The 87,531-nt window shown below is 47.7% G+C and carries 104 protein-coding genes, 1 rRNA gene and 2 pseudogenes (1 of these 107 only partly in view); 87 read left to right on the top strand and 20 right to left on the bottom strand.

Translation table 11 applies throughout. The features are described from left to right. Positions 1 to 207 precede the first annotated feature (207 nt). From rrf to hmpA, 3 genes are all read left to right on the top strand, one after another. Positions 208 to 324: ribosomal RNA gene (rrf, locus tag O9H85_RS08615) — 5S ribosomal RNA — on the top strand. Between the two features lie 125 nt (positions 325 to 449). Next, entirely contained in the window at positions 450 to 1,772 is a 1,323-nt protein-coding gene (locus O9H85_RS08610; protein WP_269880934.1) for a NosD domain-containing protein, read from the top strand. Positions 1,773 to 1,953: 181 nt separating this feature from the next. After that, positions 1,954 to 3,198, top strand: a complete 1,245-nt coding sequence (gene hmpA, locus O9H85_RS08605) for an NO-inducible flavohemoprotein (protein WP_269880933.1) — start codon at positions 1,954 to 1,956, stop codon at positions 3,196 to 3,198. On the opposite strand, the gene O9H85_RS08600 is transcribed toward hmpA, so the two are convergent. The 3 genes from O9H85_RS08600 to O9H85_RS08590 all read right to left on the bottom strand — a co-directional run bounded on the left by O9H85_RS08600 (position 3,195) and on the right by O9H85_RS08590 (position 5,397). Beyond that, a complete protein-coding gene (locus tag O9H85_RS08600) occupies positions 3,195 to 3,695 on the bottom strand; it encodes a Crp/Fnr family transcriptional regulator (protein WP_269880932.1) in 501 nt (166 codons plus the stop codon). The two genes, hmpA and O9H85_RS08600, sit on opposite strands and share 4 nt — an antisense overlap. Positions 3,696 to 3,799: 104 nt before the next feature. Further along, positions 3,800 to 4,144 carry a YolD-like family protein gene (locus O9H85_RS08595; protein ID WP_269880931.1) on the bottom strand — a complete coding sequence of 115 codons (345 nt, stop codon included), beginning with the start codon at positions 4,142 to 4,144 and terminating at the stop codon, positions 3,800 to 3,802. Beyond that, on the bottom strand, positions 4,141 to 5,397 hold the full coding sequence (locus tag O9H85_RS08590) for a DNA polymerase IV (protein WP_269880930.1): 1,257 nt from the start codon (positions 5,395 to 5,397) through the stop codon (positions 4,141 to 4,143). Before O9H85_RS08590 ends, O9H85_RS08595 begins: the two co-directional genes overlap by 4 nt. A 294-nt stretch (positions 5,398 to 5,691) precedes the next feature. Here O9H85_RS08590 and O9H85_RS08585 point away from each other — a divergent pair, with 294 nt between their 5' ends. From O9H85_RS08585 to gloA2, 5 genes are read left to right on the top strand one after another with little or no spacing between them, the layout of a single operon-like run. Then, positions 5,692 to 6,147 carry a hypothetical protein gene (locus tag O9H85_RS08585; protein WP_269880929.1) on the top strand — a complete coding sequence of 152 codons (456 nt, stop codon included), beginning with the start codon at positions 5,692 to 5,694 and terminating at the stop codon, positions 6,145 to 6,147. A gap of 39 nt (positions 6,148 to 6,186) precedes the next feature. Beyond that, positions 6,187 to 6,468, top strand: coding sequence for a hypothetical protein (locus tag O9H85_RS08580; protein WP_269880928.1), 282 nt, complete (start codon positions 6,187 to 6,189; stop codon positions 6,466 to 6,468). A 13-nt stretch (positions 6,469 to 6,481) separates the two neighbouring features. Beyond that, a complete protein-coding gene (locus tag O9H85_RS08575; RefSeq protein ID WP_269880927.1) occupies positions 6,482 to 7,765 on the top strand; it encodes a glutathionylspermidine synthase family protein in 1,284 nt (427 codons plus the stop codon). A 26-nt stretch (positions 7,766 to 7,791) separates the two neighbouring features. Next, a complete protein-coding gene (locus tag O9H85_RS08570) occupies positions 7,792 to 8,226 on the top strand; it encodes a DUF350 domain-containing protein (RefSeq protein WP_269880926.1) in 435 nt (144 codons plus the stop codon). 27 nt (positions 8,227 to 8,253) lie between these two features. Then, positions 8,254 to 8,637, top strand: coding sequence for an SMU1112c/YaeR family gloxylase I-like metalloprotein (gene gloA2, locus O9H85_RS08565; RefSeq protein ID WP_269880925.1), 384 nt, complete (start codon positions 8,254 to 8,256; stop codon positions 8,635 to 8,637). 30 nt (positions 8,638 to 8,667) lie between these two features. Here gloA2 and O9H85_RS08560 read toward each other — a convergent pair whose 3' ends face one another. Further along, entirely contained in the window at positions 8,668 to 9,090 is a 423-nt protein-coding gene (locus tag O9H85_RS08560) for a universal stress protein (protein WP_409348114.1), read from the bottom strand. A gap of 543 nt (positions 9,091 to 9,633) precedes the next feature. Here O9H85_RS08560 and O9H85_RS08555 point away from each other — a divergent pair. Then, a complete protein-coding gene (locus tag O9H85_RS08555) occupies positions 9,634 to 10,308 on the top strand; it encodes a glycoside hydrolase family 73 protein (RefSeq protein ID WP_269880923.1) in 675 nt (224 codons plus the stop codon). 163 nt (positions 10,309 to 10,471) lie between these two features. Here the strand turns inward: O9H85_RS08555 and O9H85_RS08550 are convergent, their stop codons facing one another. Next, entirely contained in the window at positions 10,472 to 11,188 is a 717-nt protein-coding gene (locus O9H85_RS08550; protein WP_269880922.1) for a PIG-L deacetylase family protein, read from the bottom strand. A 220-nt stretch (positions 11,189 to 11,408) separates the two neighbouring features. On the opposite strand from O9H85_RS08550, the gene O9H85_RS08545 reads away from it, so the two are divergent. Continuing rightward, positions 11,409 to 12,098: a peptidylprolyl isomerase gene (locus O9H85_RS08545; protein WP_269880921.1), complete on the top strand. Its 690-nt coding sequence runs from the start codon at positions 11,409 to 11,411 to the stop codon at positions 12,096 to 12,098. Positions 12,099 to 12,174: 76 nt separating this feature from the next. Here O9H85_RS08545 and O9H85_RS08540 read toward each other — a convergent pair whose 3' ends face one another. Further along, on the bottom strand, positions 12,175 to 12,402 hold the full coding sequence (locus tag O9H85_RS08540) for an alpha/beta-type small acid-soluble spore protein (protein WP_269880920.1): 228 nt from the start codon (positions 12,400 to 12,402) through the stop codon (positions 12,175 to 12,177). Between the two features lie 101 nt (positions 12,403 to 12,503). Here O9H85_RS08540 and O9H85_RS08535 point away from each other — a divergent pair, with 101 nt between their 5' ends. Beyond that, the gene (locus O9H85_RS08535; protein ID WP_269880919.1) at positions 12,504 to 13,145 is read left to right on the top strand and encodes an ATP-dependent DNA ligase; all 642 of its coding nucleotides are present in this window, start codon (positions 12,504 to 12,506) and stop codon (positions 13,143 to 13,145) included. Positions 13,146 to 13,281: 136 nt separating this feature from the next. Here the strand turns inward: O9H85_RS08535 and O9H85_RS08530 are convergent, their stop codons facing one another. The 6 genes from O9H85_RS08530 to O9H85_RS08505 all read right to left on the bottom strand — a co-directional run bounded on the left by O9H85_RS08530 (position 13,282) and on the right by O9H85_RS08505 (position 17,041). After that, positions 13,282 to 13,839: a DJ-1/PfpI family protein gene (locus O9H85_RS08530; RefSeq protein ID WP_269880918.1), complete on the bottom strand. Its 558-nt coding sequence runs from the start codon at positions 13,837 to 13,839 to the stop codon at positions 13,282 to 13,284. A gap of 145 nt (positions 13,840 to 13,984) precedes the next feature. After that, positions 13,985 to 14,491, bottom strand: coding sequence for a signal peptidase I (gene lepB / locus O9H85_RS08525; protein ID WP_269880917.1), 507 nt, complete (start codon positions 14,489 to 14,491; stop codon positions 13,985 to 13,987). Continuing rightward, positions 14,488 to 14,691, bottom strand: a complete 204-nt coding sequence (locus O9H85_RS08520) for a hypothetical protein (protein WP_269880916.1) — start codon at positions 14,689 to 14,691, stop codon at positions 14,488 to 14,490. Before O9H85_RS08520 ends, lepB (O9H85_RS08525) begins: the two co-directional genes overlap by 4 nt. A 291-nt stretch (positions 14,692 to 14,982) precedes the next feature. Continuing rightward, positions 14,983 to 15,672, bottom strand: coding sequence for an RDD family protein (locus O9H85_RS08515; RefSeq protein WP_269880946.1), 690 nt, complete (start codon positions 15,670 to 15,672; stop codon positions 14,983 to 14,985). A gap of 262 nt (positions 15,673 to 15,934) precedes the next feature. Further along, on the bottom strand, positions 15,935 to 16,192 hold the full coding sequence (locus tag O9H85_RS08510) for a hypothetical protein (protein ID WP_269880915.1): 258 nt from the start codon (positions 16,190 to 16,192) through the stop codon (positions 15,935 to 15,937). A gap of 633 nt (positions 16,193 to 16,825) precedes the next feature. Then, positions 16,826 to 17,041, bottom strand: coding sequence for a hypothetical protein (locus tag O9H85_RS08505; RefSeq protein ID WP_269880914.1), 216 nt, complete (start codon positions 17,039 to 17,041; stop codon positions 16,826 to 16,828). A 475-nt stretch (positions 17,042 to 17,516) separates the two neighbouring features. On the opposite strand from O9H85_RS08505, the gene rsmD reads away from it, so the two are divergent. Together rsmD and coaD are read left to right on the top strand one after the other, a co-directional pair. Further along, the gene (rsmD, locus tag O9H85_RS08500; protein WP_269880913.1) at positions 17,517 to 18,071 is read left to right on the top strand and encodes a 16S rRNA (guanine(966)-N(2))-methyltransferase RsmD; all 555 of its coding nucleotides are present in this window, start codon (positions 17,517 to 17,519) and stop codon (positions 18,069 to 18,071) included. Between the two features lie 47 nt (positions 18,072 to 18,118). Then, positions 18,119 to 18,634 (top strand): pantetheine-phosphate adenylyltransferase, encoded by a 516-nt coding sequence (gene coaD, locus O9H85_RS08495; protein ID WP_269880912.1) that lies wholly within the window; start codon positions 18,119 to 18,121, stop codon positions 18,632 to 18,634. Positions 18,635 to 18,667: 33 nt separating this feature from the next. On the opposite strand, the gene O9H85_RS08490 is transcribed toward coaD, so the two are convergent. Next, positions 18,668 to 19,927 carry a nucleoside recognition domain-containing protein gene (locus O9H85_RS08490; RefSeq protein WP_269880911.1) on the bottom strand — a complete coding sequence of 420 codons (1,260 nt, stop codon included), beginning with the start codon at positions 19,925 to 19,927 and terminating at the stop codon, positions 18,668 to 18,670. 210 nt (positions 19,928 to 20,137) lie between these two features. On the opposite strand from O9H85_RS08490, the gene O9H85_RS08485 reads away from it, so the two are divergent. After that, entirely contained in the window at positions 20,138 to 21,217 is a 1,080-nt protein-coding gene (locus O9H85_RS08485; RefSeq protein WP_269880910.1) for a SepM family pheromone-processing serine protease, read from the top strand. Here the strand turns inward: O9H85_RS08485 and O9H85_RS08480 are convergent. Further along, positions 21,204 to 22,454: a nucleotidyltransferase gene (locus O9H85_RS08480; RefSeq protein WP_269880908.1), complete on the bottom strand. Its 1,251-nt coding sequence runs from the start codon at positions 22,452 to 22,454 to the stop codon at positions 21,204 to 21,206. The two genes, O9H85_RS08485 and O9H85_RS08480, sit on opposite strands and share 14 nt — an antisense overlap. 196 nt (positions 22,455 to 22,650) lie before the next feature. Here O9H85_RS08480 and O9H85_RS08475 point away from each other — a divergent pair, with 196 nt between their 5' ends. The 18 genes from O9H85_RS08475 (at position 22,651) to trmD (ending at position 39,238) form a co-directional block, all read left to right on the top strand. Further along, a complete protein-coding gene (locus O9H85_RS08475; protein WP_269880907.1) occupies positions 22,651 to 23,172 on the top strand; it encodes a YceD family protein in 522 nt (173 codons plus the stop codon). Positions 23,173 to 23,217: 45 nt separating this feature from the next. Further along, positions 23,218 to 23,391 carry a 50S ribosomal protein L32 gene (rpmF, locus tag O9H85_RS08470; RefSeq protein ID WP_269880906.1) on the top strand — a complete coding sequence of 58 codons (174 nt, stop codon included), beginning with the start codon at positions 23,218 to 23,220 and terminating at the stop codon, positions 23,389 to 23,391. 183 nt (positions 23,392 to 23,574) lie between these two features. Then, positions 23,575 to 24,183 carry a transcription factor FapR gene (fapR, locus tag O9H85_RS08465; protein ID WP_269880904.1) on the top strand — a complete coding sequence of 203 codons (609 nt, stop codon included), beginning with the start codon at positions 23,575 to 23,577 and terminating at the stop codon, positions 24,181 to 24,183. After that, positions 24,167 to 25,183, top strand: coding sequence for a phosphate acyltransferase PlsX (gene plsX, locus O9H85_RS08460; protein WP_269880902.1), 1,017 nt, complete (start codon positions 24,167 to 24,169; stop codon positions 25,181 to 25,183). Before fapR ends, plsX begins: the two co-directional genes overlap by 17 nt. Positions 25,184 to 25,188: 5 nt before the next feature. Continuing rightward, positions 25,189 to 26,175: a beta-ketoacyl-ACP synthase III gene (locus O9H85_RS08455; RefSeq protein WP_269880900.1), complete on the top strand. Its 987-nt coding sequence runs from the start codon at positions 25,189 to 25,191 to the stop codon at positions 26,173 to 26,175. 58 nt (positions 26,176 to 26,233) lie between these two features. Beyond that, positions 26,234 to 27,184 carry an ACP S-malonyltransferase gene (gene fabD, locus O9H85_RS08450; RefSeq protein WP_269880898.1) on the top strand — a complete coding sequence of 317 codons (951 nt, stop codon included), beginning with the start codon at positions 26,234 to 26,236 and terminating at the stop codon, positions 27,182 to 27,184. 27 nt (positions 27,185 to 27,211) lie between these two features. Beyond that, on the top strand, positions 27,212 to 27,952 hold the full coding sequence (fabG, locus tag O9H85_RS08445; RefSeq protein ID WP_269880897.1) for a 3-oxoacyl-[acyl-carrier-protein] reductase: 741 nt from the start codon (positions 27,212 to 27,214) through the stop codon (positions 27,950 to 27,952). Positions 27,953 to 28,062: 110 nt separating this feature from the next. After that, entirely contained in the window at positions 28,063 to 28,296 is a 234-nt protein-coding gene (acpP, locus tag O9H85_RS08440) for an acyl carrier protein (protein ID WP_269880895.1), read from the top strand. A gap of 102 nt (positions 28,297 to 28,398) precedes the next feature. Further along, positions 28,399 to 29,637 (top strand): beta-ketoacyl-ACP synthase II, encoded by a 1,239-nt coding sequence (fabF, locus tag O9H85_RS08435; RefSeq protein WP_269880893.1) that lies wholly within the window; start codon positions 28,399 to 28,401, stop codon positions 29,635 to 29,637. A gap of 168 nt (positions 29,638 to 29,805) precedes the next feature. Beyond that, on the top strand, positions 29,806 to 30,510 hold the full coding sequence (gene rnc / locus O9H85_RS08430) for a ribonuclease III (protein ID WP_269880891.1): 705 nt from the start codon (positions 29,806 to 29,808) through the stop codon (positions 30,508 to 30,510). Between the two features lie 131 nt (positions 30,511 to 30,641). Continuing rightward, positions 30,642 to 34,217, top strand: coding sequence for a chromosome segregation protein SMC (gene smc, locus O9H85_RS08425; RefSeq protein ID WP_269880889.1), 3,576 nt, complete (start codon positions 30,642 to 30,644; stop codon positions 34,215 to 34,217). A 91-nt stretch (positions 34,218 to 34,308) separates the two neighbouring features. Beyond that, positions 34,309 to 35,307, top strand: a complete 999-nt coding sequence (ftsY, locus tag O9H85_RS08420; protein WP_269880887.1) for a signal recognition particle-docking protein FtsY — start codon at positions 34,309 to 34,311, stop codon at positions 35,305 to 35,307. Positions 35,308 to 35,420: 113 nt separating this feature from the next. After that, positions 35,421 to 35,771 (top strand): putative DNA-binding protein, encoded by a 351-nt coding sequence (locus tag O9H85_RS08415; RefSeq protein WP_269880885.1) that lies wholly within the window; start codon positions 35,421 to 35,423, stop codon positions 35,769 to 35,771. A gap of 37 nt (positions 35,772 to 35,808) precedes the next feature. Further along, complete coding sequence (gene ffh, locus O9H85_RS08410; RefSeq protein ID WP_269880883.1) at positions 35,809 to 37,176, top strand: signal recognition particle protein; 1,368 nt, start codon at positions 35,809 to 35,811, stop codon at positions 37,174 to 37,176. Between the two features lie 41 nt (positions 37,177 to 37,217). Next, complete coding sequence (gene rpsP, locus O9H85_RS08405) at positions 37,218 to 37,490, top strand: 30S ribosomal protein S16 (protein WP_269880881.1); 273 nt, start codon at positions 37,218 to 37,220, stop codon at positions 37,488 to 37,490. A 22-nt stretch (positions 37,491 to 37,512) separates the two neighbouring features. Further along, positions 37,513 to 37,743, top strand: a complete 231-nt coding sequence (locus O9H85_RS08400; RefSeq protein ID WP_269880879.1) for a KH domain-containing protein — start codon at positions 37,513 to 37,515, stop codon at positions 37,741 to 37,743. 101 nt (positions 37,744 to 37,844) lie between these two features. Then, positions 37,845 to 38,363: a ribosome maturation factor RimM gene (gene rimM / locus O9H85_RS08395; RefSeq protein ID WP_269880877.1), complete on the top strand. Its 519-nt coding sequence runs from the start codon at positions 37,845 to 37,847 to the stop codon at positions 38,361 to 38,363. 2 nt (positions 38,364 to 38,365) lie between these two features. Then, positions 38,366 to 39,238: a tRNA (guanosine(37)-N1)-methyltransferase TrmD gene (trmD, locus tag O9H85_RS08390; RefSeq protein ID WP_269880875.1), complete on the top strand. Its 873-nt coding sequence runs from the start codon at positions 38,366 to 38,368 to the stop codon at positions 39,236 to 39,238. 64 nt (positions 39,239 to 39,302) lie between these two features. Here trmD and O9H85_RS08385 read toward each other — a convergent pair. Together O9H85_RS08385 and O9H85_RS08380 are read right to left on the bottom strand one after the other, a co-directional pair. Beyond that, positions 39,303 to 39,437 (bottom strand): annotated as a pseudogene (locus O9H85_RS08385) (short-chain dehydrogenase); the annotation flags it as partial. A gap of 237 nt (positions 39,438 to 39,674) precedes the next feature. After that, positions 39,675 to 39,869 (bottom strand): hypothetical protein, encoded by a 195-nt coding sequence (locus tag O9H85_RS08380; protein WP_269880874.1) that lies wholly within the window; start codon positions 39,867 to 39,869, stop codon positions 39,675 to 39,677. A 166-nt stretch (positions 39,870 to 40,035) separates the two neighbouring features. On the opposite strand from O9H85_RS08380, the gene O9H85_RS08375 reads away from it, so the two are divergent. The 9 genes from O9H85_RS08375 (at position 40,036) to O9H85_RS08335 (ending at position 48,838) form a co-directional block, all read left to right on the top strand. After that, entirely contained in the window at positions 40,036 to 40,719 is a 684-nt protein-coding gene (locus O9H85_RS08375) for a response regulator transcription factor (protein WP_269880872.1), read from the top strand. Continuing rightward, entirely contained in the window at positions 40,716 to 42,203 is a 1,488-nt protein-coding gene (locus O9H85_RS08370; protein ID WP_269880871.1) for a sensor histidine kinase, read from the top strand. The genes O9H85_RS08375 and O9H85_RS08370 overlap by 4 nt, the downstream gene beginning before the upstream one ends. Positions 42,204 to 42,387: 184 nt before the next feature. Continuing rightward, positions 42,388 to 42,729: a 50S ribosomal protein L19 gene (gene rplS / locus O9H85_RS08365; protein WP_127604586.1), complete on the top strand. Its 342-nt coding sequence runs from the start codon at positions 42,388 to 42,390 to the stop codon at positions 42,727 to 42,729. 83 nt (positions 42,730 to 42,812) lie between these two features. Beyond that, positions 42,813 to 43,385, top strand: coding sequence for a signal peptidase I (lepB, locus tag O9H85_RS08360; protein ID WP_269880869.1), 573 nt, complete (start codon positions 42,813 to 42,815; stop codon positions 43,383 to 43,385). 41 nt (positions 43,386 to 43,426) lie between these two features. After that, the gene (gene ylqF / locus O9H85_RS08355) at positions 43,427 to 44,314 is read left to right on the top strand and encodes a ribosome biogenesis GTPase YlqF (protein WP_269880868.1); all 888 of its coding nucleotides are present in this window, start codon (positions 43,427 to 43,429) and stop codon (positions 44,312 to 44,314) included. A 300-nt stretch (positions 44,315 to 44,614) separates the two neighbouring features. Next, the gene (locus O9H85_RS08350; protein WP_269880867.1) at positions 44,615 to 45,223 is read left to right on the top strand and encodes a ribonuclease HII; all 609 of its coding nucleotides are present in this window, start codon (positions 44,615 to 44,617) and stop codon (positions 45,221 to 45,223) included. Between the two features lie 425 nt (positions 45,224 to 45,648). Next, the gene (locus tag O9H85_RS08345; RefSeq protein ID WP_269880866.1) at positions 45,649 to 48,165 is read left to right on the top strand and encodes a hypothetical protein; all 2,517 of its coding nucleotides are present in this window, start codon (positions 45,649 to 45,651) and stop codon (positions 48,163 to 48,165) included. Continuing rightward, positions 48,162 to 48,467, top strand: coding sequence for an EscU/YscU/HrcU family type III secretion system export apparatus switch protein (locus O9H85_RS08340; RefSeq protein WP_269880865.1), 306 nt, complete (start codon positions 48,162 to 48,164; stop codon positions 48,465 to 48,467). Before O9H85_RS08345 ends, O9H85_RS08340 begins: the two co-directional genes overlap by 4 nt. Then, positions 48,464 to 48,838 carry a YraN family protein gene (locus tag O9H85_RS08335; RefSeq protein ID WP_269880864.1) on the top strand — a complete coding sequence of 125 codons (375 nt, stop codon included), beginning with the start codon at positions 48,464 to 48,466 and terminating at the stop codon, positions 48,836 to 48,838. The genes O9H85_RS08340 and O9H85_RS08335 overlap by 4 nt, the downstream gene beginning before the upstream one ends. On the opposite strand, the pseudogene O9H85_RS08330 reads toward O9H85_RS08335, so the two are convergent. Continuing rightward, positions 48,835 to 49,749 (bottom strand): annotated as a pseudogene (locus O9H85_RS08330) (YifB family Mg chelatase-like AAA ATPase); the annotation flags it as partial. The gene O9H85_RS08335 and the pseudogene O9H85_RS08330 overlap by 4 nt on opposite strands. A 550-nt stretch (positions 49,750 to 50,299) precedes the next feature. On the opposite strand from O9H85_RS08330, the gene O9H85_RS08325 reads away from it, so the two are divergent. From O9H85_RS08325 to O9H85_RS08305, 5 genes are all read left to right on the top strand, one after another. After that, positions 50,300 to 50,752 (top strand): hypothetical protein, encoded by a 453-nt coding sequence (locus tag O9H85_RS08325; protein WP_269880863.1) that lies wholly within the window; start codon positions 50,300 to 50,302, stop codon positions 50,750 to 50,752. Between the two features lie 62 nt (positions 50,753 to 50,814). Beyond that, entirely contained in the window at positions 50,815 to 51,036 is a 222-nt protein-coding gene (locus O9H85_RS08320; RefSeq protein ID WP_269880862.1) for a hypothetical protein, read from the top strand. A gap of 253 nt (positions 51,037 to 51,289) precedes the next feature. After that, positions 51,290 to 52,114 (top strand): hypothetical protein, encoded by an 825-nt coding sequence (locus O9H85_RS08315; protein ID WP_269880861.1) that lies wholly within the window; start codon positions 51,290 to 51,292, stop codon positions 52,112 to 52,114. A gap of 232 nt (positions 52,115 to 52,346) precedes the next feature. Next, positions 52,347 to 52,541, top strand: coding sequence for a hypothetical protein (locus O9H85_RS08310; RefSeq protein ID WP_269880860.1), 195 nt, complete (start codon positions 52,347 to 52,349; stop codon positions 52,539 to 52,541). Between the two features lie 75 nt (positions 52,542 to 52,616). Continuing rightward, positions 52,617 to 52,868 carry a hypothetical protein gene (locus O9H85_RS08305; protein WP_269880859.1) on the top strand — a complete coding sequence of 84 codons (252 nt, stop codon included), beginning with the start codon at positions 52,617 to 52,619 and terminating at the stop codon, positions 52,866 to 52,868. 40 nt (positions 52,869 to 52,908) lie between these two features. Here the strand turns inward: O9H85_RS08305 and O9H85_RS08300 are convergent, their stop codons facing one another. Then, entirely contained in the window at positions 52,909 to 53,088 is a 180-nt protein-coding gene (locus O9H85_RS08300) for a hypothetical protein (protein ID WP_269880858.1), read from the bottom strand. A 125-nt stretch (positions 53,089 to 53,213) separates the two neighbouring features. Here O9H85_RS08300 and O9H85_RS08295 point away from each other — a divergent pair, with 125 nt between their 5' ends. The 14 genes from O9H85_RS08295 (at position 53,214) to O9H85_RS08230 (ending at position 63,094) form a co-directional block, all read left to right on the top strand. Continuing rightward, positions 53,214 to 53,438, top strand: a complete 225-nt coding sequence (locus tag O9H85_RS08295; RefSeq protein ID WP_269880857.1) for a hypothetical protein — start codon at positions 53,214 to 53,216, stop codon at positions 53,436 to 53,438. A 135-nt stretch (positions 53,439 to 53,573) separates the two neighbouring features. Next, positions 53,574 to 53,966, top strand: a complete 393-nt coding sequence (locus tag O9H85_RS08290) for a type II toxin-antitoxin system PemK/MazF family toxin (protein ID WP_269880856.1) — start codon at positions 53,574 to 53,576, stop codon at positions 53,964 to 53,966. After that, entirely contained in the window at positions 53,963 to 54,133 is a 171-nt protein-coding gene (locus O9H85_RS08285; protein ID WP_269880855.1) for a hypothetical protein, read from the top strand. The genes O9H85_RS08290 and O9H85_RS08285 overlap by 4 nt, the downstream gene beginning before the upstream one ends. 674 nt (positions 54,134 to 54,807) lie before the next feature. Continuing rightward, positions 54,808 to 54,942 (top strand): hypothetical protein, encoded by a 135-nt coding sequence (locus O9H85_RS08280; protein ID WP_269880854.1) that lies wholly within the window; start codon positions 54,808 to 54,810, stop codon positions 54,940 to 54,942. Between the two features lie 399 nt (positions 54,943 to 55,341). Beyond that, entirely contained in the window at positions 55,342 to 55,536 is a 195-nt protein-coding gene (locus O9H85_RS08275) for a hypothetical protein (protein ID WP_269880853.1), read from the top strand. A 22-nt stretch (positions 55,537 to 55,558) separates the two neighbouring features. Then, positions 55,559 to 55,798 (top strand): hypothetical protein, encoded by a 240-nt coding sequence (locus O9H85_RS08270; protein ID WP_269880852.1) that lies wholly within the window; start codon positions 55,559 to 55,561, stop codon positions 55,796 to 55,798. 584 nt (positions 55,799 to 56,382) lie between these two features. Further along, positions 56,383 to 57,732 carry a hypothetical protein gene (locus O9H85_RS08265; protein WP_269880851.1) on the top strand — a complete coding sequence of 450 codons (1,350 nt, stop codon included), beginning with the start codon at positions 56,383 to 56,385 and terminating at the stop codon, positions 57,730 to 57,732. A 1,066-nt stretch (positions 57,733 to 58,798) separates the two neighbouring features. Then, positions 58,799 to 59,866: a BRO-N domain-containing protein gene (locus O9H85_RS08260; protein ID WP_269880850.1), complete on the top strand. Its 1,068-nt coding sequence runs from the start codon at positions 58,799 to 58,801 to the stop codon at positions 59,864 to 59,866. A 107-nt stretch (positions 59,867 to 59,973) separates the two neighbouring features. Beyond that, positions 59,974 to 60,276, top strand: coding sequence for a hypothetical protein (locus O9H85_RS08255; RefSeq protein WP_269880849.1), 303 nt, complete (start codon positions 59,974 to 59,976; stop codon positions 60,274 to 60,276). Between the two features lie 210 nt (positions 60,277 to 60,486). Continuing rightward, the gene (locus O9H85_RS08250) at positions 60,487 to 61,143 is read left to right on the top strand and encodes a hypothetical protein (RefSeq protein WP_269880848.1); all 657 of its coding nucleotides are present in this window, start codon (positions 60,487 to 60,489) and stop codon (positions 61,141 to 61,143) included. Then, positions 61,136 to 61,561: a hypothetical protein gene (locus O9H85_RS08245; protein ID WP_269880847.1), complete on the top strand. Its 426-nt coding sequence runs from the start codon at positions 61,136 to 61,138 to the stop codon at positions 61,559 to 61,561. The genes O9H85_RS08250 and O9H85_RS08245 overlap by 8 nt, the downstream gene beginning before the upstream one ends. Positions 61,562 to 61,749: 188 nt before the next feature. After that, a complete protein-coding gene (locus tag O9H85_RS08240; RefSeq protein ID WP_269880846.1) occupies positions 61,750 to 62,391 on the top strand; it encodes a DUF3990 domain-containing protein in 642 nt (213 codons plus the stop codon). A 2-nt stretch (positions 62,392 to 62,393) separates the two neighbouring features. Next, a complete protein-coding gene (locus O9H85_RS08235) occupies positions 62,394 to 62,618 on the top strand; it encodes a hypothetical protein (RefSeq protein WP_269880845.1) in 225 nt (74 codons plus the stop codon). A gap of 173 nt (positions 62,619 to 62,791) precedes the next feature. Next, complete coding sequence (locus O9H85_RS08230; RefSeq protein ID WP_269880844.1) at positions 62,792 to 63,094, top strand: hypothetical protein; 303 nt, start codon at positions 62,792 to 62,794, stop codon at positions 63,092 to 63,094. Between the two features lie 56 nt (positions 63,095 to 63,150). Here O9H85_RS08230 and O9H85_RS08225 read toward each other — a convergent pair whose 3' ends face one another. Beyond that, complete coding sequence (locus O9H85_RS08225; protein WP_269880843.1) at positions 63,151 to 63,999, bottom strand: tyrosine-type recombinase/integrase; 849 nt, start codon at positions 63,997 to 63,999, stop codon at positions 63,151 to 63,153. Positions 64,000 to 64,142: 143 nt separating this feature from the next. Here O9H85_RS08225 and O9H85_RS08220 point away from each other — a divergent pair, with 143 nt between their 5' ends. The 18 genes from O9H85_RS08220 to O9H85_RS08135 all read left to right on the top strand — a co-directional run bounded on the left by O9H85_RS08220 (position 64,143) and on the right by O9H85_RS08135 (position 80,969). After that, positions 64,143 to 64,955 carry a hypothetical protein gene (locus O9H85_RS08220; RefSeq protein ID WP_269880842.1) on the top strand — a complete coding sequence of 271 codons (813 nt, stop codon included), beginning with the start codon at positions 64,143 to 64,145 and terminating at the stop codon, positions 64,953 to 64,955. 218 nt (positions 64,956 to 65,173) lie between these two features. Then, a complete protein-coding gene (locus O9H85_RS08215) occupies positions 65,174 to 65,434 on the top strand; it encodes a hypothetical protein (protein ID WP_269880841.1) in 261 nt (86 codons plus the stop codon). 253 nt (positions 65,435 to 65,687) lie between these two features. Next, entirely contained in the window at positions 65,688 to 66,122 is a 435-nt protein-coding gene (locus O9H85_RS08210; protein WP_269880840.1) for a phBC6A51 family helix-turn-helix protein, read from the top strand. 344 nt (positions 66,123 to 66,466) lie between these two features. Beyond that, complete coding sequence (locus O9H85_RS08205; RefSeq protein ID WP_269880839.1) at positions 66,467 to 68,434, top strand: hypothetical protein; 1,968 nt, start codon at positions 66,467 to 66,469, stop codon at positions 68,432 to 68,434. Continuing rightward, complete coding sequence (locus O9H85_RS08200; protein ID WP_269880838.1) at positions 68,434 to 68,691, top strand: hypothetical protein; 258 nt, start codon at positions 68,434 to 68,436, stop codon at positions 68,689 to 68,691. The genes O9H85_RS08205 and O9H85_RS08200 overlap by 1 nt, the downstream gene beginning before the upstream one ends. 78 nt (positions 68,692 to 68,769) lie before the next feature. After that, positions 68,770 to 70,446: a phage terminase large subunit gene (terL, locus tag O9H85_RS08195; protein WP_269880837.1), complete on the top strand. Its 1,677-nt coding sequence runs from the start codon at positions 68,770 to 68,772 to the stop codon at positions 70,444 to 70,446. Positions 70,447 to 70,481: 35 nt separating this feature from the next. Continuing rightward, positions 70,482 to 71,852, top strand: coding sequence for a phage portal protein (locus O9H85_RS08190; RefSeq protein ID WP_269880835.1), 1,371 nt, complete (start codon positions 70,482 to 70,484; stop codon positions 71,850 to 71,852). Between the two features lie 22 nt (positions 71,853 to 71,874). Then, positions 71,875 to 72,738 carry a hypothetical protein gene (locus O9H85_RS08185; RefSeq protein WP_269880834.1) on the top strand — a complete coding sequence of 288 codons (864 nt, stop codon included), beginning with the start codon at positions 71,875 to 71,877 and terminating at the stop codon, positions 72,736 to 72,738. 76 nt (positions 72,739 to 72,814) lie between these two features. Continuing rightward, on the top strand, positions 72,815 to 73,888 hold the full coding sequence (locus O9H85_RS08180; RefSeq protein ID WP_269880833.1) for a hypothetical protein: 1,074 nt from the start codon (positions 72,815 to 72,817) through the stop codon (positions 73,886 to 73,888). A gap of 69 nt (positions 73,889 to 73,957) precedes the next feature. Next, positions 73,958 to 74,143: a hypothetical protein gene (locus O9H85_RS08175; RefSeq protein ID WP_269880832.1), complete on the top strand. Its 186-nt coding sequence runs from the start codon at positions 73,958 to 73,960 to the stop codon at positions 74,141 to 74,143. Between the two features lie 18 nt (positions 74,144 to 74,161). Further along, positions 74,162 to 74,548 (top strand): hypothetical protein, encoded by a 387-nt coding sequence (locus O9H85_RS08170; protein WP_269880831.1) that lies wholly within the window; start codon positions 74,162 to 74,164, stop codon positions 74,546 to 74,548. A 62-nt stretch (positions 74,549 to 74,610) separates the two neighbouring features. After that, positions 74,611 to 75,513, top strand: a complete 903-nt coding sequence (locus O9H85_RS08165) for a hypothetical protein (protein WP_269880830.1) — start codon at positions 74,611 to 74,613, stop codon at positions 75,511 to 75,513. 1 nt (position 75,514) lies between these two features. Next, positions 75,515 to 75,979, top strand: coding sequence for a hypothetical protein (locus O9H85_RS08160; protein ID WP_269880829.1), 465 nt, complete (start codon positions 75,515 to 75,517; stop codon positions 75,977 to 75,979). Then, positions 75,976 to 76,407, top strand: a complete 432-nt coding sequence (locus tag O9H85_RS08155; protein WP_269880828.1) for a hypothetical protein — start codon at positions 75,976 to 75,978, stop codon at positions 76,405 to 76,407. The genes O9H85_RS08160 and O9H85_RS08155 overlap by 4 nt, the downstream gene beginning before the upstream one ends. A gap of 11 nt (positions 76,408 to 76,418) precedes the next feature. Beyond that, on the top strand, positions 76,419 to 76,574 hold the full coding sequence (locus O9H85_RS08150; protein ID WP_269880827.1) for a hypothetical protein: 156 nt from the start codon (positions 76,419 to 76,421) through the stop codon (positions 76,572 to 76,574). Then, entirely contained in the window at positions 76,574 to 77,500 is a 927-nt protein-coding gene (locus tag O9H85_RS08145) for a phage tail tube protein (protein WP_269880826.1), read from the top strand. Before O9H85_RS08150 ends, O9H85_RS08145 begins: the two co-directional genes overlap by 1 nt. A 21-nt stretch (positions 77,501 to 77,521) precedes the next feature. Then, complete coding sequence (locus O9H85_RS08140; RefSeq protein ID WP_269880825.1) at positions 77,522 to 77,869, top strand: hypothetical protein; 348 nt, start codon at positions 77,522 to 77,524, stop codon at positions 77,867 to 77,869. 205 nt (positions 77,870 to 78,074) lie between these two features. After that, on the top strand, positions 78,075 to 80,969 hold the full coding sequence (locus tag O9H85_RS08135) for a phage tail tape measure protein (RefSeq protein WP_269880824.1): 2,895 nt from the start codon (positions 78,075 to 78,077) through the stop codon (positions 80,967 to 80,969). A 45-nt stretch (positions 80,970 to 81,014) separates the two neighbouring features. Here the strand turns inward: O9H85_RS08135 and O9H85_RS08130 are convergent, their stop codons facing one another. Further along, positions 81,015 to 81,293, bottom strand: a complete 279-nt coding sequence (locus O9H85_RS08130) for a heavy metal-binding domain-containing protein (protein ID WP_269880823.1) — start codon at positions 81,291 to 81,293, stop codon at positions 81,015 to 81,017. A 58-nt stretch (positions 81,294 to 81,351) separates the two neighbouring features. Between O9H85_RS08130 and O9H85_RS08125 the strand changes: the two genes are divergently transcribed. The 9 genes in view from O9H85_RS08125 to O9H85_RS08085 are tightly spaced (at most 22 nt apart) and all read left to right on the top strand, a layout consistent with a single transcriptional unit that may run on beyond the window. Beyond that, positions 81,352 to 82,653: a hypothetical protein gene (locus O9H85_RS08125; protein WP_269880822.1), complete on the top strand. Its 1,302-nt coding sequence runs from the start codon at positions 81,352 to 81,354 to the stop codon at positions 82,651 to 82,653. Positions 82,654 to 82,664: 11 nt separating this feature from the next. After that, positions 82,665 to 82,982 carry a hypothetical protein gene (locus tag O9H85_RS08120; RefSeq protein ID WP_269880821.1) on the top strand — a complete coding sequence of 106 codons (318 nt, stop codon included), beginning with the start codon at positions 82,665 to 82,667 and terminating at the stop codon, positions 82,980 to 82,982. Continuing rightward, positions 82,979 to 83,848 carry a hypothetical protein gene (locus O9H85_RS08115; RefSeq protein ID WP_269880820.1) on the top strand — a complete coding sequence of 290 codons (870 nt, stop codon included), beginning with the start codon at positions 82,979 to 82,981 and terminating at the stop codon, positions 83,846 to 83,848. Before O9H85_RS08120 ends, O9H85_RS08115 begins: the two co-directional genes overlap by 4 nt. Positions 83,849 to 83,867: 19 nt before the next feature. Continuing rightward, the gene (locus tag O9H85_RS08110; protein ID WP_269880819.1) at positions 83,868 to 85,610 is read left to right on the top strand and encodes a beta strand repeat-containing protein; all 1,743 of its coding nucleotides are present in this window, start codon (positions 83,868 to 83,870) and stop codon (positions 85,608 to 85,610) included. A gap of 16 nt (positions 85,611 to 85,626) precedes the next feature. Further along, on the top strand, positions 85,627 to 86,199 hold the full coding sequence (locus tag O9H85_RS08105; protein ID WP_269880818.1) for a DUF4376 domain-containing protein: 573 nt from the start codon (positions 85,627 to 85,629) through the stop codon (positions 86,197 to 86,199). Further along, positions 86,193 to 86,732: a C40 family peptidase gene (locus tag O9H85_RS08100; protein WP_269880817.1), complete on the top strand. Its 540-nt coding sequence runs from the start codon at positions 86,193 to 86,195 to the stop codon at positions 86,730 to 86,732. Before O9H85_RS08105 ends, O9H85_RS08100 begins: the two co-directional genes overlap by 7 nt. Further along, complete coding sequence (locus O9H85_RS08095) at positions 86,696 to 87,013, top strand: hypothetical protein (protein ID WP_269880816.1); 318 nt, start codon at positions 86,696 to 86,698, stop codon at positions 87,011 to 87,013. Before O9H85_RS08100 ends, O9H85_RS08095 begins: the two co-directional genes overlap by 37 nt. Positions 87,014 to 87,035: 22 nt before the next feature. After that, positions 87,036 to 87,515, top strand: coding sequence for a hypothetical protein (locus O9H85_RS08090; RefSeq protein ID WP_269880815.1), 480 nt, complete (start codon positions 87,036 to 87,038; stop codon positions 87,513 to 87,515). Next, on the top strand, positions 87,515 to 87,531 hold the 5' portion of the coding sequence (locus O9H85_RS08085) for a peptidoglycan recognition protein family protein (RefSeq protein ID WP_269880814.1). It continues 718 nt past the right edge of the window; 17 of the gene's 735 nt are visible here — the first part of the coding sequence; the start codon lies at positions 87,515 to 87,517; the stop codon falls past the right edge of the window. Before O9H85_RS08090 ends, O9H85_RS08085 begins: the two co-directional genes overlap by 1 nt.

The raw sequence follows: 87,531 nt of genomic DNA, 5'->3' as shown, positions 1-87,531 counted from the left end.
GGAAGCGCGGCAACGCGTGGAGCTGACGAATACTAATCGGTCGAGGGCTTATCCTACAGGTTTTGCGACAGCAAAACCACATCGGAAGCATAGCAAAAGCAAGATTACTCAGCGAAAGATACGATGTTTCGATCCAGTTTTCAGGGCGCAAGTCGTTCTGAGCTGTAATACATGATGTTCCTTGGCGGGGACATCGCCATACTTATGTTTGGTGACGATGGCGGAAGGGAACCACGCGTACCCATCCCGAACACGACCGTTAAGCCTTCTAGCGTCGATGGTACTTGGACCGAAGGGTCCTGGGAGAGTAGAACGTCGCCAAGCCAAAGAGCCTCTAATCGATAGTCGATTAGGGGCTCTTTTGATTATATTTCCAGGGTGGCGTTGTCAAAACTGGCAGCGAACGCTATAATTTCTCATAGATTACTAGTTTCTGGGAGGACTCTGGGATGCATGAGAATGAATCTTCTGGTTCGGACAAAAACCTGACCCGCCGTCAGTTGCTTAATTCCTTGGGGACGGCAGGCGTCATGCTGGCCGCAAGCACGGCTTGGAGCGGAATCGCTTCCGCGGCGGACCCGATTCTTCCTCGTCCGGACAGCGGCGTATGGTTGAACGTCAAAGATTACGGGGCGCGAGGAAACGGGCGGTACGATCAAGATGATACGCCCTATTTTCAAATGGCCATCGACGCGGCTGCCTTCGCCGGGGGGACCGTGGTGGTCCCGCCAGGCAAATATATGCTTAACTCGAGCATTATGCTGCGTTCCAAGGTGAATATTATAGGAATGGGCGAAGGCTCATTCATCAAGTCGATGCAGCCTTACGTATCCTTGTTTTCCGGGGATCATATCAATCAGGTTCAAATCCGCGGGTTCGCTTTGCAAGGAACGGCCGGGACGAACGCCGGCAAGCTGCCGAAGGTCGAGCGCGGCGTGGAATTAAATGACTGTGAAAGCGTGATGGTCAGCGATTGCAGCTTCAGTATGATCGTGAATGGGATTCAATTGACGAATTCCAGATACATAAGGGTTAAAAATTGCTCGTTCTCCTCAATTATTTCTTCCGACAGCTTGTACGAAGGCTACGGAATTGTAGCGCAGTCGGGGGCGCATCACCAGCTGACCGACAATCGCTTCTTCGGACTTTACAAGCCGTGCATTCATTTATCGGGCGGCTGCTCTTATTCCGTTATCAGCGGCAACCTAGCGGAAGGCTGCCGGGATGCCGTCATCTCCCTATCTTCGAAACTGGTCTCCTGCTCTCACCATCAGATCATCGGGAATACGGTATCGGCTGCGGGCCTGACAGATAACGAGACGAGCTGTAAGGAAGGCATCCGGCTGAAGGATAACTGCTCGGACAATTGGATCGCAGGCAATGTGATCGTGCGAGCATCCCAGGCCGGCATTTCCTTGGTCGGGGACGGGGCCTCTATAGATGACCGGCCGTATAGCAACATGATTCAAGGCAACAAGGTGGACGGCTCCTTAACCGGAATCGGTCTGCTGAATACGGACGGTAATATTGTGACAGGCAATGATGTACGGCGGGCAGAAACGGGAATCATGATAGATACGTCGGGCGAGGACGGCGGTTCGATTTCCAAGCAAAATACCGTAACGAACAATTCTTTGTTCCGCTGCAGTACGGCAGGAATCCGGCTGGCCTCGGCCCGCTGCCAAGGCAATGCCGTATTCGGCAATAGCGGGGCCGGGAACGGGGAATCTTTGAAAGATCAAGGCACGGATACGGTGAAAAGCGGGTTTTAAATGGTTTAAGAAGAACAACGAGATGTCGGTCGTCTGCCGGCATCTCGTTTTTTGTCGGAAATGGGCAGGCGGTTGTCACAGTTCGTTCCCTTTTGGTGTGATTGAAATCACAAGGGAGCTCTTTGCCGGTTTGTATACTGAATTCATATTCTAATCTAGCTGAGAAAGCGAGGAGTTCATTATGTTAAGTCAACAAACGATAGATATCATTAAATCGACGGTTCCCGTACTGGAGACGCACGGAACGGCGATTACTGGGCGATTCTACGAGCTGTTATTCACGAATTATCCCGAGCTGCTTCATATTTTCAACCATGCTAACCAAAAGCAAGGACGCCAACGGGAGGCACTGGCGAATGCGGTCTATGCGGCGGCGCTCCATATCGACAACTTGCCGGCAATTCTTCCCGTCGTGAAACAAATCGGGCACAAGCATCGCAGCTTGGGTATTCGTCCCGAGCATTATCCGATCGTAGGGCAGACGCTGCTGCGAGCGATCAAGGAGGTGCTGGGCGATGCGGCTACGGAGGACATTTTGCAGGCCTGGGCAAACGCTTACGGCGTTATAGCGGGCGCATTCATTCAAGTGGAACAGGAATTATACGAGCAGGCGGCGGGCCAAACCGGAGGTTGGGAAGGTTACCGCTCCTTCCGGGTGGAACGGAAAGTGAAGGAAAGCGAAGTCATTACGTCGTTCTATCTTATTCCCGAGGACGGGGGGCCGCTGGCGCATTTCGAGCCGGGGCAATATGTCAGCGTGAAGCCTAAGATGCCGGAGGAAGCGTACACGCACATTCGTCAATACAGTCTGTCGGATGCGCCCGGCAAGCCTTATTACCGCATCACCGTTAAGCGGGAGGAAGCGGCGCCGGACCGCCCGGCCGGCAAGGTTTCGGTCTTTCTCCATGAAGAAGTCCGGGAAGGCGATATTCTGAAGCTGACGGCTCCGGCGGGAGACTTTGTCTTGGACCGCAAGGATCCTCGGCCGGTGGTGCTGATCAGCGGCGGCGTGGGTCTTACTCCGCTGGTCAGTATGCTGAATACGCTGGCGGAAGAAGCGACGGACCGTCCGGTTACCTTCATGCACTCGGCCGTCAACGGGCAAATGCATGCTTTAAAGGAAGAGGTTACGGCAAACGCCGAACGACAACCGAACATCTCGGCATATTTCTGTTATGACAAGCCGTCGGCGCTTGACCGGGAAAATCCGCTTTTTCACAAGGAGGGACGAATCGATCTCGCTTGGATCCGGTCTCTGGTACCTTCCCGAGACGCGGTATTCTACTTCTGCGGCCCGGTTCCGTTCATGAAAGCCGTCAACAGGGCGCTTACCGAGTGGGGAGTGCGGCGGGAAGATATCCGCTATGAGTTTTTCGGACCGGCCGGAAGCCTGGAGGAAGAGAAGGAAACGGCGTCCCGGATTTAATCCATGCGTTTGCGAAGGAGCCGGTTCACGGTTTCGCGGCGAAGGCCGATAAATTGACCGATCTCTTCCTGTGTTAAAACATCGGCAAGTTTCACTGGTGCTATAAAGGCTTCCAGCCATTCCTGGAGCTTCCGGAGCTTATCCTCCGGGGCGATTTGCGTAAGCTGGTCGATCCGCTGCTGCATGAGGCGCAGCCGGCTCTGCAGGACCAATGCGGACTCCCGGTATTTGGCGGGTTCCCGTTCCAGCTCGCTGTACCATTCACCGGCGGGAATGATTTCGATTTCGCTCTTGACCAGCGCGATCGCGGTTCCATGGTATTCCTTCGGACTGATTAACGAATGATGGGGAATGATTTCTCCGGGTACAATAATATTCATGAGCACCGGGGTGCCGTCTTCGTGGATGCGCACGATTTTGAGCAAACCGCTGCGGATGCGGTAGAGCGGCCCGGTTTCGCCTTGGCGGAACAGCGTCTCGCCTTTATGGAGCAGCATGGGTCGGTTACACCTCCGGGTAGAAGCTTAACAGGATAAAAAGGCGCTCTGCTGATTGCGGCAGGGTGCCTTCGTTTTGCCCATTATACCATGAGAGGGCTGCGTCAACCAAGCTCAAGCCCGATCAGATCCGTGAAGGGGATCCAGGTCAGGCCTTCGCTGCAGCGGATCTTGATCCGCATTAGCTGGGGATCGGCGTAAACGACGAAGCCCTCGACGGTGATGCGCTCCCCTCCGTCGAAGACAGTCAGGCGCACCGGGATTTCCTCGTGCAGCGCAATGCTTACCGCTTGCGCGAGATCCTCCAGCCGCTGCTCGTCAAGCAGCGGCTTCTCCGTCCGGTGAAGCCCGGCGCGATGCTGAATCAGCTGCTCCTTATGCTCGGGCAGCATCATCCGCGATCCCTCCCAAAGAATGTTTTTACCCGCTGTCAGCTTGTTGTCGCTCATTTATAGTGTCCTCCGATTTTCTTCGCGCGGTCTTTGGCCTGGCCTGCGGCGGTTAATGAAACGGCGCGCAGAATCGAATCGTCGCCGTACTTGTCTTTGATTTGGTCCTTGACGCGCTCCAGCGCGATCTTGCGGTCGCGGTCGCCGAACAGGACCAGTTGCACCGTCCGGTCCTCGGTCAGTCCCCCGAGCGCAACGCCCAGCTTCCGCACGGGCTGGCCGTCCCAATGCTGCTGGAACAGCTCCGAGGCGGCTGCGAACAGATCGTCGGTTACATAGGTGGGATCCGGCAGCTTCTTCTGCCGGTGGAACCCGGTCGGGTGATCGAAGTCCGCGCCGAAGCAGCCGGTGGAGACGACCTGTCCCATCAGCCCTTTATCGCGGCAGCGGCGGCAGACAAGCTCGCACAGCTCTAATAGCACCGTACGGATCTCTTCCCATGTGCTGTAATCGCGGGGAAGTGTCATGTTATGGCCGATGGCCTTCTGCTGCACCTGATGGGTGCCCGGTGAGACCGGCGACCCGTCGATGCCGTTGGCGATCCGCCAAATGACCTCCCCGTTGATGCCCCACTTGGCGCGCAGCTTGGGCAGGGGGGTCTGCGCAAGGTCGCCGATCGTACGGATGCCCATCAGCCAGAGATGGCGCGCCATGCGGGAGCCGATCATGAACAGGCTGCGCACCGGGAGCTCCCACAGGTTGCCGGGAAGCGCAAGCTCTTCCTTCTTGAGCGTGAAAATCCCCGTAGGCCGCTTCTTCGCAAAGTTGTCGCACGCCAGCTTGGCGAGCGTCTTGTTCTCCCCGATGCCTACGCGCGTATAAATTTTCGTCTCGTCCATCACCTTCTTCTGTATGGCCCGTGCCACTTCTTCCGCATCCTCTCCGCCGAGAGAGGACAAAGTGCCCGTGATGTCGATGAACTGCTCGTCGATGCTGTAGGGCTCCACCAAATCGCTGAACTGCTCGAATATCTTCGTGATCCTCAGCGAAACGTTGATGTACTGCTGCATCCGGGGCTGAATGACGACGAGCTCCGGACACTTGCTCAAGGCTTCTCCGAGCCGTTCGGCCGTCGTTACGCCGTATTGCTTGGCCAGAGGACATGCCGCCAAAATAATGCCCGACCGCCGCGCCGGGTCTCCGGCTACCACGACAGGCCGGCCCTCGTACTCGGGATGGGCCGCTTTCTCCACGCTGGCGTAGAACGATTGACAATCCGCCAGCATAACGATGCGTTTGCTTGCTGCAGGCATAACGGATTCCTCACCTTCGCAAAATATACGAACATATATTCTTATTGTATATAGAATATCGAACAAATATTCGCATTTCAAGAGGGGGAAGAGCGGAAATTTTTTGCAGACGGGTTCCAATCGCTGTCAAAAGGAGTTATAGTCAGGAATGTTGAGTCCTGAACGGAATAACGAAGGAAGCAAATAGGGGAAGGCGGCTTCGTCAGGAGCAGGAACAGGAACAGGGAGTTTTTTGCATCCTTTTGCCCCATCATACGTAAACGAAAATAGAAGTTAATGGGAGGAGCGTTGCCGATGGCCCGGTTGGAATACCGTGAGTATACGGAAGGAAGCAGTGAATTTCCGCTGCTTTATTACTACGACCGCATCCGCGGAGACGAAGCGGCGCTGCGCTTTGCCTGCGATTACTTCGTCAAGGACGGCAAGGTGTACGAAAAGACGTCCTGCGCCGTGGAGGCGGCCTGCTGGGTCGTCTATGTCCGGGAGGCCGAGGGCGAACGGGTGATGCCGTGGCGGGCGCCGGAGCCGGGATTGACGCGGGGGGTGCGGATGGAGCTTCGCGAGTACAGGGACTGGACGGCCGATTACCGGCTGGTTACGACTTATAACTTCGGCGATACGCTGGAGGCGATGCTGCATTTGCAGGCCAACTACTTGTACGTGGACGGCGTGGAATGGAGCCGGACCTCGACGGAAATTGACGAGGACCGGGAGACGTACGTCTTCTACGCTCAGCCAGTGGCCCCATAGCCGCAGCAAGCCACATTGGAAGGACGGGAGTGAAGGAAAGTGGAACAGCAAAGGAACGGCAGGACGCAAAGGGCGGTATCGCTCTTCATGGCGGCGGCGCTGGTGCTGGGCGGCTCCGGCTGCTCGAGCGAAAGCAACTGCACCGACCGGAATCGCGACGGATATTGTGATAACGGCTCCGGGTCCTCCGGCTCCGGAAGCGGCTTCTATAAAGGCGGCGGCTCAGACATCGGCTCCGGAAAAAGCTCGGCCGGAGACTCCTCCGGCATCAGTCAGGGCTCGCACGGCGGCATCGGCGGCGGCGGGTCCAGCTCCAGCTAAGGGGGGAGGCCGAATGGACGAATCCAATCGGAGCCGCCTTACGGAGCTTTCCTACGCGGAGCGAAGAGCAAAGCTTTACGACCCGCTGCGAGAAGAGGGCGTATTCACCTGGGACCGCCTCTACGGCCAGGAATACGCGCTCGCGGACCTGCACCGGCTGGAGGAGAGCGAGCTGGAGGGAATGCATGCAGCCGCGGAGGCGCTCGGGCGCATTTATGCGAAGACCGTGGCCGTCGTACAGCAGGGAGAAGCGGCCCTTTGGGCGGAGCTCGGCCTCCCGGAAGCGGCCTTCGGCGCGCTGCGGCTGCGCTTCGACGAGAGCGTGCCTACGCTGATCGGGCGGTTTGACTTTGCCAGGACGCCGGAAGGATGGAAGATGCTCGAGTTCAACAGCGATACGCCGACGGGCATCGTCGAAGCGTTCCATGTCAACGGCCGCATATGCGCGGCGTGGGGAGAGCGCGACCCGAACGAGGGCTGCAGCCGCCAGTTAACGGAAGCCTTTGGCCGGATGCTGCAGACGTACCGCGAGGCCGGGATGGCTACGGAGCGCATCGTCTTCAGCGCGCTCGATTGGCATGAGGAGGACGCGGGGACGACCCGGTACTTGCTGGCGCAATCGGGAGTCCGAGAGGCTGAGTTCGCTCCCTTGTCCGCGCTGCGGGTCAGCGGAGACCGGCTGTGGGTGGCCGAAGGTCCGGGCGCGAATGAGTCCTTGTCGGGCCCGATCGACGTGCTGTACCGGCTGCATGCGCTGGAGAAGCTGGCGGAGGACCGGGACGAGGACGGCTATCCAACCGGTGAGCATGCGCTCCGGCTGATTGCGGACCGCCGGGTGGCGATCATTAATCCGCCCTCGGGCTTCGCGGCGCAGACGAAAGCGCTGCAGGCGCTCATCTGGAGCTTGCATGAAGAAGGCCGTTTCTACTCGCCGGAAGAGCACGAAGCGATAGAAGCCTACATGCTGCCTACCTATCTGGAGCCCCTTTTCCCGGAGGGAACGCCGTATGTCGCAAAGCCGATTCTCGGCCGGGAAGGCAGCGGTGTGACCATCTACGGAGCCGATGGCGGGGTGGCCGAGTGCAGCGGGGAAGCAGAATACCTCGATCAGCCCATGGTATACCAGCGGCTTGCCGAGCTGCCGGAGCTGGAGGTCGAAACACTCGGGGGGACCTACCGCGGGCGGCTGCTCTGGGGCTGCTTTCTGATCGACGGCCGGGCCTCGGCGGTCGTAGCGCGCGTCGGCGGGCGCATTACGGGAAATTTATCCTATTATTTGCCGTCGGCGTTAACCTGACGAATCTATAGGGGAGGTAAGAAGCATTGGCGCAGTGGAGCTCGATTCTTAATTTTTTGATATACTTGGCGGTAACCGTGCCGCTGGTGGGCGTAGGCATTCTGTTCTTCAACTTGACGACGCCCTACAATGAGTTTCAATTGATCCGGGATGGCGGCGACTTGTCCGATCCGTCCAAAGCGGCTGCAGGGAAGGCGACAGCGTATGATTTGGGCGGCAAAATCATCGGACAGGTGCTCGTGCTCGCCTCGGCGGTTTATCATTCCGTCGGCCTGGTGGATCTGATCGTTTGGGGGCTGATCGGCATTGTGGTTCAGATCGCCGTGTTTTACTTGTTCGAGCTGCTGACGCCGTTTAAGGTCGTACGGGAAATCCCGAAAGGCAATGTATCGGTCGGTATCTTCTCGTTCTGCTTGAGCTTGGCATCGGGACTTCTGCTGGCTTCACTCATCAGCAACTGATCTTAAAAGCAAAGGGGTTAATCATATATGCAGCTGAATCAAATCCATCACGCCGCCATCATCTGTTCGGATTATGAACGGTCCAAGCAATTCTATGTACAGGTGCTCGGACTTCCCGTGATCCGCGAGACTTACCGGGAGGAGCGGCGCTCCTACAAGCTGGACCTGGCCGTCGGAGCCGGCCAGATCGAGCTGTTCTCGTTCCCGGACGCCCCGGTGCGTCCTAGTTATCCGGAAGCGCAGGGACTCCGGCATCTCGCCTTTGAGGTGGACTCCGTCGAGGAGGCGGTGCGGGAGCTGGAGGCGCAGGGCGTCGTCGGCGAGCCGATCCGAGTCGATGAAGGGACCGGGAAGAAATTTACGTTCTTCGCCGATCCGGACGGCCTGCCGCTGGAGCTGTACGAGAAATAAAATGAGCCCCGGCGCGCCGGGGCTCTAACGTTATTTTACGATCAATACGGGGATCTTCGCATGCTGCACGACGTTATGGCTGACGCTGCCGAGAATAAATTCGCGGATGGCCCCCCGCCCGCGGCTCCCCATCACGATAAGGTCGAAGCCGTTGGCCTCCGCGTGCTTGAGGATAGTATAGGCAGGCTGACCCCGCTGCACTACGAACTCCGCTTGGATGGACGGAGGAACGAGCTTCTTCGCTTCGTTTATAATGTAATCGTTTACGCTGAGGTCGACGGCATAACCGGACGCGAGCAGCAGAGCCGGATCGTGAAGAATATAAATGACCTCTAGGTGCGGAGTCCGTCCTTCCTCCGCGTTCCCCTCCAGCAGCTCCACGGCCCGGGCCAACGCTTTCTTCGACAGGTTGGATCCGTCGTACGCAACAAGAATTTTCTTGAATAACATCATAACCACCTCGGTGTGATTATTGTGATGTTGCTGCACCTCTATTATAACATATTTCCTCGTTTAGTTGTCTGAAAATTAAGAAAATTGGCAGATGTTTAGAATGATGCATAGTACCTGAGAAACGGGGCATCATACTATCAACGGTGAAAAGAGAGGTGTGGTTCCGTTGAACACGACGGGTTATACCAGGGAAGCTGCTGAAGAATCCAGATAGAAGCGGAGGGATGTGCCAAAGACGCGTTAATGCAATACACGTTTAGGTAATACCGCGCTTTCGATAAGATTCAAAAGCAAGACCAAAATCAATTCACCGTTAAGAAGGACTCCGAAAGGGGTCCTTTTTAAGTTGATAAGAATCTATAAGTTTTCGTAGCTTATAGCTTCGCATCAACCTTGGTAAACGCGCTGGTCCTTGTAAGACAAGGACGGCGTAGCCGTTTATCCTGGGTTGGCGGAAAGAAGACAAGGAAAAAGCATGTACCATCGCCGTTTCGTCAAGGGCTTGACCTGCATAAGCTGGAAGGGAAAGGAGGGGGATGGCCTTTGACGCCTGAACAATTCATAGGCATTGTCGCTCCCGTAGCCGTGCAGCTTCGCGGGGAAGGCTCCCCTTTGCTGCCTTCCGTACGCATTGCACAGGCCATGCTGGAGACAGGCAGCCAAATTCCCGTATGGAACAACCTTGTAGGATACAAGGTCGGATCCGGACGGCCGAATGCTTATTGGCACGGACAGTCCGTTACGACGCTGAGCTGGGAAGTGGAGAACGGCGCGAGGATGGACGGGGTGCCGTCCGATTGGCGCGTATACGATTCAATTGCGGATTGCTTCCGGGATCAGGATTTGCTCTTCCAAAGCAGTCGGTACGACCGGGTCCGTGCCGCGCAAAGTCCGCAGGAGCAGGCGGCCATGCTGCTGGCGTGCGGCTATGCGACCGATCCGGCCTACGCGGATAAGCTGGACCGGCTGATCGCCCGTTATAAATTGGAATCGTACGATACGACGGCAGCGATTGAAGAAGAGGAGTCGATGACATTGAAGCTCGAGCAGGATTGGCAGTGGACCATGCTGGCCGAAGCGCTGGAAGGTCTGCATGCGAAAGGTTTTTTTACGGATACCGTATGGGTGGACAAAGCCCGCAGCAAGGAGCTGACGATTTCGGAGCTGACCTGGTTGAATACGATCATGTATGCGCGCCAGAACGGTGTCGAGATATAAAGAAGGTTCCGTTTATTACCAGGCCGTTTTCATTTTGTTTTCATTCTGTTTTAAGGTAACGGGTTTATAATCAATTTCGTTGATCCCACATCAACGTTTATAGCATACCCCTTATCCCGCGCCATCGAGGATAAGGGGATTTTTTCGTTTGCCGAGGCTGGGCTTATCCGTCCAGTTTGTCCAGACCGTCCAGCACCGAACGCTCCGGACGCGCCGGGGGCCATAATACGCCGCGCTCCCAGGCCAGAACGAACGATTCGTATCTACGGTTCTCGGGAAAGGCCTCTAAATCGCCGAAATATCTTTGGATCGCCAAAATTTGCGATTCGTGCGCCCGAAGCGCCTCCGCCTTCATCGGCCAGCGGCTCTCCGTATCGATGGAGACCGAGGCGGTTAGACCCCTATCCGCCAGCGATGTAGAGAATACATAATACAGCTTGCGCACCGAAGGACAGCGGCCGGATAATACGGCGGCCGTAGCCATTTTGGAAATCATCATGTGATCGGGGTGGAAATTGCCTCCATCCTCCGGGAAGGTCACCACAACGGACGGTTGATGCCGCTGCAGAAAATCGACGATGCGTTGGATGAATTCCGCTTCATCGGCTTTGTTCGATTGCCCGTCAGGATAGCCCAGGTACCGGGTGGCGGCCAAACCCAGAATGGCGGCAGCCTTATCCATCTCGCGCTCTCTAACGGCAGCCAGCTCCTCGTTCGATAAGTGGCCGAAGGCGCCGTTCTTCTTGCCCGCATCGCCCTTGGTAGCCAGTAGCAGCACGGGTTTATGCCCTGCATCGGCAAGCTCGCGGATCAGCGCGGCGCTCAGGAACGTCTCGTCATCGGGATGCGCGTATACGAATGCTATCGTTTGCGGTGTCATAGGGTGATCAGCCTCCTCTTACGAGAATTATACTGCGGCGGATGAATGAAGCAAAGCGCTCCCTCTGTAATGTGTAATGTAAGGGCGTTTTCTGGAATGGTGCTATGATCGAAGTCTGCAAGGCGGGGTAAAATTTAAATATACTTTTATAGGTAAATTTGTTATTTTAATAAAGAATAGCTTACATAATACGGAAGAAAAGCGGGGGAGACGGGTTAACATGAGTTCAGGCTTTTTAGGGTTATTCTTGTCTGTGGTCGCCGCACTGCATATGGTAAGTGCCACCGATCATAGCCCGGCTTCGGTCACGGAGAATGCGAAGCCGCAGCATGAGGAGATAAGCCGGCAAGGCGAGCTGAAGGAACGGGATCGCGTACGAACTTACAGTCATCCGCCTGCGATGACGATTGATACGGATCAATCGTATCAGGCCAAGGTGAAGACCAGCAAAGGCGATTTTACGATAGAGCTGTTTACCAAATCGGCGCCTAAGACGGTAAACAACTTTGTCTTTCTTGCAAAAGACGGTTTTTATGAACGGGTCATTTTTCACAGAGTAATAAAATCGTTCATGGTTCAAACCGGAGATCCGACGGGAACAGGCTCCGGAGGGCCGGGCTATACGTTTGAGGACGAACTGAATTCACCCTACGCCTATGAGCCGGGCACGGTTGCTATGGCCAACGCCGGACCCGGCACGAACGGCAGCCAATTTTTTATTTGCACGGGCGATGACTGCAAGTCCTTGAACCGGATTCCGAATTACACGATATTCGGGAAAGTAACCGATGGGATGGATACGGTGCTGAAGATTGCGGAAACTCAGGTTGAGAAACAAAAGCTGACCGGTGAGCTGAGTCATCCGATGGAAGAAGTTAAGATCGAGTCGATCGAGATCACGGTTAAATAACGGCTTCGGCAAGCGTTCTCCGATGAAAGGGGACGCTTATTTGGATGTAGAAAAAAAGGGGCAGCTTGCGCCCCATTTAAAATCTTTGGAAATTTGAAAGCTGCTGCTCGGCTATTTGAACCAATCTTCTGACCATGTGGCCCCCGATGGCCCCCGTATCGCGAGTGGCCATATACCCGTAATAGCCGTCGGCGGGAATTTGAATGCCTAGCTCCTGGGCGACCTCATACTTGAGCTGCTCCAACGCTTGCGCTGCCTGCTGGATCACCAATTGATTGCTGGATCTGCTTTGTCCTCTTGCCATGTCGTTTATGCCCTCCAAATTCAGGATAATGTTATCATCCCCAATGATTCCCTAATTATGCATCCCTTCGTCCGTGCTAAAATGGACAGGGGGGAATGCCGATGTTTATCGCACCAATGCTGCCGGAACCGGCGGAACAGCCTTTTTCCGATGATACGTATGTGTTTGAACCCCTATATGACGGGCATCGGCTGCTTCTCGTTCATCAAGGCGTTGAAACCAGGCTATGGTCGGGGCATAAGACGGAATGCACGCGCCAGTACCCGGAATTGCACCGTCTCCGGATTCAGCGGGACCTGATTCTGGACGGAGAGATTTGCAGCATCGATCCGGGAACAGGGCGCAGCTGCCGTGAGCTGGTCATAGAGCGCTCGAAGCTTCACAGCAAAGAAAAAATTCGCGCCTACGCCCATCATCGTCCCGTCATATACATGGTATGGGATATATTATCGCTGGACGGACGCGATCTCCGTGCGCTTCCCTTGGTCAAGCGGCGGTCCGTTCTGGAAGCGGTCGTCGAACCGAATGAAGCGGTGAAGCTCGTTCCGCAGACCGACGGGCGGGGCGATGCGTTATGGAGGGCGGTCGTAAAGGATTCGATGGAAGGCATGGTGGCGAAACGGAAAAACAGCCCGTACGTTTCCCGCCGATCGGGCGATTGGCTGAAAATCGCCAATGCCGGATACAGGGATGGCCGGACGATAGGAGACACTACGACGGCACTGCTCGCCGCATCAAACTAAAAAAGCTGCCGGTCGGCAGCTTTCTTCGGTTGATAAGAATTTATAAGTTTTCGTAACTTATAGCTTCGCATCAACCTTGGTAAACGCGCTGGTCCTTGTAAGACAAGGACGGCGTAGCCGTTTATCCTGGTTTATTTTACTGAAACAGCTTCAAGAACTCGCGCATAAAGCCCGGCAAATCGGGCCAAGCGTGTCCTGTAACGAGCCTTCCGTCCACATGAAGCGTGTCGGGCGCATACTGGGCCCCGAGCTGCTCCACATCCAAGCGGCAAGCGGAGTATGCCGTCAACGTCCGGCCTTCGAAAAAGCGGGTATCCTTTAATGCGGAAAAAACCTGAGCGGCATGACAAATGGCTCCGATGGGCTTGTCATTCTCAAAGAAATGCCGCAAAATCCGGGGCACATTCGAATCCGAACGGATATACTCCGGAGCCCTGCCTCCCGGAATGATCAAGCCGTCATAATCCGAAGGCTCCACATCGGCGAAGGAAATATGGGAAGGAAGCAGATGCCCCGGTTTTTCCGTGTACGTTTCCCAGCCTTCAACAAAATCGTGCACAACCGTATGCAGCACTTTTTTCGTTGGCGAAGATATAACCGCTTCAAACCCTTCCTCCAATAAACGGAAATAAGGATAATAGACCTCCAAAACCTCAGCGGCGTCACCAGTCAGAATCAAAATTTTCTTGGACATGGAATCACTCCTTCGGGAATGGGATAAGGACCTCTTCATTATGGATTAATTTTCCTCAAATTGTAAACGGGTAGAAAATGTTGCGGCTTGTCGAAAAAGGCGGAATGAGATGGTGCTCCTTTGGGTAAACCGGGGCGAATATCCATCATTCACTGGATTCCGCTTTCCCGGTTCGATTGATTTTCACGGCCTTTCCGAGAATCTGTTCCAGCTTTATAAAACCGATGTCGCGGCTGTCCGAGCTGTTCGAGCGGTTATCGCCGAGGATGAAAAGCGTTCCCGGAGGCACGGTCTGCTCCTTGAAGTTTCTTGTGTTATATGGCCCTCCTTTGCGGTAGGCGGCTTCGACCGCAGCCTGCAGGTAAGGCTCGTTGAGCCGTTTCCCGTTAATATAGACGGCATCGCCTTGGACCTTGACGGTCTCCCCGGGAAAAGCAATCACCCGTTTTACATATATTTTTTGCTTTGTCGCTTGAAAGATAATAATATCGCCCCGTTGAACGTCGTGATCCCGGTAATAGGCCGGATCCACATTCATCCGATCCTGGGAATGGAGGGTGGGCTCCATAGACGGCCCTTCGACAATGAACGATTTATTGTGCTGGGCATACAGGGAGGATAAGGTGAGGAAGAGGGCGAGAAGAGCATTCATTGTGAGCCTCCATGACCGGTTATAGGCGGGTACGCGGCTTTCAACGAATCGACGGATTCAAAGGCGTCCGTTTCAAAAACGAACTTCGCCGGCGATTTTTCCGTTTTGTTTTTGACGATGTGCCCATAATACCGGCCGTTCTTTGTAAAAACAAACATCGTCTTATCGGGCTCATGCAGCAAACCATATTTCTCGAGCATCGGTTAACCCTCCCATTTCCTTCATATATATAATTTAAGCCTTCCATGGGAAACATACACATGCCCTAAAAACCAAGGAGGTGCTGGTCATGTCGTATTGCTGTTATTATTGTGATAAGGAAGCAAGGTCCGCCCACAGTATTACAGTTTATAGCAACAACGGCACGGAAGAACGATTTGAAGTCTTGTGCGGCTCTTGTTATGCCGACTGGCTGCTTTCGTTAAAAGGGTAATGAGGGGGAGCGTGCTCTCCCTCATTTGTGCAGCTTTTCACTGCGATCACGGTCGGGCTCATTTATACTTCAAGAGCCATGCGAAGCAGCGGTTGAAGACAAGCCCTGCCACAACCAAATAAATGACGGCTTCGCTCCACATCAAAGCGGGGCGGTGAGTAACCGCTGTGTCCAAATCCCGGTCCCAAGTCGTTTGGCGAAGTTCATGCTTTAAGTTCTGGTAACCGTTTAGATTGCAAACAAAAGAGATGATGGGCATCCCCGCGCCTTGCCCCCGCCACCAAACCAAAAAACTGCGTTTCAGAGCTTTAGAAAAAGAAATTTTGGTTCCGTCTGCATTCCTCAATTTTACACCCAGCACATACTTCCCCGGAGTCGTTCCGATGGTAGAAAGCAGCAGACCTTCAACGGGGATCCATAAGAATAGAAGGATTACACCGAATAAGTACTCGTTTATCCCGGATAAGTTCATGGAAATCGAAAATGCTGCCAACAATAAACTGACCGCAAAAGCCCAGATTAACGAATCCAAATACCTGGCCCAGAACCGGATCCAAGGCCGGACATAAGCTTTAAGCTCCTCTGCAAATTGAAGACCTTCGTACGATCCCGCCGGCAGCCAGTCCCCTGAATCCCCTTGCCGAAGCAGCGTATGTTTGTTGATTTGACCCGCAGCGATCAAAGAATGGACTTCATCGATCGAACACGGACCGGAGATTTCTTCTTTTTTATAGTACCATATCTTCACTTTATTCAAGCTAACCCCCTGAGCTTAAAGCCATAATAACTGTATTTTATATCACCCAATCCAGCTTTGGATATCTTTTTCTAGCAAAATTTGCTATTTTAATGTTTTTCAAGAGTTCATTCTATAGACCATTACAGAGATCAGTTTGAAAACATATCGGCATTGCAGCCGATTAAAATTCGATGGATAAGGGTACAAAAAGAAAAGCCGATTTCAACCATCGGCTTTTCCATCATCGTTATAAAGGCGGGCAATTAACGAATTAATGATTACGCTGCAGCAGAATAAAGCCGCTGATACTTGATGTCTTTCTGCTGACAACGATGAAGAACCCATTTCGAAGCAAGCAGTTTAAGGCAACAATAAGCAAGCGGCCGGAAGCCAATAACGTGGTGCAGGGACTGGCGCTGCCGATTACGCGAGAAGTGATGATCCTGCGTGCGGAGCCTGGGATGAGCGGGTTTCTTGTCCAACTGATCAATACGAGATCCGGCTGTGGCACAGCTTTTACTTTAGCCATTGCAATCACCTCTTTTCCATTGAATTCTCTATATCAAATGCAAAGCAGCCTTATTGCGTGCTAAACGAAAGCCGGAAAAATCTATAAAACTATTAAAAATCCGCAAAAGGGAAATTAAGTCCTCGCGCCAAGGAAAACGGGTTGTTAGGATAACCGTAGCTGTGGAAAAGGCAATAAAAAAATCCTCCACCGTTCTTGATAAGAACGGCGGGGGATTTGTAAGCTTTTATATCAAAAAGAATGAGGCGTAGGCGGCCAGAAGACATTAACGGGGCGCTAAGCGGATAAGAAGGGTACTCTACTTTATTTGGGAGTGCCCTTTCTTATTGTTTTATCAAATAAATTCGAGAGAGTTGGACGATAAGAAAACAGATTGCAGCAATCAAGAGGACTTCTCCGGTCATTGCTCCTAAGTTTTGTGTTGCCAGCATAACCTTTGACCACGTTGTCGATTGTACCCCGTATGAACGATTCGCGAAGAAATAGAATGGGGAAGATCAGGGCCCGTCTCACGACGAGCCCTTTCATGGGAGTTTCGGGACAACGCCCCGAACCAAGTGAAATCTTATCAACAAAAAAATATACAGTTAGTTCAAAAATGTACATTTTTTTATGGACAAAAAGAAAGACAACCTATTTTGTTTCGGTTGTATTACTATCTATTGCGGAAACGGATTCGTCAACACGATCGTCTCCATAAATCAATCTTTTCAGATGTTCTAAACTCATTTTGCTGATATCATTTTCAAAAAAAACTAATTCATCATGAGGGTGAATAAATTTATTACCTGAATAATACCATCCATTGCTTTCCAAAAATTGTTTAATTGATTCATACTCGTCATCCATCATTTGTTCCTCCAATTGCTAATCTGTGAAAAACGCTATTATTATACACTATTTCCAAACAAAGATCGAGTAGAGCCGTCAATAGGAGGCTTTCTGTTTAATAATGAAGAGAAATTATTATTTTGGTCGTCGTCAAATGGTGATTGTTTTATTATATCCATGGTTTTTGATAAAAATGCCGCTTGCCCTTATCTTTCAAAGGTTATCCATAGCTATCCCCGAATAAAATAATTCGGGGCCCGTCTCACGACGAGCCCCTTCATGGGAGAGGAGAAACCGGACGAAGAGCTTATGGGGAACGTAAGTCTTCTCCGCGGTTGTCTACGACATTTTCGGATGTCGATGATATAAGGATGAGCTTTTTCCATACAAAATATACATCGGGCGGTAAAATTATTTTTCGATTTTTTGTGCAAAAGTTTTCGTTTATGGTACGATAGCATTACTATTGCGAGCAGAGGTGGACTAAAGCAAGATGAGAGTCATATCGGGCAGTGCCAAAGGGCGTCCGCTCAAGGCGGTGCCGGGCATGGGGACGCGGCCCACGACCGACAAGGTGAAGGAAGCGGTATTCAGCATGATCGGGCCCTATTTTGACGGGGGCCGTGTGCTGGATCTGTTCGCCGGGACCGGCGGCCTCAGCATCGAGGCGCTTAGCCGGGGGATGGAGCAGGCCGTGCTGACGGATGTGGACAAGAAGGCGATCGATACGATCCGACACAATCTGGAGGCGACGGGGCTGTCGAAGCAAGCCGAAGTGTATCGCAACGACGCGGAACGCGCGATGAAAGCACTGGCCAGGCGCGGGCTGAAGTTCGATCTGGTGTTCCTTGACCCCCCTTATAAAATGAAGGTTATCCTCGGCTTAATGGAGCTGCTGGAGGAGCTGGGTCTCCTGGAAGAACGCTCTTACGTGGTCATGGAGCATGATGCCGAAGACCGGTATGAGGAGCCGGTGGGCGCGCTGAGCTGTACGCGGCGGGCCGAATACGGCGATACGGCGATTACGATTTACCGGCGGGAAACATAGAGCTGCCGGAGAGATAGGGCAATGCAAGAGGGAGCTGACCTTACCAAATGGATGCAAAACAAGAGAACAACCAGCACAACACGGTGGTGGCCGTATACCCCGGAAGCTTCGATCCGGTGACGAACGGGCATCTGGACATCATACACCGCGCTGCGAAAGTATTCGACAAGCTGGTGGTCGCCGTATTGAACAACACGAGCAAGAATCCGCTGTTTAGCGTGGAGGAGCGGGTAGAGCTGCTGAGACAGGTGACCGCCGATCTGCCGAATGTGGAAATCGACAGCTTCCGTGATTTGCTCATTAATTATATGAGGCAAAAAAACGCGCACCTTATAGTGCGGGGACTGCGAGCCGTATCGGATTTTGAATATGAACTGCAGATGGCGTCTACGAATCGCAAGCTGAGCGAGGAGATCGAGACGTTCTTTATGACGTCCACACCGAAGTATTCGTATCTGAGCTCGAGCATCGTAAAAGAGGTCGCACGGTTCCACGGGCCGGTAGCCGACCTGGTGCCGCCGGAAGTGGAGCGCGCGCTGCTGGAGAAGTATGCAAGCCGGTAGCCGGAAGGACGGGCGGGCCCTTGATTCCGGAGTTTAGGAATCAGGGCTTTTGCGATGCCGGTAAAAGAGGAACGCGGCGAACACCGACAGCACGAGCAGAAGAAGCAGAACGGTGCCGAACTGCAGCATCATGGGGCTGACAAGCGGCCACAGGCTGTCGCGGGTGGCGGACCATCCCGTGCCGAGGCCGGGCAGGAACGCGGCCCGGGCCGCCTGCTCCGTACCGCCGAGCCAAGCGTTCAGCGGCTCCCAAGCGATCAGGGTGAGCAAGGAAGCGATCCCTCCGTGGGCGAGGCGCGACAGCAGGAAGCCGCCGAACCGCAGGTCCGTAGCGGCCGTGAGGCTCTTCACCTGCGCGTGGGCTGAGAAGCCGCCCCAGCCCAGCAGCAGGCTGAGCAGGGCATAGCACCATGGATCGGCGAGCCAGGCCGGATGCTGCACGATCGCAAAGGCGCCGAGATGCGGCTCGAATACGCCGGGCAGCAGCGAGGCGAGCAGGGAAGCGAGATCGGCGCCGGACAGTCCAAGCATCGAAGCCGCACGTCCCAGCGCCGGAACCAGATTGGACAACGAGACGACCTGCAATAGTACGGAAAACATCATCATGCAGCCGCCGATGACGAAGAGCTGCTGAATGCTCGCGGTGACGGAATCCCCGAGCAGCTTGCCGAACGTGCGGCCGTCGCGGACTACCGCATCCCGGCAGGCGTCCGCGCTGCGCCGGAACAGGCCGCCGCTGCCGGCCCTCGCGGTTAAGGGCTCGCCCTTGGAGCGGAACCGGTGAAGCAGCGCCAGAATCAAGGCCGCCGCATAATGCAGCGAGGCGAGCGCTAGGCCTGCGGTCGGATCGTGGAGGAAGCCGGCCCCGATAATCCCGATGAGAAAGACGGGGCTCATCAGATGGCTGACCGAAAGCAGCCGCTCGCCCTCTTCCCGGGTAACAAGGCCCTCCCGGCGGAGCAAGCTGACCGCGGATGCCCCGGCGGGCATGCCGGCCGTAAATCCAAGAGCCATCGCCCAGCCGCCGGCTCCCGGCAGCCGGAACAGCGTGCGCAGCAGCGGCTCTAGAAGCACGCCGACCGCATGCAGCAGGCCTAGTCCGCGCATCAGCTCGGTTAGAATGAGAAAAGGCAGCAGCGCCGGGAAGACGAGCTTCCACCAAAGGTTGAGCCCCTTCAAGGAGGCCGTGAAGGCCTCCGCGGGAAATACGATAATGCTGACGACTAAGGATAAAGCCGCGGCACCGAGCAGGAAGGTGGTTGTCCGCGGAGAAGCAAGCTGCCATCGTTGCATCCGAATCACTCCAGCGTTTTGGGATAGGAATGGCTGTCCATTCGTTTGGCGTGCCAATGGAAAGAAAACGGGCTTGCGGCCCGCAGTAAACAGGCGGGAAGCCTCATCAAGAGAACAATGGTACATGTTTACGCTTTGTCCGCATGGTTTAGACCTCGCGGGCATACCCTAGGAACGGTATATACAGCGACGGTTGGGGAGGAACTCGGGGTGGCAGAACAAAGACACATCAAGCGCGGGTCGCGCATTGTATTTTCGGTATTTATCGGAATCATGCTTATCTATTTGATCTATTTCCTGCCTCTGCCTTACTATATCTTCATGCCGGGCACGGCGGAGGTCATCCGCCCGATGGTCGAAGTGAAGCAGCCGGTCGGCGAGGAGAAAGGGTCATTGATGCTGACGACGGTACGGGTAAGCGACGCGACGGTATTCGGCTATCTGGCAAGCTATATCCAGCCCTTTGAGGAGCGGCACAAGAAACAGGAGTTGCTGCGAAACAACGAATCGGAGAGCGAATACACGCAGCGCCAGGAGGTCGTCATGCAGTCCTCGCAGGCCAGCGCGATTCAAGCTGCTTACAATAAGCTGAAGATTCCTTACAAGATCAGCAAGGACGGCGTTATCCTGCAGCAGGTATATAAGGATTTTTCCGCGAATAACGTGCTGCAGGCCGGCGATTATATCGTTACGGCGGACAACAAGCCCGTTGAAACAAAGGAGGATCTGCTGAACGCGCTCAAAGGAAAGAAGGCCGGCGAGAAGGTGTCCATCGGCTACAAGCGTAAGGGCGTTATAAAGACCCAGGACATTGAGCTGAAGGTGCTGCCCGACGATGGGACGGGCGGACCGCAGCGGGCGGGACTCGGCGTGGTGCCGGCGGATTTGCGGAGCATCAAGGCGGAGTCCGAGAATCAGCAGGTATCGATCAAGGCGGGCGATATCGGGGGACCTTCGGCGGGACTGATGTTTTCGCTGGAGATTTACAACAATCTCGCTGCCGGAGATATTACCAAAGGGTACAAGATCGCCGGCACGGGGACGATCGACGAGAAGGGCAACGTCGGCGTTATCGGCGGCATTCAGTTCAAGATCGTGGCGGCGGATAAGGCCGGAGCCGAGATCTTCTTCGCGCCCAAGGATTACAACGTGAACGGGCAAAGTGTGCCGAACTACAGTGACGCCAAGAAACGGGCGGAGGAAATTCATACGAAAATGAAAATCGTCCCCGTAGGGACGATGGACGATGCGCTGAACTATTTGGCTTCCTTGTCGCCTAAGAAGGGCTGAGATCGGCCTGAACGGGCGGCTCGTAATAATCGCGAAACCAATCGCGCGGCTGAGCGCTGTCGTAGCCGAGGGCATAAACCGAGGTCGCGCGAATATCCAGCTGCAGCAGCGGCGAAGGTTCTCCGGTCACTTTGGTGAGCACGGGGACCTTCGCCGTTTCTTTCATCCGCTTCAGCAGCTCGCGGCCGCGGGGGCTGAAGCCGAGCACTCGCAGGTAAGGCACGCCGCCCCGCAGCGTCTGAGGCGCAAGCTCGGCCTTCGTATGCCCCAGCAGAATGCGGGTAAGAGCCCGCTGCAGCTTCGTCCGCGTATAGCGCTTCGTCTTCAGCTTGTCAGTCAGCGCCTCCACGCGCCGCTCCGGCTCGCCGCCGAAGTCCAGCCCGGCGAGGACTCGGCCGATCCGGTGCTCCAGCCCTTCCGTCACCTCTAGATAAGAAGCCAGCTGTTCGGGGCTGCGGCCCAGCAGCTGCAGGAGCAGGGGATCGGCGTATCGCTCCCAGCTCATCGGAGCCTTTCCCGCCGTCTGCTCTCTCTTGAGAATCGCAAGCGTGGAAGCGGGGACGTAGGGAGCAATGCCCTCCAGCGACCGCTCCTCGAACAAGAGGCGGCGAATGGCGGTAGCGCTTGCAATAGCGGCGTCGGTAATATCCGCTTGGTTGTACCCCGCCTTCGTTCGCGGAATTGTGAACGGCCGGATGGCGCTGCCGAGCCGCCTGAGCGCGATAAGGTAGTGCAATCCGAGCGTATTGTTCGGCTTCGCGAGTTCGGACTCCTCCGCGCCCGGGACGAACGCGGCGACGGCGCGGCTGTAGGCGGCCGGGTAAGGCAGCCCGGCCTTCAAGCCGTGCTGCAGCGCGCCGCGGAAGCCGTCCGGCTCGGCGTGGAGCAGCATGGCCGCCTCTTGGAGCCAGCCGAGGTCGCCGCTCTCGCTGCCGAAGCAGAGAGCGTCTACGACACCCGTGGCGTCCAGCGCGGACACGGCGCCGTAGGCGAACCACTCGGCGGCGTGAGCGGAGAAGGCGACCGGCAGCTCGAGCACGAGATCGGCCCCCATGGCCAGCGCCATCTCGGCGCGCGCCCATTTGCCCGCGACGGCCGGTTCCCCGCGCTGCAGGAAGTGGCCGCTCATGACGCATACGGCGGCTTCGGCGCCCGTTACCTTTTTGGATTCTTGGAAATGATAATAGTGCCCGTTATGTAAAGGATTATATTCGACGATCAAGCCGACGGTCCGCATAGACTCCTCCTCGGTTCCGGTGTATTCGGCCGGAAGTTAAGTAATGATCGCATAAGCGCTCAAAAAGCCGATCAGACTTTGACAAAGACGACATTCAGGTTTATTCTGGTTTAAATCACTATAGCATGAACTGAAAATGTTGACAAAAGCAGACGGTTATCGCTATAATAATTTTTGTTTGTTTGGAGTGATGATCATGCATATTTTATTTAAAGATTTAGCGTCCAGGGGGACGATTTCGTTTCGGGAGCGCCTCGACCTTAGCGGCGACCTTCCGAAGAAGGGCAGTCTCCTGAATTACGGACCGCTGGAGGTTGCGCTTGAGGCGCACGACAAATCCGGAGCTGCGGAAGTGACCGGGACGATGTCGATCGAAGTGGAGCAGGCGTGCTCCCGGTGTTTGACACCCGTTCGGGAGAAGCTGGACATTCCGTTCCACGAGACGTTCGTCCGCGTGGAGCCGCAGGACTTACCGGATGAGGATGACGAAGAGGATGACGACGTCGAATACGTAACCGAAGAGCGGCTGGAACTGAGGCCCTACCTGCTTGAGAGCGTAATGTTTGCCATTCCGTACGTGCCTCTATGCGAAGAAGCTTGCCAAGGATTATGCCCCGTGTGCGGTGCCAACCGCAACACCGAAGCTTGCGGCTGCAAGCAGGACAAGGTGGACCCGCGGTTGGCCGGACTTGCGGATTTCTTTAAAGATCAGACTTAAGCTTTAGCTCCCTGCACCATGAATTCGTTGAAGGAGGTGGGATACATGGCAGTACCTCAAAGGAGAACATCCAAAACGCGCCGCGACAAGCGCCGCACTCACTTTAAACTCGAAGTACCGGGAATGGTTAAATGCGATAACTGCGGAGAACTGAAGCTGGCTCACCGCGTTTGCAAAGTTTGCGGAACTTACAAGAAAAGAGAGATCATCAACCAATAATTTCATTATCGGTTGCACGAGAGATAGCGCCTCGCTTCAAGCGGGGTGCTATTTTGCTATTTTGCCGGGAGCCGCTTTCCTTTTGAGGCCGAATCCATTATACTATCTCTTATTACTTGGTCATAAGATTTAGTGCAAGGTCATACGCATAGGATGGGACATCCTTATTCATGCTAATCAAAGGTGGTGCTCGCGATCGAACGCCTTCCGAAACGACAGCGTCAGCAGCAGCTGGCGAAAGCGATTGAAGAGAACCCTTTTATAACCGACGAAGACTTGACGAAATTGTTTCACGTCAGCATCCAGACGATCCGCTTGGACCGTCTGGAGCTGGGCATTCCGGAGCTGCGCGAGCGGATGAAGCTGATGGCGGAGCAGTCGTACGATCAGGTACGTTCCCTGCCTCTGCATGAGGTTATCGGGGACGTGATCGACCTGCAGTTGGACAAGAGCGGCATCTCGATGTTCGAGATCCGGGAGGAGCACGTGTTTTCGCGGACCAAGATCGCCAGGGGGCATCACGTATTCTCCCAGGCGAATTCGCTTGCCGTCGCACTGATCAACGATCCGGTGGCTTTGACGGCGGCGGCGGACATCCGGTTCGTCCGTTCCGTGAAGCTGCATGAGAAATGCATCGCCAAAGCTTATGTCCGGTCGTTATCCAAAGGGAAGGCGAAGGTGGAAGTGTTCACCTACGTCGGAGACGAAGTGGTTTTTCAAGGCAATTTCATCATTTATCATTCGAGCAAAGACCGCTTCGAAGGAGGAGAGCTTCATGCGGATAGCGATTGACGCCATGGGTGGAGACCACGCGCCGCAGGCGAACGTGGAGGGAGCGATCGCAGCCGCCAGAGAATGGACCGACACGACGGTCATTTTAGTGGGGGACAAGGACCGGCTGGAGCCGCTGATCAGCAAGGACCGGCCGGGCAACGTGGAAATCAGGCACGCGAGCGAAGTCATTGAGGCTGACGACGAACCGGTAAAGGCGGTGCGCCGCAAAAAGGATGCGTCCATGGTGGTCGCCGGACGCATGGTCAAGGACGGCGAAGCCGACGCGATGATTTCGGCGGGCAATACGGGCGCGCTCATGACGATGGGACTGCTTGTGGTGGGCCGCTTGAAAGGCATTGAGCGTCCGGCGCTGGCGCCGATGCTGCCGACGATGGACGGGGAAGGGCTGCTCGCCCTCGATCTGGGGGCGAACATGGACGCTACGCCCGAGCAGCTCGTGCAGTACGCGGTCATGGGCAGCATTTACCGGAGCAAGGTCCATGGCGTGGACAAGCCGCGCGTAGGACTGCTGAACGTCGGCACGGAGGAGATGAAGGGCAACGAGCTGACCAAAGCGGCGTTCCCGCTGCTGGCGACGGCTCCGATCCATTTTGTAGGCAATGTGGAATCGCGCGATGTGCTCCGGAGGCCATGCGACGTGCTCGTCTGCGACGGCTTCTCGGGCAACATCATGCTCAAGTCGATGGAAGGGACCGCATCGGTCCTGATGTCGGAGCTGAAGAAGCAATTCATGCGCAGCTTCATCACAAAGCTGGCCGCGCTGGTGGTAAAGAACGGCATGCTGCAGCTGCGCAAGAAGATGGACTACGCGGAGCACGGCGCGGCGCCGCTCCTCGGCATTAACGGCCTCGTGCTGAAGAGCCACGGCTCTTCCGGCGGCCATGCGATCAAGAACGCCGTCCGGCAAGCGCGAATCGCGGTGGCGGGCGGACTGCTGCAGAGCATCTCGACGGGGATCGGCGGCATGACGGAAAACAGTAACGGAAGCGAGATGTAATGGGCATGAGTTTAATTCAGGTGGGCATTATAGGAACTGGTAAATACGTCCCTGAGAAAGTACTTACGAATCACGACCTGGAGCAAATGGTCGATACGAACGACGAATGGATCGTTACGCGTACGGGCATCCGGGAGCGGCGGATTGCTTCCGCCGAGCAGGCTTCCTCCGACCTGGCGTATGAGGCGTCGCTCATCGCGCTGAAAAATGCTGGCATCACCGCAGAGCAGCTCGATCTGATCATCGTGGCCACGATTACGCCGGATATGGCGTTCCCGTCCACGGCCTGCATTCTGCAGGATAAGCTCGGCGCCAAGAAGGCGGCGGCGTTCGATCTGTCCGCTGCCTGCTCGGGCTTTATCTACGGGCTGGCGAACGCGTCGAATTTTATCGCGATGGGCATTTATAAATATGCACTCGTCATCGGCGCGGAATGCTTGTCCAAAATTACGGATTATACCGACCGTAACACCTGCATCCTGTTCGGGGACGGTGCGGGCGCGGCCGTTATCGGGCCTGTGCCGGAAGGGCGCGGTTTCAAGTCGTTCGAGATCGGTGCGGACGGCGCAGGAGGAGAGCTGCTCAAAATTACGGGCGGCGGCTCCCGCTGCCCGGCATCGCCGCAGAGCCTGGAGGGCAAGCAGCACTTTATTTATATGGCAGGGGCCGAAGTGTTCAAATTCGCCGTGCGCATCATGGGTGGCTCCGCAGAGGAAGCGCTGCGCAAAGCGGGCATCGACAAGTCGGAAGTGGACCTGCTCGTCCCGCATCAGGCGAACATCCGCATTATCCAGTCGGCGCTGCAGAAGCTGAATCTCAGCGAAGACAAGTGCATGATCAACCTGGACAAATACGGCAACATGTCGGCGGCGTCCATTCCGGTGGCTCTGGCCGAGGCGGCGGAAGCCGGTCGGGTACGCGAAGGAGACTGCCTCGTACTGGTCGGCTTCGGGGGCGGCTTGACCTGGGGCGCGTCCGTTCTGGTCTGGTAAAACCTCCGGAGCCTCGGCAGAGGCTCGAGTAGTTTGCAATAGGGGAGTGTTTAGAAAGATGGGTAAAATCGCATTTGTATTCCCGGGCCAAGGCGCCCAGTCGGTCGGCATGGGGAAAGACGTATACGAAGCGGCGGCGGAGAGCCGCCGGATCTTCGATGCTGCCGACGAGGCGCTCGGCTACAGCCTGAGCCGGATCGCGTTCGAGGGGCCGGAGGAAGAGCTGAAGATTACATACCATACCCAGCCGGCGCTGCTGACGACCAGCATCGCGTATCTGGAAGCGTTCCGCGCCCGCCACGACGTCCGTCCGGATTTCGCGGCCGGACACAGCCTGGGTGAATACAGCGCGCTGGTCGCGGCCGGAGCGATCGGCTTCGAGGATGCCGTGCGTACTGTGCGCGCCCGCGGAGAGTTCATGGAGCAGGCCGTGCCCGGCGGCATCGGGGCGATGGCGGCTGTGCTCGGCGCCGAGCGCGATGCGCTGCAGCGCCTGTGCTCGGAGATTTCTTCCGGCGGTGCGGTGGTGGAGCTCGCGAACCTGAACTGTCCCGGACAGATCGTCGTGTCCGGCAGCAAGGAGGGAGTTGCGGCCGTCATAGAGCGCGGCAAGGAGATCGGAGCGAAGCGCGTGCTGCAGCTGGAGGTCAGCGGCCCGTTCCATTCGTCGCTGATGAAGCCGGCTTCCGAGCGGCTTGCCGGCGTGCTGGCGGAGCTTCCGATGAAGTCCGCCGCCGTGCCAGTCGTTGCGAACGTTACGGCCAAGGCTGTGCAGGAGCCCGGCGAGATCCGCGAGCTGCTGGTGGAACAGGTGCATTCTTCCGTCTTGTGGGAAGACAGCGTGTCTTGGCTGATCGCGCAGGGGGTTGACACCTTCGTGGAATTCGGCTCCGGAACGGTACTTGCAGGGCTGATTAAGAAAATCGATCGTACGGTCAAGACGTATTCGATCAATAGTCTGGAAGCGATTAATAAGTTCCAGCTCGAAACCGCGGCATCATCCGATTGATTTTGTAATGGAGGGAGAATCCAGCTTATGCTTACGGGAAAAGTCGCTCTTGTGACCGGCGCCTCCAGAGGCATCGGGCGGGCCATTGCGCTTAACCTCGCGGAAGCCGGCGCGGATGTCGTCGTGAACTATGCGGGCAGCGAGGGGGCCGCCCAGGAGGTCGTGCAGCAGATCGAAGCGCTCGGCAGACGCTCGTTCAAGGTGAAAGCGAACGTCGGCTCCGCTCAAGAAGTCGAGGACATGTTCAAGCAAGTTCTGGAAGCATTCGGCCGCGTTGACATTCTTGTGAATAATGCCGGCATTACGCGGGACAATTTGATTATGCGCATGAAGGAAGAAGAATTCGATCAGGTCATCGAAACGAATCTGAAGGGCGTATTCAACTGCGTGAAAGCCGCAACCCGCCCGATGATGAAGCAGCGTTCCGGCCGGATCATCAACATTTCCTCCGTTGTCGGCGCGCTGGGCAATCCGGGGCAGGTCAATTATGTCGCGGCCAAAGCGGGCGTCATCGGCATGACGAAGGCGGCAGCCAAGGAGCTTGCTTCGCGGGGCATTACGGTGAACTGCGTCGCTCCGGGCTTTATTGAAACCGACATGACGGACAAGCTGTCGGAGGAGCTCCGCGCTCAGCTGCAGCAGCAAATTCCGCTGGCGCGTCTCGGCCAGCCGGAGGATATCGCAAAGGCCGTTCGCTACCTGGCGTCCGAAGACGCTTCGTACCTGACGGGACAAACGATTCACGTCGACGGCGGCATGTATATGTAGCCCATCCCCATGGGGGATTTTAACAGAAACGGTTTTTTTCAGCCCGGAATGGGATGGCTATGGCAATTTGTCCATAAGTTCAGTATAATACCATGGAGGAGGTGAACCGGATGTCCGATGTTGTAGATCGCGTAAAACGAATCGTCGTTGACCGTCTCGGCGTGGATGAGGCGGAAGTGACACTCGAAGCATCTTTTAAAGATGATTTAGGTGCCGATTCTCTCGACGTTGTCGAGTTGGTTATGGAATTAGAAGATGAGTTTGACTTGGAAATCTCTGATGAAGATGCAGAGAAGATCACTACTGTAGGTCAGGTAGTTGATTACATAAAATCTCATACCTAAGCGTTATAAGTCCCGTTAACCCTAGCGGGACTTATCTCCATTACTAAGACTCATGAAAACGAGATACATAACGAAAGTTATTTCCGATAGAGGTGGTTTACTGTGAATCAAAGAGTTGTCGTTACAGGACTTGGCGTTATGACTTCGCTCGGGCACGACCTGGAGACGTTCTGGAGCAACCTGCTCGCAGGCAAATCCGGCGTAAGCTTGATCGAATCGTTCGACGTATCCGAATATCCGACCCGCATTGCGGCAGAGATCAAGGATTTTAATCCAGAGGATTATTTCGATAAAAAGGAAGCGCGCCGGATGGACCGTTTCGTGCAGTTTGCCGTGGCGGCCAGTCTCAAGGCGCTGGAAGACGCGGGGCTGAACGTGAAGGAAGATACCGACCCGGAGCGTGTAGGCGTCTATGTCGGCTCCGGCATCGGAGGCCTGCAAACCTGGGAAGAGCAGCATAAAATTTTGCTCGAAAAAGGACCGAAGCGCGTAAGCCCGTTCTTTATTCCGATGATGATCGCCAATATGGGCTCCGGCCAAGTCTCGATGATGACGGGCGCCAAAGGCCCGAACAGCACAGCCGTTACGGCCTGTGCAACCGGTACGCATTCCATCGGCGACGCCTACAAAACGATTATGCGCGGCGATGCCGACGTCATGATCTGCGGCGGGGCGGAAGCGACGATCAGTCCGACGGGCGTAGCGGGATTCTGTGCGCTGCGCGCGATGTCCACCCGCAACGACGAGCCGGAGAAGGCTAGCCGTCCGTTCGATACGGGCCGCGACGGGTTCGTCATGGGCGAAGGCGCCGGCATTCTGATTCTCGAATCGCTGGAGCATGCGCAGAAGCGCGGAGCCAAGATTTACGGCGAAGTGATCGGCTACGGGATGAGCGGCGACGCCTACCATATGACCGATCCGGATCCGGACGGCGCGGCGCGCTGCATGACGAAGGCGGTGAAAGACGCCGGAATCGCTTTTGAAGAAGTCGATTACATTAATGCTCACGGCACTTCGACGTCGGTAGGCGACAAGTCGGAAACGACGGCGATCAAGAAGTCGTTCGGCGACCATGCTTACAAGCTGGCCGTCAGCTCGACCAAATCGATGACGGGCCATTTGCTCGGCGCGGCCGGCGGCGTAGAAGCTCTTATTTGCTCGCTTGCCCTGAAGCACGGCATGATCCCTCCGACGATCAACCTCGAGAACCAGGATCCGGAATGCGATCTGGACTATGTTCCGAATGTTCCGCGCCAAGCGGATCTTCGCGTCGTGATGTCGAACTCTTTCGGCTTCGGTGGACATAACGCTACGATTATTCTTAAGAAATTCGAAGCATAAAGGTTTCCGCTGGGATCATACTATTACCGCCTTGGTTGACGGCGGGCAGAGCCCCTTTTAAGCAGCCGCTTCTTATACGGCGGAAGCCGGAGGCTTGCTCCCGCTTTCAGGAGGGCTTAAAGTACAGACTGTAAATCCGTTTCTAGCGTACTTGTGGGTGGTGAAGAGATGCATCGCAACTTGAAGCAGCTGCAGTCGGAGCTGGGGATCGCTTTTCGCGATCCTGAATTGCTACGGCAGGCGTTTACGCATTCTTCCTATGTCAATGAACATCGCGTCGGCTCCTACAAAGACAATGAACGGTTGGAGTTTTTGGGGGATGCGGTGCTGGAGTTGACGGTATCGGAGTATTTGTTCCAGAAGTACCCGGACCGTACGGAAGGTGAACTGACCAAGCTTCGCGCCTCCATCGTTTGCGAGCCCTCGCTCGTCGGCTTCGCCGAGCAGCTCGAGTTCGGTTCCTATGTGCTGCTCGGCAAAGGAGAAGAGCTGACCGGCGGACGTACCCGTCCGGCGCTGCTCGCGGATGTGTTCGAATCGTTCATCGGGGCGCTGTATTTGGACCAGGGGCTCGAAGTGGTGTGCGGGTTTCTGCGCAAATCCATGTTCCCGTTTCTTCCGAAGCAGGGAAAGCTGCTTACGGCCGACTATAAGACGCTCCTGCAGGAGCATGTCCAGCAGATCTGCATGGGGCCGCTCGAGTACAAGATCGTAGACGAGCGGGGACCGGCTCACGAGCGGGAGTTCGTGGCGGAGGTCTATCTCCACGACAAGCTGCTCGGGACGGGCAGCGGACGCTCCAAGAAGGAAGCGGAGCAGCATGCGGCGGCGGAAGCGCTCGAAACCTTGAAGGTTGAGGTGCGGCCGTCCTAGTGTAAGGCAGACATGATGCGGCGGAGGCGGCTGAGTTACAGCTGTCTGCGCCGTTTTTTTGTGGAGAGGCATCAAAAGATGCGTACTACCGCCAGTTGCGGATATGGTACAATAGCAGGGAGGTGAGGCATTTGTTTCTGAAACGGATTGAGCTGTCCGGCTTCAAGTCGTTCGCCGATCGTACGGAGCTGGAGTTTGTTCAAGGCATTACGGCCGTCGTCGGCCCGAACGGCAGCGGCAAGAGCAACATCTCCGACGGCATCCGTTGGGTGCTCGGTGAACAGAGCGCTCGCTCGCTGCGCGGGGGCAAGATGGAAGACATTATCTTCGCCGGAAGCGACGCCCGCAAGGCGGTCAATTACGGCGAGGTTTCATTGACGCTGGACAATTCGAGCCAGTCGCTGTCGCTGGATTTTAACGAAGTGACCGTCACCCGGAGGGTGCACCGGAGCGGGGACAGCGAATATTTTATCAACAAGCAGGCTTGCCGGCTCAAGGACATTACCGAGCTGTTTATGGACACCGGGATCGGCAAAGAGGCTTATTCGATTATCGGGCAAGGCCGGATTGAAGAGATTTTGAGTACGAAATCGGAAGATCGGAGAGGCATTTTTGAAGAGGCCTCGGGGATCGTCAAATATAAATCGCGCAAGAAGGAAACCGAGAAGAAGCTGCAGGAGACGGAGCAAAATCTGCTGCGGATTCACGACCTCGTCACGGAGCTTGAGGATCAGCTGGAGCCGCTAAGCATTCAATCGGCAAAGGCGATTCGCTTCAAGGAATTGAAGGAAGAGCTGAAGTCCAGCGAAATCGCGATGTACGTCCATCAGATCGAGCAAATCTACGATAACTGGACGGCGATGACAGATCAGGTCGAGAAGCTGAAGAAAGAGCAGCTCGAGCTGTCCGGCTTCGTGAGCCTGCATGATGCCCAGCTGGAGAAGGACCGGTGGGAAACGCGCCGGCTGGAGGAAGAAATCGAGAAGCTCCAGGCGCATCTGCTCGTGCTGAGCGAGGAATTCGAGAAGTGCGAAGGCCAGGGCGAGGTGCTCAAGGAGCGCAAGAAAAATTTTGCTTCCAATCGCACGCAGCTGCAGCAAACCATTGCCCAGCAGGAGCAGCGGTCTACGGACAAGGAAGCGGAGCTTGCGGAATACCGCGTCAAGATCCAAGGCATCGGCGAAGACCTGGCACGGGTTCAAGGTCAGCTCAAGGCGGAGGAGGACCGGCTGCTAGGGGTTGCCGGTGGCATCAGCAGCGCGGAGGAGGACCGACTGAAGGGCGAGCTGCTCGAGACACTAAACGAAATGGCCAATGCCCGCAACGAGGTGAGGTATGCCGAGCAGCAGCTGGAGGCGCTCAGCCGCCGGCTCGACCGGCTCGGAGACGAGCACCGCAAATGGCAGGAGCAGCAGGAAAGCATTGCGGAACGGAAGCAAGCGTTGGAATCCCGGCTCGAGCAGGTCGTGAGGGAGATCGACAAAGGCCGCAACGCTTATCTCCAGGTAAGCCAAGGGCTGAAGGGCAAGCAAGCTTTGTCTGAGGAGGCGCAGGCCGCGCTGCGCAAATGGGAGCAGAAGCTGCATGCGCTCATTTCGCGACGGGATACGATGCGCGAGATGGCGAATGATTACGACGGCTTTATGCACGGGGTCAAGGAAGTACTGAAGGCGAAGGACCGCAAGGATCTCCGCGGGATTCACGGCGCCATTGCGGAGCTGGTGAAGGTGCCGGCACATGTCGAAGTAGCCGTCGAGACGGCGCTGGGCGGCGCTCTGCAGCACGTGGTCGTAGATAACGAAGCGAACGGGCGCGAGGCGATTGCTTTCCTGAAGCGCCGCCAGCTGGGACGCGCGACGTTCCTGCCGCTGGACGTCATTCGCGGCAGGTCTATTCCGGATAGCGAGCAGCGGCAGCTTGAGGGCATGGAGGGCTTCGTCGGCATTGCTGTGGATTTGGTGCAGTATGACTCAGCTTACCGTCAGATCGTGGGAAGCCTGCTCGGGAACGTCATTCTAGCGGAAACGCTTGAGGTCGCGAACCGGATCGCCGCCCGCGTGCAGTACCGCTACCGCGTCGTCACGCTGGAAGGCGATGTCGTCAATCCGGGCGGATCGATGACCGGCGGCAGCCAGCAGAAGAAGACGACGAGCTTGCTCAGCCGTCAGCGGCAGATCGAAGAGATGGACGAGGAAATTACGGTCTCGGAAAACCAGCTGCGGGATCTGCGGCAGAAGTCGGAGCAGGTGCGGAAGGATATCGCGGAAGCGAACCGGGAGCTGGACGAGCTGCGGGCCTCCATTGAGGGCCTGCGCATGGAGGAGCAGCAAATCCGCGCTACGCTGGAGCCGCTCTTGAATGAAGCGAAGCAGGTCGCGGACCAGCTGGCGCTCTACGGCGCCGACGGCGACTCGCTGACGGCGGAACGCAAGGAGCTCGAGGCGCGGAAGTCCGCCGCGCAGGAAGCTACTGCGCGGCTGCAGCAGCGGGAAGCGGCACAGCAGCAGGCGATCCGTGAGGCCGAGATTCGCAGGAAAGCGAGCGAATCGGCGAAGGAAGAGCTGCAAACCCAGCTCACCGACCTGAAAATCAAGGTCGCTTCCCACAGTCAGGAGAAGCAATCGCTTGAGGACCAGGAGCGCCGCTTCCGTCTGGAGCTGGAAGCGCTGCTAAGCGAGCTCGAAGCCAACCGGAGCATGCTCGTCCAGCTGGAACAGGATATGGCGAACCATGACCAGGAAACGGTGCTGCAGATCGAACAGCTGAACGATCTCAAGCTGAAGAAGCAATCCTGCTCCGAGCAGCTGGATACGAAACGGGCGGAACGCGCCCGCCATGTGGCCAAGCTGGAGGCGGAGGAGAGCAAGACGCGCGAGCAGCGCAGCCTCCTGAAACAGATTGAGGAGCAGCTTCACCAGACCGAGGTGCGGGTCAACCGTCTCGATGTCGAGCTGGAGAATCTCTTGAAGAAGCTGTCCGAGGATTACGAACTCAGCTACGAGCTGGCGAAGGTGCGTTACCCGGTGCCTGAGGATGTGCTCGGTACTCAGAATATGGTGCGCGATCTGAAGCGCGAGATCGCCATGCTGGGTGACGTCAATTTGGGCGCGATCGAGGAATACCAACGGGTGAACGAACGGTACCAGTTTCTGGCGGAGCAGAAGAACGATCTGGTCGAAGCGAAGACGGCCCTGTATCAGGTCATTCGCGAAATGGACGAGGAGATGTCGAAGCGGTTCCGCTCGACCTTCGATGCGATTCGCTCGCACTTCGTCGTCGTGTTCGCGAAGCTGTTCGGCGGCGGCCGGGCCGATCTGATTCTGTCGGAGCCGGATAAACTGCTCGACACCGGCATTGAGATTGTGGCCCAGCCCCCGGGCAAGAAGCTGCAAAATCTGCAGCTGCTCTCCGGGGGAGAACGGGCGCTGACGGCGATCGCGCTGCTATTCTCCATCATCCGTGTGAAACCGGTGCCGTTCTGCGTGCTCGACGAGGTGGAGGCGGCGCTGGACGAGGCCAACGTGGCCCGTTTTGCCGAATATTTGCGCGAATTCTCGCAGCAGACGCAGTTCATCGTCGTAACGCATAGGAAGGGCACCATGGAAGAAGCCGACGTGCTGTACGGCGTCACGATGGAGGAAGGCGGCGTATCGAAGCTCGTATCGGTCCGGCTGGAGGATGACGAGGCGATCATGGAAGCCGGTTGATCCGGATAAGGACCGGGAAGGCTGCACTGCGGTTGCGGCTCACGCAGCCTGCTTCCGGTGAATGGGACGAGACAAGAAGGAGGGGCGAGGCTTGAGTTTTTTCAAGAAGCTGAAAGAAGCGATATCTACCAAGACCGAGTCGGTCACGAACAAGTTTAAGGAAGGTCTGGCGAAGACGAGAGACGTATTCGTCGAGCGGGTGGAGGATCTGTTCTCCCGGCGCAAGAAGATCGACGAAGAGTTCTACGAGGAGCTCGAGGAAATTTTGATCGGCGCCGATGTCGGCGTGAACACGGTCATGAAGCTGATCGAAGACCTTCGTGCCGAGGTGCGCAAGCGCAAGATCGAAAGTCCGAGCGAGCTTCAGCCGGTCTTGAGCGAGATGCTGATCGCACTGCTGAAGGGCGACGAGCAGACGGGGCTGAAGATGGCGGAGAGCGGCCTGACGGTCATTCTGTTCGTCGGCGTCAACGGCGTCGGCAAAACGACGACGATCGGCAAGCTGTCACACCAGCTAAAGTCCCAGGGCAAGAAGGTGCTGCTCGCCGCGGGCGATACGTTCCGCGCGGGCGCGATCGAGCAGCTCGAGGAATGGGGCAAGCGGGCCGGTGTTGACGTGATCAAGCAGCAGGCGGGGTCCGACCCGGCGGCGGTCATGTACGACGCGCTGCATGCGGCGAAGTCCCGCGGTGTGGACGTGCTGCTGTGCGATACGGCCGGCCGTCTTCAGAATAAGGTCAACCTGATGGAAGAGCTGAACAAGATTTACCGGGTCATCCGCCGCGAGGTGCCGGAGGCTCCGCACGAGGTGCTGCTGGTGCTGGACGCTACGACGGGCCAGAATGCGCTGATGCAGGCCCGTTTATTTGACGAGAAGTCCGGACTCACCGGTCTGGTTCTCACGAAGCTCGACAGTACGGCGAAGGGCGGCATCGTGGTCGCAATCCGTCAGGAGCTGAAGCTGCCGGTGAAATTCGTCGGTCTCGGGGAGAAAATGGACGATCTGCAGACGTTCGACTCGAACCAGTTCGTGCATGCGCTGTTCAGCAAGTGGATTGCCGATGCGGATAAGGAAGAGGTCGAGAGCTGATTCAAGGGGCAAATGCCCGTCAAGGATAAAAGCTTGACATCCGTTTTCGTTTCCCGTATGATAAGTGATGTTGTCGCTGTAAAGTGTTTTACCTTAACGGGGGCGAGGCGCAAATGACGGAAGAGAACGCGCTCCAGAAGACGAACCGGATCAATCTCCTGTTCGACTTCTACGAACAGCTGCTGACCGAGAAGCAGCAGATGTTTTGCAAGCAATACTTCCATGACGATTACTCGCTGGGCGAGATTGCATCGGAATTTCAGATCAGCCGCCAGGCGGTCTACGAACATATTAAGAGAGCCGAATCGGTGCTCGAGGAATACGAAGCGAAGCTGGGCCTGCTCGGCAAATACGAGGAGCGGCAGGAGCTGCTTCAGAAGCTGGACCGGCTTCTCGAGGGTCTGGACGCACCGAACCGGGAAGCGGCGGCCAAGCTGATCTCCCGGCTGAACGAACTTGACTAACAATGCATAACTCCCTCCTTGAAGGTGGTGACGATCCATGGCATTCGAAGGGCTATCCACCCGTTTGCAAAATGTATTCAGCAAGCTGCGGGGCAAAGGGAAGCTGACGGAAGACGATGTTAACGAAGCGCTGCGGGAAGTGCGGCTTGCGTTGCTCGAGGCCGATGTAAACTTTAAGGTCGTCAAGGACTTCGTCGCCAAGGTGAAAGAGCGCGCCATCGGACAAGAGGTGCTGCAGAGCTTCACCCCGGCGATGATCGTCGTCGACATCGTAAATAAAGAATTGACCGAGCTGATGGGCGGCACGCAGAGCAAGCTGGCCCGTTCCAATAAGCCGCCGACCGTCATTCTGATGGCAGGTCTGCAGGGTGCGGGTAAGACGACGATGAGCGGCAAGCTGGCCAAGCTGCTGCTGTCGCAAAATCACCGTCCGCTGCTGGCTGCGGCCGACATTTACCGGCCTGCGGCGATCAAGCAGCTGCAGGTGCTCGGCGAGCAGATCAAGGTCCCTGTGTTTGCGCTGGGCGATCAAGTCAGCCCGGTGGAGATCGCAAGGCAGGCGCTGCAGCATGCCAAGGACCATAACAACGATTACCTGATCGTCGATACGGCGGGACGTCTACATATCGACGAGAGCATGATGGAAGAGATCAAGCAGATCGCCGAGACGGTCGACCCGGACGAAATCCTGCTTGTCGTCGACGCGATGACGGGCCAGGAAGCGGTCAATGTAGCGGAAAGCTTCCACAAGCAGCTCGAGCTGACGGGCGTCGTGCTCACGAAGCTCGATGGCGATACCCGCGGCGGCGCCGCGTTGTCGGTCAAAGCCGTCACCGGCTGCCCGATCAAGTTCGCCGGCATGGGCGAGAAGATGGACGCCCTGGAGCCGTTCCATCCGGAGCGGATGGCATCGCGGATTCTAGGCATGGGCGATATGCTCACGCTGATCGAGAAAGCGCAGGCGGGCATCGACGCCGAGAAGGCGAAAGAGATGGAGCGCAAGCTGCGCACGGCGGAATTCACATTCGACGATTTCCTGGAGCAGATGGAGCAGGTGAAGAAGCTCGGTCCCCTGGACCAAATTCTCGACATGCTGCCGGGCGCCGGGAAGCTGAAGGGCATGAAGGACGTCAAGGTGGACGATAAGCAAATGGGCCGCGTCGCCGCCATCGTCCGGTCGATGACGAAGGAAGAGCGGGCGAACCCGGAGCTGCTGAATCCGAGCCGCCGCAAGCGTCTGGCTGCGGGCAGCGGGAACTCCGTGCAGGACGTCAACCGGTTCATCAAGCAATTCGAGGATATGCGGAAGATGATGAAGCAGTTCTCGAGCATGATGGGGCCGAAGGGCGCCAAGCAGATGAAGAATTTGAAGAAGCTCGGCCGCGGGATGAAATTCCCGTTTTAGCCTAAGGCAATGAGATGACTCTATCAGGGAGGTGAAATTCAATGGCAACTCGCATTCGTCTTAAGCGTATGGGCGCTCACAAAGCTCCTTTCTACCGTGTGGTGGTTTCGGATTCCCGTTCCCCACGTGATGGCCGCTTTATCGAAGAGATTGGTACTTACAACCCGGTTGCACAACCAGCCGCTGTAAATATTGACGAAGAGAAAGCACTGAAATGGCTTCAAACCGGTGCACAAGCTTCCGATACCGTACGCAGTCTGTTCAGCCAAGCCGGCATCATGAAGAAGTTTCACGAATCCAAACTGCAGAAGTAATCTGTAAGATTCGGAGGGTACGATGAAGGATCTTATTACCGTTATCGCCAAGGCGTTGGTGAATCATCCGGATGAAGTACGCGTGAATGCGGTCGAAGACGAGCGGAGCATTACGTTCGAGCTGTCCGTTCACCCCGACGATGTCGGCAAAGTGATCGGCAAGCAAGGACGAATTGCGAAGGCTCTTCGTACCGTAGTCACATCCGCTGCAGTGAAGGAAACGAAACGGGTCTCGGTCGAGATCGTTTCGTAAGACTGTCCTGAGGAAGCATGTCAGGATTAGAATAGGGAATGATGAGGGTTAGGAGCTGCTCCTAACTCTTTTCTACTATAAGGGAAGCCGGGAGGTTTCGGATGAACGACAGATTATTTAATGTAGGCAAAATCGTCAATACGCACGGCATCCGCGGCGAGCTCAAGATTGTGCCGTTGACGGATTTTCCGGAAGAGCGATTCGTAAAAGGCTCCAAGCTCTTGTTCGTGCATCCGGAGCAGGGGACGCAGGTTCCGGTCGTGGTGGAGTCGGCCCGCGAGCATAAAAATTTGTTTTACTTGAAATTCCGGGAATTCGGCAACATTAACGACGTGGAGAAGTATAAGGGTTGGCAGCTGAAGGTGGAGAAGCAATATTTGTCCGAGCTGGAGGGCGATGAATTTTATTTGCACGAAATCATCGGCTGCCGCGCCGTCACGGAAGAAGGCGAGGAGCTCGGCACAATCACCGAGGTGCTGTCTCCCGGAGCGAACGACGTATGGGTCGTCGAGCGTCCGAAGGGCAAGCAGCTGCTGCTGCCTTACATTGACGATGTCATTCTTGACGTGGATGTAGAGAACAAAGTGGTTAAAGTCCACCTGATGGAAGGCTTGCTGTAGGGATGAGAATCGACGTATTGACTTTGTTCCCCGGCATGTTTGACGGCGTATTTGGAGCCAGCATTCTGGGCAAAGCCCGGGAGAAAGGGCTGGTTGAGCTGAATACGGTGAATTTCCGCGACTTTGCTAACAACAAGCACAGCACGGTGGACGATTACCCCTACGGTGGCGGCGGGGGAATGGTGCTGAAGGCGGAGCCGATCTTTGCGGCCGTCGAGGATCTGTTGGAACGCCGGAGGCTTGCATGCTCGGAAAAGCAAGGGGAGCCTGGACGTGAACCTGAGGCTTCACAAGATGAAGGGACCGGGTACGCTGCCGGGCAACCGATAGGCGCCGAGTCTCACGCGAGAGCCTTACCGAAGGCTCCGCGCGTTATTCTCATGTGTCCGCAAGGGGAGCCGTTCTCGCAGAAAAAAGCGGAGGAGCTCTCGGCAGAGGAGCATCTCGTGTTCATCTGCGGCCATTATGAAGGTTATGATGAGCGTATTCGGGAGTACCTCGTTACGGACGAGCTTTCGATCGGCGATTACGTGCTGACCGGGGGCGAGCTGCCGGCTATGGTCGTTATCGACAGCGTTGTTCGCCTGCTGCCCGGTGTGCTCGGTAACGAAACGTCGGCGGTAACGGACTCCTTCAGCACAGGGCTGCTTGAATACCCGCACTATACCCGTCCGGTAAAGTTCAGAGACTGGGAGGTGCCGGATATTCTGCTGTCCGGGCACCATAGCAACATTGCCGATTGGCGGCGCAAGCAGTCGATTCTGCGGACATGGCGTAAGCGCCCGGAGCTGCTCGAGAGCGCCGGCTTGACGCCGAAGGAGAAGATGTGGCTGGAGTCTCTCCGGCAGGAAGAAGCGAATCAGGATAAGCAATAAACGGCGAAAAGCTCCCGGGCAGCGGGAGCTTTTGTTTCGCCTGGACATAGAGGAGCTATCCGGTCTACAAATGGGCTCCTCCGCTCGCATCGATCCATTGCCCGGATACCCAGCGATTGTCAGGCGAAGCTAGTAAAGCCGCGATGTCCGCGACGTCTTCCGCATGGCCCCATCTGCCGAATGCGGAGAAGTCCGCGCCGGCCCAGGTTCATGCCTGTTCGGATTCCGCAGCTGACGGCAGCCGTTTTTGCTTACGCAGGGTTTGCGCGCGAATCGATCGGAGGGACAGGACGATCCCCGCGCTTGTCAGAATAATTATGCCGATTGCGGAAGCTTCCGCAAGCCGCTTCATGCTGCTGCCGGCGAATCGGCCGGACGGGATTGCGGGATTGAAGACCGCAAAGATGCCGTTTCTTGCGGTGTCCGGGTGAAAGCTTCACGCGAGGGCGTCCGGTGCAGCGGCTTCCTGGGAAGCTGTTAAGACGGCGCCGGGGGCCGGCAAACGATGCTCCGTGAATTGGCCTAAGGATAACCATGATTCGGATATCAGCAGCCCGGTGAGGGACTCCATCAGGATAAGCAGACAGCATACAAGACCGACCCATAGATGGAGTCGGCGATAGGTTCTCATAACCGTGATCACCTCTTCTTCTAGCAATGAATTTCCATTACTCTTATTATCGGATATATCTCTGAAAAAGCCATGAAACTCAGCTGAAAGTTTGCTGAAATGAGGCCGAACTTCAAGCGGAGCTGCTGTTTTTTGTGTACAATAAAGCAAGAGGTGATACAGAAACATGGAGCTGCCGAAGGGGATCAAAGTACTGCTTGTGGATGATGAGCCCAACATTCTGGAGTTTCTTCAGCTGGGGCTGGAGAACGAAGGGTTCGAGGTACAGACGGTGCCGGATGGCTTCAGTGCAATCACGGCGGCGAACAAGTTCCAGCCGCATATCGCGGTTCTGGACGTTATGATGCCCGGGATGGACGGGTTTGAGGTTTGCCGGATGCTGAAGAAAATCGGCCATACGGCAGTGATTATGCTGACGGCCCGGGAAGAGGTGGAGGACCGGGTTAAGGGGCTTACCATCGGCGCAGACGATTATATGATTAAGCCGTTCAGCTTTGAGGAGCTGCTGGCCCGGATTCATGCCCGCGTTCGCAATCAATTCCCGCATTTGCTCAGCGAGGTGGCTTTCGGCCCGTTCCGGGTTGACGACCGGCGCAAGGAAATCAGCTACGAAGACCGGACGTTAGAACTGTCGCCGACGGAATATGAGCTGCTGAAGTTTCTCGTTATGAATCATGGACTTGTGCTTAGCAAGGCAACGATTCTAGACAAGGTATGGGGCTATGATTTCGGCGGCGAAGAAAATATCGTCGAGGTGTATATCCGCTCCCTTCGCGAGAAGCTAAGCGACCGCGAGCACCGCCTGATCCGCACGATGCGGGGAGCCGGCTACCGGGTGGATCTGCCATGAAGCTCAACTTCCGCTCCTGGATCGGCAGGTTGATCGCGCCGAATTCGCTGCGGTTTCAGCTGCTGGCCCGATCGCTGCTGATCCTGCTCGCGCTGCTCGTCCTGATCGGCGCTTTTCAATATGTGCTGATGAAGGAATTTATTTATGCCAATCGGGTTCAAAATATTAAAAGTCAGATTATGACCACGCCGCCGCCGTTCTGGGTGCGATGGGCCGAGCTCCAAAGGAACGGCACCCAGCGGGATCCTTCGCTCTATTTTCGCTTCCCGGACTCGGCGGTGGCGTTCGTAAATTCGGAGGGCAAGCTGACCGAGCTTACGGATGACGGCTTCCGCTTGAAATCGCCGCAGCTGTCTCCTGAGACTTATGCAGAGGTACTGCAAGAGAATCCGCAAAAAATCGATTACCGGATCGCGAAGGATGCCGACGGTGTACAAATGTTGGTAGTGCTGCAGCCCATCAATGACCGGAACCGGACGCAGGGGATCGTTCAAGTCAGCTCGAGCATCGCGCCTCTGGAGCAGCTGCTGACGCAGGAGCTGTGGATTTATATTATCTTGTCGCTGCTGGCGCTTGTAATCGGCTGGGCGGGCTTCTCGCCCGTCCTGCGCCGAACGCTTGTCCCGTTGAACCGGATCGTAGGCACGATGGAGCGGATTAACGCGGGGAATATGAACGAAAGGCTGCCGGAGAGCCAGAAGCAGCTGGAGATCGACCGGCTGTCCGCTTCCTTCAACGGGATGCTGGAGCGGCTGGAGGTTTCGTTCGAGGCGGAGAAGGAAGCGAAGGAGCAGATGCGGCGCTTCGTCGCCGATGCTTCCCATGAGCTGCGAACGCCGCTCACGTCCATTCATGGATTCCTTGAGGTGCTGCTGAGGGGGGCCGCCTCCAACCCGGAGCAGCTGGAGAAAGCGCTGCGCAGCATGCACAGCGAGTCGGAGCGGCTTAATAAGCTTGTGAAGGATCTGCTGTTTCTGGCACGTATGGACCAAAAGCCCGGGATTCAGCTGCAGGAGGGCTCGCTGGATGCACTGGTACGCGAGATGGAGGCGCAGCTGCAGCTGCTGGCCGGCCGTCGCGAAGTCCGCTTCGTTTTGACGCCGGGTACAAAGGCTTGGATCGACAAGGATCAGATGAAGCAGGTGATTCTGAATCTGTTTCACAATGCCGTTCAACATACCGACCCGGTAATGGGAAAGATCGGCATTCTCGTCGATGGGGGCGCGGGGGGCGCAGAGCTGATTGTTCGCGATAATGGCCACGGCATCCCGGCCGAGCATTTGCCGCATTTATTTGAACGCTTCTACCGGGCGGATGCGTCCCGGACCCGCAAGCATGGAGGAGCCGGACTCGGGCTGTCGATTACGAAATCGATCGTCGATCTTCACGAAGCGGAGATACGGGTAGAGAGCACCCCCGGGGAAGGTACGGCTTTTATGGTACGTTTTCCTCCCGTTACAGGGAAGACGATGGCGCTTAAGTAACGGCGTCAAACTCCAGTCAGGGAACAGGAAAAGGAAAGCTCTTGTAATTCATTTTCATTTATGCTAAGATTTAAAACGTTGTTGTGTTTTTGCTTGAATACGGTGGTCCTCTGCGCGTAACTTCCAAGAAACAGTCATCGATAAGAGGCGGCATGAACACCTGTGTGGAAGGAGGGAGTCATACATGAATTTGATCCAAGAGATTACGAAGGAACAACTGCGCAGCGACATTCCGAGCTTTCGTCCGGGCGACACTCTGAAAGTGTACGTTAAGGTTATCGAGGGTTCCCGCGAGCGGATCCAGCTGTTCGAAGGTGTTGTTATTAAACGCCGCGGCGGCGGAATCAGCGAAACGTTCACAGTAAGAAAAATTTCTTACGGTGTCGGCGTGGAAAGAACGTTCCCGATTCATACTCCGAAGATCGACAAGATTGAAGTGGCTCGCCGTGGTAAAGTCCGTCGCGCGAAGCTCTACTATCTTCGCGGTCTGCGCGGTAAAGCAGCAAGAATTCAAGAAATCCGATAACAAGAAGAAACAGGGGCTTAGGTCTAACCACCACGGCTCCTTTTCGTTTATAAACGGCACCTACCGGAAGGGCAGGCGAGAAAGTGGAGCAGGATCAAACTGCAGAAAAAGCGAATCCGATCAAAAACGAAGCATGGGAATGGATGAAGGCGTTGTTGATCGCGGCGGCACTGGTGTTTATTATCCGCTGGCTCATTTTTGCTCCGTTCATTGTGGAAGGGCCCTCGATGGAGCCGAACTTCTACACGGGAGAGCGGCTGATCGTAAGCAAGTTCATCTACAAGCTGTCCAAGCCGAGCCGAGGCGAAGTTATCGTATTCCACGCAACCAAAGACAAGGATTACATAAAGCGCGTCATCGCCCTGCCGGGTGAAACCGTCAAGGTGGAAGGCGATAAGGTGTATGTGAACAATCAAGTGCTGGACGAGCCTTACTTGAGGCAGGCGCTGGATGATGCGGCGAAAAAAGGGATACCCTATAACACAAGAAATTTCGCCGAGAAAACCGTTCCCGAAGGCACGATCTTCGTCATGGGCGACAACCGATCGAATAGCCAAGACAGCCGGGACATCGGCTTTATCAAATATGAACAAATTGTCGGGCGCGCCGATCTGATCTTCTGGCCGTTCAACAAAATCAGTCTGGTTCGCCACTAGAACCGGGCTTTTTTTTCAAATAAGGGTGGTGATTCGCGAAGATGACGATACAATGGTTCCCCGGTCACATGACGAGGGCCCGCAGGCAAATCCAGGATAAGCTAAAGCTGATCGACCTTGCGATCGAGCTGCTGGACGCCAGGATTCCGCTGTCCAGCCGGAATCCGATGATCGATGAAATATTGCAAAATAAACCGCGCCTTGTGCTGCTGAACAAAAGCGATCTCGCCGATCCGGAATTGACCCGGCAGTGGGTCGCTTATTTCGCCGGGCAAGGGCTTCAGGCACTGCCGATTGACGCGGTGAACGGCAATCCGGTGAAGGACATTATGGCCCGCTCCCGCGAGCTGATGTCATCCAAGATCGAAGCGCAAATCCGCAAAGGGATGAACCCGCGTGCGATCCGGGCGCTCATCGTCGGCATACCGAACGTGGGCAAATCGACGCTAATCAACCGGATGGCCGGGCGCAAGATCGCGCTCACAGGCGACAAGCCGGGCGTAACGAAGGGCCAGCAGTGGATCAAGGTCGGCACGGAAATGGAGCTGCTGGATACCCCGGGTATTCTGTGGCCGAAGTTCGAGGATCAGCAGGTGGGCCTCCGGCTGGCGGCGACGGGTGCGATCAAGGAAGAAATTCTTCATGTGGAGGACATCGCTTTTTTCGCGATGCGGTATCTTGCGGGGCATTATAAAGAAGCCGTGAAGGAGCGCTTCGGCGTATCGGAGGTTCCGGACGATCCGTCGGATACGGATGCGATCGTAGAGCTCATGGAAGCGGTAGGCCGCAAGCGCGGTGCGCTGATGAGCGGAGGCCGAGTCGATCTAGAGAAGGCTTCGCTTACCATTTTGCGTGAGCTGAGGGCAGGCAAGCTGGGAAGGATCACGCTGGAAACGCCGCAAGAAGCCGTTGGCATGACAGAGGAATAACAGGTAGGAGAGAAGCTGTTCCCGTTCAGGGGCGGCTTTTTGTATTTTTGGGAAGAGTGGGGACGGATGAAGCGCGCTGATTGTTTTTTTAATGACGCCATTAGCAGGGGAGGCGATTGTATCGGCATCGGAACTTCGGATACGGGATTGTGGAAGGTAGAACGGAATGAAGCTGACCGCAAGGCTTTTTTCGGAAGCGCTTCAAGAGACAAGGTGCCTTTAGGATGAGGAAAAGGGTAGGCAGGCCTGCTATGGTAAGGTATAATGGGAACGAACTGGGGAACAGGCAGGTGACGGAGAGTGCTGGAATACGAGCAAGAGCTTAGGGGACAAGGCAAACAGCGGATCGCCGGGGTCGATGAGGTTGGACGGGGATGTCTGTTCGGCGATGTGGTCGCCGCAGCGGTAATATTGCCGCAAGGGTTGGTCCTGGAGGATGTCAACGATTCCAAGAAGCTTAGCGTCAAAAAGCGCGAGGCGCTGTATGTCACCATATGGGACGAAGCGCTGGCCGTCGGCATCGGGGTCGTGGACGTCCCGACGATCGAGCGGATCAATATTAAACAAGCTTCACGATTGGCGATGAAAATGGCGGTGGAATCGCTCGGGATCGAGCCGGATTTTCTGCTGGTGGATGCGGAGAAGGTGGATGTGCCCCGCGAGCAGCTGGCTGTTATCCATGGGGATGCCTTGAGCCAGTCGATTGCGGCGGCGTCGATTATAGCCAAGGTGACGAGAGACCGGATGTGCCTGAAATGGGACGAGGAGTTTCCGGAATACGGCATTGCGATACATAAAGGTTACGCAACCAAAATGCATAGGGAAGCCATCAACGAATTCGGCCCAAGCCGCATGCACCGCAAAACGTTCCTAAGCAAAATCGTGGCCGAGCAGCAGGTGTTGTTTTAAATTGACAGTGAAATGTAAAGCAGGATTTGCCGATATAAGAATTACACGAGCCGGCCAGTGCGCCGCTGACATCCCGAGTGAGGGGTGGCGTAGCGTACGGGGCCGTTTTTTTAAACGATACAGAAAATTTAAGTTGCTAAAGCTTTCAAGCGGACTGCATCTTTCTGTACCAAGAAAATCTTCTTGCTTACGAAGCGGGTTTGCTGCGCAAACCGAAGGTCTGGCTACAATGAAAGACTCCGATAAGGAGTTTTTCTTATAAAGATAGAAATGATAAGCTTCAGCGGAGCTGGAAATTCATTTCAAGAAAAGCTACCTCAAAGTCGTGGGTTAAGGCGGAACAAATCATGAGCCTGCTGCGGAGGCGGGCTTGCCCGGAGAGTTCCGAGTTTGTTGAAATAGTGGAGAAAAGGAGGTGCGGTCGATTGAATATTGGCGGACTTATTCGCAGCCTTACAGGAGATGCGCAGGCGGCGGAACCCAAAACGCTGGAACTCAAGTCCGGCGAGGTCGTTCGCGGCGTTGTGCTGCAGACATATTCCGATCAGGAGGCGCTGGTCAATATTAGCGGCGTGCAGGTGCGCGCCAAGATGGAGACGCCTCTCACGCCGGGAGATTCGACGCTGCTGCAGGTACAGCCTGAATCGTCCGGGGGACAAGTCGTTCTGAAGCCGGTACAAATGGCGAATGTGCCGTTGGCGGAGCTTCCGCTGGGGGATGTGCTGAAGACGTTGGGGTTGTCCGACGTGCCGGTCAACCGTCAGTTGGTTCAGCTGTTACACCGTGCCGGCATTGAGCTTTCTCCCGAGAACGTGAAGGCCTTTGCGGAGCTGCTGCCAAAGATGCCTTCTTCCATAAAAATGGCGGATTGGATGCCGTCAGCTGTGATTGCTTTTCAAAAAGGGCTGCCTTTAACGCCGGAAACGGTGCAGTCGATCCGTCAGGCCGTTCAAGCTCAGCCTTTACATGAAACGCTTGAGCAGCTGGAAGCGTATGTTTCGGAGCAGCTGGATGGCGGCAGCGGACTTACGCCCCGGAGCCGGGAGCTGCTTCAGGGTGTACTTGAGCTGATCCGGCAGGTGCGTTCCGCAGCCGTATCGCAGGCAGGCGCGGGCAGCGCAGCAGCGGCGTCGCAGGAAGGCTCGGGGAGCGCAGAGAGCGGAGCGCCGGCAGCAGCGGGGCCGCGGGCAGGCGCGGGAAGCGCAGCAGGCGGAGCGCCGGCGGCAGCGGCGTCGCAGGCAGGCGCGGGCAGCGCAGCAAGCGGAGCGCCAGGGGCAGCGGCGTCGCAGGCAGGCGCGGGCAGTGCAGCAAGCGGAGCGCCGGCGGCAGCGGCGTCGCAGGCGGGCGCGGGCAGCGCAGCAAGCGGAGCGCCGGCAGCAGCGGCGCCGCAGGCAGGCGCAGGCAGCGCAGCAAGCGGAGCGCCGGCAGCAGCGGCGCCGCAGGCAGGCGCGGGCAGCGCAGCAAGCGGAGCGCCGGCAGCAGCGGCGCCGCAGGCAGGCGCAGGCAGCGCAGCAAGCGGAGCGCCGGCAGCAGCGGCGCCGCAGGCAGGCGCGGGCAGCGCAGCAAGCGAAGCGGCGTCAGCAGCGGCGGCGCAGGCAGGCGCGGGCAGCGCAGCGGGCGGAGCGCCGGCAGCAGCGGCGCCGCAGGCAGGCGCGGGCAGCGCAGCGGGCGGAGCGCCGTCGGCAGCGGCGCCGCAGGCAGGCGCGGGCAGCGCAGCGGGCGGAGCGCCGTCGGCAGCGGCGCCGCAGGCAGGCGCGGGCAGCGCAGCGGGCGGAGCGCCGTCGGCAGCGGCGCCGCAGGCAGGCGCGGGCAGCGCAGCGGGCGGAGCGCCGTCGGCAGCGGCGTCGCAGGCGGGCGCGGGCAGCGCAGCGGGCGGAGCGCCGTCGGCAGCGGCGGTGCAGGCGGGCGCGGGAAGCGCAGCAAGCGGAGCGCCGGCAGCAGCGGCGCCGCAGGCAGGCGCGGGCAGCGCAGCAAGCGGAGCGCCGGCAGCAGCGGCGTCGCAGGCAGGCGCGGGCAGCGCAGCAAGCGGAGCGCCGGCAGCAGCGGCGCCGCAGGCGGGCGCGGGCAGTGCAGCAAGCGGAGCGCCGTCGGCAGCGGCGCCGCAGGCGGGCGCGGGAAGCGCAGCGGGCGGAGCGCCGTCGGCAGCGGCGGTGCAGGCGGGCGCGGGAAGCGCAGCGGGCGGAGCGCCGTCAGCGGCGGAGCAATCGGTGCAGTCCGACGCCAAGATGGGAGCCCAACCGGCAGCGGATCACTGGTTGGGCCGAATGATGAAATCGCTCGGCATCGAGCATGAGCATCAAGCGTTGAAACGGATCGACGCGGATCCGGCTTCGCTGGCGAACCAATTGGCATCGGATTCGACGGATAAGCCGGCGGATACGCTGAAGAGTATGCTGCTCCAGTTGAGCCGGGCAGACGACTTGCCTGCGGGCATCAAGGAAGCTGCACAGCAGGCGGTACAGCAAATTACCGGACAGCAGCTGCTGCTGATGCCGGGGCGGGATGCGCTTTTTTCCCAAATTACGCTGTTCGTCCCCCTCCTCAACGGGAACGGGGAGCAGACGGCCTCCATTCATATCCAGTCGCGCAAAGGAAAAAACGGGCGGCTTGACGCGGACAACTGCCGTTTAGTCTTTGATCTGAGCATGCGATCGCTCGGAAATACGATGGTGGACGTACAAGTGGTCAACAAAATCGTGAGCTTGCACGTGCACAACGATCTTCCTTTTACGCAGGAGCTGCTGGAATCCCAAAAGGAAGAGATCAAAGACAAGCTCTCCTCCATCGGCTATCAATTTATCTCGCTGAAATGCAGCCCCTATCCGTCTCCGCGTTTCGGCGGGACGGGAGCGGGCGCTTCTGCAAACCTAGAGACCGATTCGGCGCGGCTATCGTCGGTTTACGTACAAAAACCTTATAAAGGTGTAGATATCCGTTTATGACACAGAAACAAAAAGAACAAGCCCCGGGCCTCAAGAAGGCGGTAGCTTTGAAATACGCTCCGGAGGCCTCTGCGGCGCCGAAACTGATAGCCAAAGGAAAAGGACGCATCGCGGAAGCGATTTTGGAAAAAGCGAAGGAGCACGGCGTTCCCGTCCAGGAGGACGCCTCCCTCGTGGAGGTGCTCTCCAAGCTGGACCTGGATCAGGAAATCCCCCCGGAGCTGTACCAGCTCGTAGCCGAGGTGCTTAGCTTTATTTATCGCTCGGACAATCGCGCGATGCAGTGGAGGAGGACGCGATGAGCAGCCAACGGTTAAATCGAAAGCAGCTTGGCGATCTGGGAGAAGCGGCCGCGGAAGCTCACTTGCGGAAGGCCGGCTTCGCCATCCTCTCAAGAAACTGGCGCTGCCGGACCGGCGAGATCGATATCATTGCACTAGACGGAGAAGTCCTTGTCTTTGTCGAGGTCAGGACACGCAGCGGCACGACCCGCTTCGGGACGCCGCTGGAGTCGGTCGATGCGCGCAAGATGAGGCAGGTCATCGAAACCGCTCAAGTTTACATGCATACCCAGCGTCAGCAGGACCGGCAGGTCCGCTTCGACGTCGTTTCCGTGGAAACGGATGCCAACGGCGTTGTGTTAACGATCCATCATATCCGCTCCGCGTTCTAAGCCTGGGACGCCGGAAGGATATTTTTTTTGTCCAGCATGCGGTATTGGAGCGCCTCCGCCATGTGGGGAAGCAGCACTTCGTCCGACTGCTCCAGGTCGGCGATCGTACGGGCAAGCTTTAAGATGCGGTCGTGGGCACGAACGCTAAGACCAAAATGGTCGAAGGTGCGCTGCAGCAGCGACGAGGACTCGGGGTCCAGCCGGACGAACGTGCGCAAGCTTTTGCCGCTCAACTCGCTGTTGAATTGGATTCCGGTGCCTTGATACCGTTTCGTTTGCATTACATACGCAAGCTGCACCTGCTTGCGCATCTCTTCGGAAGATAGCGACTTTAGCCCGCTGTCCAAATGCTTGTACTCGACTCGGGGCACGGGGAGATGCAGGTCGATGCGGTCGAGCAGCGGACCGGAGATTTTCGAGCGGTAGTGAGCGATTTTGAGAGGGGAGCACATGCACGCTTGATGCTCTGTATCGGCCCCCCAATAGCCGCACGGACAAGGGTTCATCGATGCCGCGAGAAGGAAATGCGCCGGAAAGGTGTATACGGCCCGGGCCCGCCCGATGGTCACCTCGCGATCCTCCAGCGGCTGCCGAAGCACTTCCAGGGCAAGCCGGGAAAATTCCGGCAGCTCGTCGAGAAACAGGACGCCTCGATGGGAGAGGCTGACCTCACCTGGCTTCGGCACTCCGCCGCCTCCGATCAGCCCTGCCGAAGAAATCGTATGATGCGGCATGCGAAACGGCCGTTCCCGGATCAGCTGCCGGCGGTCGGCGAACTTTCCGGAGACGCTGTATACTTTCGTTACCTCGAGCGCTTCCGCTTCCGTCATCGGCAGCATAATGGTGGGCAGCCGCTTGGCGAGCATCGTTTTTCCGGTTCCTGGAGGCCCGATAAGCAGGATATTGTGCAACAAAACCACGTAATGAGCTTTTTTTCGTACGGCTTAACTATTTACCCTTTCCTTCACTTCTTAAAGTCAATAAGAGAACTGATGTTCCATTAGAGTAAATGATCTGTTTGAATCACCCCTAAATTTCTCCCATTGTAAACACTCAAATACCCTCAATTCATAATACAGTCCTAGAGCATCCAGAAAGGCCTCTACAACGTAAAGAGTGCCTGAGCAATGAACACTTCCTCATAGAGATTAAAAAGCCTTAGAAGCGATTATATGCGGTCTAGGAGTGGCAATGTATAACGAGAAAGAGGCCGTTGTTACTGTTTGGTCTGACTTTGAGGATCAAACTATCTAAGGTAAGATAACCAAACTGGATAAAGAACTGAGAAGCATCAAAATTCAAAACGAAAAAGAGTATATTTGGATTCCTTTCGACAACGGTTTAATCGTTGAAGAAGCTGATTTCTAATCTCTGTAATTATGGTAGTATTGAAGGTATGTGAAAAGGGTATAGCAAACAAAATTGATGTTGAAAGGACATTTTATGGGGGAGTGATAAAATATGTTAAATCAACCATTTGCAGAGGCGATAATACGACAAATTATTAAAAACCATAATTTTAAATGTAAGATCACTTTTGATTATCAAAATAAAGAAACTGGTACAGATGGATATGATTTAACTATAAATTTAAAACAAATCCAAAGTTTATCTAAAAGTTATTCGATTCCAGAAGAGTTGACTCTAAAACTAGCAGTTTATCATGAATTAGGTCATGTACGTGCTTATCAAAATAACATTGAATCACATATAAGACAATTTGATTTTACTATTAAAGAGAATATTTTGGATAGGTTTAACCAATTTGAAATTAATAAAGAGTTAGATGCTTGGAAGTGTGGTAACAGTATCATACCGGAGATTTTAAAGAAAGACTTTGATTTGTTTAACGAATATAACATTGAGATGTATAAAAGTGAGAAAGAAAGAAGATTCAGAAAAGCAGCCAAATAAAAATCCATTTCAAGAATGATTAAGGCGATAATTATAAAAACATCATGGAAGGAGAGTAAACTATGGCTCAAGTAACGAGTCTATTTGTAGTTGATCATGACAAAAAAGTTTTTAATATTCACGAAAACATTTTGGACGATCAATATCATTTGGAATTAATTATTTTAGCTCAAAAAGACAAGAGAGATGTGAGATATTTTACAACTTATGAGCCTGCGTTTGAAGCAAGAAGCGAACTTGAAGCGCAAGGTTATCAATACACTGAAGAAAGAATCTGTGAATAAATTGCATAAATATAAAATTTATACTGATGAATTAGAGTTTCAAACGATGTAGTCGTATTGAGAAAATGGAATTTTCATTAACTAGAAAAAGCAGATAATCATACTTTTAATGCAATCCCTAAAACAAATTAATTTTAAAGCAGTTCATTTCTGAATGGGCTTTTTTCGTGTGGTTTATTAAGTCTTATATATGTTTTATTTTCCATATTCATAGTAAAATACTATTAAGACATAATAAATAGAGGGTAAGAAAATGACGCAAAAAAGAAGTTATTATTCAACAAGGAACAACAAAAAATCTATAGATGTTTATCAATTGTATCAACAACTTCAGAGCTTATTCCTTTATTATAGTAGTCGAGATTTTTTTAAAGAGAAACTATCAATATCAGATAAATTTACACCAGATGATGCTAATCATAAAGCGATGTTTGAAATTAAATTCAAACCATTTCCAATATCTAAGTGGGATAGATTAGACGTTACTGAAGAAAATATTTTTGATACTTTAGAATTTCTTTTTCATCATACCTCCAAACCAGGGGAATTGGGATGGTTTACTACAGATTCTGGGTTAAATTATCAAGACTATTGTGATTATAACAGAGAATTAGGGCAAGAAGAATTTAGAGGTTCTGTCAATTTTGTAATATGTGATTATGGCGAAGGTTTTGAAATGACTGAAACTGGTGAGATTTTTACACTGGGAAAGTATGGGTTAGAAGAGATATTAAATGCAGAAATATTAGAATATGACCTAAATAATATAGATTTTAAAGTAAAAGCAGCCATTAGAAGATGGAAAAACCGTAATCTTAGTTTAGATGAGAGAAAACAAGCCGTAATTGATTTAGCAGATATTTTTGAATGGCTTAAAAAGTCTGAGAAGTTGTCAATTGCATTAAATAAGAAAGATGAGAGTGTGCTTTTTGAAATAGCTAACAATTTTAGTCTAAGACACCATAATCCTAATCAAAAATCAAATTATGATAAGAACATATGGTACTCTTGGATGTTTCATTTTTATTTAGCCACTTATCATGCTGTAATAAGATCAATTAAAAAACTAGACGTTTAGTTTTTAAATCAACACTTATTCCAAAGTTTCAGCGGCCAATTATTAATTTCAATAAATCGAATAGACGCTTCCGATAACCTCCAACAAAGGAGGTTTTTCTTTACCATCATTTACCGCTATATCTCCACATTCCATGGATGCTATGCTTGTTATGGGAATATGGAAAAATATGTATTTATAATTATCATGTTTTTTCATTTTTTACGCTCATAACATCGAGGATGATGACAACATGGACAAACAATCGAGAAATAGAAAAAAGAAGGAGATAAAGTTCACTTGCTCATACATCGACAAGTATACTTTTGAATTTTTAGGAAATCACCCATTAGAGTTTATTGATAAGATACCATTGGAACGCCAATTTCAATTTAAGTCACTTGTTTTAGAGATTCAAACAGGGAAGAAACAAAAATTAGTTGATTGAGAAGAACATCCAAGGAGTCGGAAGTTGATTTTCATATTTTGCTTTAACTAACATCATAGAGAAGCGGTGAAGAAAATGGATGAAAAAATATCGATTCAAGGTGACGAATACTCAGTTATTCGAGATGATTTAGGCGAAATTGTATCATTGAAGTCGTTCAATAAAGAAACAAAAATATGGGTTGTTATACACTTCAGCAAAGAAGAAAACAATGATATCGAGGTGAAGATCATGTCATCTCTAACTCAAAATTGGTTGGAAAGGGAACATAATATTTCGATTAGTTTAGATGAAGTCAAAAAAATAATCCGTGAAAAGTTAAAGTGAAGCTAACGAGGAGACTCTCAAAATTAAGAACAGCCCCTATTTAATCATAGGAGGCTGTTTCTTTGTCTTCATCTTTTTTTTCAGCTACTATGCCATTCACAACCACACTTACTGTGCTTCGTTTCTTTTCTGCTTTTTCCTTTAACCACTCCAAAAGATCAGGGTCAAAGTAAATTGCCTCTCTGATTTTCTTTTCATCCTTTTTGGGCCTACCTGCCATGAGATCCACACACCTTTCCCATACATAAATTTTAAAGCATTTAAAAATATTTATCAACACTCATATTGACAAAGCATTTTAAAGCATTTAAAATACAAATATAAACCGAAACGGGAGTGATACATATGACTAAGCAATTTGAAATCATGATTCAAGCAGGAAGCCGTTCGAAAGAATCATTTGTTCAGTTCATTGCTGAAATTGAAATTGCTAAAGCATTCCCTTGGGTAATTGGATGGCTGGATAAGTTTTGGACTGATTCCATGTCAAAAGTATTCTTCACACAGTTCTGGAACGGATCAATTGATGAGGATATTCTTGATGACATCGAAGCTTGTATGATTGCTTAACTCGTTTGGGCGAGTATAAAGAATCTTTAGGACATGATGTCCTAGAGTTAAAGTCCATTAAGCCCAAAGCGTTCGCGGACGTCACTACGGCGGTCGCGAGGTTGGATTAAATTTATCCAGTAAGAGGTGATATTCATGTCCACAAACATTGATTCAACAATAGATATGATTGTCTCAAGATCGGACGTATGGCTAGTGGATTTTTCTGGAGCGGCTGGCAGTGAACAACAGGGGCTTCGGCCCGCGATTGTCTGTAGCAACCCAATTTGTAATAAATGGTCACCAGTGGTAACAATCGTTCCTTTAACAACAAAATTGAAGAAGAAGCTTCCTACCCAAGTTGAACTCAATGCAGTAGCTCATGGACTTGATGCAGACTCAGTAGCACAAGCCGAGCAAACTAGGGTCATTGATAAGGGAAGATTAATCCTCAAGTTATCTTACATTGATGAGCAGACCATGAAATTAATTGATAAAGCTGTTGCAATTCAAATGGGATTGCAACTTAATGAGGGGGTATATTCATGAGTTTCCTAGTAGTGGGCAGGGGAATATATGGGCAAGAAAAGCTCATTGATTTACTTTACTCACTTGGATATGCCGATCCAGCAAACATCATTAGACAAGCGGAAAAAGGAAGGGCAATCTGTGGGAATCTCCGCATACTCGCTATGCGTGGACTAATAAATGCTTAACAAATTAAATTGAAAAGGATTGATACTCTTGATCGTTGCGAAATATGCTGAAGTGAATCCAGTCTATATTAGTTATATCATGGTTTCTGAATCCATTGGCTCAATTAATACTAAAATGAAACGATTAATAGCTGAAGCGTGTCGCCGTGATACTCGATTAGAACGCAGACTGGAGATTAGAAGACAACTAACACTGTTGAGAAGGGCAAAGAGGAAACTGAATATTACATACGCCTGACGAGTCCTAAGCGGAATGGGACGAAACCTAGCCCATGATTGGGCAATGGTCGCGGATATCCGCCTCACGGCGTCATGCATGGCGACCGTTTCACATAGATTAGTTCGTTGAAAATTGTATTGTCTAAAGGTGCGTCAAAATTTGATTCTCCCTACATCTGATGGAGAAGTCGAAGCTGGATTCTAAAACTTCAAATTTGACGTTTCAGGTCAGAACAAATTGATCGCTTCTTTAAAGAAGAAGAAAAATTTTTTGATAATATTTTTTGAATTTGATTCGCGTCCGTCAGTTTAACGGAGTGCTTAATACCATAATTCATCACAAATTTCAATACCAAATTTGATACAAAATTACGGCGAGTTTTTTATGTTTTCGTATTCTAAACAATATGCTATGCTCTTATTATCATCTAGAAGAGACATCAGGGGACTACATCATGATAACGGTAATTGGTTGGCTACTAGAGCAATACGGAGAAAATGTGATAATTGTTGACGCAGCTTTACTGGTAGTTTCGTTGGTGATTAAGGACATTTATCTCTATGACGAGGAGAAAGAAAAAGAAGAGTAAGGGAGGAGAAAAATAAAAGAGAATTATAAAAAAAATCTTTAGCAAAAACTATTGATTTCTATCCCTATCAATATGTTATATTTATCTCACCAAATCGAAGGAGGGAAACACAAATATGACATTAACATAACTGTCATGTCCAAAATAGTATTCATATACTCGCTCTTTGAAAACATTATACTTCAAAATATCTAGATACCATAGAATGCACCTTCTATAGTAACCAATGTCTTATTGATAATATAGCACATTTACTTTTCTAAAGGCAACAACTTTTACGATGAATTTCATATTTTATTTGATTGATTGATCCTTGAAAACTGAAACACGGTAAGTTTTGTTTGGTTGATGTTGTATTACATAAATTATGAAGATATCCAAATAAAGGAGACATAAAAAATGGATCGAAAAATAGCGCATAATCTTATGACTGCCAATAGTCCAATGGGAAGGGCGTACAGAAATTACTTGTTGGACGGTTTGTCAGATGAGCAAATTATGAAGATTCTAAAAGAAGCACCCAATCATCCAGTTAAGCCAGAGAAAAGGAAAAGCAATGTGAAGAAGAAAGTAGTTAAAGTAAAACAAACATAAGAAAGGTTAGTGAGGAAACCACATGAAATTAAATAAAACTCAAAAGCAAGTTTTAAAAGTTTTGTATGAATTTAAAACTGAATGGCTGAGTCCAGACGAAATCAAAAGTAAAAGTAAGGAATTCATCAGCTTACCTAATATTTCAAGTGCATTGAATAAATTTGCAAATGATGATCTAGTGTATCAACCAATAATCGAAAATGGTACTTACAAGTTTCAAATTAGTCCTGAAGGCGAAAGTGAATATTTAAATCAAATTTAATATAACGCGAGAACTAACTAATTACTAAGAGCAGTCGATCCAGGGCTGCTCTTCAATTCATATCAAGGAGATAGAAGTAACATATGCAAATTACACGCGATTATTTTTATTGTTATGACATTAATCTCAGGAATTATCTAATCACAAGGAAGTCGATCCGCTACATATGTTACGGTTTACACCCAAGCACACTGAATCCGTTCTGGCAATTCCTTCAGACACCAGAGTTAGAACAGGGGATTACAGAGTATAAATTGAAGGTCACAGAATGTATGAAAAACATACATTAGAAAATTAGTGGTCAAAAAATGTATGAAAAAATACAAGTATCGATCACAGAATGTATGAAAAAATACAAGTTGTGGTCATATAATGTATGAAAATCATACATAAATTGGGGTACTATAACAATAAGACCTAATAACATTAAAACCTACTAACATTAAGAGGAGGCGCGTTGGTTAGTTAGTCGCTTACGCTTAGTTAAGGCCAAAAGAAAAAAGACAAATGATCATCTTCAACTATCATTATATATATTTTCTATTCAAATTTAAACTTGTAAACAAAGGGGAAATGTAATTTAAATGTCTAATCCTTATATTCGTTTATACAATGTATTTACCGATGATTCTGAGTACAAATTATCCTCTAGGCAACTTTATTTCTATGCTCTGTTAGATACATTAAAATCTGTGTTTTTGGGATATACTCAAACAACTCTTACTATTGTTTGTCAAAATCAGATTGTGTTCACGGACAAAAATGAGAGTAGGAAAATTGATGAATGTAGAAGTGTTGTCCTCTCTCTAGTTGAAAAGAATGTCATTGAACTTGAATCGGAACCTAATATTAAAGCTAACACACCAATTAAAATTAGATTCCCTGTTTTTAAAGGGGGATTTGAAGATATACATACAGATATTTGGGAAAAAGTATCCTCACCAGATGAACTAATGGTTTTTACTATGTTAAAGCGAATCCCTGGTTTTGAGAAGGCTAAGGATAAATGGAGTAAGATATTAGGTTACGCCAGCAAGAATACAGGCGATGAGATTGTAACACGAATGGAAACAGATGATAAAATTTATTCTGTTGAAGGTAAAATTTATACAGATGCACAGGGAAGGACTAAGCAACTTCCTACGAAGTGGTACATAGGTAAGAAACCAGAAAGTAAGGTTAAAACAGATGATGATATTATCTTCGATGAGATTGTTTCTGAAGATAATTCGGATATTGAGTGGGGACATTGGAAAAAGGGTGACTTAACATTAAATGATTACATTCTTTATGTTAATCAAGAAAATAATGAAGAGTTTATAAAAGTCGCTAAAGCCAAAATCAATCGGATATCAAAAAATGGAACAAATGAAAAAGTAGTGTTTACCATTGAACAACAAATTGAAGAAGCTCGGAAAATAATATTAAACAAAAAAAGAAAAGAAGATGAAATAGAGCAAGAGAAAAATCGAGTTGAAACAATTGCTAATAGCAAAGGAAAATTGTTGTTCAAAGATAAGAAGCGTAACCTGGTCGCTGTAGATATTGCTATTATCAGGGGCATGAACGTAATGGAATTGTATCAAAATTATTCTAGCTTAGAATTTGAGACAGAGTATGAAGGAGAAACTAGAGGTTATGATTTATTTGATGATCACAGTTTCTTCGCGCATTGTTACCCAGAAACAAAGGAAAAAGTATTCCGTAAATTGATTGAAATGTTTGAACAAACTGGCAAAATCGGTATCTATGAGTTGGAAAAATATAGAATAGAAATTGTTAAAGAAAATAATGCAGGATTACCACATGATGTTGAGCATGAAGGAGACTCATTTGATATCTATGGCCCTAATCATGCTGATAATAGAAGTCTTAGAGAACGAATCAGGAAACATAAAGTTGCCACTGTAGATCCAGAATCTTTGTTCGATTAATTTCAGACATAAGGTTATGTTCAGGGACAAGGAACTCAGTAATTCTGGATACCAAATTAGGACATTTATCAGCATGGAGAGTAGCGAAAATGAAAAAATTAAGACAGTTTAGAAAAGTCATAGAACCTATATAAACATTGACTTTCTTGATTCATCATTTTCTAAACAATTTCATTTTTATCGCCATAACTTCTGTTATTGAGTCAATTTTTCTTATAAATAAAGAGTTTTTTAACTGTATTCTCTAAAGTTGCTTAATGGTATTTTAGGGAGCTGCTTGAAAACATATTTTCTTATTATGAATAACAGTAGTAATAAGTCATATTATTTAGTCGTTTTATTTTGTCAAAAAAATTTAGTCAAAGAATATTTTGCTTATTATGAATAACAGTAGTAATATATCATGTTTTATTATCAAGAAATATTATCATATTTTATTATCATAACTGAGATTTAAGAAACGTAGTAAACGTGAGAAAATGAAAGATGTGTTTAAAATGTCTACTTTTAGAAAAAACTTGTATCCCTTATGGTATAACGACTTATTGGTGTTTGATATGATTTTTCGAAAAAACAAAACATAGTGAAAATGGCTTAATATGGTCTGATATGGATGTATTTGCCTGTTTTTCATCGAAAATGCTTAATATTATTTGAGGGAAGAAAAGGATTGTATCATTTTCGCCACACTTTTTTAATACATAATCGGAAGAACCTATATATTTATTGACTTATTTAGTGCCCATCAAGGTTTTCATATAGTAAGGTTGTATAGCAATGCATAAATTATGGGAGTAATATAATTTTGAGAAATGTTTGAAATAGAAACCACCGACAAGATGTCTAAAAATCCTATATAAATATTGATTTATTTACATGTGTGAAAATAGTCTAATATGATATATAAAATATGCTTAATGGCATTTTAGGGAGACTCATCAACTTTGTTGGTGGGTCTTTTTTGCGTTGTCTTGACAGGGAATTGCATGGGGTGAGATGCCCAGGCACCAGTGAGGAAGTAGATGGGGTGGAACGCTCGTCATAAGAAAAAGGTGTTATAGAAATAATGAAAAATGTACAAGTATTCAAGAACGATGTGTTTGAGGTAGCAGTTAGAGAAAATGGCCTTATTGTGGAATTTGAAGCAGAAGCTTCAGCGAAATCTTTAGGATTTATCCAAGAGAAAAACAGTAAGGTATATGTCAGATGGGAACGTGTGAATGATTATTTGAGCGAGTTTGGGCTTCCCCATACCGTGGGGAAAGGTGATTTCATCCCAGAATCATACGTTTATATGCTTGCAATGAAGGGTGAGAATGACTTAGCTGTTTCATTCCAGAAATTCATTGCATTTGATGTGCTGCCGGCTATCAGAAAGAACAAAGTGTATATTGATCCTTCAGCTACTGACCAAGAAATTGATAATGCTGTTCGGTTTGCAACTCCACAAAAGAGACGTGTTGCTTTAATGGAAGCGACAATTGATGGTAAATCAAGTATCTTCAACGTGTATGATGATATTAAGCAGTATATTAAGCGTTGGACAGCAGATGAGAAAATCAAGGCAATGGAACATGTAGAGAGAGTATTGCTAGACAAGAAGGATACATATCAGAATGACATTAGCTTTGCACATAAGGTTGAAGAACTAAGGAGAATTGTTGCTACGGACTTAGATAAGGTTAAAAATTGGAAAAATGGAACAATAAAACGAAAACTAAATAAGCAAATTGAAGAGTTATCTGACAAAGTGGATGAACTACGTCCTCCGAGTATCGATGATTATTATGAGGTTAATTATCCTGGCTTCAGTCATAATTATATGTATGAGCATAATGATCGAATTAATAAATGGGTTAAGACAAAGGCATTTAAGAATTGGATTAACAACTTTCCATATGATGAACTGCCTTACGATACAGGTATCGATTGGGATAAACCGATTAAAATGTACTTAGCGTTTACACATAAGAAATCTATGGATGTACATAATCTTGAAAAAGCAATTATTGATCTATTGTTTAAGCATTATGGATATGATGACAATCTAATTACGGCAATTGATAACCAATCTGTAGGAATTGTTAGTGAACATAAAGATGGTAAGACTTACTTCATGTTAAGAAATGTATGAGTCGTTGAAGTTTAATCCTTCTATAGATATACTAAGTCTATGTGATTTATATGGGAAAGGTTTTACATAATCAAGAAAAACTCCTAGAATCAAGGGGTGAATAGTCGATGAATCAGAAAAAAGATAAAATTGATGAGATTAGTAAAGATGCACCTACATTAGAAGAGAGATTAGCGGAAGCGAATAGGAAGATAGATAGTATTAGGGATCAAATTTGGGAACAGGCTGAAAAGAATGTTGAAGAGGATAGGGAAACATGGCTTCAAAAACAAAGAACTGCCGTTAAGCGCCCAACTACTCCAGCCGAATCCCTTAAAGAATCCATGAAACAAATGAAACTTATTCAAGAAGGTAAACTTCCTAAGAAAACATGGTGGGAGTTAAGGAACAAATTGAAAAACGATAAGTGATGAATAGACTGCATCTATTTTAGGCGCAGTTTATTTTGTTAAGGAACTATATGAAAAAAAAGACATTATAAATTTGTGAAACATTGGTTAAAATAAATTAATATATCCATTTTTTTACTCAGTTTTCGTATACAAATTACTCAAAATGTGTCATAATATTATAGAACGGGTGTTCGGTGATTGTTCGTGTTTTGAGGAGGTGAACGAATAATGTTATATTGCAGCAATAGAAAAAGAGCTATCAGTGGATGGTTGAAACAAAATCAGATTCGAGAATTTTATTCTTCTTTAAAATTGCAAAAGTTTCTGTTTTTTTATGAGGCTTTGTCCAAAGTAGAAAATGATACTTCGGAATTTCGAGCACTTAAAGGATATGCCAATGGTCCTGTTTTCAGTGATGTATATGGAGATTACACATACCAGTATGATGAATTTTCAAGTAATGTTGACTCTATATACCAAATGAATCCTGAAACGATTAATGAGGACAGAGCAAAATTCGTTGGTTTTCTAGTGAAAATCTTAAGTGAGAGTGAATTATCAGAAATAACCCACGAATTAAACATTTGGAGTACTAAAGAAGATGATATTAATCGTGGGGTTAAGCAAGTGCCACTTAGAGAAGAAGACTTGAATGAAGACGATTCAGATTTGTTGCGTTCTTTAAGAAATATGTACTCTATAGAGTATATTGATTCTGTTGAGGTTATTCAAATCTCTGGAAAAAGCTTTATCATCAAAAAAACAGATATTCCTAAACTTACTGATGAACAAAAAAGTGTATTTATTACTTTGGCCAATAATCAAGAATTGGAAAATCCAGTATATATTTCAGTTTCTGATGATGGAGTGGTTTTAGTTGATTGAAAAAATGGACGTGATAAGGATGAGAATTCCTTTCCCTGAAATAGATGCAGAACTAGCTCAAAAACCACACATGTATGTATGCATCGAAAACGGAAACAATAAAGAATTTTTAAAGTGTCAGACCTCTAAACCAAAGCATAAACTTAAGAAAAACCCACCTTTTAGGTATGTGGAAGAAATTCCAGATCAATCACGTAATCCATTTATTAATCCTACATTAATTGATTGTGATAAGTCTTTTTACGTTGAGAATGTCAGAGTTAGTTTAGATTTATTGACATCTCCGAGAAATGTCTGCACTGATGTTTTTACTGATGTATTAGCAGAAATACAACATTCCGATTTCACGAAAAATCAATTGGACTCATCATTACTTTCGAGCTTAAATTGGAAAATAAAACAGGTTAATACTAATTAAACAAAAAGTCACTCACTTCAGAGTGGCTTTTTTATTTGCCCTAAAATGAGGATTTTATGGGATGTCATCCACCAAATCTAAAGATAAATTTATGTCGAATTCTATTAGAATCTATTGAGATTGATAGGATACAAATGGTATGATTTATCTGTAGTATAATACCTTTAGCTGGAGAAGTAATAATAATTATGAGTCCTATATTTCATCTGCCTAAGATAGTATATCATGCAACACTTCTCCAACATTACGAATCAATAAATGACAAGATTCTAATACATAGAGAAGATGCCAAGTATGATTTAGATTTTGGAAAAGGTTTTTACACGACAAGTAATTATCAACAAGCTGAAGAAAGAGCGCTACTTTTGCAAGAAAGAGAAAGAGATCAAAGAAGTAATGCACTAAAAAGAGAGCACAGAGGTATCATTATTTCATTTGAAGTAAATACTGAATTATTGTATACTGTAGAGGAACAGCAAAGAAAATTTTTCCTTGAACGTAGTGAAGAGTGGGCAAGGTATATAGTCTATAACCGTGTTCAAAGAAAAGAAAACCATCCACATAATTATAAATGGACATATGGCTCATTAGCAGATGGTAACTCGATTGGTTTCCTTTGTAAAAAATTTATTCGTAACGAAATCAATGTGAGTCAATTAATACATGGCTACATGGATGAAGACGAACAAATTAAAGGCATCTCGCCTATTTCTGAAGATTATGACCAATTATCTTTTCATGAAGATGAAGATTTGGTTAATGCTGCATTGAAATTACATAAGTTTGACATACTACAACAGCAAAATATATCAGCACAAAAGAGGTGGTAATCATGATGAATAAGTTGGGTAAAGCAGATAAATGGTTAATTGATGAAATTGCAAATGAATTAAAAGAGAATTTTGGTATCAAGAAAAGTGAAGCAGAAAAAATGGTTAAAAAGTCTAATTTTATGACTCTACTGCAAACTATGCCCGAACAAGTTCATCATGATTCCCCTAGATCGTGGGCAAATATAATTTCAAAACAGATGAAACATAAGCAACTGGCATATTGATGCTTCAAATTGAATCTATTCAAATTAGTCACCCAGCATAAGGGTGGCTTTTTTGATTTAGGTAAAAGGAAAGAACCTTCACCATGTTTTATTAAGAATTCTTCATATTATTGGAAAGGAAACAATAGTATTGTAGAATGTTGGTAGACTATGGAAGGGAGGTTGGGATAATCATGTCTGATTGGAAAGACGAAATAAAGTCAAGAATTAACACGTTTGCTGAAAGAAGATCCATAATCACAGAAACATTATCTATTCTGATTAATGAATTAAGAAGCGCACCATATGCCATAAAAGGTAAAGTTGAAACGGTTGATGAACAGAATCTTATTTGGAGAGTAACAATTGATAATAAGAGTGAAATCATTTCATTTGTTGAAATGGCTGAGATGATACCAAACGGCTTTATTCCACATGATCATGAACAATTGACCAAGAATTTAACAGAAATAATTTTAAATAAATTTAAGTGGTAAGATATCTGATATCAGGCACCCATTGTGGTGTCTTTTTCATTTGCAAAGTTATTGTTTTAAAATCTAACTTTATCTAGAGCTAATGCTTTTTCTTCAAATGTCATTTTTGTGTAACGACGAGTTGTATTGAGATCCAAATGACCTAAATAATCGGCAACTAGTGTAATTTCTTTACCTTGCTTCAGATTTAGAGTTGCGAACGTATGTCGAAGTAAATGAGGATGTATTCCGTATCCCGATAATAACTTTTGAACATTTCTAACTCCCATACGTTTCGTTTCGCCTTTTTCGGTTACAAATAAGGCTTCACAATCATCTGTGCGTGTATCTAGGTATTCTTTTACTTTATAACGAGCTTCTTTTTTAAATGGTATCTTACGTTCTTTATTACCTTTTCCTTTTTTAATATGGATATAAGAGGTTTCACTTCGACTTGTTATAGAAACATCTTTAATATCAAGATTTACCAGTTCAGAAACACGAATACCAGATAAAAGTAAAAGATAAACCATTGCAATATTGCGTTTATTTCCATCTTTTATAACCTCATCAATTAATGCATCAAGTTCATCTTCATTTAAGGATTTCGGAGCTGTATTAAGAATAGATTCTTTTTCAATTACTTGCAATCCGCTAACTGCTGGCTTTTGTTTACTGAAAATTGCAAATGATGTGATCGCTGCTAATTCTCTAGCAATACTTGATGCTGATTTAGGTTTATCTTTTTCATTTTGAGGGTTTTCTAGATTGTTCACATACTTTTGTACTGTTCTAGGTGTGAGTTTGTCAATGTCTTTACCTTGTTCAATAAGCCACTTTTCAAAACGGATTAATGAGTAACGATAAGCTGATTTAGTGGATTCGGATTTATTGAGTTGTGCTATGAAAGTTTCAATGAGATTCATGGTTATTACCTCCAATTTGTAATTTATATGCGAATTAATTACACGAACTATCTATAAGTAAAATATACCATGGATGGATATGGAAAGTCAACTGAAGTCATTATATAATATTCTTAAATGCTTTTTTACAGGGAGATTATATAATGGATGATGACTTGGTAAAGACTATAAGAGAGATACAGGAATCGATGCTGAATCCAACTCAACAAGTTATTGAATATATGAGAGAAAGTTTAAGAAATACGAAAGAAATAGCAGAAATGACAAGAAAGTTAAGAAGCGGGATCGATCAAGCTGTTTTAAAATTTTCTGAATCATTAAAATTAGCGTATAAACATTTAAAAATAATAGAGAATAAAACTGAAGCTCTTAAATTGATATTAGTTGATTGTGGTTATCCGCCAAGTGATAAGTTTTTCACTTTCGAGATTTCTGAGATAATCGATTATTATGATGAACACGGTAAAGAAAAAACAGAACAATATTTGCATGAGTACTTATTTCAGAGGTTTGATCAAGAAGAACTAAATGGTTTATTAAGTGAGTGGGAAAGTTTTGAGTTATTAAGCAAAAGAATGCTAATCTTAAGGCAATCGATAAATGCTCATGTTAATGGAAATTATTTTATTGCAATACCGCCATTATTGGCCCAATTAGAAGGAATGGTTGCAGACGGATTTCAACATATCGGACGTATGGATGGTTACAAAATGAAAGGCTACTTGTCAGATTTATTATCTGAGGATCATATAATGTCCTTCGATTCTGTGGCTTTGGGGTTCTATAAAACAATAGTACTTGTAAATTTCGAACATGGGAAACCGTTGGAATCATATTTAAGTCGTAATGCAATTCTTCATGGTGCAGATACAGAATATGGCACACCAGTTAATTCATTAAAAAGTATTTTACTCTTTGACTATATTCAAAGTAGGATATGGAGACAAAAACAATAAAGTATTAGGTAGTCACCTTTTGAGGTGGCTTTTTTCTATTTCATTAAAAAATAATAGGAGATTGATATTGATGGCAAAATATGAAATTGCGGATCATGTAAAACAAAATATTCTGGTGTTTATTAATTGAGCTGATTTAAAAGGTAGTGAAGCTGAGTTTATTCTGGAGATTAAGGCAGTATTGAATAATCCGATTGTTGAAGAAGAGAAGAAGTAATATGGAAGATAGAGAATATATCATTCCATTAAGTGAAAAATTTAGTTTGCATCTATATGCCGATACTCTCTTTAAATCATATAGCGATGTTTCAAAAAAAATGCTAAGGTTACTTCGGAATGAAGCTACAATAGATGAGATTAAAGATGAATATTTGCAGGTTTATTATAAGAATTGTAAAGAACAAAATAGGGAACCAGATGCTAAAATGGTCAAGATAATTATGAATGGTTTTATTATTGAAGAAGGCGAAGATGTTTAATATATCGTTCTATAATTGATATGGAATGATATAAAATTGATATCAAAAATGGAACATATAATGAAGGAAAAATTTTAGTGTGGTAAAGTGATGTGCTTAAAGTTGCCGATAAAGTTACGTTTTCTAGAGGTGCACGTATTAATAAGAAAACTTTTCAAAATCGGCTTTTGCTTCATCACTTTACCATTATACAGTGTAATGCTTTAATTCGATAAAGTGGAATGGTTAAAAGTGGTATAAAAGGGGTGAATTTATGAAGAAACTCAGCAAATTGAAGTCAGAACAGCAGAAGGCAATAAAATTACTCACAGCTCTGGACTTAAAATTAAATGATGGTGAGTCTAAAAAGATGACGTATGATACCATTGCAAAAGAGTGTGGGGTATCTCAGCGAACATTATTCAATTGGAGAACCAATGATCCAGATTTTATTGAAGCAAGGGACGAGTTTACCGAATCTGTAGCTGATGAACATTTAGCCAAGATATATAATTCAATCATTGAACAAGCAGTTAAGAAACAGAACATGAAGGCAGCGGAACTCTTTTTGAAAAGTCGCGGCAAATTGAAAGACAACACTCATATCACGGCTGATGTGAACACAAACATTAATGAATCAAACAAGACAACAGATGATTTGAAGAGAGAGTTAGATGAGTTAAGGAACAGTGTGTTGAAGTCAGAATAAAAAAGCCGTGGGGGTATTAGAATTACACGAACCATTTTCTAGCCCTAAGTACTATATTTTTGGCGGTAAAATGGCCCCAAAAGTGTTGTTTTAGTTCGTGTAATACAATTTACACGAACCATTTACACGAATCAGGGTGCCATGGGGTATGCCACTCCGTTGCAAGAAATGGGGTCATTGCTGTGCAGCCCCCAACGGATTTCATACTTATAATTTTATCATTTTTTAAACTCTCAAGGGATGGTCACTAGGCCACTCCCTTTTTTTTATTGTCAATTTTCCCTATTCATTATTCCTAACAAAATTTTTCTGAGAAATTTTTCAACTTTCATAAGGAGGTTTATATGTCAGCACAACAAGTAGATCAATATGGTCAATTAATATACTCTATGCAACAATCGGGCAGCACCTTATCATCTGTTGTAACACTCCAAAATGCGGCAAATGCATTAGGAAATGGGAATCCGTTGAATACTAGTGGTTATGGAGTGGCGGAATTGGCTGTATCTGGCACATTTGTCGGAACAATCATATTTGAAGGTCAAGGACCGGACGGAAACTGGTATGCGGTTAATGCTTTTCAAAGGGGCACAAATAGTGCAAGTCCTACTGCATCGGCAACGGGTCTATATGAGGTTAATGCTCGGGGGTTGACTTCTGTACGAGCGCGTATTTCATCATATACAAGCGGATCGATTACGGTTATTGGTGTTGCTCAAGCATATTCAATGGGCAATGAAACAAATCCAAGTGGTGGTGGTGGGGGTTCCACAACGCAATCAAGCCCCGGTTATATGAGATTGGAAGATGGTGCAACACAGCAGTTAGCCACTATTTCTGCATTTCACAATACAGATAACCAATCATTTGGCGGTACGACTTATGGTCTGATGACAGGTGGCGTAGCTCAGTTATTGAATACGACTGGCAACTTAGACCGTCAGCGAGAAACTGGAATTGACGGTATTCCTGCTCTTGGTATTGCAACAGGAACACAACAACTTGCAAGTTCTTTTTCAACCACTTCTACCACTTCCGTTACGGCAGGACAAACAGTTTCCGTTACACCCGCCGCTATGAGCGGAACGGTTCAAGGAAGTGCTTGGTCTATTCAAGTTGGTTCCGTATTGGTTGTAGATACAGGTGCAAGTAAGGAAACCGTTGTTGTTACTGCTGTCACATCTAACACATTCACCGCGAAATTTAATAATGCTCATAGTGGGACATGGACAATTTCCGGGTTTGTTTACAACCAAGCTAAAGATGCTACTGTGACCGATGGTACAACTGGTACAGGATTACAAGCAAGCCCTGCTATGTTGTTTAATGCTCAACTTAATAGTGGAGCAGGTGGATGGGAGAAAGAACGCTCCGCATCCGGGGAACTTGATGGAGCAAGTGGTACAGGAACAGCAGTAGCAGCCGAATATCAGTTTAACGGTGTAAACTATGATCGCTCTCGTAACATTCAAGGCAAGGGTGTTGCCTCAGGTACTATATCTTCTGGCGGCGGCGTTGGTTCTACTTCCATTACCTTTAGCGCTGCTCCTACGGGATTACAGCCGGGTTCCATATTAGTCCTTACAGGCGGTACAACAGAAGTTGTTTATACCTCTCAAAGCTATGTTGCAGGGACAAATCCAGTAACAATTCAAACTGCAATTGCCAACAGCGGGCATACAGGCGCACAGTGGGATGTATATGCAGTCAATGGCCCTGGTACTTCTGGATTTTATCCTAATGGTATCGGCATTGCGGAAGAAGCTGTATACGACCCATCAACAGGGTTATACTTCCTTGAACGTGCTGCTACTGCTGACGGTGTATCAGCGTCAAACATTGTTATGATGGCTCCTTCCTTGTGGAATGGCGGAAGTATGGACCGTTGGAAAGGTACGAACGGAGCCGCAAATGTTCTTACATCTACTGTTCCAACCATATACCACACTACTGTATCATATAGTTCTTTAACTGCGGCGACTACGAGCTATTCGTTTTACTTCAAAAGTGTTTTGAACTACACCGCAAGAAACCGGTCTATTACTATCGTAAACAACACGAACCAGAACTCAGGTGCTGTCAAGGTCTATACTTATGATGACGCGGGTACAGCCGTTAACTATCAAGATACAAGTGCAAACTTAGCCGTTCAAATGACAGCAGGAATTTGGACTGGCGGATACCTCTGTACGCTTAAAGACGGTCAAGGTGCTGGGGGTATCGCAAACTGCCTGTATTTGAATATTACAACAGGTAGTACAGCCCCTACGTCCGGGCAGTTCGATATTTATGTCAGGGAGGTGCTTGTATAATGGCCGTTATCATTGTTCCGGCAACGACAACCGATCAATGGTTGACTAATGGCGTTGTGAATACAGTTGTAACTTGGTTCAATACAAATAGTGGAAAAAGCATTTCTGACTGCGTTACAGCAAACCCCACGCTTTCATACCAACAAGTTGCGTGGGCACTTGCTTACTATGCAAATGGGAGAAAAACCCCATTTACCGCATTACCTACACAAGATTCCGAACTTACAATAGCCATTACATTGAATCAGTTATGGTAGAAACGAAATATCCAACATTACCTCCATTGTTGAAGGTTTATTATCTTTTATGATGGAGGTGAATTTAAAGGTGGTTTTATGAATGACACTGAACGTATAGAGAAAATCAATCTCTATACTGAAAAAGTAAACATATACGAAGCACTTTTCAATCAAGGTAATCTTGATGAATCATCGATGCATAAATACATATCATCCCTAAAGGAATTGGAGCGTCTAAAGCAAATCGAATCTTATCGTTATGATATTATGGCTTTTGCCAAGCGATATTTTAACAATAATCGATTACTTTGGCCTAAAACACCATCACCAGAGTTTCATTATGATATGGCTAAAATGATTTGTAATGCTGTAAACGACAAGGATCATAATTCCTTCCTAGGGTTTATAGCACCTCGCAGCCATGCTAAGACGATATTAGGGACGACAATAACGGCACTATATATCATCTGTTTTCAGATCCATCCATATCTTGTAATTATCAACAATAAACAAGAAGGAGCAAAGCAAGTATTAACTAACATCAAGTTTGAACTTGAGAATAACGACGAGCTAATACGTGATTTTGGAGACATGTATAATAGACGCAAATGGTCTGAAAGTGAAATCATCACAGCAAATAACATCCTTGTTGAAGCTGTAGGTTCTGGTGATGCAATTCGTGGTAAGAACCATCTAGGAAATCGTCCATGGGTATTAATTGATGATCTTGAAAAAGACCCTGATGTATACAGTCCAACTTATCGTGATAAAATGCATAACTGGTTTAATAGTACCATCGTTCCATTAGGCTCACCAACTCAAGGTGGCACAAAAATCATTTGGGTTGGTACGATTCTTCATAATGATGCTGTTTTGAACAGGATTATAAAGAATGATACTCGGTTCAAGACAAAAAGGTATTCAGCTATTACAAGTTGGCCTGAAAGAATGGATTTATGGGAGCAATGGGGACTAATACTAAATAAGCGTGATTGGGATGAAGCAGAAAACGAAGATCATGCTAAAGAGATTGCGAACCTAAAGGCCAGAGAATTTTATGATAGTAATATGATTGATATGGAAGAAGGGGCAGAAGTCCTTTGGAAAGAAAGAATTTCACTTTATGACTTGATGGTAATTCGTCAAGCTAATAGAAAATCTTTCTTAACTGAGTACATTGGTGATCCAAAAGATGATACCACAGTATTGTTTAGAGATTTTACTTACTATGAATTATCGGATATCAATATGGATGACCTTGATATCTATGGTGCAGTTGACCCATCGCTAGGTAAGAATGATAAGTCTGACTTGTCTGCAATTGTAACTGTAGGAAAGCATAAGAAAACAGGAATCATGTATGTGCTTGAGGTTGATGCAAAGCGTAGAACGCCAGAAAAGATTATCGATGCGTGTATTGAAAAAGCCAGGATATACAATTATCGAAGTTTTGTTGTTGAAACCGTTCAATTCCAATTCTTGTTTATGACGGATTTAGCAAAGGCTGCTCTTAGTCGTGGTGTTTACTTACCTATAAAAGAGATTCCGAAGCCTAATGGTGATAAATGGCTCAGAATTTCATCGCTTGAACCATTCGTATCGAATGGTTTTTTGCGTTTCCAAAAAAATCAACATGAATTAATCGCTGAACTTGAAGATGTGGGAACAGATCGTTCATTACCTCGAAAAGATGATAGGTCAGATGCTTTGGAAATGGTTGTTTCACAGATAGCTAAGTCGAAACGACGAGGGGTTGCATTAGGTTCGCTTTAAGGAGGTGAATAGTCATAGGATACATAAGCAATTTATTGAGTGCTGCTTTAGGCCGAAAGCCAGAATTGCAAGCCGCTAATCAAGAACCGGCTCAAAGGTCTAATCCATTTCCTTTTTTCTTCGGAATGGTTGGAGGAGTAAATAGACCGCAACCTAACTTTACGATTGATAACAATAAACTTCGTTCTTTTAGCGAATCACCTATTCCAAGAAGAGCGATTGATTACATTAAAAATCAAGTTTCAATGTTAGATTGGGATATTGTAGCTAAAAATAATAAGTCATTGAACGCACGACAGAAAAAGGATATCGAACGAATCAAAAGAATCCTTGAGTCACCTAACCATGATGATTCTTGGCGTTCATTTATTGAGCAAATTGTAGAAGATATGCTTGTTATAGGTCATACAAACATCGAAAAGAGAGAATGGAAAGGTAATACAGATCAACCTTTTGTACTTTACCCATTCGATGCTGCAAGCCTTCAAATCTATACAAACTGGAATGGTTCGAGAACTAATCCTAGATACGCACAGATTAATTTTAATGATAAGTCACAAGTGGATTTTCGAGACGATCAGCTTATTTTCATTAGGCATAATCCACGCACAAATTCGCCTTGGGGATTGTCTCCATTAAAAGTTGCAGCAGATACAATTAATCATTTGCTGAATGCTCAAGCTTATGCGGGTAAGAAAGCGAGTAATGCGACAACTGATAAAGCGTTGAATCTTGGGGAAGACTTTGATCAACCTCAATTAGATGAATTTATCATGCGTTGGCGAAGTGAGATTGAAGGTAGGGGAGTCCTACCTATATTTGCTTCAAAAGGTGCAACTTCAATTGATTTAGGAGCTTCAAGTGATGAAGCATTGTTTTTGAAGTGGCAAGGTTTCTTAATTAATCAGATTGCAAATGCATTTGGTTTGGATTCTCAAAAGTTTGGCGCTGTTCTTGCTTCACGTGCTACAGGAGATATTTTGGATAATGCTTCTGACGAAGGAGCAATTAGACCACTAGCTCATTCTGTCGCTGCTGCTATCAACAAGAAGATAATTGAGCCTCTAGGTATTAAAGACTTGTTGTTTAAATTCAGATGGACAGCGAACTTGCAAGATGAAAAGTCGCTTTCGGCAATTTTGCAGATTGATGTTCAACAGGACATTATTACCATTGATGAAGCTAGAGAAAGAAAGGGTCTACAACCTTTACCTGACGGAAAAGGAATATATACTCGTGCCGAATACCTCGCCCTTTATGGTAGAAGCAATAATAACAACACCACTTTTCCTGCTGGTTTGTTGCAAGATGAAAATAAGGATGGCATGAATGACGGTTTCGCTAATCCTAAATTACAGATTGAAAAATCAATGAATCAAACAGCAGATCCCTTAAAGGTTGAATAAAGGGAAGGAGGTGAACTAAATATTGAAAGTATCTTCGATTAAGGCACAGGTACAGATTCAACAAAAAACTGACCATCCTAACAAGGTTCCATTTAATGGGACTCTTTTTTATGTTGACCGTCCAAGTGAAAACCCTCCTTCTGGAACAAGCGGAAGAAAACTTTATATTTCAAGAGAGGTTGCAGAGAATTCGCTTTCCTCACTTGAAGGGATGTGTGTGAATGCTTCTTATTGGCTTGATGAACATGAAGTGACTAATAAAATAGGGGTTATTGAAACAGCTTGGATTGAAGGGGATCAGGTTAAAGTTTCAGGCTATTTATTTGGCAAGGATTTTCCCGACCAAGTCAATGAGATTAAGGAACGTCAAGGTGATATTGGTATGTCACTTGAGACAACCGATACAATTCTTGAAGATTATGATTACAATGGCGAAAACGTAGCAAACGCAACTTCAATTATATTTACAGGAGCGGCTATTTTATATAAATGGGCTGCTGCATATACAACAACCGCAATATTAGCGGCAAATAAGGAGGCCATAAAAATGGATTTTGAAAAATTAATGGAAGCAATTAATAATGTTAAGGCTGATGTGACAGCAAGCGTTGAGAAGGCAAAGGAAGACATTAAAAATGATATCATGAAGGATGTTAACGCAAGCATTGAAGCACTGAATAAGAAAGCAGATGAAGTTCAAGCTGGTAAAGAAAAAGAAGAAACAGCACCGCAAAGACGTTCTATGGATTCTACACAGTTGCTTGCACAAGGTGACAATAAAGCTAAAGAAACTGCTGAATTGTTCGCAGGAATTGATAAGCAAGAATTGAGTGCTGTTGATTCCATGGCCGCTAAACTGAGTGCAGCATTTGGTCAAAACAACTAAATACAACTTTTGAAGACTCGTTTAAAACGGGTCTTTTTATTTTCCAAAATTTAAATTACACTGGAGGCTTTTATAAATGTCTAATCATATTACTCAACCTACATTCACAAGTTTGTCCAATCCAGAACTTGCAAGCATCAGAGCTGGTAAAGCTGTAACTCTTCAAAAATTTGTAGAATTGAAAGCAGCAGCTACTGATTATCAAAACTTTGGTGTTTTGCTTACACCACAATTTAAACGCGAAATTAATGATATCAAGCGTGAACGTGGTGTATTTGGTCAATTGCTTGATAAATACCAAACTCGCGCAACCGGTCAACCTCACCGTTGGTACGATCAATACGTTTTGCCTAATACTGGTGGCTTCGTTGATCCTCGTAACATTCAAGCTGTAACTGCTGCTAACAATGGTAGTTCTTTGAGAACTGAATTTTATGCTCAAGTACGTGCCCTTGCAGGTCAAATTAACTTTGGTCTGTTCGATCAACAAGTAAACGAACAATCCGGGATTTTCCCTGATTTGGTTGCAAAAGACTTGAAAGATATGCTTACTGCTGTATATCAAGCTGAAGACCTTGGACTATTTACTGGTACAGCTACTGGCTTGACTGATACTACTAGTGTTCAGTATGCATCGATTAAAACTCAAGCACAATTGACACTTCAAGTTAATCCGGGTGTTTCTATTATTGATTCTATCCGTACTAAAGTAGCAAACATGATGGCAAACCAAACGGTAGTAGTGAAACCTACTCATGTCTTTGTTAATCCATTGTTGCTCGATATCATGGAGCAAGAAATCAAGAATGCTGCAAATACATACAAGGAAGTACTTGCAAAAGACGTTGAAGTATTGCCTGGTATCGCTTTTGACGGTATTCGTACTGCTGCTGGTACTCTTCCTGTTATTCCTTGCTGGGAAATGTCTACTAAGACTTCTACAGTTACAGGAGCATCCACAGATTATCCTATTTTCGTTGCTTCTATGAACCAAATTGAGAAGGGTTGGGTTGGTTCTCCTGATATCCAACTTTATAAAATGGGCTTGTCTACTGATTTGGCTGATAAGTACGTTGCTGTAACATTCAATACTGGTGCAATTCTTAAAGCTCCTGCCTATGCTCACGCATGGGGCTATGTGTCTCGCTAATTGTAATTATCAAGGGTACTGAAATAAAATCAGTACCCTTATTTCATAAAATTTGGAGGTTATTTATTTATGGCAAATAAAGCAGAAACAGAAACTCAAGTTGAATCAAGTCTAAAAGAAGTTACTTTGAAAGATTCTCAAAAAGGTACTCATAGAATCTTTACAAGAGAAGGAATTGCTGAGTTTAACGATGGTATTGCAAACGTTTCGGATTTGATAGAAAAAGAACTTAAAGCTACAGGTCAAATTAAATAAAGAAAGAGGCGATAATACATGGATCGTGTTGGAAATAGTTTTACTTTGGCTGAAGCTGAAGTAAGAAATACACAAGAGTTTACATTACATGTATCTCAAGCAGAAACTACAAATGGTAATACGAGTACTTTTGATGCGTCCAATAACTTTGAAGGATTGCTTGTTATTGATATTACTGCTGTAACTGGTACTACACCTACAGCAAATTTTTATTTTGAAACGCTTGATTTTTTGAGTGGTAAATATGTTGCCATTCCAAGTGCAGGTACTATTGCTCAGCAAACAGGTGTAAATACTCTTACTGTTCCTGTAACGAATTTCGGTGAAAAAGTACGTCTTCGTTGGGTACTTGGCGGAACTACTCCGTCCTTCACTTTCAGCGCTGGATTTACAGCAAAATCTTAAGTCATTTTTCTGAAAAGAGGGGTCAATCGATCCCTCTTTTCCAAGTTAAAGGAGGTGTTTGATTGAGTAAATCGTATCTCACAATAGATGAATATAAACGAGCGCCGACATCAATTAACGTTAATAAATTGGACAATACCAATATAAATATTCAAAATGCACAAGATGCCGAATTAAGTAATGTAATAAGACGTGCTTCAGCATGGATTGATAATTACTGTCAAATGCCAAGTGGTTTATCTGCAACTATTAATACTGAAACTAAACCGACTCATATTACAAGAGATGGTTTTTTAAGGGTTCAGCCATATAATGCACCGATTATACAAGTAAGCAACGTCCAATGGAGACTTTATCCTAGTGCAAGCTGGACAATTATTGATATATCGAATATACAGGTTTATGAACGACATTTCGAAGCAATGATTTGGTTCCAGTATCTTGGTAATTCGATGTTAACACTCGGGAATAACTTTGCATATCCAGTTAATTCATATTATTCAACCTATATATCTCCATCTATGGGTTCAAACATTGAAAATACTCAGATTACAGTTCAGTATACATACGTAAATGGATACGCGAATACCACTCTTCAAAATAATGCAAGTATGGGTAACAGTTCAATCGTTGTTAATGATACTACAGGTATTATGAATGGAACATTGCTTACACTCTATGATGGAGCAAATACAGAAGACATAACGGTACTTTCATTAACTGGAAACACTCTTCAATTAAGTAACCCATTGTTATTTAACCATAATGCGAAGATTGCTGTTTCCGCAATTCCAGCAGACATTAAACAAGCATGTATCCTAGTTGTGAATTATTTTCTAAAGGAACGTGGTTCCAATGCTATTGCCATGGCAAACGTTGAAGCACCCACAAAGCAAAAAAGCAATGATGAAAAAGACTTAGAATTAGCAAAACAATTGTTACGCAGATATAGGAAGGTAGTCTAACATGTTTAACATTTCGATTGAAAATTCTATGCTAATTGATCAACTCGCTTCTTCCCAAGAGAGAGTAGTTCATGAAACAACAAATTGGCTTGTTGATATGTCAATATGGGTTAAGAATGATTTGAAGAATAGGGTTCCAGTTAAAAAAGGGAATCTGAAAAATTCTGTCCGCTATGAATTACAACCACATGCAAATGGGGGTGGAGAAGCTACCTTCCATAGTGTTTGGTATGGTCAAGTGCTTGACGAAGGAAGTGATCCTTCTAAAGACCCTTACGTAATAAAAGCAAAGAAGAAGGCTTTAGTATTTGAACATGGTGGAGAAAAGGTGTTTGCAATGACTGTGCAACATAAAGCTATTAAGCCAAGAAATTTCACTCTGGAAACATTGAATGCAGCCCTTACAGAAGCAGATAAACAAGCAGATGATTTAGCGGAAAGAATATTTAAAGGTGTGGTTGGATGAGTAGAACCAGTATAAAGCAAAGTATAAAGAATCTATTGGTTAATGTACCAGGTGTAACTTCTGTATATACTAATCAACCCAAATTGATTCAAGATTCCGATTGTCCTGTGATAACAATTTCACTAGATAAAACACATGAAAAAGGTGTGAATGGTCATCGTAGACACCAGTTTTACACTGTATATCTATACATTCAATCCATTGATTACAATCCTGATGAGATGGTTAGCGAAAAGGCTTTTGATGATTTATTAGATGCTATCGATAATGCATTAAGATCAGATTATACGCTAGGAGGAACAGTTCTTCAAAGCGCATGGGATTATATTGATACTGAATTCTTTCCTCCAGTAGCTACTTCAAATAGTACAGGCATTTGTATGAGAGCAATTAAGACATTTGAAATCAAAACTGAAATTATCGCGTAGGGGGCGATTGTGTGAAATATAAATACACTGGTGAATATCCAGTTATTTTGCCAATTCAAAATATTGAAATAGAGCCAGAAGGCATTATTGAGGTTGATGAACCGATCAATAATGCCTTTTTTGTTTTAATTGAAGAAAAGAAAAAGAAAGAGGAGGTCGTTAATTAATGGCAGTTTTACAATTTCAAAGTAGGGTTGGTCTAGCTATAGAATCAGCTTGGGGTACAGCAGCTACCGCTCCAACTGTATGGATTCCTTGGAAAACTCTAAAAATGGAAGATGATATTAAGCAAATTCTTGATTCGGGTAAACGTGGCAGTTTTGCAAAAGATTTCAATACTTATAATAGTGTAATGACTGGTAAAGGAGATATTGAAGGTAATGTATTCCCTGAAACAATCGGATATTTCCTAAAAGGAATTTTTGGACAGGATACAGTCACTGGTACTGGCCCATATACTCATTCTTTTACCTTGAGTAACAATCAACCTTCCTCATTCAGTTTATTTGATTATGATGGAGTCAATGAACGTGTATATGCAGGTTCTGTGTTGGAAGAGTTGGGCTTTAAATTTACTACCGATGGAGATTTAACTAACAGTGTTAAATTTCAATCTAAAGCTTCTGCTGTTGGTGGTTCTGTTCATACTCCAACTTTTGCTAATACGCCAATGTTTCTGGGATTTCAAAACTCTGTATCTATTGGTGGTTCCACTAATACTCGTCTAATCGGTGGAGATTTGAATATTAAACGTGCTGTTAAGATGACGTTTGGTGCTAATAACTCTCAATCTCCGACTAAAGCTAATGTAGGCGCATTAGATGTAACTGGCAAACTCGATTTTGAAATCGATGATTATACCGAACTCAATTACTATTTGAATAGTACTCAGCCTACCGTTGTGTTTACATTTACAAGTGGGACGAACATTTTGACAATCCAAATGACAAAATGTGCATTCGAGAAAATCAATGGTATTGATCGTTCTCAGGATGTTGTCCGTATTTCTGCAAATATTCGCGGTTTATACAATGCTACAGATGCTGGAAGCATTAAAGTTACATTACAATCTGCTATTGCGAATTATAACTAAAACAGGGGGAGTCTATAAGCAATGGAAAACACAATCAAAATCGATTTGTCTGAACAATTAGGTGAAGGACAATACGTAGAAATAAGAAATCCTAAGATTTTACCTTGGGGTCTTCAAAAGGAACTTGCAAAAGCACAAACAAAAAATACAATCGATAATCAGATTGATTTTGAAACCTCTTTGGAAATTAACGAAAAGATTGTAGTCGCTTTGATTAAGAATCTAAATGTTAATGATTTTGATGGGCAGCCCATTGAACTGCCCATTACCAATGATACGATCGATAGGCTTCCTGTTGAAGTAATCGTTGCTGTTGTGAAAAAGTTCAGTGAAATCAGGACACAAGGTACGGTTGAAAAAAAGAATTAGACAAACTCAATAATTTCTTAAAGGGTTGGTCAGAAACGGCCCCAAGAGAATATGTTGAGTTTGTCTATCGAAGAGAGATGGGATATACACCAGAACAACTGGATAATATCCCATCTTTTATTGTTGAAAGAGACTTGGCTTATATGTCTATAGAGTCAAGGGTTAGAAAAGAAATGCAAGGGTAGGTTGGGGGTGAAAATAATATATGGCAGATAAAGAAGCACGATTAAGATTATTATTAACTGCTCAAAACGATGCCGGTTCAGCTTTTGAAAGTGTAACCGCATCAATAAAGGCTCTAACTGAACCTATAGAAAATGCAACGAAAGCTGCAACCAGCTTAATGGATGAATTTCGTTCCATGAATGAAGTATTCAATAATGCTTCAACCTCGTTAGAAGGTACTGGTCGTTCGATTTCGAGTGTTACCCAATCATCTGAAGCTTTGTCTAAATCGATATTAGATGATAGCAAAGTCCTGTCAGAAATGACTCAAACTCTTTCATCCATTGATACTACATTAAATACTACTGCTCAATCGATTCGTAATATTGAAGAAGCTTCTCAGGCTTTCAATAAAGCAAAAACTAATGTTAATGGACTTGAAGAATCTGTATCGAAGGCAGGTTTATTAATAGGGTTACAACAATTAGGACAGAGTATGGAGAGTATTGGATCAAAAGGCGATCACTTATTCAAGGATGCTATTACATCCGCTGCGGAATTTGAAGCATCTATGTCTCGAATTCACGCAGTTTTAATGAATCGTGAACCTACTGCTGACATGAAAGAGATGCAGGAGACAGCGCTTAAACTTGGTTCTAATTCTAAGTTTTCGGCTAATGAAATAGCGACAGGTATGTATGACTTGGCTCGTCAAGGGTTATCATCTACTCAAATTTTAGGAGATGGCATGAATGGTGCTATAGAAGTCGTCAATAACCTTGCTCAATCTGTTGATGGTGATATGGGTGATACTGCGAAGGTTATAACAGACGTGATGCACGAATTTGGCCTATCTGGAGATCAACTGGCTAAAGTTGGCGATATCATTAGTGGTACAATGCATACTTCATCAATTACGATGAATGATTTTTACTATTCCATGAGACAAGTCGGGCCTGTAGCATCCAATATGCATCAATCAATAGAGGATACGTCTACAGCAATTGCTCTATTGGCACAGCATGGTATCTCGGGATCATCTGCTGGTACAGCGCTCAAGAATACACTACTCGGCCTCGAGCCAAGAACTAAAAAGGCTGCTGAATTAATGCATGATCTTGGAATTTCTGCTAAGGATGGTGCAGCAGACTCATTCTACAAACTAAATGGAGATTTAAAACCTTTACCAGATATTATTGGAGTACTGAACCAGAAATTTGGTGGTTTGAATGATAAGCAAAAAGAAGCTGCTCTAGCTGCTACCTTCACCAAGTATGGTCTTGCTGGTCTAAACACAATTGTAATGGAAGGTAAAGACAAGTTTGAAGAGTTAAAAAAGACACTCTCCGAAGAGAAAGCTGCTGATATCGCAAAGGAGAAGTTGAATAATCTTCAAGGCGATATGTTACGACTCAACGCAGCTACGGAAACAATGAAAAAATCATTTGGTGATACATTGGCTCCTTCATTACGTACTGTAGCCCAAGAAGCACAAAATCTTGTTACTTGGTTCACAAACCTTGATCCAAGCACCAAACAAATAATTATGTTGGTTGGTGGTCTTGCTTCTGTAATGGTTACAGTTGGAGGAGCCATTTTAAGTGCTGTATCTGCAATTGGATTCTTGCAAATGGGACTTAAGGGGGCCGAACTCACATTAGGAGGCATACTTACTCCAATTGGACTTGTTACAGCAGCAGTTATCGCCTTAGGAGTTGGGGCATATGAGGTATATACGCATTGGGATGAAATAAAAAATATACTTCAAGTTGTTTGGGATAAGATGCTCTCATTCAAAAATTCTGCTCTCGATGTTCTAACTGATTCCGTAAATGATCACAAAACAGCACTTATAGCAACAGCTTCTTTTTTGGGTGTGCTATTTATACCAGCAATTATTAAATCAGGGGTAGAAGCTGTTATAGCTGGTGGAAAATTAGCAGCTGAATTTACAGTCAATGTAGTCAAAGCAGGTGCTGAAGCAGTTATTGCAGGCGCTAAATTAGCGGCAAGTTTTACGGCAGAAGTTATTAAAATGGGTGTTGAAGTCGTTGTTGCTGCGGCTAAAATTACTGGAGAAATGGTTGTTGCTCTATTGAGTTATGCGATGCAAGGTTGGGTAGCGGCAGCATCTACAGCAGGTCAAACTGCTGCATTTATTGCCAATACTACTGCACTTATTGCTCAGAAAGTAGCTTTAGCAGCATCAGAAATTGCCACAGGTGCCTTAACTGCTGCTCAATGGTTACTTAATGTTGCTCTTGATGCTAACCCAATTGGAATTGTAATACTTGCAATTGCTGCACTAGGAACTGCGATTTATGAAGTTATAACACATTGGCAAGATATTGTTACATGGGTTGAAAAAGCATGGGATGAGTTAACCAAGTTTAAAGATAAGGCACTAGAATTTGGATCAGACTTTGTTCAATCCGTTGCAAATGGTATTACAGGGGCTATTCATTACGTTATTGACGCTGCTACTTCAGTTGTTAATTCTATCAAGTCTATATTCAGTAGCGCACCTACGGCTCCGTCTATAAGCCCACCAATTAGTAGTAACAGTGGAAGTGATAATAATAATTCTTCCGGATCAGACTATAGTACGGGAGATGGATATTCTGGATTTTCAGATAGTGTTCCAGCATTTGGCGATGGTGGAGTAGTTACAAAACCAACATTGGCTATGGTGGGTGAGCGTGGGGAAAGAGAATTCATCGTTCCAGAGTCAAAAATCAAAAATCAAAATGACGGATACACTCTTGGAATTGATTCTTTTCTAAATGGTGGAGCTTTCCGAAGACAAGGAACGAATGGCACTGTAACTATTCAAAATTTGACTGTTCATATTACTGGAGCTAATAAAGATGGAAAACAATTATCAACCGACCTTGTTCAAGGAATAAGACAACAAATGTCTTTTGTTTTACAATAATAACTTGAAAGCGCCTTTTAGGGTTAACCTAGAGGCGCTTATTTATTAATCGTTGTATTTAATTGCTGTACCATAGGCATTTAAGATTGCTGAAGTTCCTTGAGAATGAAGCATGAAACCTAATACCGCATCTGCACCAAGTTTTGCAGCTTCTTTACCTAACTCATTCATGACTTTAACATGATTGTCTCTAAGGTTCTTTGACCAAACATCTGATAACTGAACACAAACGGTATCAATTGGTTCATACTTTCGTGGCAGCGAATGGACTGTATATACCGGAACACTTGGAATTTCTTCAGTTTCTTTTTTTCGCCCAAACATATAGACTCACCAACCTTAAGAGGTATAAGCATTCTTATTATCATAGTATTGGAAGAAGGTGTCAAGTATTTCTACACAAATAACAATTTCAGGTGTAGATTATTCTTCGTATATTGATCTGGAGAGCGTAGAAGTCGATAACAATGTCATTATGACATCGGATACGATGACGTTTACTCTTAATCTTAATGGAGAGTTAACAATACCAAAAACGGGAAATGAAGTAATCTGGACAAACAATGGCGTAAGAGAATTTGCAGGTATTATAACTCAAATAAAAGAAACAGATATTGGTACAGATTTATCATATGATGTTAGCGTTCAATCATATGAATTCTCATTTAATAAAAGATGGGTAATAAATTATTATAGTCAAATGTCAGCAGATGCCATGATTAAACAAATCGTATCTCAATTTGCGCCAAGTTTTACAACCAATAATGTTCAATCATCGTACACAATTCCACCGCAATATTTTAATTATAAGAAACCAAGTGATGCAATTAAAAAAGTTGCAGAACAAATTGAATTTGGTTGGTACATTGATTATTACAAAGATGTCCATTTTTATCCAATCGAATTCTTCACATCTCCATTGTCTACAAATATTTTGTACATAGATACAGATACGGTTAATTATAAAGACTTGATTCTAGAATATGATATTTCACAATTGAAAACTAGGGTATATCTTAAAGGATTCAAATCAAGAATTGGTACACCAGTTATACTTACATATAAAGGTGATGGATATACAACTCAATGGAACTTAGGATATAAACCATCCAGAAATAGCGGTGATATTAGCGTAACAGTTGGTGGCACATCATTAACTGTAAAAAGAGACTTGGTTGATGGTTCACCTGGACAAAACACAAGTGATACTTCTTCTGCCTACATTAACTATTCGCAGAACTTATTGAGATTAAATTATGCTCCAGCTTCTGGAGTTACAATCTCTGTAACGATGTATTATCTTCAGGACACGATAATTATGAGAGAAAATCCACAAGCACAAACTGTTGCCATTGCAAATGATGGGCAAGGTGATGGCATATATGAGTTTGCTGTAACAGATCAATCATTATCACAGGCTACTATTGATGCCGCTAATGCACGTGGAGATATGCTGCTTTATAAATATGGTTATCCTCAATTAACTGGCTCGTTTCAGTCATTCACTCAAGGATGGCGTGCGGGGCAGTATTTTTATTTGAACTCATCTCGTCGGATGGGTGGACTAAATAATACAAAAGTGTTTATTCAACGAGTGAGAAAGAAAATCGTAAATTCAAATAGTAATGGAGCATTTATTCAATATGACATTGAAATAAGTGACATTCCTTATTTGGTTCAATAGGAAGTGATAATATGCGTGATGATTCATCGATCATTAAGTTACTTGAGACTTTACATAATCGTTTCGATGATTTTGATGAGAATTCATATGACAATACGATGATTCAGTATTTTAGCTCACCCCATGACACGGCAACATTAACAACGATGCTTCAAACTTATTTGAATGGTACATCGATTACTACTTCACCTTCGGAAACTACAACAATGAATGCATCAATTACGCCCAATGTTACAGACCCTTCAACATTGACTTGGGGTGGTTACGATACAAATGGAGTTTTCCATAATGCTGGGTGGTCTTGGGGTGTTGGAGGAACTTGGAAATGATAAATTCAAACTATTCTTTGGTGGGCGAAGTAACAATAACTGTTAAAAATGAAGACGGTTCAGTTGCATCTTTAAAAAAATACAATACGATCACCAATTACATGAAGTCTTCTTTAGCAAAATGGCTCAGTGGTACTCCTAATTCAGGGGTTGGTGCAGTTCTGCCTCCTACTCAAATAGGAGCAGGTAACGGCTCTCCTCCTTTTGGCATTAATGGAACTTTACCAACTGATACCGCTTTATGGTCTGCTATATCTGGAACTCAAAGAAACTGTGACTCAATACAAGTATCGCAAGGTTATTACGCGCAATATAACCTAGCTTACCAAACAACCGATCCAGCTGGATTTTATAATGAACTAGGTCTTTTTGATTCGAATAATAACCTTTGGGCGCATGTATCCATCAATCAATATAAATCATCATCCCAAACTTTAACGGTTCAATGGATGGTTTATATGGTGGCTGATACTTCTAACTCTTCTGCTGTCATAACAAATTACATGAGATCGACATTTGCAAAATGGATGACTGGAACTTCAAATGTGAGTGGTCAGTCGGGTGCAATAGTGCCGCCAAACAAATTTCAACTTGGTACAGGGACAGGCAATGTTCAAGTCACAGACACAGCCTTATGGAATGCAACAGTAGGAACGAGCAAAACATGTGATTTCATTACAATTATTCAAAGTTACAATGTTCAATTTGCAGTAACATATCAAATTGCCGATCCGAATGGAAACTATACAGAGGTAGGATGGATAGATGCTTCAGGTAACTTATGGTTACATGGTTCGATAAATGCGAATAAGACAAACGGCCTCTTGCTATCTGTTATTGGTCAAGTTGGTATTTTAGGAAATTAGAGAAAGGAGTTGATGAATAATGGCAAATAGTCTGTATAAAGTCCAGCCGGGACAAACGGTAACTCCACTAGCAACAGATATTAATCAATATGCCGATATGCTGAATGGCGTTTTTGATGTTGGACAAATCACATTAGCTCCACAAATTGGTGCACCTAGTATAACAGGTGTGAGTGCAGCCGCAGCGTCTGGAACAGGACTAGGCATAGGAACTTATTTATATAAACTAACATACGTTACAGGCTATAAAAAGTCAGACAATACTCTGATTTATAGTACTGAAACAAATGGTAGCGTAACAATTTCTGTAACTACTACTAGTGGTAATCAGAAAGTAAATTTGAGCGGCTTACCTACAAGTTGGCCTTCTACTGCTATTGCTTTGAGGGTATATCGTACTGTTGCAGGTGGAGCTGATGGAACACAAAAGTTAGTTACTACTATTATAACTCCAACATCTACATATAACGATTCTACCGCAGATGGAGCGTCAGGCATGGCGATTCCAACGACGAATACTACGGGTACGACAATACCGGTTTCGAATGTCACAGGTATTCTCTCCATCGCCAACGGTGGAACCGGAAGCTCGACGCAAAATTTCGTTGACTTGACTACAGTGCAGACGATTGGCGGGAATAAGACATTTACCGGAGATTTAAGTCATAATAGCACACAAGCATTTATTGTTGGTGGTGGAAACGGAGGGTTCCGTTTTGCGAGTGACGTAACTGGTGTTTATATTCAAAGTGTCAATCAAGCGAGAACTGGTAACGGTGGCCCACTCTGGCTAACAGGATATGGTGGTGCTGCTGTTGCTGTAAAAACAGGTGGTGGCAACACGCTCGATGACGGAGCCGGACGCGCTACTTTTACCGGTGAGGTATCGGTCCAATCTCCTCAATCTGGTGTGGCAAACTACACTCCAAAAATCACCCTACGTTCATGGAATGGTTCTGCTCCTGCGGGAGCGCACTTTGCATCGAACGGCGCAACTGGAGGTTGGTATGTATCAAACTATGCGGATAACGTGGCAACTTTTTCAGTTGATGACAATGGCAATGCATCTTTGGCAGGAGGCTTAACCTTCCCGGTTGGTAAAGGCGTCGCTTTTGGTGGCGGGGCGTTTATACAGAGCACTGGTACACAAATTGCTCAAATAGGTTCAACAAGTGGCTTTTATTGGGCGAACAATGCTAATAACACGCAGACTATGACTTTAAGTAACACAGGCGACTTAACAGTATCGGGGAACTTGGGCGTCAACGGAATACCTACATTCAGCAATGGGGCCAACCTGTTCACGAACACAGGGAACGCGGGAATACGACTATATGAAACTACAACGGCAGGAAATGCAAAGCATCTTCGAGTTAGTGGGAATGTTTTCAATATTATAAATAAAGCGTATACCGCATCTATTTTTGACGTCAACGACTCTGGAGACACGACAGTATACGGAGCCTTAACCATCAACGGCTCTGGCGGTTCGTTCGCAAACTCCAAAGCGGCAAACGGTTATCAAAAGTTGCCGGGCGGTGTTATATTCCAATGGTGTGTGGTTTCGGCAGTAGCTAATGGTACGACAAACTTTAATTGGCCGATAACATTCCCAACCGCATTTTATGTTGCTACAGCTACCGCAACAGATACAAGTTCTGCTTATGAACTAAGTATCGAAGGGCCAACGACTAGCGCTGCAACGGTACGGAATCACAGTGGCGCTAGTCAAAATGTCTACATCTTTGCCGTAGGTTCATAAAAGGAGGGGAATAACAATGTCAGTTCAATACTATGCAAATCCCGACACAAACGGAAATATTATAGGTTTTTATGGCGACGATATTTGGGATGTAACAAAAATTCCTACGACAGCGGTAAAAATCACACAAGCACAGTGGCTGGATGCAATCGTTAACCAAGGAAAATATGTCATTCAATCAGGATCGTTATCTTTAGCTGCTACACCTACGATGGCGCAACAATTAACTACAGCACAAACGCAAAAAATTGCGGAGCTAAATGATAAATGTAAACAAACGATTCTTGGAGGGTTTACTTCTACTGTTAGTGGTGTATCGTATCAGTTCTCTTATGATGCGGAAGCTCAATCGAATTTTACTAAAGCTGGTCGTGCATTCGATAAAGCGATTATTACTAGTATCAAATGGACGGCTTATGATTCTACAGGAAATGTTGTTCGATTGACTTTAGATGCACCTACTTTCGATTCTGTATTTAAAGATTCACTAGCACATCTAAATACACAACTTTCTAAATTTCGAGATACCTTGCAGCCGCAAGTTATGGCTTGTACTACGGTAGCTCAGGTTCAAGCAATTTCATGGTAGGTGAGCAAATGCAAATTAAACCCGGTGACGTACTTTTTGTATGGGGGAACGGTCTAATTGATCACATCATCGAAGAAATAACAGATGGACCAAGCCATGTCGCATTGTTTGTAAACGATACAACTTTATGTGAAGCCCAAAGTGGAAGAGAGGTTGGTGAAATCGACCTCTCTTTTTATATGTCCGAAAATAATTATCTAGAAATCTGGCGAGATTTATCTTTAACAGATGATGAACGGACTAAAATGATTCAATTTGCTAAATCAAAATATGGTTCCAAATATGATTATGTATTAATCCCATTAGAATTATTTCATTTTGAAATAAGCCTAAATATTGATTGGTACAAGGAACATCAAAAGTATATCTGTTCGACTTATATTAATGAAATAGGCAAGAGCGTAAATAGAAAATGGTCAAAGGTAGCAAATCCAGCTCCTATAGACGATAAGAACGAAAATCAATTAACAAAAATGTTTATATGGAGGGGTCAAAGTTGGGAAACAACGAACTTACTGACGGAGAGCGCTTAGTAAAACTAGAGACTAAGCTTGAATCTGAACTATCAGCTATTAAAGAAGCATTATATGATCTTAAGAAAATGTTTCTAAGTAGAGAAGAAATTTATGTGACCAAAGATGTATTAGATGAAAAATTAAAGTTGGTTTATAAAGACGTGGAAGGTATTCAAAAGGGATTGATTGAGACAAGGGAAGAAAAGAAAATAACTAGGCAAGTACTTCCGAATTGGGTACATATCCTTTTAAGTCTAGGAACATTAGTCGTTGCAGTTATTGCATTATATCATAAATGAACAATGTAGGTGAAAATAAAAGATGAGCGTAAATCAGCCACATGAAGTAGATTTCCATCATGAAGAACATGTACTTTATCCTGCTCACGATGATCGAACTGAATCTAAAGAGTTTAAAGAGGCACGGCATCATCTAATCGTTGTATTAGATACGCCGTGCTTTATTTGTGGTGTAAAGCATTCTGAGGGAGCAAGAATGGAGTCCCACCATTTATTTGGTGAGTATTCACTTTCTAATGCACTTGATATTGCAAAAATAAATGCAGACCATCCACATTTCACGCCAAATAATGATTTGCCTATTACATCAGTTGATAGTGAGGGCAATCAATTGTCTCTATGTGAATGGTGTCACCGCGGCAAACCAAAATATGAAGCATTACATCATCCAAGAAACAAACATAAAACGGCTGGTGTTCATGAATTAACGTTTCCCATTTGGATTGCTCAAAAGTATAGACTTCAAGGAGTAGATATTTTAGTGGAGGCAGTTGATAAATAATGAGTGTATTTCGTTA

Origin of the sequence: Paenibacillus gyeongsangnamensis (genome assembly GCF_027533625.1) — a bacterium.
Classification (GTDB): domain Bacteria; phylum Bacillota; class Bacilli; order Paenibacillales; family NBRC-103111; genus Paenibacillus_G; species Paenibacillus_G gyeongsangnamensis.
Note: the sequence above shows the minus strand (reverse complement) of the source record. Positions and strands in the feature narration are given on the sequence as shown.

Coding starts and splice junctions, on each gene's coding strand:
- O9H85_RS08610 (WP_269880934.1), top strand. CDS start 450: ATGCATGAGAATGAATCTTCTGGTTCGGACAAAAACCTGACCCGCCGT.
- hmpA (WP_269880933.1), top strand. CDS start 1,954: ATGTTAAGTCAACAAACGATAGATATCATTAAATCGACGGTTCCCGTA.
- O9H85_RS08600 (WP_269880932.1), bottom strand. CDS start 3,695: ATGCTGCTCCATAAAGGCGAGACGCTGTTCCGCCAAGGCGAAACCGGG.
- O9H85_RS08595 (WP_269880931.1), bottom strand. CDS start 4,144: ATGAGCGACAACAAGCTGACAGCGGGTAAAAACATTCTTTGGGAGGGA.
- O9H85_RS08590 (WP_269880930.1), bottom strand. CDS start 5,397: ATGCCTGCAGCAAGCAAACGCATCGTTATGCTGGCGGATTGTCAATCG.
- O9H85_RS08585 (WP_269880929.1), top strand. CDS start 5,692: ATGGCCCGGTTGGAATACCGTGAGTATACGGAAGGAAGCAGTGAATTT.
- O9H85_RS08575 (WP_269880927.1), top strand. CDS start 6,482: ATGGACGAATCCAATCGGAGCCGCCTTACGGAGCTTTCCTACGCGGAG.
- gloA2 (WP_269880925.1), top strand. CDS start 8,254: ATGCAGCTGAATCAAATCCATCACGCCGCCATCATCTGTTCGGATTAT.
- O9H85_RS08560 (WP_409348114.1), bottom strand. CDS start 9,090: ATGATGTTATTCAAGAAAATTCTTGTTGCGTACGACGGATCCAACCTG.
- O9H85_RS08550 (WP_269880922.1), bottom strand. CDS start 11,188: ATGACACCGCAAACGATAGCATTCGTATACGCGCATCCCGATGACGAG.
- O9H85_RS08545 (WP_269880921.1), top strand. CDS start 11,409: ATGAGTTCAGGCTTTTTAGGGTTATTCTTGTCTGTGGTCGCCGCACTG.
- O9H85_RS08540 (WP_269880920.1), bottom strand. CDS start 12,402: ATGGCAAGAGGACAAAGCAGATCCAGCAATCAATTGGTGATCCAGCAG.
- O9H85_RS08535 (WP_269880919.1), top strand. CDS start 12,504: ATGTTTATCGCACCAATGCTGCCGGAACCGGCGGAACAGCCTTTTTCC.
- O9H85_RS08530 (WP_269880918.1), bottom strand. CDS start 13,839: ATGTCCAAGAAAATTTTGATTCTGACTGGTGACGCCGCTGAGGTTTTG.
- lepB (WP_269880917.1), bottom strand. CDS start 14,491: ATGAATGCTCTTCTCGCCCTCTTCCTCACCTTATCCTCCCTGTATGCC.
- O9H85_RS08520 (WP_269880916.1), bottom strand. CDS start 14,691: ATGCTCGAGAAATATGGTTTGCTGCATGAGCCCGATAAGACGATGTTT.
- O9H85_RS08510 (WP_269880915.1), bottom strand. CDS start 16,192: ATGGCTAAAGTAAAAGCTGTGCCACAGCCGGATCTCGTATTGATCAGT.
- O9H85_RS08505 (WP_269880914.1), bottom strand. CDS start 17,041: ATGGATGACGAGTATGAATCAATTAAACAATTTTTGGAAAGCAATGGA.
- rsmD (WP_269880913.1), top strand. CDS start 17,517: ATGAGAGTCATATCGGGCAGTGCCAAAGGGCGTCCGCTCAAGGCGGTG.
- coaD (WP_269880912.1), top strand. CDS start 18,119: ATGGATGCAAAACAAGAGAACAACCAGCACAACACGGTGGTGGCCGTA.
- O9H85_RS08490 (WP_269880911.1), bottom strand. CDS start 19,927: ATGCAACGATGGCAGCTTGCTTCTCCGCGGACAACCACCTTCCTGCTC.
- O9H85_RS08480 (WP_269880908.1), bottom strand. CDS start 22,454: ATGCGGACCGTCGGCTTGATCGTCGAATATAATCCTTTACATAACGGG.
- O9H85_RS08475 (WP_269880907.1), top strand. CDS start 22,651: ATGCATATTTTATTTAAAGATTTAGCGTCCAGGGGGACGATTTCGTTT.
- rpmF (WP_269880906.1), top strand. CDS start 23,218: ATGGCAGTACCTCAAAGGAGAACATCCAAAACGCGCCGCGACAAGCGC.
- plsX (WP_269880902.1), top strand. CDS start 24,167: ATGCGGATAGCGATTGACGCCATGGGTGGAGACCACGCGCCGCAGGCG.
- O9H85_RS08455 (WP_269880900.1), top strand. CDS start 25,189: ATGAGTTTAATTCAGGTGGGCATTATAGGAACTGGTAAATACGTCCCT.
- fabD (WP_269880898.1), top strand. CDS start 26,234: ATGGGTAAAATCGCATTTGTATTCCCGGGCCAAGGCGCCCAGTCGGTC.
- fabG (WP_269880897.1), top strand. CDS start 27,212: ATGCTTACGGGAAAAGTCGCTCTTGTGACCGGCGCCTCCAGAGGCATC.
- acpP (WP_269880895.1), top strand. CDS start 28,063: ATGTCCGATGTTGTAGATCGCGTAAAACGAATCGTCGTTGACCGTCTC.
- rnc (WP_269880891.1), top strand. CDS start 29,806: ATGCATCGCAACTTGAAGCAGCTGCAGTCGGAGCTGGGGATCGCTTTT.
- O9H85_RS08415 (WP_269880885.1), top strand. CDS start 35,421: ATGACGGAAGAGAACGCGCTCCAGAAGACGAACCGGATCAATCTCCTG.
- ffh (WP_269880883.1), top strand. CDS start 35,809: ATGGCATTCGAAGGGCTATCCACCCGTTTGCAAAATGTATTCAGCAAG.
- rpsP (WP_269880881.1), top strand. CDS start 37,218: ATGGCAACTCGCATTCGTCTTAAGCGTATGGGCGCTCACAAAGCTCCT.
- O9H85_RS08400 (WP_269880879.1), top strand. CDS start 37,513: ATGAAGGATCTTATTACCGTTATCGCCAAGGCGTTGGTGAATCATCCG.
- rimM (WP_269880877.1), top strand. CDS start 37,845: ATGAACGACAGATTATTTAATGTAGGCAAAATCGTCAATACGCACGGC.
- trmD (WP_269880875.1), top strand. CDS start 38,366: ATGAGAATCGACGTATTGACTTTGTTCCCCGGCATGTTTGACGGCGTA.
- O9H85_RS08380 (WP_269880874.1), bottom strand. CDS start 39,869: ATGAGAACCTATCGCCGACTCCATCTATGGGTCGGTCTTGTATGCTGT.
- O9H85_RS08375 (WP_269880872.1), top strand. CDS start 40,036: ATGGAGCTGCCGAAGGGGATCAAAGTACTGCTTGTGGATGATGAGCCC.
- O9H85_RS08370 (WP_269880871.1), top strand. CDS start 40,716: ATGAAGCTCAACTTCCGCTCCTGGATCGGCAGGTTGATCGCGCCGAAT.
- rplS (WP_127604586.1), top strand. CDS start 42,388: ATGAATTTGATCCAAGAGATTACGAAGGAACAACTGCGCAGCGACATT.
- ylqF (WP_269880868.1), top strand. CDS start 43,427: ATGACGATACAATGGTTCCCCGGTCACATGACGAGGGCCCGCAGGCAA.
- O9H85_RS08340 (WP_269880865.1), top strand. CDS start 48,162: ATGACACAGAAACAAAAAGAACAAGCCCCGGGCCTCAAGAAGGCGGTA.
- O9H85_RS08335 (WP_269880864.1), top strand. CDS start 48,464: ATGAGCAGCCAACGGTTAAATCGAAAGCAGCTTGGCGATCTGGGAGAA.
- O9H85_RS08325 (WP_269880863.1), top strand. CDS start 50,300: ATGTTAAATCAACCATTTGCAGAGGCGATAATACGACAAATTATTAAA.
- O9H85_RS08320 (WP_269880862.1), top strand. CDS start 50,815: ATGGCTCAAGTAACGAGTCTATTTGTAGTTGATCATGACAAAAAAGTT.
- O9H85_RS08315 (WP_269880861.1), top strand. CDS start 51,290: ATGACGCAAAAAAGAAGTTATTATTCAACAAGGAACAACAAAAAATCT.
- O9H85_RS08310 (WP_269880860.1), top strand. CDS start 52,347: ATGGACAAACAATCGAGAAATAGAAAAAAGAAGGAGATAAAGTTCACT.
- O9H85_RS08305 (WP_269880859.1), top strand. CDS start 52,617: ATGGATGAAAAAATATCGATTCAAGGTGACGAATACTCAGTTATTCGA.
- O9H85_RS08300 (WP_269880858.1), bottom strand. CDS start 53,088: ATGGCAGGTAGGCCCAAAAAGGATGAAAAGAAAATCAGAGAGGCAATT.
- O9H85_RS08295 (WP_269880857.1), top strand. CDS start 53,214: ATGACTAAGCAATTTGAAATCATGATTCAAGCAGGAAGCCGTTCGAAA.
- O9H85_RS08290 (WP_269880856.1), top strand. CDS start 53,574: ATGTCCACAAACATTGATTCAACAATAGATATGATTGTCTCAAGATCG.
- O9H85_RS08285 (WP_269880855.1), top strand. CDS start 53,963: ATGAGTTTCCTAGTAGTGGGCAGGGGAATATATGGGCAAGAAAAGCTC.
- O9H85_RS08280 (WP_269880854.1), top strand. CDS start 54,808: ATGATAACGGTAATTGGTTGGCTACTAGAGCAATACGGAGAAAATGTG.
- O9H85_RS08275 (WP_269880853.1), top strand. CDS start 55,342: ATGGATCGAAAAATAGCGCATAATCTTATGACTGCCAATAGTCCAATG.
- O9H85_RS08270 (WP_269880852.1), top strand. CDS start 55,559: ATGAAATTAAATAAAACTCAAAAGCAAGTTTTAAAAGTTTTGTATGAA.
- O9H85_RS08265 (WP_269880851.1), top strand. CDS start 56,383: ATGTCTAATCCTTATATTCGTTTATACAATGTATTTACCGATGATTCT.
- O9H85_RS08260 (WP_269880850.1), top strand. CDS start 58,799: ATGAAAAATGTACAAGTATTCAAGAACGATGTGTTTGAGGTAGCAGTT.
- O9H85_RS08255 (WP_269880849.1), top strand. CDS start 59,974: ATGAATCAGAAAAAAGATAAAATTGATGAGATTAGTAAAGATGCACCT.
- O9H85_RS08250 (WP_269880848.1), top strand. CDS start 60,487: ATGTTATATTGCAGCAATAGAAAAAGAGCTATCAGTGGATGGTTGAAA.
- O9H85_RS08240 (WP_269880846.1), top strand. CDS start 61,750: ATGAGTCCTATATTTCATCTGCCTAAGATAGTATATCATGCAACACTT.
- O9H85_RS08235 (WP_269880845.1), top strand. CDS start 62,394: ATGATGAATAAGTTGGGTAAAGCAGATAAATGGTTAATTGATGAAATT.
- O9H85_RS08230 (WP_269880844.1), top strand. CDS start 62,792: ATGTCTGATTGGAAAGACGAAATAAAGTCAAGAATTAACACGTTTGCT.
- O9H85_RS08225 (WP_269880843.1), bottom strand. CDS start 63,999: ATGAATCTCATTGAAACTTTCATAGCACAACTCAATAAATCCGAATCC.
- O9H85_RS08220 (WP_269880842.1), top strand. CDS start 64,143: ATGGATGATGACTTGGTAAAGACTATAAGAGAGATACAGGAATCGATG.
- O9H85_RS08215 (WP_269880841.1), top strand. CDS start 65,174: ATGGAAGATAGAGAATATATCATTCCATTAAGTGAAAAATTTAGTTTG.
- O9H85_RS08210 (WP_269880840.1), top strand. CDS start 65,688: ATGAAGAAACTCAGCAAATTGAAGTCAGAACAGCAGAAGGCAATAAAA.
- O9H85_RS08205 (WP_269880839.1), top strand. CDS start 66,467: ATGTCAGCACAACAAGTAGATCAATATGGTCAATTAATATACTCTATG.
- O9H85_RS08200 (WP_269880838.1), top strand. CDS start 68,434: ATGGCCGTTATCATTGTTCCGGCAACGACAACCGATCAATGGTTGACT.
- terL (WP_269880837.1), top strand. CDS start 68,770: ATGAATGACACTGAACGTATAGAGAAAATCAATCTCTATACTGAAAAA.
- O9H85_RS08180 (WP_269880833.1), top strand. CDS start 72,815: ATGTCTAATCATATTACTCAACCTACATTCACAAGTTTGTCCAATCCA.
- O9H85_RS08175 (WP_269880832.1), top strand. CDS start 73,958: ATGGCAAATAAAGCAGAAACAGAAACTCAAGTTGAATCAAGTCTAAAA.
- O9H85_RS08170 (WP_269880831.1), top strand. CDS start 74,162: ATGGATCGTGTTGGAAATAGTTTTACTTTGGCTGAAGCTGAAGTAAGA.
- O9H85_RS08160 (WP_269880829.1), top strand. CDS start 75,515: ATGTTTAACATTTCGATTGAAAATTCTATGCTAATTGATCAACTCGCT.
- O9H85_RS08155 (WP_269880828.1), top strand. CDS start 75,976: ATGAGTAGAACCAGTATAAAGCAAAGTATAAAGAATCTATTGGTTAAT.
- O9H85_RS08145 (WP_269880826.1), top strand. CDS start 76,574: ATGGCAGTTTTACAATTTCAAAGTAGGGTTGGTCTAGCTATAGAATCA.
- O9H85_RS08140 (WP_269880825.1), top strand. CDS start 77,522: ATGGAAAACACAATCAAAATCGATTTGTCTGAACAATTAGGTGAAGGA.
- O9H85_RS08135 (WP_269880824.1), top strand. CDS start 78,075: ATGGCAGATAAAGAAGCACGATTAAGATTATTATTAACTGCTCAAAAC.
- O9H85_RS08130 (WP_269880823.1), bottom strand. CDS start 81,293: ATGTTTGGGCGAAAAAAAGAAACTGAAGAAATTCCAAGTGTTCCGGTA.
- O9H85_RS08120 (WP_269880821.1), top strand. CDS start 82,665: ATGCGTGATGATTCATCGATCATTAAGTTACTTGAGACTTTACATAAT.
- O9H85_RS08115 (WP_269880820.1), top strand. CDS start 82,979: ATGATAAATTCAAACTATTCTTTGGTGGGCGAAGTAACAATAACTGTT.
- O9H85_RS08110 (WP_269880819.1), top strand. CDS start 83,868: ATGGCAAATAGTCTGTATAAAGTCCAGCCGGGACAAACGGTAACTCCA.
- O9H85_RS08105 (WP_269880818.1), top strand. CDS start 85,627: ATGTCAGTTCAATACTATGCAAATCCCGACACAAACGGAAATATTATA.
- O9H85_RS08100 (WP_269880817.1), top strand. CDS start 86,193: ATGGTAGGTGAGCAAATGCAAATTAAACCCGGTGACGTACTTTTTGTA.
- O9H85_RS08090 (WP_269880815.1), top strand. CDS start 87,036: ATGAGCGTAAATCAGCCACATGAAGTAGATTTCCATCATGAAGAACAT.